Raw genomic sequence first — 115343 nt, 5'->3', positions numbered from 1 at the left:
TCTGCCTGCGCAACCTGATCGACCCCCGCGGCGCGACCTCGATCACCGACTACAACGAGTACCGACAACCGGTCCGCCACGTCGACGCCTACACCAACACCACCGTCTATCTCTACAACGCTGATGGTGACCTGGTCTTGCTCCGACGCCCTGACCAGGCAACCATCACGGTCAGCTACGCCGCGCCGCGTCGTCCAGCCACGATCACCGATGTCGATGGCACGGCCATCACTCGCACCTACGACGGCCACGGCAACCTCGCCAGCATCACTGACGCCGATGGTGTCACAACCGCCTATACCCACCACCCGTGCGGTGCGCCGGCGTCGATCTCGCTCTCGACCGGTGCCACCACCATCATCGATGTCGATGCGGCCGGGCTACCGATCCAGATCACTGAACCCGCCAACGTGATCACCATCGTCGAGCGCGACCTGTTCGGGCGGCCGGTCAGGATCACCGATCCTCTCGGCAATACCAGTACTAGCCATTTCTCGGTCGAGGGAAAGCTGCTGTCGCGCACCGATACCGACGGCACCACCCAAACCTGGACCTATGACGGTGAAGCGAACCTGCTCACCCATACCAACCAGATCGGCGCGAGCACCCGCTATACCTATGGCACTTTCGATCTGGTCGCCACCCGCGAAACCGCTGATGGCGCAATTACTTCCTACACTCATGACACCGAACGTCGACTCAATTCGGTCACCAACCCTCTCGGTGACACGTGGACCTACGAACACGACCTATCCGGCAATGTCTGTGCCGAAACTGACTACAACGGCTCGGTCACACGCACTGACTTCGATCTACTCAACCGACCCACCACCATAATCACACCCATCGGCGTCCAACGTCGCCTGACCTTCGACGTCCTGGGCCGATTCACCGGCGTAAGCACGGATACCGGTGAGTGGATCAGCAACTCCTACACCCCGACTGGGCAACTCGCGACGGCCCGAATCGGTTTGCACGCCAACACCATCCACGCGGTGACTTTCGCTCACTCCCCGGCCGGGCGAGTCCTGACCCAGCACGTCGACGGCCGCCCCGTCACCTATGACTACGACGAGCACGGCCGCCGCACCGGCTACACGACGCCGAGCGGCGTGTCGACCAGCTACGAACGCACCCCCACGGGGCGGGTTTCGGCTCTGACCACGAACGGGCACCGATTCGACTTCACCCACGACCAGCTCGGCCGCCAAAATAGTTGGCACAGCACAGGTATCGGACAACACAACACCTACAGCTCAGCCGGCCGCACCGTCACCCGTGAACTCGTCCAGCTCGACCCCCTCACCAGCACCCCCACCCAACTCCTCGAACGCGACGAATTCTCTTGGCGTCCAGACGGTTACATCACCAGCCACACCACAACGACGCCCACCGTCAGTCGCCGGCGCGACTACACCCTCGAAGCGATCGGCCGCATCACCGACATCACCTCACCCAGCGTCGGCGTCACCGAGCTATACAGCTACGACGCACTTTCGAACCTCACCGCAGCCGAGATTCCGCCATTACCGACACCGTCGGGTCCTGTTGCGCCCGAATGTAACCCGTCCGAACCCACTACTGATCCGCAGTTCGAGTACCGGAACAACCTCCTCATCCGGGCCGGTCGTACCCGCTACCACTACGACACTGCTGGCCGCCTCATCCGCAAAGAAAAGACCCGGATCTCTCGCAAACCCGCCATCTGGCACTACCGCTACAACGCCTTCGACCAACTAACCGAAGTCACCACCCCGGACAACAACACCTGGACCTACACCTACGACCCCTTCGGCCGCCGAACCAGCAAACAAAACCACGCCGACAACACTCGCACTGATTTCGCCTGGGACGGGGTCCACCTCACCGAACAATCCACCACCACCCCCACGGGCACCCGAACCCATACTTGGACCAACCACCCGACCACCCACGTTCCCCTCACTCAATCGGTCGACGACACTCAATCGGTCGACGACCAATTCTGGGCAATCGTCACCAACCTCCAAGGCGCCCCCACCCACCTCGCCGACCCCACCACCGGCGAAATAGTCTCAACCGCCACCGCGTCCCTCTGGGGCCACACGACCTGGACAGGCCCCGAAACACCCCACCGATTCCAGGGCCAACACCACGACCCCGAAACAGGCCTCCACTACAACCACCACCGCTACTACGACCCCGAAACAGGCCGCTACACTAGCCCCGACCCCCTCGGACTCGCACCCGCAAATAACCCGCACGCCTACCCTCACAACCCGACCACTTGGGTCGATCCCCTCGGCTTGACGCCGTGCACTATCGATCTCTTCCGGGCTGTAGGGGTTCGTGAATATGAATCAATCATGTCCACTCAATCCTTTACGCCCTCACATAACAGTCTTGAGGGTCGTCAGTTCGCGCTGACACTAGAGGAGGCGCTCGAATACGCGCGTCATGACTCATCGAAGGTTGCTGTTATCAGAGTGACCGTCGACCGTCAAGCACTAGATTCGGTCGATTTCTCGGATCGCATCGACCCGTTCATTTTCAGGAATGGCGTGTACACAGTGCAGCCTGGCTCACAAAGTGACGCATTCCACGCCGGAATTCGATCAATCGATCATGTACTGTAAGGAGTTTATGGCGTGAAGAAAATATCAGCAAGCCTGACGTTTCTCACCACAGAGGAAGGGGGCAGGGTAGCGCCAGCACGCGACGGAGTCCGTTCGCAGATCCTCATCGGCGACATTATGACGTCTTGTGTTGTGCGCGGGCAAGCGGATGGCGGAGTGTTTATTCCTGGCAGGCAGTACATAGTCGAATTGGAGTTACTCTTTTCCGACCTATATGCAATTGAATTGGATTCACTAAAGACTGTTGAACTATATGAAGGCAGCAAACTAGTAGCGAAGGGGGCTCGCCTTTGATTGATGTACTGCAGTAAGAGATGAGCAGCGTGCACTAATCCGTGATGAAATCCACTATGTGACACACGCTGGTGCTGATACTATCACGAGTACCGGAAGTTCAACAATAGGGCGAAACTCGTTGAATGGTGTGCAGAGTGTCGGCGAGTATCTGCGAAATTCGTCCCCACATCTGATTAATTCAATATCTCAAATCCGCTGTCCGGAACTCCGCTGGAGGCCATGATCGAAAGCAAATCTCCCCGAGCCTACCTCTCGAAATTGAATGACAAGGTGGGAACGCGGCATCCTTCCGCAGGAGGTTCTAGCCATAGGGGTTTGAGTCTGGGAATAATGTTGCTCGATGCGGAGGCACAGGACACCGGTGTCAGTAAGGCCGAGCTCATTGGGAAGTGAAAACAATGGTCGAGTTCATTTTCACGGTCCGCGACGACCCTCCAGAGGATGGATATTCGCTAGGCGACCTGGAAGTGCTGGGTAACTCAGCATCGGTTACTACTCGCGGTCTTGAGCACCCTGATCAACGCATGATGGTGTATCCCTCCGCTGCTACTCTCCTCTTCGAGGCTCGCTTACTGGCCAGTCGCGGAAAAGGCAATGGGAGGTTCGAAGGCATTGGTTCTATGTTTGTGGTCGAGTTTTCACCACAAAAGGATCGCGTAGCTACCCGACACGGGAAAATGGTGATTGATTCCACTCCGTTGTCAGAGTTTCTTTGCGCTGTCTACGTTAGTGCAAGATCTCTGCATGACCAGGGCGTCAGCGCCATTGAAGATAATCGCAAGGTATTGAAGGTGTTGGAGAAGGAGATAGATGCATTCGAAGTGTGGCGACCATCTCTTATGTCAAACATGTGAAATCAAATGATCGACGGAATCGTTGACCAATAGATAAGGGTACGCGAAAATGATACCAGAATTCCATGAATTCGTTGCTGAAGTGGCGATATCCAATTCATTGTTCGAGATTCGGAATGGTGTCAGCGTAGGTAGTGTAGACCAACTCATGGGTGAGTCTGAATCCTATGAGGAAGTTGATCGAAATCGATATTGGATGCGGCGCGACTATGGGCTGGTTCAAATAGATTTCAATCCCGATGAGCAGAAGGAGTGGGTATCTTTCGGGATCAAGCTGTCGGTCCACCGCCTGCAATGGGGGACTTCAATTCCCATTCCAATTGTGGAGTTGGTATCCGATATTCCGGAGAAGATCTATTTCGATGACTTTCTCACCGCGACCGAACCTCGCGGTTGCCTGGTCAGACGTACGGATCTGAACTTTCGTGATGAAATCCACTACATGACACAAGCTGGTGCTGATGTCGTGGCCACAGTGAAGGAAGAGGGTGGGGAATTCTCGCCAGACTACGTTTGGGAGATCAATCTTGCGACACAGCGAACGTGAATATGTGAGGTTTGATCGTATGGGTACGGACCGAGGCTTATTGGCCGCAGCCCCCACTGAGGCGAATACGGTTGCGGCGCTGTCGACGGCAGTCGACAATCTCCTGGCGGACGGCATCGATCGCGAAGCGGTGTTCGCACACCTGGTCCGCCTTCACCTTGTGCTGTGGGAGGCCGATCACGAGAAGTCGGAAGACGCTGTCATGGACGTGACGGACCGGTTCGTCGGCTGGACCACGGCGGAGCATAAGGTTGTGATCCGGGGTATGCCGAATCTGGCTGGTCTGCATCCCGATTCATGTTGGCGGGAGGCTGAGATGGTCGAGATGGGGTTCACTGAGGACGATATGCCACGGGAAAGTGTCGATATGCATCCGGGGATGGCGGAATCGTCTAGGAGTGACGCGCCGCTGCCAGTCTTCCGAAGCGGCCGCACACGCTCCGTGGACGAAATGGACGACGACATCTACGCCCGTATCAAGCAGCAGGCAGCGCGGCGATGATCATCGTTGCCGACACCTCGGCCCTGTTCGCGGCATCGATGCCGACCGGATCGAGCACGCCCAGGGCAGTCGAGGTTATCGAGTCCGAGGTGCCGGTGATCACCGCTGGTCCTGACGGAATTGGATCACCTCGTGCACCGGGACCTCGGTTTTCCCGCCGCGATGCAAGTCACGGAAGCGCTCATGGCCCGCATGATCGACGGGCGGCAACGGCTCGCGGAAAGCACGTCGATTTTGCCGCCGCGCAGACGATCCGTGCCAAGTATGAGGCGCTCCGACTGGACTTAGCTGACGCCGTCGGCGTCGTGCTCGCCGACAAGTTCCGTACCGACGCGGTTTTCACGCTGGACCAGCGCGACTTTCGCGCAATCGAGCCACTGACGCCGGGGATTCCCGCTTTTCGAATCCTGCCGCCGACCTCTGAGCACCTGACCGCGTGGACTGGAGCTGATGAGCGCCTGTAGTTGGCCTCGACCGCATGCTCGCGGAGTGTTGGGATTTTCCCAACACCGCTGGTAGATTGGTCTATATGGACGAAGATCTGGCGGCGGTAGGCGAGCGGATTCGATCGCGCATGCCTGCGGGTTCGAGCCAGCGAAGCCTCGCTGAGCTGGCTGGGATGAAGCCGGACGCATTGTCGCGGGCGCTGAACGGGCAGCGGGGGTTCTCATCGCGCGAACTCGCCCGCATCGCCGATGAGATAGGCGCGGACCTCTACTGGCTTGTCACCGGTGAACAGGATCCGCGACGGGTCGGGATCGCTGCTCGACACGTGTGGAATGTCGATCGCGGCGTGCGGACCAACCCTGGCAGAGCACACGACGAGGCGCTTCTCGCGAGGGTGGAAGACACCTACAACGCCGCATTTCCTGACGGGCCGCCGTCGAGTGAGCCGCTACCTGACGGTCCCGAGGCGATGCGTGGCATCCTCGGCGAGGATTTCGTTCGCTCGTACATCGGTGTTGTGGAGACTCTATTGGGCGTAGATGTCATTCGCCTGCCGATGTTGTCGACGGATTATTCACTGACAATCGGCTCACGGGCGATCGTCATGCTCGCGACCACGCCCAATTGGTTCCGGAGCAACTGGTCGCTGTCCCACGAGCTGGCTCATCTCGCGCTGGGGCATCACAGTGGGGACCTGCCGCCCGATGAGTCGGATGAGGCGCCTGCCGACGAGTTCGCGGCACGGCTGCTTCTACCGGAAGAGCTTGTTGCTCAGCAAGATTGGGCGCGCATGGATGGGCGTGGCTTGGCGATGTTCCTGTGGAAAACGGGAGTATCCACTAGCGCATTGAAGAATCGGTTGTCCACACTGAAGATTCACCCTTCCGTGGAGGTCGTCGCGGCGCTGAAGCGGACAACACCGGTTGTGGTTCGCGCGCATACCGCTGGAGAGGATGAGGCGTTCGAGGTCAGGAGAGCGGTGATACTTCGGCAGCAGGAATCCTCCACGCGCGCGGTTCCGTCGATTCTGGTCGATGCGCTGCAACGGCGAGTCGAGGATGGTGTCATCTCTCCTGAGCACCTCGCGTGGGCGCTGGATGTGTCAGTCGATGAGATCGATTTCCCGGAGCCGAATGACGACAAGGACCTGGCTCGGGCCTACGAGCAGGGCATCGACAACCGGCCGACTCATTCGGAGCTGGCGGACTGGCTCGCGGCGAAGGGCCGATCGACCCGGTGAATCCAACAGAGATCTGCTGGGCGACGATTACCGACCGTCGGCAGGCGTCAGAACTTCAAGCGTTCACCTGCACGACCTCGCGACCGCGCAGTCCGGCAGGGCGAGAGCTGCCGCACTCCAAACCCTGGGAACGCGTGGCGCAGAGCATTATTCGGCAGAGCCCGAGATGTCTGAAGGCGGGCAACCTTCTCGTCGTCGGGCGGTGCGAGGGTACCGCGGAGATCATCGCGGTTGCTCATCTGACTTTCGACGGTGTCTCGCCGACGTTGTTCGCTGCCCATGTGGCGGCCATCGGCGTGAGTGAGACTATGCGGGGACAGGGCGGGAAAGTGGCCGACAGTGTCCTCGCCAAGTCTTGCGACGTCATCGTCGATCGAGCGAAGGATCGTAGCGGCGGTCCGATATTGGTGACCGCGAACATTCACGTCGAGAACTATCCGAGTCAGCTTCTGTTCGAACGAGCCACGTTCGAGCCGATCTCGGTTCCTCGCGGCGAGTACCAGCAGTGGATCCGCGACCTGGCTTGTGGCTGACACCTCGGCTTCCGCCCGGTCTCGATCGCTAGTCGACTGCGGGTGTCAATGCTTTGGTCAGCGCAGGGACTGCAAGGGTGCGTTGCCAGTTGCGGGCGCCGCCGACGAGGAGGAATGCTTCGATCTTCGCGGACAACTCTTCGGCAGTGCCGACATTCTTGTAGTCGGGGAGTCCGTCCCAGCACAACCGACGAACCAGGTCGGGGGAGAGGAGGTTCTCGACCGGGATGGAGTGTTCGGTGGAGAGCTCGCTCATCGCACCGCGGGCGGTGGTGAGGCGGGCGGCGGCGATGGGGTCGCGGCGTTCCCAGCGGTTGACAGGGGGTGGGCCGTCGAAGGGGAGGGTCAGTGGGGGGAGTTGTTTGTCGGGGAGGGTGCGGCCTCGTTCGATCGCGGCCAGCCAGTCGCGGGAGTAGCGGCGTTGGCGGGGGCCGCCGAAGACGGGGAGGGTGCGCAGTTGGGCGATCGAGCGTGGTTCGCCGGTGGCGGCGGCGACGATGGCCGAGTCGGGGAGGATGCGGGCGGGGGCGACGTCGCGGGCGCGGGCGAGTTCGTCGCGGGTGGTCCACAGTTCGCGGACGATCGCCAGTTGACGGGTGCGGCGCAGGGTGTGGATGCCGGAGGTGCGGCGCCAGCGGTCGGCCTTGGGGGAGGGCGGGTCCATGGTGCGGACGTGTTCGAATTCCTCTGCGGCCCAGTCGAATTTGCCCTGGGCGGTGAGGTCGGCGGCAACGGTGTCGCGGAGTTCGAGGAGCAGTTCGACGTCGAGGGCGGCGTAGTTGAGCCATTCGTCGGGCAGTGGGCGGCTCGACCAGTCGGCGGCGCCGTGGCCCTTGCGCAGGGAGCGGCCGAGCAGGTTCTCGACCATCGCGGCCAGGCCGACGCGGTCGTAGCCGGCGATGCGGCCGCCGAGTTCGGTGTCGAACAGGCGGGCGGGGCGCAAACCCAGTTCGGCGAGGCCGGGCAGGTCTTGATCAGCGGAGTGCAGGACCCATTCGAGGTCGTTGATCGCCTCGGCCAAGGGGGTCAGGGCGTCGGTGACGGGAATCGGGTCGATGAGGAACGAGCCCGCGCCTTCGCGGCGCAGCTGGATCAGGTACGCCCGTGCCGAATAGCGGAAACCGGACGCGCGTTCGGCGTCGACGGCCAGGGGGCCGGTGCCGGCGGCGAGAGTTTTGGCGGCCGCGGCGACCTCGTCGGCAGTCGCCAGCACAGGTGGAACCCCCTCGGCAGGGACGAGCAGGGGCTCTGCTGCGGTGGGTTCCTCGGCGACCGACATAGACGTGAACTCTACGTGGCGATCAAGGGCGATCGGTGCGGGTATAGGACTCCGGTCGTAAATGGGTGATCCCGGCGGGTGGCAACCCGGCGGCAAAGGCCAGCACCTCGCAGAACGCTTCGACATGTCGGCGCATCTCGGTGGTTGTCGCTGTCCACGACGCGCGCAGTTCTAGCTGGTGGGCGCGTGGTGGGCCCGCGATATCGCCGTAGCGGACCGAGCTGGTCGCGGTCACCGTGCCGCCGAGGGCGGTGAACGGTTCGCCGCGCGATTCCAGGGAGTCGACCAGCCAGCTCCACGCCACCTCGGGTAACAGCGGGTCGGCGGCAAGTGCGGCGTCGATGTCGGCCTGGATGTAGGCGACGAGCCGGAACACCCCGTTCCAGGCCTCGTCGCCGTCGGGGTCGTGTAGCAGGATCAGCCTGCCGAACGCGTCGCCGCCCTCGGAGTCGATGGGCACCACGGGACCTTCTGGGTGGGTGACCTCCGCTCCGAGCGCATAGGAGAACGGCGCCAACCGTTGTGGAGGACGGATAGGCGCCAGCTCGATTCGGGGATGCACTGTTGCGGTGCCCATCGCATCGACCGCCGCCCGAAAAGAAGCAGGCTCGCGGGGCGTTCCCCCGGTCGGTGCGGCGCCGTCGCGGATGTCGAGCGGTGTCACGAGGAGGAACGGTAGACCGTGGGCGCCCGACGCCGTCGGAGGCGCGCCGCCGTGCGCGTTTCGTGCCGCTGACGTTGCGGAGGGCGCATTCTCGATGTCGGCGCGATGCGCGATGTGCGACGCGACCGGGTGCGGCGGGTGCCGGGTACGTGGCGGGCCGAACGTGTGGTTCGTCCCACACCTGCCTGGGCGTGCGGATCGGCGGGGCTCGACGCTTAGGATGAACACCGATGAGCACTTACACCCGCCGCCGGTTGACCGATGCCCCTTTCCTGGCCGCCGCCACCGGCGCGACGCCCAGCAGGCGCCCGGTGTGGTTCATGCGTCAGGCCGGCCGGTCACTGCCGGAGTACCGCGAACTGCGCAAGGGCATCGGCATGCTCGAGTCGTGCTTCGACCCGGAGCTGGTGTGTGAGATCACCATGCAGCCGATCCGCCGGCACGGTGTCGACGCGGCAATCCTGTTCTCCGACATCGTCGTTCCGCTCAAGGCCGCGGGCATCGACCTCGACATCGTGCCCGGCGTCGGCCCGGTCATCGCCTCGCCGGTGCGTACCGAAGCCGATGTGCGCGCGCTGCCGCGACTGCGTCCCGAAGAGGTCGGCGCGGTCACCGAAGGCGTGCGGCTGCTCACCGACGCGCTCGGCGACACCCCGCTCATCGGGTTCGCGGGCGCTCCGTTCACCCTCGCCTCCTACCTGGTGGAAGGTGGGCCGAGCAAGCAGCACGAGCGCACCAAGGCGATGATGCACGCCGACCCGAAGACCTGGCATGCCCTGCTCGGTGCCCTCACCGACATCACCATCGCCTTCCTGCAGGCCCAGTTGTCGGCCGGTGTCGACGCGGTGCAGCTGTTCGACTCGTGGGCGGGTGCGCTCTCGCTGGCCGATTACCGCGAGTACGTGCTGCCGCATTCGGAGCGGGTGTTCGCCGAGGTTGCCTCGGCGGGCGTGCCGCGCATTCACTTCGGCGTCGGCACGGGCGAACTGCTGGGTGCCATGGGTGAGGCCGGTGCCGATGTGGTCGGTGTCGACTGGCGAGTGCCGCTCACCGACGCGGTACGTCGGGTCGGTGCGGGCAAGGGCTTGCAGGGCAATTTGGATCCCGCGATCCTGTTCGCCGGTTTCGACGCGGTCGAGGCCGAGACCCGGCGGATCGCGCGCGAGGCCGACGAAGCGATCACCCTCGGTGCGACCGGGCACATCTTCAACCTGGGCCATGGCGTGCTGCCCGACACCGATCCCGGCGTACTGACCGCGCTGGTCGAGTTGGTGCATTCGCTGTAGGGCTCGATCGCCTCGCTACCGGCGGCGGTCGTCAGCGAAGCGTCCACGGACAGTGACCCGGCCGACATCCGTCAGGTGCGCGTCGTCGGCGGGGTGCACGCGCGGCTACGGTCGAGGCATGAGGATCGCGGTCGTCGGTGGCGGAATCAGCGGGCTCGTCGCGGCTTACCGGTTGCGACAGCGGCTGGGGGAGGGCGTCGACATCGTCGTGCTCGAGCAGAGCGGACGGGTCGGCGGTGTGCTGCACACCCGCGAATTGGCCGGGGAGCCAGTCGATCTCGGCGCCGAGGCGTTCGTGGGGCGCAGGCCAGAGGTGATCGAGTTGATGAGCGAGCTCGGCCTCGACGACCAGTTGGTGCGGCCCGCCGGGAAGCGACCGCTGATCTGGGCGCAGGGATCGGCACATCCGCTGCCCGGACGCACACTGATGGGGATTCCGTCCGACGCCGAGTCGCTGCGGGGGCTGGTCGATGACGCGACGCTCGACCGGGTAGCGACCGAGCCGGAGCGCCCGCTGCACTGGGAGCCGGGCTCCGATATCGACGTGCAGACCCTGGTGGGCGACCGTTTCGGCAGTCAGGTAGTCGAGCGGAGCGTCGATCCGTTGCTGGGCGGGGTGTACGCGGGGATCAGCACTTCCATCGGTGTCCGCGCCGCGCTACCCACCCTCGCCGCGGCACTCGACGACGGCGCTTCGAGCCTCACCGAGGCGGTCAGAACGGCGATGCCCGCCCCCAGCTCAGCCCCGGTATTCGGTGGGCTGCGCGACGGCTACGGAGCCTTGCTCGCCGCACTGACCGAAGCTTCGGGAGCCCGATTGGTCACGACCACGGCCGCGACGCGCGTAGCCCGCGCACCGCGTGGCTGGGTGGTCGACCCGCTCGGAGCCGTCGACGCCGTCGTCATCGCGACGCCCGCCCCGGTCACCGCCCGGCTCCTGCACTACGTGGCGCCCGAAGCGGCGCGGGCGGCCGCCGGTATCGAGCTGTCCTCCTCGGCGCTCGTCGCCATGGCTCTCCCGCGTGACACCCCCCTTCCGGATAACTCCGGCATCCTCGTAGCCACCGGAGAACCCTTGCGCGCCAAGGCCTTCACCCTGTCCAGCCGTAAATGGCCGCACCTGGCCGAGCGCGACGTCGCCCTCGTCCGAGCCTCCTTCGGCCGCCTCGGCGACGACAAACCGCTGTCCTGGACCGACGACGACCTCATCGCCGCCGCGGTCGCCGACCTGGCCACCGTCACCGGCATCCCGATCACCCCACTCGAAGCCGTCGTCCAACGCTGGCCCGGCGGCCTCCCGCAGTACGCCCCCGGCCACACCGACCGCATCGCCACCCTCGAATCCGCCGTCGCCCCCCTCGACGGCCTCGCCGTAGCGGGCGCCTACCTCCACGGCGTCGGCGTCCCCGCCTGCGTGGCCTCGGGCACCGCCGCCGCGGAACGCGTGGCTACCGCGTGTATCGAGAGCGCGCAGCACTGATTCCGATGCAGGGCAATGCGGGAACATGTCAGGTCGGTGGCTCGGGGGACCAGACTCCGGCCGCGGTTCCCTCCTCGACATGCTTGCGATAGGCGACGACCTTGTTGTGGATCACTTCGAGGCCGACCGTCAGTTCGGCCAGTCGGTCACGAACAGACCGTTCGTGGGCCTCGAGCAGGGCCAGTCTTTCCCGCTCGTTTCCCGGTCCCGTCCGCACGAGCCGGGCGAAAGTCCGCAAGGTCGCGATGGGCATGCCGGACTCGCGTAGGCGGTTGCAGAGCAGGAGCCATTCGACGTCGGCTTGCGCGTAGACGCGCTGTCCACCGGAAGATCGGGGGATCGGGCGCAACAGAAGTTCTTCCCGTTCGAAATATCGCAAGGCGTGCACCCCGAGGCCGGTGGCCCGGCCGACGTCACCGATAGACAGACCGTTCATCTCGTGGGTCCTCACAGCTTGACCTAGATCGCACTCTAGATTTTACCGTCAGCGCATGGCGATCACGCAGCAGCACAGAATCGGTAGCGGGTTCGGCCCGCGCAGCACGGTCGACGAGGTCGTCGACGGCGTCGACCTGACGGGGAAGACGGTCCTCGTCACCGGCGGTTACTCGGGTCTCGGCAAGGAGGCCACCGTGGCGTTGGCGCATGCCGGGGCGCACGTGGTCGTGCCTGCCCGCCGGGTCGAAACGGCACGAAAAGCACTGTGCGACATCGAGAATACGGAGGTGGCTGAACTGGACTTGGCCGACCTCGACAGTGTCAGGGCATTCAGCGAACGTTTTCTCGATACCGGCCGCACCATCGACGTCCTCATCACGAACGCCGGGGTCATGGCCTATCCGCGCCGACATGTCGGGCCGGGCTGGGAAGCGCACTTCGCGATCAATCATCTCGGGCACTTCGCACTGGTCAACCGGTTGCGTCCGGCGCTGGCCCGGAGCGGGGCTCGGGTGGTCGCGGTGGCATCGTCGGGCCACTTCCTGGCCGATATCCGCTGGAACGACCTGCATTTCAGCCGCGACTACGACACCTGGAAGGCCTACGGTCAGTCCAAAACCGCCAACGCGCTGTTCGCCACCCACCTCGACGCGATCGGTGCGGCGACCGGAGTGCATGCGTACTCCGTGCACCCGGGCAGCATCCTCACACCACTGCAACGCAATATCGCCCGTGCGGACCAGATCGCGCAGGGCTGGATCGGCAGTGACGGTAGTCCGGCCAAGGGCTTCAAAACCCCGGCGCAGGGGGCGGCGACAGCAGTCTGGGCGGCGACCGCCGCACCGCTCGCGGCGTACGGCGGTGCCTATTGCCAGGATTGCGACGTCGCCGAACTCGCCACCGACGACGACATGCTCGTCGGCGGCGTGAAGCCGTGGGCCGTCGACGCCGCTTCCGCCGCCCGTCTCTGGACTCTGTCCAGTGAGCTCACCGGACTTGACAGCTTCTCCGGCTGACCAGCGGCGTGTCAGCGGGCATCGGCGATAGCGGTACTGCATGATCGCCCGCTGTGACCAGTGCCGGTGAGCAGCGCAGCGCGCGGAGCCTGATTCTCGATCCCGATCTGGGGCCTGTCGAACTTCACGACGGTGAGGTGACGACGGTGACCTCGGTGTTCGGCAGTGATGAGTCGTCGCCGTGGCGGGCGAGCAGGCCGGTGGAGGACTGAGCCCCAGCGGCGGGCGAAAACGCCGCAGTGGCACCATAGATCCATGGCGCGACTCGACTACCAGGCTCTCAACTCCTCCATTCGCTACCTGATGTTCTCGGTGTTCCAGGTTCAGCCGGGCGTGCTCGGTGAGGACCGGGCCGGGGCGATCAAGGAGGCGAAGGCGTTCTTCGACGGACTCGCCGACAAGGGCGTAGTGCTGCGGGGGATCTACGACGTGGCGGGGCTGCGGGCCGACGCCGATTTCATGCTGTGGACCCATGCCGAGCGGGTCGAGGATCTGCAGGCCGCGTACTCCGATTTCCGGCGCACGACCGAACTCGGCCGGGCGAGCGCTCCGGTCTGGAGCAACGTCGCGGTCCACCGGCCCGCAGAGTTCAACAAGAGCCACATCCCGGCGTTCCTGGCGGGGGAGGACCCGGGCAAATACATCTGCGTCTACCCCTTTGTGCGGTCCTACGAGTGGTACCTGCTCCCCGACGAGGAGCGTCGCAAGATGCTTGCCGACCACGGCAAGGAAGCTCGCGGGTACCCGGATGTGCGAGCCAACACCGTGACCTCGATGGCACTGGGCGATTACGAGTGGATCCTCGCGTTCGAGGCCCCCGAACTGCATCGCATCGTGGATCTGATGCGTGATCTGCGGGCGACCGAGGCCCGGCTGCATGTACGCGAAGAGGTGCCCTTCTTCACCGGACCGCGCGTCGAGGTCGAACAGTTGGTCACCGCACTGCCGTAGCGGGGCAAACACCGAAGGCCCGCTCATGGAGCGGGCCTTTCTCATCGGCCTGTTATCGCCGCGGTCTCGCACTCGAGTATCGTGAGCGGGCTGGTTATGGCTATGAGGGTGAGAGAGATTCGCGCGTGGTACCAGGGTGGGGAACGGACCGGACCGAAGAGGGCCGATCCGCAATAGCAGTCATCGATCGAACCGCACCGGAAACGGTCGAGTCGCGCCGCACGCCGGCGCAGTGGCTGCGCTCGGCGCGCACCGACCTGATCGTCGCCGGTTGTTACCTGTCGCTCGCGGTTTTCGTACTCGCCGGGCTGTGGTCGAACCTCCGTAGTGGCTACCTGAGCAAAAGCGATCAGGACCAGACGCTGTACGAGTGGTTCTACGCCATCACGGCGCGAAACATCACCGACCTGGCGAGTCCGCTCAGCACCCAGCTGCAGAATTATCCCGACGGCGTGAACATGATGGCCAATACCCTCATGTACGGCTGGGGGGTACCGTTCGCGCCTGTCACCCTGCTTTTCGGGCCGACCGTCACTTTCGTGTCGGCGCTCACGTTCGGCCTGTTCGGCACGGCGTTCGCCTGGTATTGGGTTTTCTCGCGCGAGCTGGTGACCGCCAAATTCGCGGCGGCCGTTGGCGGTTTGTTCTGCGGCTTCGCACCCGCGATGATCGCGCACACCAATGGACACGCGAATTTCGTTGTCCTCGTGTTGCTTCCGTTCATCGCTTTGCAGGTCATCAAAATGGCGCGGCGCGCGGAGAACACCGTCGGAGCGCGCCCGGTATGGCAACCGCGCGCTGCCGTCGTGCTCGGACTGCTGGTCGCTGTTCAGCTCACGCTGGGTGAGGAGCCGCTGCTGATCTTCGCGCTCGGCTTCGCGGTCTTCGCCCTCGCCTATCTGCGCACCCGGCGCGACATCCTGAGCACGCTGCGTGCGGTGGCCCCTTCGGTACTGCTCGCGGCGCTGATCACGTTGACGCTCACCGGTTTCGGTCTGTGGTGGCAGTTCGCCGGACCGCAGTCGTATCGATTCATCGGGATCGGCCGGGTCGGCAATGACATTCTGTCGCTGTTTCAGTTCTCGCCGGAATCGGCGGGCAGCATGTTCTCGTTCGGCCCCGACGTGAGCATCAATCCGACCGAGGACAACACCTACTTCGGGTGGCCGCTACTCGTGCTCGTCGCCGCTGCCGCGTACTTGCTGCGGCGCGAGCGCATCGTGCGGGCCGCCGCGATCGTCATCGTGGTGTTCACATCGCTGTCGCTCGGCATCGTGCTGTCCTTCGACGGCGTCGTGCGCTTCGGCGACGGCGACTTCGCCATGGTGCCGATGCCGTGGCTGGCCTTCGGGTGGATCCCGCCGCTGAACGGGATCATCGAATCACGGTTCGCCATGGTGGCCATTCCGGCCATCGCGATAATCCTGGCCCTCGGCACCCAGCGGGCGATCGAATTGCGGCGCACCTCCGCCACCATGCGGCGGCCCATTGCCTGGTTCGCCGCGCTGACCTTCGCGCTGCTGCCCATCGCACCGACCATGCTGCCCGTCGCGGAACGCACCCCGACGCCCGCGTTCTTCGCCGACGGCACTGTGCGGCAGTACGTCTCGGACGGCTCGGTGGTGATCGTGCCGCCGCCCACCTCGGGGGACGCCATCGCGCTGCGGTGGCAGATCGACGCCGACTTCGCCTTCCCGCTCGTCGGCGGCTACTTCGTCGGCCCGAGCGGCGCGGACCACGGGGCCGGTTATGGCTCCGACCCCCGATCCACCGCGGTTCTGCTCATGCTGGTCCGGACGTTCGATACGGTTCCGGTCATCGACCAGGCTCGGCGCGAGCAGGCCATCTCGGACCTGCGTTACTGGGGCGCCGATGTGGTGGTGCTGCCGCCGGCACACAGCGGTGATGCCCTGCGTCGTACCGTGGATGACCTGCTCGGCATACCGGCCGAGCAGGTCGACGGTGTGTGGGTGTGGGACGTGCGCGGTCTCGTTTGACCGCAACCGAACACGAGATCACCACGCCGGTCGATTTGTGCCGACCCGATGGCCGGCTCGATCCGGATGCGGTCGGCTGGACGCGGCGGCCTTTGCATCGGACCGATCTGCGTGGCTGGGGACGGTGCAAGCGCTGGGAGTACTGGGGGATCGTCACCCCGCGTCATATCGTCGGCATTGTCGTATCGTCGCTGGATTACGCGGGGGTGCACGGGATTTACGTGCTCGACCGGGAGAGCGGCGCGGAGATCGCGCGCGATGCGGTGGTGCCGTTGGCACGCGGCACGGTGATGGCCGGGCGCAGCGGTGTGGGTGTCACGTCGGCTCGGGGCGGTGGTGTCGAGATCGAAATCTCCGAGGACGAGGGCGGTAGTTCGATCGAGGCCAGTGCCTCGGGCATACAGCTTTCGGTACAGGTGCCGATGCCGCCCGGTCACGAATCGCTCGGGGTGGTGGTGCCGTGGAGTGCGCGGCGATTCCAGTACACGGTCAAGGACGTGGGGCGCCCCGTATCCGGGACACTGACCTCGGGTTCGGAGGTCCATCGGATCGAAGAGGGCTTCGCGGTCCTCGACCACGGCCGGGGAAAATGGCCGTACTCGATGACCTGGAATTGGGCGGCCGGTGCGCGGCCCGGATTGGGAGTCCAGTTCGGCGGCAAGTGGACCGACGGGACCGGCAGCACCGAGAACGCCCTCATCGTCGACGGTCGCCTCCAGAAGATCAGCGATGAGCTGCGCTGGGAGTACGACACCACCGATTGGCTGCGACCGTGGTCGATCACCGGCGACCGGGTCGAGGTCGAGTTCCGGCCGTTCCATGAGCGCGTCGCGGTGTCGAATCTGCTCGTCGTCGCCGGTGAAACGCATCAGTGTTTCGGGCATTTCACCGGGCGTGTGCGCGGTGAGGACGGTCGCTGGCTCGACCTGGACGATGTCGTGGGATGGGCGGAGGAAGCCCGGAACCGGTGGTGACCTGCAAGGGGCAACCAGGTCGGGCGGTATTTCGACCCCTGATTGAATCAGTGATTGAAATGTCGATTGAAACGTGTTTCACTTCTGGGTATGGTCGATGAGGTCAAGACGGGGACGCGGCAGCGACTGCTGATCGCCGCCGAATCATTGCTGCTGACCGAGCCCTACGACGAGGTCTCCGTGCGCGGCATCTGTGCCGCCGCCGGTGCCAACGCCGCCGCGGTGCACTACCACTTCGGATCGAAGGAAGCCCTGGTCGGTGCGCTGATCGAGGACCGGTTGGGGCCACTGTGGGCCGATGGTCTCGCCCGCGCGAGAGCCGGGCGCGATCCGCTACCCGACGTCGTCGACACGATCCTGGCCCCTTTCGTCCAGCTCGCGGGAGATCCCTTGGGTCGCTTGCATCTTCGACTGCTGTCCAGGTTCGTCCTCGGACGGCATCTCACGACGTGGCAAGGCCCGTGGTTTCGCATGGGCACCTGGGCCACGCTGCTCCCGGAGCTGGACAGCCGGGAGAGCCGCCGCCGGTGGATGCTCGCCTTCGATCTGATCATCATGCGTTTCGGCAGCCCCGAAATCGAGGAACACGGCATGGCGCAGCCGGACCTGGAGACACTGCGAGATTTCGTGGTGGCCGGTTTGACCGCGCCGACGGGAGAACAGCTATGAACGACATATTCGCACCCGCCACGCTGGGCCCGATCACCTTGCGCAACAGGGTGATCAAGGCCGCGACCTTCGAAGGCCGCACGCCCGACGCCCTGGTCACCGAGGAACTGATCGACTTCCATCGGGAGGTTGCCGCCGGCGGTGTCGGCATGACCACCGTCGCCTATTGCGCAGTCGCGCCCGGCGGTCGCACCGATCGGCATCAGATCTGGATGCGCCCGGAAGCCGTTGCGGGACTGCGGAAGCTGACCGATGCCGTGCACGCGGAGGGCGCCGCGGCCTGCGCGCAGATCGGTCATGCCGGACCGGTGGCCAACGCCGCCTCCAATCAGGTGCCGGCGCTCGCGCCGAGCCGGATGTTCAACCCGCTCGGCATGAGATTCACCAAGACTCCCACTATCGCCGAGATCGCCGAAACCGTGGCCGCGCACGCCGAAGCCGCCCGCCTGGCCGAGCAAGCCGGATTCGACGCGGTGGAGATTCACTTCGGCCACAACTATCTGGCCAGCTCGTTCCTGAGTCCGGTGCTGAACCGGCGTAAGGACGCCTACGGCGGATCCCTGCTCAATCGGGCTCGGATGGCGCGTGAAATCGCTTGTGCGGTAAAGGATGCCGTGGGCGATCGGATCGCGGTCACGGCCAAGATCAATATGGAGGACGGCCAAGCCGGTGGCCTCACCATTCCCCAATCGCTCCAGTTCGCCGCCTGGCTCGAGGCCGACGGCGCGCTCGACGCCCTCGAATTGACCGCGGGCAGTTCGCTACTGAACCCGATGATGCTGTTCCACGGCACACCCCCGCACCGCTCCTTCGGGAAAACGCTGCCCACTCCGGCCCGCCAGGGCTTCCGTCTGGTCGGGAAGAAATTCCTGAAGGAGTACCCGTACAAGGAGGCCTACCTGCTCGAGCGGGCCCGCCACTTCCGGCGCGCACTGTCCATGCCGCTGATCCTCCTAGGCGGCATCACCAATCTCGACACCATGCAACTCGCCCGGACCGAGGGCTTCGAATTCGTCGCCATGGGGCGGGCCCTGCTGCGCGAACCGGACCTGCTGCACCGCATCCAGGCAGATGAATCGACGCGTTCGGCGTGTGTGCACTGCAACGAATGCATGCCGACCATCTACTCGGGCACACGCTGCATGTATCGCCCCACCCTTTCGCACGAGCCGATCCAGCTGACCCTCGGCTGACACACCCGAGGGAGGAGACACCATGAGTGGATTGCTGTCCGCTGTACAGCGAATGACCGGGAGATCGTGCATGCAGGTCGAGGGAAGCGTTTTCGTCGTCACCGGAGCTGGGAACGGCATCGGACGATGCGTCGCCTTGGAGCTGATCGCCCGTGGCGCGATCGTGGTCGGTGCTGATCGCGATGAGCAGGCGCTGGCCGCCACCGCCGCACTGGCCACCGACCGCGAGCGCTTCACCGCCCACCCGATCGATATTTGCGACCGCGTCGCGGTGGCCGCGTTCCCCGACAGCGTGATCGCCTCCCACGGACAAGTCGACGGTCTGTTCAACATCGCGGGAATCGCCCAGGAACTGCAACCCGTCGCGGATCTCAGCGACGCTCGGATCGAGACGCTGATGCAGGTGAACTTCTTCGGCGCGGTGTGGATGTCGAGGGCTTTCCTCCCGTACCTGCTGCAACGCCCCCGCGGGGTCATCATGAACACCTCGAGCCTGTCGGCGATCGTTCCGGTGCCCGGCTCAGCGGTGTACGGCGCGTCCAAGGCCGCGCTCGCCCTGTTCAGCTACGGCCTGGCGCAGGATTTGCGTGGCCGCTCGAATGTCACGGTGACCACGGTGCTCCCGGGTTCGGTCTGGACCGACCTGGTGCGCAAGGTAGCCCAGCAAATGGGTGCGCCGGAGTGGCTCGCCAAGGGGTTCTCGGCCCAGCCCGAGCAGGTGGCGCGCCGCATCGTCGACACGACCGCGAAGGGTAGGGGACGTGTCGTGATCGGCAAGGACGCCCACGTCTACAACGCGGTCCGGCGGCTCAGCACCCGGCTGGCCGATCGGCTGTCGTACCTACAGGTCGGTCACGGCGTCTACCCCAAGCGCACCGCAACCGACCGAAGCAGCTGACCACCTGGCGGGCTTACCGAGCGGCTGAGCTCCAGCCTTTCAGCCGGCGGACCCTTCCGCGGGCTGCAGGCGCAGGGAGATCGAGTTGATGCAGTAGCGCTGGTCGGTGGGAGTGGGGTAGCCCTCGCCCTCGAAGACATGTCCGAGGTGGCTGTGACAGTTCGCGCAGATCACCTCGACGCGGCGCATACCCAAGGTCTCGTCGGCTTTCAGGATCACCGCGTCGGAATCGGCCGGATCGAAGAAGGACGGCCAACCGCAGTGCGAGTCGAATTTTTCTGTGCTGCGGAACAATTCGGCGTCGCAGGCGCGGCAGGTGTAGACACCTTCGGTCTTGGTGTCGGTGTACTCGCCGATGAACGGGCGCTCGGTGGCGGCCTCGCGCAGGACGGCGTATTCCTCGGGATCCAGTTTCGCCCGCCATTGCTGCGGCGTCAGCTGGATACGCGGCGTGGGCAACGAAGTATCGGAACTCATGGCTCCACGCTAATGGGTTCGGCCGGTGCGCGCCGTGAGCGGTGCGTCACCGGCCGATAACTACTTGAGCGCGGGCTCGCGTTCCTCGACCGGCGCCACCGGATCCTCGCGGGGCGAAGGCGTGTCCTCGACCGGCGCGACGGGCGCCGGTTCATCGGTGCCGTCACGCGAATCGGGCGCACTCGTCATCCACGTCGGGTCGATTCCGAACTGCAGCCTGCCCTCGCGACGCGCGGCCAGGTAGCGGTCACCGAGCACACAGAACACGACGACGAGCAGCAGTCCCCAACCGAAGGTCACCCGCAGGTATTCGAGGTTGCGGCCGACGCCTTGCCAGCGATCCGAGAGCCACTTGTCGTAGGTCATGAACCCGAAGATCGCCAGCCACGCGGGCCAGTTGCGCAGCACCGAATTACGTAGCACCACGGTCATCAGGAACGGGAACACCATCATCGAGTAGTACATCTGGCCCAGCGAGGGCAGCAGGAACCACGCAGTGAGCAGCACGCCGGAGAACGTGGTGACGAAGAACAGCTCGTCGTGGCGGTAGTAGCGCCACAGCAGCCACAGCGACACTGCCACCACACCGGCCATCACGACCTTTACCAGCAGGATCAGCCAGTCCGGCAATCCGTAGTAGAGCCCGTTGCCACCGATCGAACTGTTGAAGTAGTCGCGCGTCTCAGCCAGATACGGCATGACGTGGGTGAAGAACTTCTCGGGGTCCGCCGACAGCGGCCAGGCAATAGCAGTGAGCGCCAGCGGCACACCGAGCGCGGTGATGAACACCTTCCACTGGCCGCGAACGGCCGGGACGAGCAGTAACGGCGCCAGCGTCGGTTTCACCGCGATGCTCAAACCGAGCGCCACGCCGGCCCAGAGGTCCCGCCGCGCCAGCAGCAGCGTGATGAACAGCAACTCGGCCAGCAGCAGACAGCCGTTGACGTTGGTGAAGACCAGCGTGTTGGTCACCGTCTCGGAGGTGAACATCGCCAGCAGCAGCGCGGGCGCGGCGATCGAGCCGAGACCGAACTTGAACAGGCGCAGCAGCAGGTACCAGGCGAGCAGGATCGCGACCGCGTTGAGCCCGATGAACAGCCATCGCGACAGCTCGTAGTCGATCACCGCCACCGGCGCGATCAGCAGCGTTCCGCTCGGATAGTAGAGATAGTGCGGGTCGACCGACGAGAAATCGGCGGTGTACAGCGGCCTGCCGTTCAGGAACTCGAACGAGGCGTTGTACACGGGCCGGTAGTCGTCGGTGACGAAACCGTTGATCGCCTTGATGAAGACGCGGTTCAGCACCATCATGACCGCGAAGGGCCAGAGCGCGAACTTGATCACCTCGGCGGAGGTGCGAGCGGTACGAGGCTCGAGCTGTCGGAACAACACTGGGGCACGGTACACCGAATCGGGTTGCGATGGTGTCGCCGGACCCGTATGACGCGCCGGAACCGGGTGGTTGCCCCGACCGGATCAGGCCGGGCAGGCGCCGCCGTCGGCGGGCAGTTTCGCCTCCGCGAGGTAGTCGTTGACCGCCTTCTGCGCGCATCCGGAGTGGGGGACGACCGGATGCCCCCAGCCCTGCCAGGTCATCGTGGCGTGCCGGGCACCCGCCGAGCCGAGCGCACCGGTCACCGAGGCGGCGGCCCCGCCGACGATCGGATCGGCCGCACCGGCGAACACCAGCACCGGCAAGTCGAGTTTCGTCGGCAGCGGCGCCGCGGTGGAGACCGGCCAGGCCGAGCAGACCATCAGCCCGATGGCGGCATTGCGCCCGAATACCGGATATTTGCTCGCCCAGGTCTCGGCGAGTTCACGGGCCTTGTCCGCGGTCGGGGGCTGCTGGCTGTCGGTGCACCGGTTGACGAACTCGCCGTCGGAGGTGATCGCGGCGGCCTCGCGCACGACCATGGCCGAGAGCGGTCCGCGATCGCCGCGGTCGGCGGCGGCCAGGATGTCGGCCAGTGCGGTGACCCGATTCGCCTGATCACCGCGGGGACTGGACAGGAAACCGGTGAGCGCGGTCGACAGGTCCGCGGCCGAGATCTCGCCGAGCCCACCGCTGCTCGCCTTGTTCATCAGCGCGACAACGGCGGCACGCGGGTCGGCCCCGAGCGCGCAGTTGGCGGCCTTGCAGCGCTGCGCGAACGCGGTGAGGGCGGCTTCGGCGCCGGTGACGCGTGCCTCGGCCATGGTGGTGGCGTCGGCGCCGACCGGTTCGGGGGCGTCGAGCACGAGCCGGGCCAGGTGGTCGCCGTAGCGGCGGGCGTAGCTCAGGGCCACCTTGGCGCCGTTGCCCGCGCCGAGCAGGTTGATCTTGTCGACCTGCCACTGCTTGCGCAGCTGTTCGATGTCGTCGGCGGCGTGCGGTGCGTCGAACGTGCCTTCGTAGGGCTGCAGGAAATCGCGGCAGGCGATGGTGGCGTCCTGGCTGAAGCCCGCGACGGCACCGACCTGATCGCCGTTGCCCACTCCGGTCTGGCCGAGGTCGGTCATCACCGCGCGCAGCTGCGCCGGAATGCAGTCGATGGGCTGGGAGGCGCCGATCCCACGCCGGTCCACCGCGACGATCGGCTGCGCGGCCAGCAAAGCGCTGTTGGGCCCGATCGCCAGCCCGGCCAGCGTCGAGGCCGAGGAACGGTCCGAACCGGAGGTGAGCACCAGCGGGGCCGCGTCGGCGGGCGTCTGCGGCAGACGGGCACGCAGGGCGCCGGCGCGGAAGGTGCCGAGCACGGTGCCCGCGGTGTCGATCGGCGTCGAGAACTCGGCGCAATCGAGGACCAGACCCGCGGGGGCGGCGCCGAAATCGAGCGAGCTCAGGGTGGTCGCGGTGCAATCACGCCAGGCGAGGTCGGTTTTGGGAACCTCCGCCTTGGCGAGGTCCTGCGGCGCGGGCGCGTCGGTCTGGACGCCACCGGCCCCCGGGCGCTCGATGGCGACGACGGGCCGATCCGACGGTCCGGCCCCACAGCCCGCGAGCATGATCGACAGTGTCGCGGCCGTTGCCGCGGCCCGAGTCCAACGCATGCGCTACACACTGCCAGGTTCGGCGCCGAGTTTCATCGACGGGCCCAGCGGGCCAGGACGGTGCCGTCCTCGGCGAGCACCAGCTGCTTGCGGGCCATCGGCAGGTCGAATGAGCTCGCCGACAGCGAGATTCGCCCGCCCGTGCCCCCGACCAGCATCGGGGCGGTGGTCAGGCACAGTTCGTCGACCAAACCGGCCTCGGCCAGCTGCCCGAACAGATGTGGTCCGCCTTCACACAGCACCCGGTGCAGACCGCGTTCGGCGAACACCCGGATCAGCGCGGCGGGCATGATCGCGGCCTCACCGGCGACCACCACCTGCGCGCCCGCGTCCTCGAGGGCACTGACCTGGGCCGAGTCCGCATGCCTCGTGGTGATGACCAGCGGTGGCACCTCGGCGTCGGTGAAGAATTTCGAACCGGGATCGAGCTTGGCGGTGGCGGTGACCACCGCGATCGGTGGCGGGGTGCCCTCGGGGTGACCACCGATTCCGTGCCGGTGGTGCGCGATGCGCCGTTGCGGGTCGGGGTGCGCACCGCCGTAGTTCTCCGCGCGCAAGGTGCCCGCGCCGATCACGACCACGTCGGCCAGTTCGCGCAGGACCGTGAACACTTGTTTGTCCGCCTCGGTGCCCAATCCCTCGGAGACACCGTCGATGGTGAACGCGCCGTCGATGCTGCTCACGAAGTTCGCCCGCACCCAAGGACCGTCCAGATGCCGCGGATAGGCATAGCACCTGGCCAGTCCGTCGGGATCGAGGTCTGCGAGCTGGGTCACATTGTGGATACGCTGCATAGGGATCGATGCAACCACGTCCGTACCATTTGTCCATGCAAGAACGCCTTGTCGATCGCCATCCGGAGGTCCCGGCCGACCAACTCGTCGCGCAGATGGTGCCCCCGCCCATGTTCGACGAGGTCAGCTTCGCCTCCTACATCCCCGACCCCAACGAACCGAGCCAAGCGGCCGCGGTCGCCAAGGCCGAGGCATTCGCAGGTCAGGTGGCGAAAATCCACAAGGCCGCCTCGAAGAAGAGCCTCTTCGGCAAGAAGAAGGCCATCTCCGGCGCTGGCCTGTATCTCGACGGCGGCTTCGGTGTCGGTAAGACCCACCTGCTCGCCTCGATCTTCCACAGTTCCCCGGCGCCCAAGTCGTTCGGCACCTTCGGTGAGGTCACCAACCTGGTCGGCGCGCTCGGCTTCAACAACGCCGTCGAGCGGCTCTCGGCCAACAGCGTGCTGTGCATCGACGAATTCGAACTCGACGATCCGGGCGACACGATGCTGGTCTCGCGACTGCTCACCGAGCTGTCGGCCCGTGGCGTCTCCATCGTGGCGACGTCGAACACCCTGCCCGGCCAGCTGGGCGAAGGCCGTTTCGCGGCATCGGACTTCCTGCGCGAGATCAAGAAGCTCGGTTCGATCTTCGATCCGGTGCGCGTCGACGGTCCCGACTACCGCCACCGCGACCTGCCGCCCGCCCCGGAACCCACCTCGACCGAGCTGCTCGTCGAGCGTGCCGTGCTCACCCCGGGTTCCACGCTCGACGAATTCGACGTGCTGCTGAAGCATCTGAGCACGCTGCATCCGTCGAAGTACGGTGCGTTGATCCAGGGCGTGGCGTCGGTGTTCATCTCCGATGTGCACACCGTGACCGATCAGGCCGTCGCGCTGCGCGTGGTCGTGCTGGCCGACCGCCTCTACGACGCGAGCATCCCGGTTACGGTCTCGGGCGTCAAACTCGACGAGATCTTCTCGAAGGAGATGCTCGACGGCGGTTACCGCAAGAAGTACCTGCGCGCGATCTCGCGTCTGCTCGCGCTGTCGCGCTTCGAGGCCGGTGTCGTCTAGCGGCTGGTGCCGCAGTTCTCGGCCCTGTTCCCGCCTCTTCCCTCCCTCCGGGTACTCCTTCGTCGCACCCTCCACTCAGTCCAGAGTCGGGCGGGCCGAGAACGTCGTGGAGGGCCTAGAGCGCGCGTTCGAAGACGAAATCGGAGTGCAGCTGGGTGCCGACCGTGAAGGTCTTGGTTCCCACCTGCCGAAAACCGTGCTTGGCGTAGAACTTCTGCGCGCGTTCGTTGGCCTGGTTGACGCCGAGCCATACCGTGCCTGCACCGGAGTCGCGCGCGGTGTCGACCGCGGCTTCCATCAGCGCCCCGGCGACACCGCTGCCGTGGTGCCCCGGCAGCACATACATCTTGCTCAGTTCGACCACCTCGCCCGCGCTCACCTGCGCGGCGACCTCAGGGTCGCTCGGCCTGCCCGTGATCAGCATGGCGTAGCCGACGATCTCGTCGCCCTCGACGGCCTTGAGCACGGTCTTGGCCGGGTCGGACAGATATTCGCCGAAGCGTTCGCCCGAGAGCATCTGCTCGAGGAAGATCTCGATGTCGCCCGCGGTGGCCTCGGGCGGGCAGGCGAGCGGGAAAGTCGCGGCGGCGACATCGCTGAGCGCCTCGGCGTCCCAGAGTCCGGCGCGGTCGACGACAACGGAACTGTTGGTCATCCTTCCAGTACAGCACGGGTCGCGCGGGGGGCGGCGGGACTGTGGACCACGACAGCGTGGCGCATAACGGCTGGGTCGGGCACTCTCCCACAGACTGTGGGCTGTCCAGCGCGGTGGCACCTTGCCTGTACTTGCGCGGTGGCACCACACCTATCTGTCCGAGTAGTCTCCTGCGCATGACGAGCGGTAGCCGCATCGGGATCGTCGGTGCGGGAGTGGCGGGTTTGGCCTGCGCGAAGGTATTGAGTCAGGCGGGGTTCCCGGTCGAAGTCTTCGACCGAGCCCCCGACGTCGGCGGGGTGTGGAGTGCCACCCGCCGGTATCCGGGACTTCGCGCGCAGAACAGCAAGTCCACGTACGCGTTCAGCGATCACCCGATGCCCGAAGATTTCCCCCGCTGGCCGGACGGTCAGCAGATGCAGGCCTACCTGGCCGGATACGTGCAGGAGTTCGGCCTCGGCCCGCACCTGCGCCTCGGCACCGAGGTGGTGGCGGCCGACCCGGTCGACAGCGGCTGGTTGCTCGAGATCCGTGACCAGATGGGCGGGCACCGCACCACCTGCGATCACCTGATCGTCGCCAACGGTGTCTACAGCGACCCGGTGCTGCCCGACCTGCCGGGCGCCGCGGGTTTCCGTGCCGCGGGCGGGCGGCTGTGCCATGTCTCGGAATTCCACGATGTCGAGCAGGCGCGCGACCGCTCGGTGGTCGTGCTCGGCTACGGCAAGTCCGCGTGTGATGTGGCCGAGGCCGTCAGCCATATCGCCGACGAGACCACCGTGGTGGCGCGCAGACTCACGTGGAAGATGCCGCGCAAACTCGGCTTCGGCGCCGACTACGAGCGCCTGCTGCTGACCCGCGCGGGTGAGGCGCATTTCGCCTCCCGCTTCCCTCGCCGCGCCGAACGGCTGCTCGACCGCCTCGCACTGCGCCAGGCGAACATGGACCTGCTGCAAGAGCGGGTGACGCGCAAGCTGCGGCTGCGTGAGCTCGACCTGGTGCCGACGGGCCCGATCTCCGAGATCGGCACCAGCAGCGCGAGCTTGGCCACCGAAGGCTTCGCCGAGCAGGTCGAGGCGGGCCGGATCAGCGTGCACCGCGACACCGAGATCACCGAACTGATCGGTGGGCGGCACGGGCCCGCCGTGCGCTTGGCCGACGGCAGCCTGAAACTGGCCGAGATCGTCGTCTGCGCCACCGGATACCGGCAGGAGGTGCCGTTCCTCACCCCGTTCGTCCGGCGCGCCCTCACCGACGAGGTGAGCGACTTCCGGCTCTACCGCCACATCCTGCCGGTGGAAGTCCCCAACCTGAGCTTCGCCGGCTACAACAGCTCCCATGTGAGCGCCCTCAGCGCCGAGGTGGGCGCCCACTGGATCGCCGGGCTGCTCACGGGCCGGTTCGTGCCGCCGATGGCCGAGATGATGAACAACGAGATCGATGCCCGCCTGGAGTGGTCGCGGGAACGCAGCGACGGCAACCATGCGCACGGTGCCTCGGTGGTTCCGTTCTCGCTGGCCAATATCGACGAGATGCTCGACGATCTCGGCACGCCGCTGCCATTGCTGTCGCGGCTGGCACAGTGGGTCCGACCCGTGCGGCCGACGTCCTACCGCGGGGTGCTGCGCAATCGCGCGGTGGCCGCTCCCGTGGCGCCCACACCGGCGCCCGTAGCGGAGCGGTAGCCGACACGCCGGATCGCCGTCGGCAACGCTGGCGGCGATCGGTGCGTTGGTCATAATCCTCGCGTGGACGCGCTGGATCTGAACCTACTGCTCGCTCTCGACGCGCTGCTCGACACCAACAGCGTGACCGAGGCGGCCCGGCGACTGCACACCTCGACGTCGGCGATGAGTCGCACCCTCACCCGGCTGCGCGAGGTGCTCGGCGATCCGCTGCTCGTTCGCTCCGGCAGACAGATGGTGCCGACTCCGCGGGCGCTGGAACTGCGCCACGATGTGGCGAGCCTGGTCGATCAGGGACGAGCGCTGCTCACCGCCCGCGACGGGCACGGGCCCGGCAGGCATCGGGATTTCGTTGTCCGCGTGGGTGATTCGGTGGGTGCGCGCCTGTCCGGTCCGCTGCTGGCCGCGGTCCACACACAGCTACCAGGGGTGACGGTGCGGCTGCTCGCGGCCGATGCCGCCGACGGTGCGGTGGCGCTGCGCGACGGCCGGGTCGACGTCGAAGTCGGCATGATCGGGCAGACCGATCCGGAAACGGTGGTCAAGCGCCTGTTCACCGATCGCTGGATCGGGGTGGCCGCTCCCGACCACCCGTTCGCCACCGACCGCCCCACCGTCGCCGCCTACGCCTCGGCCCGCCATCTGGAAGTTTCCCCCACCGGTCGCACCCGTGGCCCGATCGACGACCGGCTCGCCCTGCACGGGCGCACCCGCCGCGTGGTCGCCACCGTCGCCGACCTGCCCACCGCGCTGCTCACCCTCGCGTCGACCGAATTGGTCTGTCCCGCACCGGAACTACTGTCCCGCGCCGCACGCACCGCGCTCGGCTTGGCGATGTTCGAGATCCCGCTGCCGCTACCCGCCCCCGTCGTCGCCATGGCGTGGCATCCACGCAACACCGCCGACGCGGGCCATCGCGCCCTGCGCGACCTGATCGGCACCGTCCTGCACGAACCCCCGAAACCGGACGTCGACCCGGGTCTGGTCCCGCTGGCGACGCCCGCCTGACGCGGGAGTGCGGTCGGTCTAGCCGACTTCTGGGGTCGGTGGGCCGAACACGTCGCGGCGGCCCGGCGGGAGGCCTGCCGAGCGTTTCAGCTCGTCGAGCATGGCCTGCAGCTTGTCGACGTGGGCGCGTTCGATGTCGAACGCACGGTAGGTGCCGGTGACGGTGATTCCGGCCGAGTCGGTGGCGGTCGGCGGAATCGGGTCGGCGACAGGGCGTTCGAGAGGATCGGGCGTGCTCGTCGACATGCCGCGCCCGGTCGGCAGGCCCAGGGTCGGCGGATCGGAGCCGTCGTCGGCCGGGCGATCGTGGTCGGTGAGAGCTGCGTGGTTGGTGAGCGCCGTGTGGTTCGGCAGGCCGTTGTGGTCGGGCAGTCCGCTGGTGTTCGCCGGTCGATCGGTGCTCGACGGACTCGAGTACGCGGGGCTGCCGCTGCTATCCGGTGCGCCGTTGACAGGCGACGAGCCGCCGATGTACGTCGGATCCACGGGACCGTGGTTCGGCTGGGTGGTGAGTTCTGTCGGTGGGGTGAGTCGTGCGGGCGCGCCCGAGGCGGTCGGCGGCTCGGGGGTTTCGCCGGTGGTCAGGCGGTCGCGGGGGGTGAAATCGTCGAAGAGGGAATCGGCGCGGCGCGCGGAGTCGGTGGTGAAGCCGTTGCGGGCGTGCCCGTTTCGGTCAGGGGCCGTAGGTGACGGCGCGGGATCTTCCGTGAACGACCAGTGGATGCCGTTGGCGGTGTTTCCTGTGGACCGAGCATCCGCCGACGTGTCGGACCGAGGGGGGAATTCGGGGGAGGGCGCGTCGAATCCGTTGACCGGCTTACCGTTCGGGGGCGTAGCGGTTCGGTCAGCCGCCGTGAATCCCGAGGAGAGGTGGTCGTTCGCCGTGTGCGTGGAGTTCACCGCCGCGGACCGTGCGACACCGTTCCCGTTGCTGGAGAGCTCGTCCGGCGACGGAGCGCTGAGCCTGCCGCCGCCGGTGGTCGCGTTTTCCGTCGGCTTCTTGGCCGGGCGGGCCCGCTCGATCACTGCGTCCGGGCTGATTTCCGCCGTCAGCGGATCTCCGGCACCCACCGGGGTCCGCGTCGACTGTGCTTCGACCGGTATCTGCGGAACCTGCTTCATCGCACCGGAACTCGGCCCGAACCCGTTCACGCCACCCTCACGCACGACAGCGCCCACCTCCGCACTCCCCGGCAGGGTTGTGCTCGCAGCTGCCGAGGTTGTGCCGGCGTCCGTGCCGTCGAGACCTGACGTCGGTCGGCGATCCTCGGCGAGCGTCGCCGTGGTGGACTTCGGGGCACTCATTCCCGATGTGTGGTCGACAGCGGGTGCCGTCAGTACCGTTCCGATCACCGCGGGCACCGGAGTGCCGTTGCGTGGGGACGCGATGTCTCCGGCCACGCCATGCGCGGTGCCGTTGATCCCGTTCGTCGACGTCACGTTGCCGGCCGCCGCGACCCTCTCGCCGGACGCAGCTGCCGCACCGAGGCGCGTAGGCGCAGGCCGCCGACTCGGTGTCGGCAGTTCGCCCCCGGCGCCATCGCCCCCGGCCGCCACGACCGAATCACTGTCGAACGAGACCGATCGGCCGAAGGGCGCCACCGCCTCGCCCGAGGCGGTACGAGGGATCGGCGTCGCGGCCAATGCGGTGGGATCGCCGAGGTGGTCGGTGGTCGGCCGGGTGGGGGAGTTGCGGCGTTCGAGTGGGGGCCGGGAGCCGTCGCTGTCCTGGTGGGGCGCTGAAGGGTCGGCTGCCGATAGATGGTCGTCGAGTCCGTCGGCGGCACGTTCGGCGGCCTCCGCGGCTTCGCGGACCTCGCGACGGCTGCGTGAGCCCCGCGCCGGACGGCCGGAATCGGGCTCACCGTCGTTGTCGAGGGCGTCGAGGCGGGAGCTCAGGCGTGAAATGTCCTGTGACGCACGGAACGCCCAGGATTCCAGGCGCCTGATCCGGATGTGGTCGGGCAGATCCTCGTCGACCGGGAAGGTTGGCACGTCGAGCTGGACCCGCGCGGCGACGATATCGAGCTTGTCGCTGACTTCGCGCAGCGCCGTGGCGATACTCGCCAGCATCGACCCGATGGATTCGTCGTGCTCAGCGTGGTTCATGCACACCCTACTTCCCGTGGTCGCCCGAGCGTGCCCGCCTCGGCCGCAGCGATCATATCCACCGGGGCAACAGCACGTGTTGTCGTGATCGCTTACGCGACGCGCCGAACCGATTCGCAATCAGTATGAAACGGACATGCAACAGGCCGGGTCTGTGTATCGAAATGATCAAGATCTAGGCGTCTCCGTGCGACGTTGACACAATGAAATGGCTTGATATACAAGCAGAGTCGCGTTTGTGATTTCGATCACCGGTCGGTGACGCACCCGAGCGCGGGTCAAGGGGGCTGGCGCCTTTTCGATGGCTGCGGGAACCTGATGTCCAGGACGTGCGCGTGAGCCTACGACAGGTCTGTTGGTGAGGGAGTGATGGTGTGAGGACGAAGCGGCTGAGCGAGACCCAGGTGGCGTGTGGACGACAGGCGCTGCTCGACGAACTGGGTATTTCCGAGGGCAGCCGCCGCGCCGTCACCGAACGTACCGGGTATGGCTGTGGCTGCCCCGAATGTGCTGCGACCCAATGGAATACGCAGCGACTGGAACACTGGATCTGCGGCAGGCTCACGGCGGCGGGCGCCGACGAGGCCGAGGTCGACGCACGGATCGACGATATCCCCGTCGATATCTACTGGCGCCGCGGCGACCGGCGCTGCGTGGTCGAGGTTCGCAGCGGCCCACTCGACATCACCGCGGCCCGCGCACACCGGAAACGCTTGCAGGCGGCCGGAATCGACGATGTGCTGTGGATATGCCCGCAAGGTTTCTGGGTGCCGCTGGTTCCCGCGGTCGGCATCGCCGATTTCGCGCCCGCGGCCGCCGACTACCGCATCGGACAGGGCATGCTCGCCGCGGGCTCGACCGGTTTCGCCGCCCCGGCTCGCGGCAGCACGGAGTTGCGTGATTTTCTCGAAGGGTGGGTGTCCGGCGAAATCCACTGGGGGCACGCCGATCTCACGACAGGAGGGTGGTCCGACGTGGGCACCTGGGAACGGCACACCGCGGCACAGGCGGCGATGATCGAGCACCAGCGCACGGAGTTGCGCGATCAGCGGGTGGAGCTGGCGGTATCGCGCCAGGCAGTGCGCGACAAGCAGCGGCTGGTCGGCCGTCTGCACAACCGGATCGATCGGGCCGGGGTGAACGCCGACGCCGAGGCCATCACGATGGCCGGGTTGCGCAGCGAACTCGTCGCCCAGCAGCGCGTCGCGGCGAGCCTGCGCGCGAGCATCGGGCGGATGGATCGCACCTTGGATCAGTGGCAGTGGCTCACCTGCTGCGCGATGCTGCTGGTGCTCACCGTGATGGTCGGCGCGATGGTGATGCGCTGAGCCGCATCGGCAACCGGTCCCACTGCCAGTCGTTGCGCAGGACGAGACCGGCCAGGTCGAGGAGATCGAGGCCGGTCTCCGCGCCGGCCGTGGCCAGCGCCTGCCGGTCGTAGGGGCCCTGCTCGAGGTCGGTGGCCAGGCGTTGTTCGATCGCGGTGTCGACCGTGCGAGCCCGCAGCTGTGCTGTGCCGAGCGCGCTGCCGGTCCAGGCGAGCCAGCCCCAGCCGTGCTCGCGTGCGTAGTCGCGGCCGAGTTCGCTCTGGAGCCGGTTGTGGTGGAAGGCGATGCGGCCCAGCGGGACCACATCGATGAGCACCGTGCGGCCGTCGGTGAGCTGGGCGGCGACCGCCGGGTAGTGGACCTGATCCTCGCCGCCGAAGGTGTAGGTCAGCGCCGTCGGCTCTTCCTGGAACGCCGCCACCGCCGGGTCGGCGTCGAGGGTTCGGAGTAATCGGGCCGCCATCGCGGAGTCGTAGGCCACGTCGCGGCCTGCCTTCGCCAAGTAGAACCGTCCGCGGTCGGCATCGTCACCGTCGGCCACGCGCGCCGACTCGGTGGGCAGCGGGGCGACGGACCCGGTCGACCACTCGACCTCACCCAGCAGCGCCCGCAGATCGTCGGCGCCCTCCTCTGGCACGTGCAGCTTGGCCAGAATGCTGGCAGTCTTCTTCTGCCAGCCCAGGATTCGCTGCATCACGTAACCCGCGACCCGCTTGGCGTCGCCCGGTTCGTGTCCGGCCAGCCGGAGCTTGAGATAGGACCACTCCATGGCGACCAGGTCGGTATCGGTCGCGTACGTCTCGGCCAGCAGCATGCGCACCAGGCGCAGATCACCCGCCTCGACGGGATAGCGGTGCGCGAACACCCGCGCCGACCGGTGTCCCGAGCGGGCGGCTTCACGCACGATCCGCCCGATCGCTTTGGTGTAGAGCTGGCGGACGCGGTCGCGGGCCAGGTCGTAACGTGCGCCGATGCGGGTGAGTGTTTCCGGTCGCTGCCCACCGATCCCGAGGCGCAACGCGACGATCCGCGCGTCACGGGCCGCGCGTTCGGCATGGTCGGTGAGGAGTTCGGCGACCAGCTCGTCGAGTTCCTCGAGCTCGAACGAGACGTCTGCGGCGATATCGTGACCCGGTGGCATGACGATCTCGGCACTCACTGCGGCGACCTCCCTCGCTCGATCGAGTCAGCGTAGCCGCAGGCCCCGACAACTAGAGCGAGGTCAGGTACTCGCTGTAGAACAGGCACAGCCCGGTCGCCGACGCGATCCCGGCCAGTACCCAGAACCGGATGATCACCGCGGTCTCGGGCCAGTTGTTGAGTTCGAAATGGTGATGGAACGGCGCCATCCGGAACAGCCGGGTGTGGGTGGTGCGGAACACCACGATCTGCAGCACCACCGACATGATCTCGGCGACGAACAGCGCCCCGATCACCACGGCGAGCAGCTCGGTGCGGCTGGTGATCGACAGCCCTGCCAGCAGTCCACCCAGGCCGAGCGAACCGGTATCGCCCATGAAGATCTTGGCCGGCGCCGCGTTCCACCACAGGAATCCGATGCACGCGGCAGCGCCCGCGGCACTGACCATCGCCAGGTCCAGCGGGTCGCGCACCGTGTAGCAGGCGCGTCCAGGGCTGATCTCGCACGAGTTGTCGTACTGCCACAGCGTGATCACCACGTACGCGCCGAGCGTGAGGCTCATCGAACCCGCCGCCAGCCCGTCGAGCCCGTCGGTGATGTTCACCGCGTTCGACCACGCGACCACCAGCAACACGATGAACGCGACGAAGAACAGCGAGGCGAAGGTGATGGTGCTGATATCGCGGACATAGGACAGGTTGCGACCGGCGGGCGTCAGCCCGGTGGCGCCGGGAAAGCGCAACACCAGCACGGCGAACACCACCGCGGCACCGATCTGCCCGATGTACTTGCCCGCCGCGGTCAACCCGAGATTGCGGTGCTTGCGCAGCTTGATCGAGTCATCGAGGAACCCCACCACGCCGAGCGCCGACGCGAGAAGCAGGACCAGCACCCCCGACGCGCTCGGTCCCGGCGCGCCCCACAGCAACCCGATCAGGTGCGACCCCAGATACCCGGACCACACCCCGGCCCCGATCGCCAACCCGCCCATCGTCGGCGTTCCGCGCTTGGCGTGATGGCTGGCAGGCCCGTCGATCCGGATTTCCTGCCCGAACCCCCGCCGCGCGAATACCCGGATCAACCCTGGCGTGAGCGTGATGGTGACGACCAGAGCGATCCCCGCCGATAACAGGATCTGTCTCACTCGATTGCCCCTCCATGCCGCCGGTCCCGCACCGGACCCGCCCGGCGATGCCGTGTGCCGATACTAGGGGAGCTCACTCCCGAACCGCGCCGAGAGTGATCTGGGTTACAGCTGAGGAGCCACGGCGGTGCGCAAGATGCCGGTCGGCGGCCGGTGCAGCGCGGTGCTGAGTTGCGCGAGGGGGACAGGGTCGGCGACGACGTCGTACCACGGGTACCGGCCCACGGTGCGGTGCAGGAAGTCGACGGCTCGACCCAGATGTCGCGGTTCGTAGTTGTGCACGCCGGTGATGGTCAGCCAGCGGCGGACCAGCGTCTCCGGATCCACCGCCAGCGACGGACCCGGGGCCACCGAGCCTGCCAGCACGAGGACGCCGCCGATATCGAGTCGCCGCAGTGCCGCGTCGATGGCGTTCGCCGATCCGGTGAAGTCGATGGCGATATCCACCGGATCGGTGTCGGCGGTCACGGCGCCGAACTGGGGAGCCATGGTCAGCCGTTCGGGATCGATGTCGACCGCCTGAACCTCGGCGCCGGCTTCGCTACAGGCCGCGACAGCGGTGAGGCCGAGCATGCCCGCTCCGGCGACGAGGACGCGGCGCCCGCGCACGGAACCCGCGGCCTCGATGGTCGCCATCACGGTCGCGGTGGCGCAGGCGGCGGGTGCGGCCACCGAGTCCGGAAGACCCGGCGGCACAACGGCTGTCGCTGTGCCGTGCGGCAGAACGATATGTTCGGCATAGGCCCCCGACAGCGGCCAGTCGCCGTGGAAGGGCTCATGGCCGACCTTGCGGACCGCGCTGCACTTGGCCGTGCGCCCTGCCCGGCAGCGGGCGCAGTCCCCGCAGGCAACCGTGACCGACCAGACGATGCGCTGCCCGACGGACACGGGTGCGCCGGCGCCGACAGCGACCACATCTCCGACGGCTTCGTGGCCGAGGATCGACGGACACGCGCCCGACCGGCGGCCGGTGACCGTGTGCAGATCGCTGCCGCATACCGTCGCCAGCCGTACGCGCACCAGGATTTCGCCGTCGGTGAGTTCGGGGATCTCGACTCGGCGCAGAACGACGTCCGCGCCGCCGATCCAGATCGCGGCGGTGGTCAGACGAGACGAGACCGGATCCATCCGGACAACCTTTCGATGGCGTAGACGATCACGAAGATGACGATCACGATGGCGCCCGCGACATCGAAGTTGATCGTGCGAATGGATTCGAACAGCAGGAATCCGATGCCGCCCGCGCCGACGATGCCGAGGATCGTGGAGGTGCGCACATTGACGTCGAGCAGATACAGACCGGCGCCGACGATCGCGGGAATCGACTGCGGGAGCACCGCGGCGAACAGTGTCTTCCACCAGCCCCCGCCGATCGATCGGACCGCTTCCATCGGTCCCGGCTCGATTTCCTCGATCGCGTCGGCGACCAGCTTGGCGAGGAATCCGATGGAGCCGATGGCCAGCGCGCAGGTACCCGCCACCGGCCCCAGCCCCAGCGCGGCGACGAAGACCACGGCCAGAATGAGTTCGGGCACGGCGCGCACCAGCAGGATCCACGCCCGTGCGACCCAGTACGTCGCGGCGTTCGGCGTCACATTGCGCGCGGCGAGAATGCCGACGGGCAGCGAGAAGACGATGCCGATCGCCGTGGCGACGACCCCGATCGCGATGGTTTGGGCGGCGGCTTCGAACAGATCGGCACCCAGAGCGTCGAAGTCGGGCGGAATCATCCGCCCGAAGACCTCGATCGAGGGCCCGATCCAGGTGAACAGTGACACCGGGTCCAGGTCGAGCACCACGAACGTGGCGAAGACTGTGCCGATCAGCAGGCCGCTGAAGCCGAAGCGGACCGCTCGGTCGCGGCGCGGGCCGCCGTGCGCCGGGTCGAGCAGCATGCGCCGGATCGCGATGGACAGCAGTTCCATCGCGGTGATGGCGACCAGGATCACGCCGACGATGCCGAGCGCCCGCGGATAGATCAACCCACGCAGCGCGTCCTGCAACGCGAAACCGATGCCGCCCGCGCCGACGAATCCGAGTACCACCGACATGCGCAGATTGATGTCGATGCGGTAGACGAAGGTGCCGATCCATGACGGAACGACCTGGGGAACCACGGCATTGAGCATTTCCCTGAAGTAGCCGGCACCGGTGCTCCGGACGGCTTCGCGCGGCCCGAGGTCGGTCGCTTCGATCGCGTCGGCGAACAGCTTGCCGAGCATGCCGATCGAGTGCAGCGCGAGCGCGAGGATGCCGGGCAGGACACCGATGCCAAGTGCTCGCACGAACAGCACGGCGAACAGTAGGTCGGGCATGGCGCGGCAGAATGTGATGATCGCGCGGGCCACCGCGTAGACCGCCGGGTGCGGGCTCGTGTTGCGCGCGGCCAGGAACGCCAGCGGCACCGAGGCGATGGCCGCGAGCACCGTGCCGAGCACGGCCATCAGCAGGGTCTGCACGGCCAGGTCGGCGATCCGCCCCGGATTGTCGAGTCGCGGCGGCAGCATTCTGTCCAGCAGCGCCACCACGTCGTCGGCCCCGTCGATCAGTGCGGCCGGCGCGAAGTCGATCGACCAGGCCGACAGGAGTGTCGCGGCGAGGAAACCCACTGCGACCAGGTGCAGGAGACGGGGCTGTGCCCGTATCGCGGGCTTGTCGATCGTGGTGGTCATGACGGTTCCGGTCGGGACAGGGCCGCCGGGTCGACGCGATGGTAGATGCTCATCACGTCGTCGCGGGTCATCCCGACGGCAGGCCGGTCGAGGACTTTCTGTCCGTTGCGCAGGCCGACGATGCGGTGCGCCCAGCCGAGCGCGAGGTCGACTTGGTGCAGGGTGCACACCACCGTCAGCTTCTCCTCGATGCACACCCTGAACAGCAGATCCATGACGATGGCGGCATTTTCGGGGTCGAGCGACGCGACGGGTTCGTCGGCGAGCACCAGTCCGGGTTTCTGCATCAGGGTGCGCGCGATGGCGACGCGCTGCTGCTGCCCGCCCGACAGCGTGTCGGCGCGCCGATCGGCGAAGTCGGCGAGCCCGACCCGATCCAGATGACCGAGTGCTTCGGTACGCATCCTCGCCGGATAGGTCAGCGCGCCATAGCGCGGCAGGCGCAGCTGGGCCAGGCCACCGATCAGCACGTTCTCCAGGCAGCTCAGCCTGCCGACGAGATTGAAGTCCTGGAACACGAAGCCGACGTTGCGGCGCAGGGCCCGCAGTTGTGACTTGCCCGCCCGGTCGACGCGCGTACCGCCGACTTCCACGGTCCCCGAACTCACCGGTTGCAGCCCGTTGAAGCATCGCAGCAGGGTGGATTTGCCGGACCCGGACAGGCCGAGCAGGACGAGCAATTCGCTGCGGCGCACGTCGAGCGAGACGTCGGCGAGCGCCAGCGTGCTCCCGAATCGCTTGGTGACATTGCTCGCGGTGATGACGAGATCGTCGCCTGCGACGATCCGCCCGGGTTCGGCCGTGGTCACCGGTCTCAGCCCTTGCACTTCTCGGAGCCGGTGACCGTACATACCTTGCGGACTCCGCTGTAGTCGGCGTCGGCGACGGGGACGAAGCCCCAGGCCCGCTCGTCGGTGATCCGGCAGGCGTCGCCGGTGCAATATCCCGCGCTCTGCAGGCTCTCGACGTTCACCTTGTCGACGAACAGCGCCTTCAGCTTGTCGACGGCCGTGGTGCCGAGCGCGTTGTTGGCGGCAAACACAGACCCGGCGATCATCTCCGACTTCCACACCGTTTTGAGCTCACCAGCCTTCAGATCGCCCTTGTCGATCATGGTTTTGTCGACCATGGTGTCGAAGGCGAAGCCGGTGTCGCAGTCACCGTGGGCGACGGCCAGCGCCGAGGAATCGTGGCCGCCCGCGTAGATCGGTGACATCCCAGCCGAGATATCGGCCTCCGTACCGGATTTGATGACCCCGGCCTCGATCAGCCCTGCCGTCGGGTAGAGGAATCCCGAGGTCGAACTGGGGTCGACGAAACACACCTTCTTACCCGCGAAGTCCTTCAAACCGGTGATCGCGCTCGCATCCGATCGCGCGAGCCCGTAGGACTGGTAGCCGGGCTTGGCGCCCTTGTTCTTGATGACCGCGCCCACCGGTGTGATGTCGGCGCCGTTGATTCCGGCCACGACATAGGCGAACGGGCCGAAGAACGCGAGGTCGACATTGCCGGCGATCATGCCCTCCACCACGCCCGCGTAATCGGAGGCCTGGACGAACTCGACCTTCGAGCCGGTCTCCTTCTCCAGCACCTTGATCAGCGGCTCGTAGCTGGCTTTCAGGTCGGTGGAGTTCTCCGCCGGGATGGCCGCCAATGTCAGGGTTTCGGGGAATCCCTGCGCGTTCACCGCATCGGAATCGGAGCCCGAACAACCCGACAGGGCGAGCGAGAGTGTTGCGGTGAACGCCGCGGCGATCAAGGCGGGGCGGCGCATGCGAATCTTCATGCCGATGACGGTGATCCTTGGTCTATACCAAGAAGTGCATGCCGAGGAAGCGGCAGGTGAACAGCAATCGACTTTCTTGGTCTAGACCAAGATTTGATAGGCTCGGGCAATGACCGCGCCCACTGAACCCCGAGTGCTCAAACACCAAGTTGTCCGCGCGCAGCTGGACCGGATGCTCGATGACATGCAGGTGGGAGACCCTTTTCCCGCCGAGCGTGAGATCGCGGAGACCTACGATGTCGCTCGTGAAACGGTGCGCCAGGCGCTGCGCGAACTCCTGCTGGCAGGGCGGGTCGAGCGCCGCGGCCGCACCACGATCGTCGCGCGACCCAAGATCGAACAGCCCCTCGCGATGGGTTCGTACACCGAAGCCGTCAAGTCTCAGGGCCTGAGCGCGGGGCGCATCCTGGTCGGCTGGACCGACCTGATCGCCGAGGAACCGTTGGCCGCCACACTGTCGGTGAAGGTCGGTGCGCCGATCATCCAGCTCGAACGTGTGCTGACCACCGATGGCGTGCGGGTCGGCCTCGAGACCACCAGGCTTCCCGCTGACCGTTACCCCGGTCTGGCGCGGACCTTCGACTACCGTGACTCGCTGTACGCCGAAATCCGCAGCCGCGGAATCACCTTCGAACGCACCGTCGACTCGATCGAGACCGCGCTACCGGATGCCCGCGAGTCGGCCCTGCTGACAGTGGACACCCGAACCCCGATGTTCCTGCTGAACCGGGTCTCCTATGACCAGAACGGCATCCCCATCGAACAACGTCGCTCGCTGTATCGCGGCGACCGGATGACCTTCACGGCGATCATGCACGCGGATCAGCACCCGTCGATGTGACCGCAACGCAAACAAGTCAGGCCCCCTCGAAAGGGGGCCTGACTCGGTACGGTGGTGCGCGATACTGGGATTGAACCAGTGACCTCTTCCGTGTCAGGGAAGCGCTCTCCCGCTGAGCTAATCGCGCGAGGTGGAGACGGGAATCGAACCCGTGTGCACGGCTTTGCAGGCCGTTGCCTCACCACTCGGCCACTCCACCGTACAAAGGAGGATGGGGCTAGTGCCTTACCTACCTCTCGAGCGGATGACGAGATTCGAACTCGCGACCCTCACCTTGGCAAGGTGATGCGCTACCACTGCGCCACATCCGCATTTACTTCACACTTAGGGGAGCGGCTCGGCCTGGCGGCTTTGCTGCTCTCTGCGGTGCGATGAGAACATTAGCCGACGTTCGACGCAGACTACAAATCGCCTGGTAAACGGGCCTAAATGTGAATTACACGCATGTCGTCCACGCCCACCAGAACCGATCCGCGGCCATCGACTCCGCGGCCTATCCATCGTGACACGTAGATATGCGCATCTATTGATGATACCGACCGGAGCGTCCGGTGCGGACGATCGATCGCCCGCACGCGCGTACACGCGCGCGAGCGCGGCCCCGACCCCAGCGCCCCACCTCACCGAAACCCCGCTTCACAAGGCGATTTGGTGTCATCCCGGCCCCCCGTGCTAATGTTCCATCTCGTTCGAGCGGCTCAAAAACCCGCCCGACACAGTGTTCGGTCCCATAGCTCAGCGGGAGAGCGTCCGCCTCACACGCGGAAGGTCGCTGGTTCGAAACCAGCTGGGACCACCACAAAGTGCAGGTCAGAGCCTTTTCGGTGACGGCCTGCACTTTTCGTGCAACATACGTGCAATAGCGTTCAGTGTCCGGGGGTGGACGCTGACGGGCGGGGGTACCGGGCGTGCTCGACATTCTCCGCTGATGCGTGATGCCCGTCACAATCTCTATCGACTGCCCGCTCCTCGCGGTGCATCGATGCTGGGCAACTTCAGCTGACGAACTGGCGTAATCAGCGTGACCGAGTGACAAAATCCGTTGTGTCCCAACATATTCCGGCGGATCGGCCACATCGCTGAGTTAATGTCTTCGATTGCGATCCGGATCTGCTCTCGGAACCTTCCGTTGTGCGTCGGCACCCCGACTCAACGTGCTGGGCGGGGCCCTCCTGGGGTCTGCTGGCTTGAAACCAGCTGGGACCATGCATCATGGCTGGTTGGGCATGTCTTTCGTGTTGGCCAGCCGATTTCGTGCAATACGAGCAGGATCGTTGCCCGTGGACCGGCGGTCTCCAGAATTTAGTAGGCGATATGGAACCGCACGGTATGTGATTGCGGTCAAGCCAGCTGAGTTGCCGTGACCCGGAACTTCACTTGCGCGCGCGTCGGCGGCTCGGCGCTGGAGGAGGCTTGAGGTCGGGAAGGGGAGCTGGTCGGAGGTTCTGAGCTCCGGTAAGCGGGCCTTACAGACGGTCAGAGCGGAATCGGTCGCCAGGGGAGGGCGCTTCTGCGAGAGGAACACCGTTAGGCATTTGTCCGAACTACCAAGTGGACAGCGCCCACACAGTGCTGTCACACCGATCAGCTCGAAACAAGGAGAAGCCCCGGTGCCAACTGCTCCGGGGCGTTCCCATGTGGTTTCGCGGCAGCTCTTGTCTCCCGCATTCGAGCTCCATCATACCCCCTGTGCGAATGATGCCGACGTGGGATGGAGCATGCGTCGGTCCAGGCGAGTAGCGATGACCGACACTGATCCTGTAGAACCGGCAGATGCCTGCCCCGCTGGCCGTCACCGCGCTACGCCGCCACCTCCCCGCATCACGCCTTGCGCCATTCTTGGCCGAGGCAGGCGGAGACCCCGACCTGTCACTTGCGCTGTACCAGTGGAACATCCAGGTCGGCGGAGCGATACAGGAAGTGCTCGGCATCGTCGAGGTCGCGGTCCGACATGCGATAGACGAGCAGCTACGGGTGTGGAATCCGACCCGTGGCGTCGAGTACCACAGCAAAATCCGATACACCGCCGACTGGACCACCATGCCCGCCGCGCCGTTGGCCGGCGTTCTCGCTGAACCCCTGACCCAAGCCCGCCGATATGCCGCCAAAGCCGCGGCCAAGCGGAACAGCAACCCGCACCACCTCCGCTGCAACCAGCCGATCACTCATGACGACATCGTCTCGCAGCTCTCCTTTGGCGTGTGGTGCAAGATGTTGCCCAGCGATCCGAAGAAGCAAGGCCTGCAACGGCTGTGGAAGCACGCGCTCGGCGCCGCGTTCCCTCATGTCGGACCCGATGCTGCCAGCGTGAATGTCACCCCCGAACAGCTGGTCTACAGCCGACTCGATCGTCTGCACAATCTGCGCAACCGCGTCGCACACATGGAGCCACTGTTGCATTCGAACATTCCCGCTCGGCTGACCGACGCCATGGCCGTGCTTGGTTACATCTCACCGGAGACCCGAGACTGGTGCGGCGGGATGAGTCGAGTAACCGAGGTGAACAACACTCGGCCAGCGCGTAAGTGAGCGGCGCGAACTGCCGACCTGACATCAGGTCCAGGTGTCTCGTATGGGTCGGCGGTCGGGAACGGTGGATTTGCCGTTGGGGCCGCGATGACGAAGGGCTCTGGGTCCCGTCGTGTCGTGTGTGATCCGGTAACAGGCTGCTCGAAGTTCTTGCTCAGTTGGCGTGTAACGGTGTCGGCGCTGTGGCGACAGTATCTGCAGTTCGTGGTCTATCGGTGATGTTCGATCTGGAGATAGAGAGGAGTTCGGTGCCACGGCGTAGGGGGTTATTGGCTGAACTGCAACACCAACATCGGCTGGCGCAACAGCGCCAGCTACAACAGCAGCGCGCGGCGATGCGCGCGCACAACGCGGCCGTGCGGGAGGCGGAGCGGTCCGTTCGTGAGCATCAACGTGCTTCCGCTGCATTTCAACGTGCGTCAGCCGCCGACCGTGTGGCGGCGGAACGCGCTGCGAAGGCCGCCCATATCGCCGCCCGTGAGGCCGAGGTTGTAGAGAAGAACGCGCGCCTGAACGCGACCTACGATGAGATCGACAGCTTGCTCGCGGCAACCCTCGAGGTCGATGACTGGGTCGACCTGGAGTCACTACGCGAATCGCCGGGTGAGATCGCGTTCGACCGGCCCGAACTGCTCACCCCATCGCCGACACCCGGCTACCACGATCTACCGGATCGCCCGATCTTCGTGGCACCACCGCCCCCGACAGGTATCTCCGGCGCCCTGGGTGGGAACCGCAAATATGCCGCTCAGGTAGAAGCAGCACAGCGAGAATTCGTAATCATTACTCAGCGCTGGCAGCATGCTCTCGGTCAGACCTTCGAACTCAACGCGCAGATCCGTACGCGCTGGCAGGAGACAGAATCCGCTCGACTTGTCGCGTTGGCCGAGGCTCGCCGACAACACGAGCGAACTGTCGCGCAACGTCACCGAGAGGTCTCCGAGTCGAACGATCGCCTGGATAGTGTGATCTTAGGACTGCGACAACGGCACCCTGCTGCGATGGACGAATACGTCGGTATCGTCTTGGCGAACTCGGTCTACCCGGAAGCCTTCGAGGTATCCCATGAACATTCCTTCGACGCCGAGAACCGAGAACTCCGCATCACGGTCCTGGCACCCCATCCCGACACCTTCCCGACTACGAAAGCATTCCGCTACAACAAAGCCAACGACGAAATCTCCGCGAGCCCGCTCCCGGCGGCAGAGTGCAAGCGCCGCTACGCATCCGCGGTCGCCCGGCTCGCATTGCGCACAGCACACGAGGTGTTCGAAGCCGATCGTGAGGAGATCATCGACAGCATTGCACTGACGGTCGCCGTCGACGCGATCGATAGCGCTACCGGACACGACACCCGTGTCGACCTCGTCAGGTTGGCAACCGATCGTGCGGATTTCTTGCCGATCGACCTGTCTCGCGTGGAACCTGCTGACACCCTGGCGCATCTGGCCGGTGCCATGTCCAAGAATCCATACGGGCTGGTGCCCTTGGCAAACCACGGAGTACGCGGATGAGCGACCCACAAGAACAGATCATCGGACTGCGGAAAATGCTGGTCGTCAAGGAACGAGAATCCGCCGAACTGCAGGACAAAGTCCAGGAGCTTACCGCGCAGCTCAACACCCGCCCCGTCGTCGTGACCCCTGCGCAGCAACCGTTGAGCGATCCGAGGGTCATTACGGTCGACGACGCGCTGGTTCTCCAAGAAGTGGGAATCTACGAGTACCACCACCCGCTGGAAAACGCTGACAGTTACAAGCAGGCCTTGACCGACCTCCGGCTGGCTATCCGTGAAGCGGTCAAGACCAGTGTTGCTGTCGTAGTCGCCAATAAATTCAGCTTCAACAACTCCCTCGCAGAAGGGCGACGACTGACCTCGGACCTGTCGAAGCTGATGCTGCGTGCCTACAACGCTGAGGCCGAGAACTGCGTCCGTACTATCCGCGCCGGTAATCTCGACACAGCCAAACGACGCCTGGACAAAGCAGCAATGGATATCGAAAAGCTCGGCGCTGCAATGCAAATGCATGTGTCGCCCGCCTACCACGCGTTGCGGACCAAGGAACTCGAACTCACCGCCGACTACATGATCAAGGTTCAGGAAGAACGCGAAGCAGCCCGCGAGGAACGCGAACGTCTGCGCGAGGAACGCAAAGTCGAACAAGAACTCGCCGCCGAACGCCAGCGACTCGACAAGGAACACGCCCACTACCGCTCAGTCCTGCAACGCCTCACAGACGCGGGGCAAGACACGCGCGAGATAGAGGACCAGTTGTCCCGCATCGCCGAGGCCATCGCCCAAAACGATTTCCGCGCCGCAAATATCCGCGCCGGATACGTCTACGTGATCTCCAACATCGGTGCCTTCGGATCCAACGTCGTCAAGATCGGGCTGACACGTCGACTCGAACCCCTCGACCGAGTCCGCGAACTCGGCGGCGCTTCGGTCCCGTTCCCCTTCGACGTACACGCTGTATATTTCTCCGACGACGCGGTAACACTCGAGAACGAACTGCACAAAGAATTCGGACCCAAGCGACTCAACCACGCTAACCCCAGGCGCGAATTCTTCTTCGCAACACCCGAAGAAGTCCGACGAGTACTCGCCAAAAAAATCGGCAACCTCCTCGACTACAACGACTCGCCCGAGGCGACACAATACTTCCAGTCAAAGCGGTCCTGGCCTGACAATCACAGATGACGTCCGACTCAGTACACTTCGCTCAGGCGGGCAATACGCACCTGGCTGCCTCGGGCCAAAGAAATCGCTTGGGCACTTCGACCGGCATCGGTAGGACAGTCGACTGCTGCCGAGTGTCTAACCGGGTCGCGTCGTCGACGGTTCTGGTTACATCGGAAGCGCCGTGTAGGTCGAGGCTGGCCTTGCAGGGGTAGAGCGGTCAGCTCGTGCGCCGGCTATCGCGCGACTCGTGGACTGCGCGATGCGTGCCGCCGCGGAGGGAGGCAGGATCGGTCGAGCGATTACACCGGAGATGGAGGCAGTCTTCGCGGTCCTCCTCAGACCGCCTGCTCAAACGCGGATCTCAAAGCGTGCCACACGCGCCTCCGAGTTCCGTCAGTGGGCGGTGACGTTGACAAAGCTTCCTCAAGGAAGCTCGTTGCAGCTCGACGATGGCGGTTCCTGCCAGAAATTGGGACGGCTAACCCGGTAGCTCGGTATGCCAGGTCCCGGTCTCAGCAGCGTCTGAACGCCAGGCAGCGATCGGGGTGCTCGTTTCGGATTCGTTCAATGGCGCGGTCCTGCCACCAGCGATGTCGAGGTCCTGACCGTCCTCGGTGCTGGTGATGTGCTGACGGAGCTCGCCGAGTTCAGTGAGCGCCATCACCTTCAAGGATCGAGTTCCATGCCCATCGGGTGATGGGATTCCCGTCGAGGTCTCGGCCTCGCACGGATTCGTTCGGGAGGGGAAGCAGGCCCGCGCGCTGGAACCGTTTCCTCAAGGTATCGGCTGATCCCGGATGTCCCGCAGCACGAATGACTGCGAGTATGTGTTCTGCTCCTGGTTGGGTCGCCGCATCGGCCTCAGCGGCCGCACGCTCGCAGAAGCGGCGCGCAGCGTCGTGATGTCCGGTCCTGCAAAGAATGTCGAGTGTTTGTTCAGCGGGGAAAGTTTCCCACTCGACAGGGTCTTGGAGGATGATTGGGCCCTCTGCAGCTAGACGATCAGCGATCAGCGCCGCGGCGGTTTTCGAGGAGGCGGCAAGCGTCTGGTCAGGAGGCTGGGAGCCGATCGACGAGGTATCGATGGCGTGCGGTACGGCTTGGTGTAACGCCATGAGCACCGTTCGGAGCCCTATTTGGAGGTCTTCGGTACCTCCGACTCGTTCTGGATGCTCGGCGATCCGGTTCAGCAGAATCGTTCTCGCGTTCGGGTACGGCTTCAGGCTCGGCAGGGCATCCGCCGCCGCTCCCAGATCTGTTGTGCGGGCGATCCGGTCGGCGAGTTGGCTTGCCAAATCACTGAAATCGAGTGTTCGCAGAGCCTCCAGCAGTTTCAGCGTCCCTGGCCCAGGTGTGCCTGTTTCGTGCCTGACTGCTTGCCGTGCCGTTTCGGCGGTCGTCTCGATCAGGTGGGCTTCTGCCAGGATCGTCAGTACCTCGGCGCTCGCGTGAGAATGGGTGACCGAGTTGGCAATCCGTTCACCGAGTCGCATTGCAGCCTCTGGCCCGGCAGTCAGCGCGACTTCTGTCAGCAGCATGCTTGTATCTGCCGATCTCCGGTCTTCCGCAGCGAAGTTGGGGTCGTCATCTCCGTATCCGGCAACCCTAGCGGCGTACTCAGCGAGTTCTTGAGCAGCTGAAAGCAGTCCGTGTTGGCGGAGCTCCTTCAATAGCAGCGCCGCGCCGAGGTGATCTGCCAAATTCACCGTGTGGGGTGCGGCAGACACTCGATTGAGCAGGGTCGGCCACGCCTCAGCCTCGGGTCGTGGCTCGGAAATAACCTCTGCCAGGATGGCATCGGCCCGGTCGGCCAACGCTGGGAAGTCCTTGTCCTGGTATGCATCCTGGAAGACTGGATCCCGCTCAAGGGTCAGCCACGTCTGCATCGACCAACCGTTTTCGTCGTCTTCCTCGTCGTATTCGAAAGGGTCATCGTGATCCTTCAACAAATACGTCGCGAGCCCCGCGATGCCCAAATCCGCACTGCCTGCGAGGTGGCACACCAGCTTCAAGACGAACCCGTCGAGGGCGGCCACCACCTCCGTTGCTTCAACGACCGTCGCACGGTATTGATGCTCGCTCGCGGGGATTCGGAGTTGTTCCCACGCGCTGAGAACCGCGATGCAGCGGGCCCGCGACAGTTCATCATGGCGCGCCCGCCTGAGCTCGGCGTGCAATGCCCAGGGATGGTCGTGGTTGGTAAGCCCTGCGACGATCCTGGTCGCGAGGGCCTGGCCTGCAGCGACGTCAGCGCATCTGGTCACCGCAACAAACAGCTCAACTAACATCTGGCAGTAGTCGAGCACGTAGTCGAACTCCACGCGATCGAAGGATGGTACGAAAGTGCAGGCGGCATGACGGGCAACTCGTGCGGCAGTGTCAGCGTCTCCGCCGCTGTGTAGGGCGAGCACCACTTCCGTGACAGACCCGGGATCGTCAAGGGTGAGGTCGTGTAACCCGTCTACCACTCTTTGCACCAGTGTTGTGTGGCCGCCAACGTCTCGACCAGCGTGCTGAAGCCACGCGAACAGTGCAGCGACCTTCCTAGTGTCGGAAGTGTCGACAGTTTGCACCGCATCGATGATGTCTCTTGCACCGTAGCTCCCGTACTCCCTCATCACCGTCTGATACATCGGATCAGCGGTCCTGACGACCCGACCCACTGCCAGTCGCTGCAATCCGGTCTCGATGTCACAGTCAAGTACCCGCTTCATAAATCCTGTCAGTGCATGGTCCTCATGTGCTTCGGCCAGTAGGCCACACACCTGTCGCACGGTCTGCAGGTCCGAGACCGCCGTGTGTTCGGCGATCCAGAGCGCTCCACGGTAATCCCGATCGTGCGGTAGGTGCCGGCTCACCAGCAACATGCCCCATGCCGCAGTGGGATGTCCACGCTCGATTGCCTTGCGCCATAGGCGCGCGGCATGTTGAAAGTGCTTGCGGCTATAGGCGGAGTACCCGATATCGTGCAGGGAGGTGGAATTTTCGGTGTGTCGCAGCAGTGCCTGCCATACAGCGGCAGATGCGGTCTTCAGAAACGGTCCACGACCGTGTTGAAGCAAGTAGTCGGCCACCTCCCAGCCAGCCAATACTCCTGGTGCGTCGTGTACTGGGTACATCGCGGTGAGAGCGTGACGGATATCGGTGCGCGTGCCATCGGTGCGTTGTCCGGTCGATAGTGCGACGAGGGTCTGCTCAGCCCAATCCGTTTCGCCCGGGCGCTCGCGATCGGCAAGGGCGTTCCAGGCGGCTTCTGCGAGCAGTGCGGTCGAGAGTGGTTCGCTATGCCCTAGCCGTCGTGCTTCAAGTGCGGCGGTGAGCACGGCATACTCACCCACCGTGAAGTGAGTGCCGGGGCCTTGACGGTAAGCGGCTAGCAACTCCGGTCCACCGCTGACATGCTGCACGATCATGCCGTCGCTGCCGGCCTCGTATGCGACTCGCAACCGCGCATCGCGCTGCGCGCAGATTTCCCACCGTTGCCGTTCCCGATCGAGGAGTTTGCTCGGTACTGGAATACGCTTCGTCGTCGATTGACGAGTGAGGAGGTCTCGTAGATTGGCCCGTGGATCATCTGGAATCCCTTGTTGCGTAAAGGGTTTCCAGTATTCGCGGGTCCATAACGTGCCGACCGCCACGACACCTAGAGTCGACTTGAGTAGATCGTCCAGGTCCTTCGCGGCATCCTCGGAAGTGGCGAGGCGATCGTCGCGGAAAACGCGCTGAGCCTCGTTCAGCCACAACACGCAGCCGCTCCTGAGCGAACGGATCGCCTTGACGGATGTGACGAGTTCGGAAGCACTTGTGGGGGCAAGCAATCGCCATGTGTCCGGAACCTTCTCGCGCAAGGCCTCATAGAGTGAGCGGGTTTTTCCAGTGGACGAGTCCCCGGTCAGCATCACAAGGACCGACTGACCACCGTCGACTACGCCCTCCACCTTTGCGCGGAGCTTGGCGTCGTGTTCGCGTTCGACATACGGTGTCAGGCCGAGATCGCAATCGATACCCGCGTCGAGGGCTGGGGCAGGTTGGATTCCCAAGTCTCGCAGCGGGTCACAGTCGCCGAGCCTGAGGTACACCGCCGTGCTCTGCGTGACAACTGGACCAACCTCACGAGATCGGTTACCAGCATTTTCCCGCAGAGTCTGCCAGCGCCGCAGGGTCTGCACGTCCATCGATCGCCCTGCGGGGACCTTGCCCGACTTTGCGTGCAGGTACCTCAGAACAGACTCAAATCTGCGTGGGTTCGTCGTGATCACCACGTCATTGGCATCGTCTGCGAACCAGCCTGCCAATGTGCTGTGCGGAATCGTAGTCTCGCTAGCGATGACAGCGATCTGAGGCTTGCCAGCCGCGACGTACAACGCCCGCCACTCCGCGAGGAACTTCTCCCGAGCCGGATTCATGCCACCACTCATCACCTCGTGGCCCTCGACCGTCGACCCATCACGACCCGTGCCGGGTCGTAAACCCGGAAGATCCCCTCCGACATGCGCACATCCGCACATTAGCGGCTCGATCGACTTGCTGGCCATCGAACGGATCGGGCTGACTTGTAGGCGACCGACTCACTACAGCCAGAACGGAACCTCATGTCGCACAACATGAAAGCCCTGTTGCTCGTCGCCGCCATCTTGACCTCTGTCATCGCTGGAATCGCCGGGGCCCTGCTCGTGAGGGCCGACGGGGCTACTGCGGCCTCCACGATTCGTGCTGGGGGAATCACGTTCGGTGGCACGCTCACTCTGCTCATGCTCGCCATGACCACTTACATCGTCCTCTGAACCGTCACTGGTTGAAGAGCGACTACAGGAGTTATCCGCGCCGGTCGGCGTTGCGGGTTTCGGGCGCGGTAGGCAGTCTCGTGTTCGGCCGGGCCAACCAGGGACGCGTCGCTGGCGGTCCTTGTCGGCATCGGCTATGACTGCTGTGGTTAGTGGGATCTGCGCGTGGGCCTGTTGGAGGGGTCCGTCGGCGTGCAACATACGTGCAATAGCGCAGCCCGAAGTTGCCCATCGGTGCGTACTTCTGCTTGTCGGCTGTGATGGGAAGAGTGCCGGTCAAGTGCCGATTTTCGAGGTAGAGACCGGTTTTGGCGCGATGGTGTCTGCCGGTTCGAAACCAGCTGGGACCACCGAAAGAGAGCCCCGACCAGGTGCATAGCCTGATCGAGGGCTCTTTTTATGCGCGAAAGCAGGTCCGGAAAACGCCTGGTCGCATGTGTATCAGTGTGTTGTAGCCTACAGCGTTGGACCACAGTGCAAGGGGACCGGTGTGGATGCTGAGATACGCGATGGCTTGTGGCGGACGACCGTGGAGGTATCCGCCGACGGACAGGCTGACCTCATCAAATCACCGGCGAGGACTCGCCCCATTGCGAACCTGCTGCGCTCAGTTATGGGCGCTTTCGCCCAGTTCGGACGCGCCCTGATCCTGGAACGCCAGCGCGAGGGCATCGCACCCCGCGAAGGCCTGCGGTCTCGCTAGCGCTTCGACTACCTGCTCGGTGAGCAGGTTATAAACCACCGCCATGCAGTGAAGGACGCGGTATCCGACCTAGGTGTGGAAGCAGCGGCAAGTCTCGGAGTCGGGCTCACAAACACCGCCATCCAACTGATGGCGAAAACTGTCGAAAAGCCCACTAACAAAGTTGAGCTGGGCCCTGATGGCAGGCCGAAATAACTATCACGTGGTCGAGATGGAACGAAGAAGCCTACCAGAATTACCTTAAGGATTGCCCGACTCGACGGAATGGTTGTGTAACCAAAGAAGAGTGGAGCCGCCTTTGCAACCAACTCATGATTAACGGCGGGAATGGCTCTGCTTGGGACAAGAAGCTTTGGGAACTGAACGGGTACACAGAGGGGGATGGTTGGAAACGCGAGCAGTATATCGAGGCCATTCCCGGACGCAGGTACGATTTTGTCCTCTACGACGGGGGATGGAGACCCGATCGAATTTTTCGAGAATAAGAGCAGTTCGCTGAAGAACGACCAGCTGGTTAAAGATGAGGGAGCGCTTGAAAAGGGTTTCAATGTGACATGCAATTTGGAATCACCGTTATCTCAGGACGACTCGGCTAGCTGGAACGGCTCGAATCGATGTATCCGGGTCGGTTCACCGTCAATAGATACTACGAGAAGCCGAAGTGGGATGAGGGACACACGGAAGGGGCAGTAATGACACCCAAACTAGATCAAGACATTCGCGACACCCCCGAGTTCAAAGCACTTCAACACGATGAGCAATTTCGCAGTTGGCTTCTCATGCACGAAGCAGCGCAGGAAATCGAGTTCACAGTATCCCAAGTGCCTGAGCTTGACGGACTTACGGGTACCCGTGAAGGGCTGCAAGTTGCAGAGCAGGAGCTTTTGCGAAGGTTCGGCGATTCTAGCTACTTCTCTGAAGAGAATATCTCACTCGCATCGAGATTTCTCTATTTTATCGGCGAGGATTTTCGACGCAACCTGGAGGGGCAATGGGTCGCGGTCCCGTCACAGCCTCCCAAACCGCCTACATCCATGGTTTCCGTAGAGTTCAGCTCAAATTTTTACAATCCGCGACACATGATGGGATTTGTTAAGCAGAGACGAACCGGCACGGAACTTACTAAGATCTACGATCGAGCGGTCGCCCGGTACAACTGGTGGGTGGAGTCCGGTCGCCCCGACCGAAGCGCTGCATGGGAGGGCTACCTCTAGCTAAATGCGGACTCGATTGCAGTGGTGCTGAACTTCATGCAGGGCATTCCCCAGGTCCAGGCACCTGCCCGGCCGATGGCCACTCCGGTGGTCGTTGAAGCTGCTTCAGTCACCGCGAACTCGCGCAGTTCTCAGGCCTTTGCAGGACGATCACGTCTTCGTGGGCGATCAGGTGGAACGGGAGGCCCGCGTTGCGGTGTTTGCCGATGAAGTCGCGTTGGAAGAAGGAGCTGCGGGCGATGAGGTCGCCGTCTGCGAGGCGGCCGAGGAGGGCGACACAGATGTAGGCCGGGAGGTTGATCAATTCGGCGTGTTGGAGCCAGGGGCGGGCGGTGATCACAATGTGGCCGCCGGGGCGGAGGTAGGTGACGGCTTCGGTGAGGATGCGGGTGAAGCCGAAGAGCAGGCGGTTGAGGCCGACCTTGGCGAGGTTGCCGCGGTCGAGGACCGCGCCGTAGCGGTGGTTGCGTTTGTGGACGCCATTGCCTCGAGGGAGTGCTTCGAAGCTCGAAGCTCGAAGCTCGAAGTCGGCCGACGGACCGGCCGGACAGGCGGATCCAGGTCGCTATGGGTTGATCGCTAGACCACCCGGCTGAGCGCGCGCAGGTCCGCGTCCAGCTTCCGGAACAACCAATACACGGCGACGAAGGCGAGCCCGCCGGCCGCGCACAGCCCCAGTACCGAATCGCGCACGAGCCACAGCTCCTCGGGTTCGAGAAAGCTGAATCCGGCCAGCACCCCGACCACCGGCACTGACGCCGTCACCGCGAGGTAGACCGTGGTTCTCCGGCGCAGCCAGCGCAAGTCGGCGGAGTCGCGCTCCGTCGTGCGTCCGTGGCGCAGGTAGCGGGGATAGACGCAGCGGACGAGATAGAACGTGGAAAGGAAGAAGGTGTAGGCGACCGAGATGGTGCCCGCCACCAGAACAGTCATCGCCGCATGGACCTGCAGCCGCACCGGAAGGTCGGTGAACCAGCGCAGCAGCAGCACTGCCGTCACGGTGGCGAGAATCGCGGACAGCAGGGTGTTGAGCGCACAGAGGTCGCCCCACAGCAGTGTCCGGGACCGCACTCGCGCGAGCCTTGCCTCTTCGTAGCGTCTGCCCTTGCGCAAGCCGCGAAGAACCGCCAGCTGATCACGTGAAATGTAGACGTATATGACGATGGCCAGCAGAAAGCCACAGAGGATGCACACCATCACGCCCCTGTTGATCTGCGCGTTCGTGGCAGCGGGGAGGCGCTCCCTGATCAGTTCCTGGGCGTGCACAGCCAGGTACACCGTAGCCAGGCCGACACCGACCATCGATGACAGCCAGAGGACGAGGGTGGGCCATCGCGACAGTCGCGTTCGCCAACTGTCCGGCGGCGGATCGACGAGGTCGCGGGCCCTCTTCTCGAGGCACAGGTCGAACTGCTGGGCCAATTCCGAACCGGACGAATAGCGGTCCTCGCGGTCGGGCGACAGGCATTTCAGGAGCACGCGGCGCAGCGCCATGGGGCAATCCGACGGAAGCTCCGACAGGAATGCCGCCTCTACCGGCCTGCGCCGTAATTCGAGCATGCGGGCCAGCGACGTCTCCGACTCGCCCGCGGACGTCTCGTCGGGGAAGGGCCGCCGCCCTGTGAGCAATTCCCACAGCATGACGGCCAGCGCGAAGATGTCGCTGCGAGTATCGAGATCGAGAGCGGTCGCGGGCAGGTCCGGATGGCAGGCTTCGAGCTGTTCTGGCGACATGTACGCCAGGGATCCGCCGAAGTAGGCCAGGGGGCTGGTGCCCTTGACGCGTTGGCTGAAGCTGACGTTGAAGTCGGCCAACTTCGGCACTCCCTCGGCGCTCAGCAGTACATTCGCGGGTTTGATATCTCGATGCAGCACCTCTCGCTCGGACGCGTGCTGCAGCGCGTCCGCGAGTCGGCGACCCAGCCAGGCGACGGTCTCCGGCCAGGTCAGTGCCGCGGTCCTGGTCCGGATCGCCGATTCGGTAGGCCGGACCTCGCCCTTCTCGGCGAGTACCTCGTCGACGGCGTCGAGCAGCAGTTGCCCACTGTGGCGTTCCGACGGCGTCGAGCGCCGCAACCGCAGCACGTCGAGCAGCGTCCCGCCGGGCAGGTACTGCATGTAGAGCAGCTTCAGCTGGCCATCGGCGATGAGCCGCTGGTCGAAGATGCGCACGATGTATTCGTGGTCCAGCTGGGCGAGAGTCTGCGGCTCGATGCCGTGGTTGTGGGAGATCTTGACCGCGACGAGTCGCTGCATCGATTGTTGCCGAGCGAGATAGACCTGGGCGAAGGCGCCGGCGCCGATCCTCATCAGGAGGTCGAAGTCGTCGACGTGGTCGCCCACATCGATGGTGTCGAGTAGAACCTGCGCGCCGGGACGAGCGATGATCGTGCTGTGGTAGTCGCTCGTGGGCTCGGGGCCGGTCGCCGCCGCGGTCATCGCATCGGCGGTGGGAGCCGCATCGGTTGCCCCCGATCCGCGGCGCACGGCATGGAATTCCTCGTAGACGAGCTCGGCGGGCAGCGGACCGTCGCGCAGCTCGGCGAATTCCGCGCGGTATTCGATCAGTCGTTTGGGAAAGTGATACCGAAGCCAGCGGTATTCGAGGTCGATTTTGATCAGTTCGATCAGGACGGTGCGCCGCGCCGCCGGTTCCGCGGGTAGCAGCGCCGAGAGGTCGGGTGGAGAACCGGACGCCCAAGCCTGCGAGAGCAGCGCCACGGCACTGGCGAGCGTGGTGCGGGTTCGTTCGGCTGAATCGACCAGGTCGATCGGCTCGGACATCGGTAGCTCGAGATCAGCCTCGGGCGATCACAGAGCGGCTACACGCGATGCGGCTAAGTTGCCCCACGTCAGCTCCTTCCATCAAGACTCCCTTGCTCAAGGGTATCGCTCCGATTCGAGCAATGGTCGAGGATGCTGACCGACCCGCGGCTGCGCAAGCTGACCTTCACCGGCTCCACTTCAGTGGGCAAACACCTGCTCGCCCGTGCGGCCGCCCTGGCGCTGCGCACCTCGATGGAACTCGGCGGCAACGCGCCGTTCGTCGTGTTCGCCGACCTCGATGCTGCTGTCGAGGGCGCGATGGCCGCCAAGATGCGCATAATGGCTGGTCAGGCGTAGTTTTCATGTCGGCCAGCCATTTTCGTGCAATATGGTCCTAGGACTGATGAGCATGACGTTCCGGGGTACTGGTCCTCACATTGTTTCGGTCCTAATCATTGGGCGGAACCGGCAGTCCGGGGCAGATCTCGCGATATCCGATATAGGGCGAGACCCAGTCGTCCCATTGCTTGTGGCTCATGTTGCTGGTGAGCTTGCTGCAGAGGGCTTCAGTCAATTCTTGTGGCGCGGGCCAAAGGTGCAAGTTGCCGTCCGAGCTTCCGGTGAGTATCTGATTGTCGTCGGGGCTGAACGCCACTCCCCGCACGAATACCTGTTTCCCCGTCATGGGCATACCGACGGGCTTGTATGTACCGGCGTCCCACAAGTGCACTCTTCCGGTGTTCGTGCTCGACGCAATCCACGGTTTATCGTGCGCAAATGCGACGCTCAATACATGATTCTGATCAGCGCTCATATCTCCGACCTTTTTGCCTGTCTTCACCTCCCATACCCGCACGCTTCCGTCGTTACTACTCGCTGCAATGGTTCGCCCATCGGGGCTGAAGCTCACGCTGTACACCGGCCAGCCCTTACGGCCGAGTGGGTCCTTGGCCGGGGTGAAACGGTCGAACGGCTCGGTATTCCACAATTGAACCCAGCCGTCGTGATTGCCGGACACGACCCGATTGCCGTCCTGGCTGAACGCAACGGAATATACCGTACTGTCGGCATTTTTTGCACCGATCGGTTTCAGCGAGTGCGCGTCCCACAATGCCACGAAGCCGTTGTTCAAACCCGCGGCTATTCGGGAACCGTCAGGGCTGAACGCAACACTGTTGACGCTGGGCGAATCCCCGGGACTAACTTTGGGTAACTCGCTTTCTTCGCCGGAGCTCCAGTTCCACAATCGGATCGAACCATCTTTCCAGCCTGCGACGAGCCGGTCATTCTTCGGATCGAAAGCGACACTGCGCACCGTGTTCTGGCCCCTCTCCGAGGCGGTGCCAAGCTGCTGTTCGAACGGTTTTACGGTGTCTGCGTCCCACAGCCGTACGGTGCCGTCATCGCCACCCGAGGCTATCTGTCGGCCGTCGCGACTGAAAGCAACGGCGTGAACTTCTTCCTGACCAGTCGGTATAGGTAGTCCGGCGATGGCGTCCCACTTGCGCACAGAACCGTCGGCACTGCCGGACACTATTTCGGCATTGTCACTGAATGCGACACTGAAAACCTCGCCGTGGTGACCTGTCAACGGATCACGGATCGGTTCCAGGGTGGAGGCGTCCCAGCTGCGGATCGTGTTGTCCGTGCTGCCGGAGACGAGACGAGTACCGTCCGGGCTGAACGCGACACTGTTCACGGAGGCGGTCGGGTGCGCAGGCACTGCGTCACTCAGCGGTCGAAGATCACGTCCGCCCAAGATTTGAATAGTGCCACCCACATCTCCAGCAGCTATGCGATCACCGTCTGGACTGAACGCGACACTGGTCGCCTTAGGTGCCTCGGATATCTTTTTCGTGGCGATCTCGTGCCCATCGCTCGCATCCCATAACTTCACGGAGCCGTCGTCGCCGCCGGATACGATCAGATCGCCACTGCTATTGAATACCGCACCTCGAACGACTTTTCCTTCGAGGTGACCTTCTAGTTTGACGGATTCCTCGAGCCCGTCCACTCCCCACAGTCGCACAGTGCCGTCCTCGCTACCGGTCACGATCCTCTGGCTGTTGGGGCTGAACGCTATAGTGTGTACCGGATGATTATTGTTGTGTTCCATTGTATGCTTGACGACCCCCGTGTTCGCGTCCAACAATTTCATGGTCGCTTCCTCGCCAGTTGCAGCAAGCCACTTACCGTCGGGACTGAATGCGACGCTCCACGCCGGTTTTCTGCTAACTTGCCACGTATCTCTTAATTCACCGGTGTCGAGGTCATATATCCGCACAGAGCCGTCGTCGTTGCCCGATGCGATCCGTTCACCATGAGTTGCCAGGCTCAGCACGCGCACGACCTGGCCGTCCGCATCGAACGGATTCTCCATAATCTTGAGTACGTCGCGTTGCACCTGCGCAAATGCGTCGTCTGCTGTCGCTCTGAGTTCGTGCGCGGCGAGCACCTGCTGAAGTGCGCGAACGTCGCCACCAGGTCGTCCTCCCGCTAGTATCTGCTCGGCTTCCGATACAAGTCGCCAGGCGGTCGCTTCCTGGTAGCGCTGGTGGAGCAGGAAGATGGTGGATACCGCGACCAGAGCCATCACCAGTGCGGCAGCCGAAGCTGTGCGAATGACTTTCGTCCGGTGCAGCACAGACTCTTGACGCTGCTCCTCCTCCTCCATTCGTCGGTTCTGCCGCTGCCTGGAAACATCGACGAATTCGTGTGCCCCCGCCAGCCGGTGCCGGAAACCGGGCTGCGCGACGAGAGTCTCCGCTTTGCTGATTCGCTCGCCATCCAGCAGCCAGGCCTCGTTGCGGTGACTCTTCTCCCATTCGGCAGCGCTGCGTTCGAGAGCCTCGGCATCCTTCAGGTTCTCGCGCTCCTCGTCCAACCACCCTTTGAGCTCGTCCCACTGGCGCAACAGGCTTTCCATCGCAACCTCGACGACATCAGTGCCGTCACGTGTGTCTCGAACCAGGAACCGTTTGTCCACGAGCTTGTGGAGCAGAGGCTTGCTGTCGGCCGGCAGGTCGTCCCACCGGGCGATGCGACGCATGGGCTGATCATTGTCCGGGTCGATGCTCACCAGCCAGGGAACGAACGCGGCACGTAGCTGGTCGAGCTGCGCATGTCGTTGCGTACCGTCGCTGGACAACAGGTTGTCGATCTCGGTCTCGACGACGTTGCGCATCTCGCCCATCGACCGGTACTCGGCAAGGTCGACCTGGCCGTCACCGCCGTACTCTTCGTAGAGCCGGGCAAGGGTCAGTGACAACAGCGGCAGCGTATCGGCCCCGTCGGTGCAGTCGGCCAACAATTGTTCGACCAGCGGTGGTTCGATCCAGAGGGGTCGCCCTCCTTCGGTGGCGCGTGTGGCCGGTCCGGTGATGACCTCCTTGAACTGGGTGCGCGGCATCGGCCGGAGATCGTCGAACACCACACTTTCGACCCCGTTCAGCTCGGGAGCGGTCTGCAAAGCCTGGTAGCGGTCGGTGCGAATGGTGACCGTCACGATCAATGGCAATCGGTGTGCGCTGTCGGTGCGTGCGTGTCGGCCGACCATGTCGAGGAAACGCGTGGCCTGTGATCCGGCGTCCGGGCCGAACAATTCCTCGGCCTGATCGACTGGCAGGACCAAGGTGGGTACCTTTTGCTCTCCCGGCCGGTCGAGTAGCGCCGAGGTTGCGGTCTGCTGCACTTCTTGCAACAGGTCACGAACATGCCTGGCACCGCCGAGGCATACTTCCTTGATTTCACCGAGATCCGGCTCTTTCAGACCCATTTTTGCCCGGAGGGCGTGGATCGAGTGAGCGAGGCCACTCTCACCCGTGAGGACGTTTCGTTCCGGACGAACAATGTCGAGGACCAGGAAATTGCGGTCGTCACGGCGCAGCCGAGGCAGCAGCCCCGCGCGCAGGAACGACGACTTTCCAGAACCTGATGGTCCGAGAACGACGAACAACGTCTCAACGGCTGATTTACGCATCCTGCGTAAACCGTCGAGCCCACGGATGATCTGGGCGTCGCGGCCGAAGAACACCGCGGCATCGACTTCCTCCAACGGCTCCCACCCCCGGTACGGCGCCCGATTCGGGTCTTTCGGGGGCGGCCACACGAAGGATTCGGCGCCGATTCCGGCCCCGACTATCCCATCTCGCAACCGATACAAGCCTTCGGATAGGAAGAAGACCGGATTTCCGGTTCCGTCCGCGATATCGATCTCGGTCCTGGGACCGTCACCGAATAGATCGACCCATTCCCACTCGCGGGTTATTTCCGCACTCGTCGAGGGTTCCAAGCGTGCGCAGAAAATATGCTTGTTCAATGTCTCGGCGGTCCGGTACTCGGTCTTGCACTCAGCGGAGGATTCCCAGTTCGTGGACAGTAGGCAGATCACCGCCTCGCACCGCGCATTCGCCTGCCGCAACGCGTCCTTCCATTTCAAGCCCGGAAGAATACCCGCGTGCCGGTCCAGATCCAGGAAGATCTCATTCGCCAAGGGTGGATCCTGCTGCACCAACCACGACTTCAACGCAATGGCTTGGCGACTGTCTTTGCTCGAATGGCTCAAGAAGATGCGGGACATCGGATCACCGGATCCCGCACTGGAGGCGTGAGCGAGACCTCACAACCGGTTTTTCAACGGCGCGGGTAGAGAGTTCGATTCCATTCGCGACGACGCTCACAGTGCAGTCCTCCGTGACCCTGTTCGCCCGGGATCGACCCGAAAATATGCTACGTTCACGTGTCGGTGTCTCGACGTCCTCGCTTCCAGTGTCGACCTCGCTGACCACTTATTTCAACCGTTGGATCGAACCCGAAATTGCATCGAAACGCTCGTTCGAGCACCTGAAAGTACGGAATGGGGCCTGAAACCTTGTTCCACCGCGGTTTTTCGGCGAGGAATCCAACCGCTGGACGGGTGAATCCAGAGACCGGCGGTGATGAATGTATCGGTGCGGCGGCGCGTATCGCCGTTTCGCGCCGCCGCGGTCCGTTCCTTCCGGTCAGAAACGTTCGAGGTTGTAGAGCTCGGTCCCGGACGAATCGAAAACGGAGGCGTGCTCGGGATCTGTGAACTCGACGAGGTATTTCCTCGATCGAGACTCTGCGTCACGCCGCCTCAGGTGAAATGAATGGGCTGCGTAGCCGCCCCGGTCGTCGTTGACCGGAGCGGCTACGCGCGCGATCGACACGATGCACTGTGCCGATCGCGGGCAAGTAATGGCGCCCCCTCCACGCCACTATCCAGATTGGATCTCGTCGTCATGAGCTGTCCGGATATCCCTGGCCTGCGTGGTTCCTGACGGGCTCACCGACGATCGGTCTCGACAGTCGACCGCATCTCAGTCCGCGGTAGGCAGCATTGTGGCATCCATATGCCATGGAAGACTCACCGGAATATCATGAGTGTTCAGTAGTGTCGAGATTGTCACCGTGTGAGCATAGCCGACGGCTGTGTGAGTCGTCCATGGAGTCGTCGGCGCCCGAGGGCATGCAGGAAGGTGGTTCGGTGAGTGTGGGTTGGCATAAGGTTCCGACTGTGGTGACTCGAGATCGGCAGGGGCGCTTCGGCGAGATCGTCGCCGAGCGACGCAGCGAGCTCGGGCTGTCTCGCAAGGAGGTCCACGCTGCGGGCGGGCCCTCTGTCGCGACCCTGGCTCGTGTCGAACACCCGGGAGATGACACGGCTCCACCGAGCCCTAGGACCTTGAAGCTGCTCGATGCGGGGCTCGGGTGGGTGCAGGGCAGTGCCAGGGCGACACTGCACGGTGGTGATCCAGCAGCGGTGGGTGAATCCATGCCGACCGGTGCTACGAGCTCTCGTGGTCCCACTGGCTTCGAGAGTGATCCGCTGGGCTTCCGTCTGGTCGAGGTCGATATCGACGTCGTGGACAGCCTTGTCGCCGCTGCCGACGTGTGCTTTCAATTGTGTGACCGCTCGGATCTTCCCGAGCCCGCTCAACATGCCGCGCGGGCGGTGAAGGAGCAGCTGGGCGTTGCGGTCGGCAGGCTCGCCGCCGCCCAGGCAACTGAGGTGCTCGAGCGGGCGGGCGGACCCGGTAGAGAACTCCCGAGGGGTATTGAAAGGCTTATCGGCGCACTACTCGCGGCGCCGCCGACCGCCACGGGGGGCGAACGCGAAGACCAACAGTATCGGCGTTGGCTCGCAGCCAAAGCTGTCGATCTCGACTCCGCTCGAGTGGAGAGGTTCACCAGGCGATGGCGGTCTAAGCTGGAGCGGATACGCCTGACCGAGGGAGAAGGTCGTTGAACGAGCACAGCCGAGTCGTACCGTTGGAGAAGCGGGTGAACGCACTGTTCGCTACGGTCATCGATGGAGACGGCATCGAAGTGTCTGCATCGGCTGTGGCGCAAGCGCTGTCGGAGGTTCTGGGACGCGCGGTGCCGACGAAGGACATCGAAGTGCTGCGCCTGCCCGGCGCTCAACAGCCGGCCGATGACATGCTCGCTGAGCTGGCCCGGTACTTCGATATGCCAAGTGGTTTTCTGTCGAGCGACCCCGACCGGTATTACGCTCCCTACCATCAGCTCGGGCTGTTGATCATGCAGCGCGACAAGCGGATTCCCTTCCTCGCTCTTCGTGCCGGTTCGGATCAGCTGGGCGACGACGCTGTACAAGAGTTGACGAATTACCTTGGCTCCCTCGACTAGCGGTGCCGTCGACCAGGATCGTGTTGTCGCGGAACGGGCTCTCGGAGAACTGACGTTGCGGCGACCTTGGTCGATGCATCGGTTCGTGGAGGAATTGAGCCTGCAGCGAGCCCGGCCGATCGAAATCGTCGAGGGGCTCGGTGAATACGAGGCTGTCGACTTCTCCGGCATCTGGATCCCACTGCCAGAGAAGGACCTCATCCGTCATCGGTCCGAGGTGACCGCGATCGAGCGGGACGGGATCATCGCTCATGAGCTCGGGCACATCGTCCTCGGCCACGATGTCTCCGACGATCAGCGGCTCCAGTACTACTCTCGTACCACGCCGTCTATCCCGGCGACTGTCATTCAACGGCTGATCGACCAGCAAGCCTGCCTGCGTAGCAATTTCGACGCTCCTGTCGAACGGCAAGCAGAATGGTTCGCAACGCTGCTGATGCAGGCGGCCGATGAACTCAGCCGCCCACTGCTACCGGATCGGGAACTCAGTCCCCGCCAGCGCCGAATGCTCGAACGCGCGGCCGTGGTGTTCGGGTGGTCGATGTGAACATCGCCGTCACCGCAATCATTCCCGTTATGTTGCTTGTGCTTGCACTGCACCGCATCAGATCCGACTCCCACGGCGGTCAGCGCTCGGGCGCCGGGACCGGACTCGCGAATCCACTGACTCAGCTCCTGCTCGCCCTCGGTCTGGCGAAGGCCTGCCGCATCCGCCACATCACCGACAACGTGATCAACCCGATCCTGCAGGATTGGACCGGCGTTGCGAACGTGATGTCCTTGGCGGGCATGACCTTCGGTGCGCTGGCCGCGATTCCTCTGCTGACGTTGGTCTCTTACATCACCGGCCGTGACCTGCCGATCGGAGCGCAGGCCGCCAGTGCCGTCGCCATCGTCGTCGCTATGGTGGTCACCTTCCTGTCGACCCCGATGGCCGACACACCGACCGAGTACATGAGCAACGATTTCCCGGTCACAGGCCCGGTGGTGATGTATTGGATCGCGTATCTCGGGCCGCTGGCCAGCGCAGTCGTCGTCAGTGCTGTGTATGCGGTGCGTGAGCTGACCTGGGTGCGACGCGGGCCGTTCGCGGCAGCCCTGGGATTCATCGTCGTCGCCTGCACTCTCGGTCTGACCTACTGTGTGTTCAAGATCCTGAATCTCGTTCTTCAGCAGCGACATTCGGATGGCTTCTGGTACCGCAACGCCGAGTTCATCTCCATCGCACTCGGGCTCGCCGCCATCGCCGCCGCCGGTTCGGCCGCGGGAATTTACGCGGCCTACCTGCTCAAAGACCGGCTCCGCCGATATCGGCTGCTGCGCCACAACGGCGACATCTGGGTGCGAGCCCGCACCATGAACCCCGATGTCGTGCTCGACCCCGGTTTGGCGTTCGGTACCACCCGGCGAGCCTGTTGGGCGGCGGCACGATCGCCAGAGGCCGCCTACCGACTACAGATCGAGTTGGCCGATCACGCGCACTCCGAGCGACGCGCGGCCGCCACCAGCCACGCGATCTCGCGACCCGGGGTCTCCTCGTAGGGCAGGTCACGGCCGAGAGTCGCACCGTGCGCCTTGATTGTCGTCGCGGTGACGTCCCAACCCCACTCCGCCAGCCACGCTTTCGGATCGGCAACCCAGGATTGGAATCCATACCCTGCCGAACTGGTGCGCCGGGTCATCTCCCTGGTTTGTGCTTCGGTGAGCGACCCTGCACCGAAATGTCCGCACAACAACCGGCTTCCGGCCGCCGATACCTCGGAGACAGCGTCGAGGATCCGGTCGTTGGTCGAGGAGTCGAAATAGATCAGAATGCCCTCGGCGACCCATACAGTCGGCTGCGCAGGATCGAATCCCGCATCGATCAGCCGGGTCGGCCAGTCGCCTGCAGTGAGATCAGCTGCCACGTCTATGTATTCGCAGCGCGGCTCCGCACGGTTCGCGGCCAACACCGAACGTTTGAATGCCAGCACGTTCGGCAGGTCGATCTCGAAAAACCGAGTCTGTGCCGGAACGTCGAGTCGGACAGCGCGCGCATCGAGTCCGGCCCCGAGCAGTACCACCTGCCGACATCCCGCGGACGCCGCATCGACTACCCCGGCGTCGAGCCAGTGCGTGCGTACCGCAACGGACAAGTAGACCCGGTTCGAGGTCACTTCAGAGAGGCCGATGCCACTCACCGGCAGCCCGGAAGCATCCACGAACAACGAGGCGAACTCATCACAGAACAGTGCGTCGTCTCGGCTGCTCTCCAGCGCCCGAAAGTGCGCTACGGCGACCGCGGTCGCACTGATGTCCGTTTCCGTGAACGACGCCATTCGAGCAACATCCTCCGAAGTCGAGCACAATGAAGACTTTCTCAACCTACAGGACCGGCCTCTGGTGGCGGCGTACGTGGACTGTCCCCCGCTACCATCGGGCCGTGATCACGATAGATACCCCCTATACCGGCGACGTCTCGCCGGGGTCGAATCCGCAGCAACGCAACGTCCCTGGTGCCCGAATCGTCAAAATGTCGGTGGGCGGAGGCGACAACAACGTCTACCTCGTGCAGGACTCCGCAACCGGTGCGGCGCTGCTCGTCGACGCCGCCAACGAGGCGAGTCGGCTTGTCGAGCTCATCGAGCAGGAAGCTCCGGGACAGGTGCAGCTCATCGTCACCACACACCAGCACATCGATCATTGGTGGGCATTGCCTGAGGTGGCCGGGCTCGGAATCCCCACTGCGGCACATGAACTCGACGCAGGACCCCTGCCTGTTACTCCGGATCGACTGCTCGCGGACAACGACACGATCGTCATCGGTGACCTGAAACTCACCGTGATTCACCTACGTGGCCACACGCCGGGCTCGGTCACGATCGCGCTGACCGACGGTGCGGGCCGGACACATCTGTTCACCGGCGACAGCCTGTTTCCCGGTGGTATCGGTAAAACCGGCACGCCCGAGGACTTCGACTCGCTCTACAGCGATGTCACGACAAAGTTGTTCGACCGCTACACCGACGACACAGCGGTATATCCAGGTCACGGCGGCGACACTACCCTTGGCGTCGAACGTCCCCATCTGGGCGAATGGCGACAGCGAGGCTGGTGACACGGACCCCTTGCGAACAAGGTGCGAACCTGGCCGGCGGTGCCGGAGTTGTCCGACTCGACCTTGTCGTGCAGTCGAACTGTTCTGTACCACGCCGGTGGAAGTACGTCCTCAGGTGCGCTGGAATCGATGCTTGCGGAATTATTGCGATACTGAGGAAAGGTGATGGAGCGGGACGCCTTTCGCGCCGAATCGATTGGTCATAGTCCCAGTTTGGCTCAGGTATTGCCGCGCCATGCCGGTGGACCGAAGGTTGGTTTGCTGAGGGTGTGCTGTATGTATCCTTTGCGCGTCCTGGTCGACAGGGACGAGCGGGTGTCCGTTCGCCTCATGAGTGTCGGAGGTTTGTGCACACATGGTTCTGCATCGCTCGGTTCCGCGTCCGACGATACTCACGCCCGGCGCTGCGACATCGCATTTCCGTCCAGTGCTGCTCGATGCGTCGAGCCCGGAAGGACTGCGTGAACTGGAAGCGCTCGCAGAGTCGAGTTCTGTGAGTGCGGTGCACGACACGATCGAAGATCAGCTCGACGAACTGATCCGCTGCGAGGACCCTGCTGTCGCGCATTCGACGGGCTCGCTGGCAGCGTCCCGTCGCCGGATCTGTGGCGGGACTCCGTTGTGGCGGTGGGGAACATGGGTGTTCTATCCGTGGAACGGCCGGTTGGTGCATGTGCTGGCGCGCGAGGGTTTCCAGCGGGTGCGGACCGATCGGAATCGCAACAAGATCGACCGGGTGCAGCAGCGAGACCTGCGCGATCGGCGGATCGGTGTGATCGGGCTGTCGGTGGGTAACAGCGCGGCTGTGACGCTGGCGATGGAAGGGGTCGGCGGATCGTTCCGATTGGCCGACTTCGACACCGTCGGGCTGTCGAATCTGAACCGGTTGCGGGCAGGGGTGGGTGATCTCGGGGTTTCCAAGGCTGTGCTTGCGGCGCGTCAGATGTTCGAGATCGACCCCTATCTCGACATCGAGGTGTTCATGGACGGGTTGACCGAGGAGTCGATCGGGCCGTTCTTCGATGGAGTGGGCGGCACCCGGCCGCTGGATCTGTTGGTGGAGGAATGCGACACGGTGTGGGCGAAAGTCGCTGCCCGTGAGTGCGCGCGGCGCCGGGGGATCCCGGTACTGATGGACGCCAACGATCGCGGCTTGCTGGATGTGGAGCGTTTCGATCACGAACCCCATCGCCCGCTGTTCCACGGCCGCGGCGGCGGGTCGACCTCGTCCGATGTCGCGAGGATGAACCGGGGGGAGCTGCTGTCGTTTCTGCTGGCAGTGGTCGATGAGCCGCGGCTGAGTCCGGCGATGCGCGACGCTGTCGGTGAGGTCGGCCGGAGCCTGTCCAGCTGGCCTCAACTCGCGTCCGGGGTGATGCTCGGCGGCGCCTTGGTGGCGGACACGGCTCGCCGGATCCTGCTCGGCGAGCTGATCCCGTCGGGGCGAACCTATGTCGACCTCGACGAGCTCATACCCGCGATAGATCCACGGGTTGCTCCGGCATTCGTGCGGGCGATGGAAGAAGTCCGTTGACGATCGACGTGTGCAATGTGGAACTGGTCGGCACGCGGCTGCGGTTGCGGGATCTCCGTGCCGGTGATCTGGGCGTCTATCAGCGGATTTTCACCGACCCGCACCTGACCCGATATATGGGCACCGACAGCATGGGCGTCCGGGCAGCCGCGGCGTCGTTCGACGCCGCCCTGCGGTCCCGCGGCGAGAGTCCGCGGCGCAAGTACACGCTGGCGATCACGGCGCCGGGTGAGGACACCATGGTCGGCACCATCGGCCTGCTGGTAGAGGATTTCGGCAGCAGCGCGATGATCGGCGGTCTGGTCGTGGTTCCGGAAGGGGCGCTGCGTGCGGGTGGAATCGAGGCGGGGCGGCTCATGGCGGCATTCGCCTTCGGCCCGCTCGGGATTCACCGGGTATGGGCGGGGCACCGCCACGATCATCCGGTGATGGACACGGTGATGTCGGGAGTGGGCTTGACGCCGGAGGCGCGGCTGCGGCAGCTGTACCGGACCCAGGGTCGGTGGCGCGACGTGTGCACCTATGCGGCTCTGCGGCCGGAGTGGGCTGCGATGGCGACACCTGCCGAACGTCGAATCCTGGCGTTACGGCCCACCGCGGCAAGGGAACACGCCACCGCAGGTCGGTGAAGTCGGTGCGGCAACCCTGCCGAATCCGGCTCCGGGCGCGCCGCGTCGCGATAGCATCGCCGACTACAGGCCATGCAATCACCTTTGCCCGAGTTGCCACCACCCGAAACGCGCAACGGCCGGCGACGGGAGGGACTCCACCGCCGGCGAGATCCGAAGTGGAGATCACCGATGGCAGTGCTGATCGACTCCGACTACTTCACGCCGGCGGACCGCCGGGAGGCGGTCACCGCAATCCTGCAGGAAGCCGATATCGGGGCGAACCTGCAGATGTGGGATTCACCGGCCGAAGTGGTCAGCCGGCACCAGGCCTGGATGCTGGGTCCGATCGCGCTCACTCGCTCGGAGGTATCGGGTCACCAGGTCTGCCGAACACGTCGGCACGAGCGAATCACGCCCAGCGACACCCTGACGGTGACCGTTCAGAACGGGCAGGTGCGCAGGCACGAACAATTCGGTGCGCAAACGCTGATCGAGCCCGGCGCCTGCGAAGTGATCGACCTGGCCACCACGTTCGCCTCCGGCTGGCACGGTCTCGGGGGAACGCTGTGCCTGCAGCTGTCAAGGGAGCGCCTCGGCATTTCCGCGGAAACGGTCGTCGCGGCTCACGGGCGGCTGGCGGCATCGCCGCTGTACCCGATGGTCACGGCGCAGATCCAGCATCTCGTCGCGATCGCCGACCAGCTCGAAGCCGATCCGGCCGCCGCCGCTGTGGGCGAGTCGTGTTTGGAAATGGTTCGGGCGCTACTGATCTCGGCGGCAGGCCGCGGTCCGGGTGACGGCGCCGCCATCCCGGAGCAACTGCTGATCGAGCAGATCCTCGGGTATGTGCGCACACACCTGTCCGATTCGACCTTGAAGATGCCCGATATCGCCGCCGCGAACAACATCTCCGTTCGGCACCTGTACAAGGTATGCGCACAGTCGGGAATCAGCCTCGAGCAGTGGATCATCGAACAACGCCTGGTCCGTGCCCGCGACATGCTGATCGACAGAGGCTACGCGCACCGGTCCGTCGCGGCTGTGGCCAGTGCTGTGGGTTTCCGCGACGCCGCCCACTTCACCCGGCGATTCCGCGAAGCATTCGGCATGACGCCACGTGACTGGCGCCGCGGCGCCACCGATGCGGACAACCCACCGAAGTAGCCGGGAATTCCGCGCCCGGCGGCGCGGAAGTTTGTGCGTGCACAGTCAGTTGCCGTGCAGTCACAGCCTCCTTCGAAGGCCGATTCACCGATATCTTTCGAATGTGGCTGTGCGAGACCGCATCAGGGGTACGAGTGTTCGCCGACGGGCACCCGCGCCGATGCAGTCCGTGCCGATGGCATCTAGAGAGAGGGGAGACCATGTCCACGAGGATCGGCAAAGCTATTCGAGCGGCGAGGATGGCCTCCGGATTCACCCAGGCGGAGTTGGCCGACTGGATCGGAATCGCGGACGGAAACCAGATCAGCCGTTGGGAACGCGATGTGGTGACACCCAGTGCCGACAGTGTCGGCGAGTTGTCGAGAGTTCTAGGGGTGCGTCTCGACAACTCGGTCGGAGACGCAGTGGCGTGCTGATCTGAATGCCGTTGCGTCGGCTCGACCCAGATCGAGTCGACGCAACGGCGAGTGTTCGCCGAGCCCTGGCCCGGCTTCCAAGGCTACGAAACGACCTGGGAGCTCAGGTAGCTCAGGAGGATATCGACGTCGTCGCCGTAGTCGATGTGGGCGTTGGAGGCGTAGAAGTTGGCTATGTCCACGCCTTGGCGGGCCAGTTGGACGAGCTCATCGACGGTGGCGGGGTCGGTGATGCTGAGCAGGGTTCGGGTGGTTGCGTGGAGGTCGGCTCGGATGCCGGCGGCGACGGGGCTGAGCACGGAGCCGGTGAGGTCGGCGCCGGTGGCGGCGAAGATCGCCAGGTCGGCGGCGGCGGCGACGGGGTCGTTGCGATCGAGGGATTCGACTGCACGCCAGAGGATCTCCTGAATTCGGCCGACCCTGTCGGCGATGCTCAGAAAATCGATGTGCAGGAGGGCGTCGGCGATGACGCTGACGCCTGCGGTCCGACCAGAGGAATCGACGGCGGCGGCTGCGCGGATGACCTGGGCGACCAGGACTCGGTCTACACCGGCGGCGGCTTGGACCAACGGTGACAGGGCAACGTTGAGGGCACGCGCAGCGTGGTGCGCACCGCGAATGTCACCCGCCGCGATGAACTCCGGGAGGCTGGTGAGATTGTCGAGAATGGTAGGCAGGTTCGCCGCGGTGGCGGTCCAGCCGGCGCCCATGGTGACGGCTTGAGCGATCAGGCTGCTGGGATCGACCGTGGCGGGGATGACGTTCGCGATCGATTCGGCATCACCGCTCAGCACCCTGCCCAACACGGCGAGGAACGGGGAGGCGGCGGCATCGAGGGAGCAGTACAGGTCGCCGTCAGCACACAGGGTGCGAACCCGCTCGGTCAACGCACCGAAATCCCGGCTTCGCGTTCCGGCTATGCCGTGGCCGGGCTGCGTATTTCCCAGGGAGAGTGTGGTATTCGGATCGCGATGCGGATCGGACAGGAGTCCGACACCGACCACTCGATCGGCACCGATGGGACCGTCGCCATTGCCGATCTCGGTGGCGAGATCGCCGATGCCGTCCGCGCCCTGGCTGTAGCCGGCGAGGATGACCCGCGTCGAACTGCACAGGCCACGCATCATTCGGTGCAAGCGGGATTCCAGGGTGCTCAAGGACTCCGCATAGCTCAGACCCAGGTCGAAAGCGCTTGCGGCATAGGGGACGTAGAGCACCGTGATGTCACGGCCGAATTGCCGTTCCAGGCCATCGCCGACGGGCCGGAGCATCCCGACGGGAACTCCGGGATCGGCTCCTGGCGTGGTCTCCCAGGTCCCCGGCGCGAAAATTGCCGTGTACGGGGTGCAGGGCTGCGCGCCGGGTGTTTCCGCCCGCGCGACGCCGACCGCCGCAGTCCCGACCGCGACGACGGCGGCGACCAACGTCGCCGCAGCGGATCTCGACAACCTGTGCATCGTCCAATTCCTCTGTTGCCGAAGGAGATTCGTGACGGTGCGCAGGCGCAGAAATCGTGCCGAACCGTCGGGGCCAATTCTCGCCACTCGCCGTCGGTTTCGTCGGCATTTTCAGACACATTTTCATTTCAGATTCGGTGCCGGGGGACATCGGGCGGGCACGGTGTCGCGGTCGAGCCCGGCTTTCATCCCGAATGTGCCTGGCCCAGCCGCCGATCCCTGCGTGATCGGCCTCATCGGTCGGGCTCAGTTCTGAGGATCCGCCCGGCACTCGGTCACGGACCGTGCGGTCGGGGCAGTGCCGTCGCCCTGATCGAAACGCCACTGCGTGATCGGACCCGCTGGACGCCAGCGCAGGCCGTCGCCGTCCGGCACGGCTTCGTAGACGGCTTCACGACCGCTGACGAGCTGCTCGCCCACGCAGTAGTCGTTGTAGCTGGTGCCCGGCTGAACGGCCCCCGCGCTGAAGCTGCCGGTGGGATCGCCTGCGGCGCCTGGATTGGCGACCGTGCCTGTCCGATGCGCCGACGCCCCGCGATCCCAGCGCGCGTCTCCGGTCAGCGATCGGCCGCAGGTGAAGGTCCAGCCACCGGCGCCGAGGGTGGCTCCCTGCGAGTACGGGGTGCCGGCCCACAGGCAGCTGTCCGCGGTGTCCGCGGATGCGATTGCCGCCGGGAGTCCGAGCAGGCACGCGACCGTGACGGCCGCTGCCATTGCGGCGATACCGGCACGCCGTCGACCGGTTCCTGAAATGTTCTGATTACCAACGGTTTCCATCCTGCAATGGTCTCGTCGGGGGAGGACCGGGCACATCAGGTCCCGACCCGGAGCTTTGCCTCAGGGATTCCCCTCGGTGTCCTACGTGGCCTGGATGCGGTCGCACGCGGATTTCCGGGCCATTGCCGTGTGACGCCCGGTTGATTGCCATGGATTATCGCTCCCGGTCGACGAGGGAAACGACCGTAGCGTCGTAGAGCATGAGCATTCGTCTCGGATACCAGATGCCCTACTTCGGCTACGCGGCCTCGCCGCGCGAATTGTTCCCGCGGGTCATCGCGCAGGCGCAGGAGGCGGAGGCGGCCGGATTCGATGCCGTGCTCTTCATGGACCACTTCTATCAGGTCTATGGGCAGCCGGAGGACTGGATGCTGGAGGCCTACACCGCCCTGGCCGGGCTGGCCACCGTCACCGAGCGAATCCAGTTGGCCACCCTGATGACCTGCAACACGTACCGGAATCCGGCGCTGCTGGCCAAGATCGTCACGACGCTGGACGTGATCAGCGGCGGCCGCGCGGCCCTCGGCATCGGCGCGGGCTGGTTCGAGCAGGAGCACATCGGCTACGGCTTCGAATACGGCAGCTTCACCGAGCGGTTCCAACGGCTGGACGAGGCCATGCAGATCATCTCGCCGATGCTGCGCGGGCAGCGGCCGACCTTCCACGGCAAGTGGTACCGCGCCGAGAACGCGATCAACGAGCCGCAGGTGCGCGACGACCTGCCGATCCTGCTCGGTGGCAGCGGTGAGAAAAAAACCTTCGGCCTGGCCGCGCGGTACGCCGACCACCTGAACCTCCTCTGCCACACCACCGAATTGCCGCAGAAATTGGCCACGCTGCGGCAGCGCTGCGAGGAGGCCGGGCGCGACCCACAGACCCTGGAGACCAGCTTCCGCGCCGTCGTCGTCATCGACGAGGACGGCGACCGGGCGCGCAAGCTGGCGCAGGAGTTCATGCAGCGCGATGTCGTGGTGGTGATCTCGGCGGACAGTGTGTTCGCAGGCACCCCCGACGATGTGGCGGAGCAGATCCAGCGCCGCATCCTGGATCACGGGGTCGACGGCATCATCGTGAACATGGTCGCCAACGGTCACGAGCCGGGCATCCTCGAACTGGCAGGAAAGGCCCTGAGCCCGCTCGTGCACGGCTGAGTCGCGCCTGTTCCGACATACCCACACCGCAAGTACAGCACCGACCTCCGTCAACTGAATCTGATCTGAGCTGTCGGACCGGCTGCCTCCGCCGGTTATCCGACTCTGCGCAAGGTGCCGCCGGTCACCCTAGGCTGGGGCGCATGAGCCTTCCCTCTCCCGCCGCCGACCGCACCGCGATCGTCACCGGCGCGTCCTCCGGCATCGGCGCGGCCCTTGCCCGCGAGCTGGCCGGGCGCGGACACCAGGTCACATTGGTTGCGCGCAGTGCCGACAAGCTGGCCGAACTGGCCGCCGAGATCACCGCGACCGGTGTGCGCGCCGATATTCTCGCCGCCGACCTCGGCGACCGCGAGGCCCGCGCCGCGCTGCTCGGTCGCGTCGAAGCGCTCGGTCTCGTGCCCTCGATCCTGGTGAACTGCGCCGGAATCTCGACTCTCGGCCCCGTGCACAAGGCCACCCCGGATGCCGAGATCGCGATGGTCGAACTCGATGTCGTGGCGGTCGTCGATCTGTGCACCCGCTTCCTGCCCGCGATGGTGGCCCGTGGCACGGGAGCGGTGCTCAATGTCGCCTCCACCGGCGCGTTTCAGCCGCTACCCGGCCAGGCCGGGTACGGCGCGAGCAAGGCGTTCGTGCTGTCCTACACCCAGAGCCTGTCCGGCGAACTGCGCGGCACCGGCGTCACCGCGACCGTGCTGTGCCCCGGACCGGTCGACACCGGTTTCGGCGAGCGGGCCGGCTTCACTTCCGAGGAGGCACATGGCGCACTGCCGTCCGTGATGTGGGAATCGCCGGAGGTGGTGGCCCGTGTCGGCATCAACGGCCTGGCCAAGGGCGCCATGGTCGCTGTCCCGGGCCTGGCCAACCGCGCGGCCGCCGCGCTGGTGCCTTTCCTCCCGAAACGACTTCTGGTGCCCATTCTTTCGCGCCGGCACCCGGTCTGCGCTGAGCCACTCGCCGGTTGACAGCATGCCGCCTGACGATCGAATGAGGGCTATCTCACATTCGATCGACACCGGTCTGCTCAGCGCGAGCTGACGCAGACCACGTAGCGGCGCTCGTCGTAGACGACACCACGGTCGCCCGCCGTGCAGATGTTGACGTCGGTGGTGTCGTGCCGGATCTCGAGCACGCGGAGTCGGCCGGGCACGTCGGCAGCGCATTCCACGTGCTTGACCGCACCGCCGGCCAGATCGATGCAGCCGCCGACTGTCCAATCGATGTCCAAGCAGACGGTCTCGTCCACGCCGCCCGGAAGTGTCCGGGGTTGTGAGCGGTCGACGTCGCCCGGACAGCGGCCGCCGGCCGACGCCAATTCCGCCACCTTGTAGTGGGAATTGGCGCTACCACACGCGGCCTGCTGAATATCGGCCGAGCTCACACCCAAATCCACGCAATCGCCGACGTTCAGATTCACGCGGGGAATCCGGGTCACGGACTTACTCAGTGTGGACGCGACTCCGCCGGATAGCTCGACAATAGTTCCCAGTGGCTGGGTCGCTGAAACCTCGCTCGGCGAAGTTTTTGCGGCAGAATCATTTTCAGGGGGTCCGGGCACCCGCGCGCCGAACCCGGTGACGACGGAAAGTGCGACGTAGAAGCTCCCGGCCAGGGCAAACACCGCCACAACCGATACCCCGGCCACGGCCAAGTTCGTCCGACGCGCCATTTGTGTTGTCCCCACTCATCCGCTGGACGTCCCGACCGACATCCCACTTGCCTGACAGTTCTTACACGGAGACACGCGATCGTGTCGAATTGTGAATCTGCATCTTTTTACAGCGAATACTTGGTCCAGCGCCCAATTCGGCACGGATGACAATCCGGTGAAGAATGGTGCTAGTGTCTGCCCGATCTCACTGGCGGACACCAAGCTTCGTGCCCCGCATCGGCACGTTGGTCGGCCGCGCAGTCTTCGTCATGCGTAAAGGAAATCCCTGATGAAATTCGGTCACTTCCCTGCCACCGCGCTCCTGGTCGGCACCGCCGTCTGGATCACCGCGGGGGCTGCCGCCGCGCAGCCGGTCGCACCCACCCCCCAGCCCACCGCGTCCGGGGTCGACCAGTCGGTGCACTACGAGGCCGTTCTCACCGAATTCTCCCGAGTGCTGACCACCACCGTCACCGGCGGCACCTTCACCACCACCGAGGACAACACCGCGGTCACCCTCACCTCCGACGCGGGCGCCGTCGTCACCCGCATCCCGCTCAGCTACCAGATCTCCGGCGCGACAATGCGAGTGGCGCAAACGATCTCCGACAACGGTCGCCACCTCGTCCTCACCCCGCAGGCGAGCGCCACCGAGATCGGCGAGATCCAGACCATCAGCCCCATGTCCCAGCTGACGAACGAGATCAACCGCAACGTGGTCGGCGTGGTCGCCGGTGGCATCCTCGGTGGCCTCATCGGCACCGTCCTCGGCTTCGGCTTCCTCAGCATCGTCACCGGCCCCGTCGGACTGGTCCTCGGTGCGATCGCCGGCGGCTACGCCATGGGCGGACAGCCCTTCCTCGACGCCGTCACCGCCGTCGTCAGCGGTCAGCCCTGACCCATTTCCGCTGCCGGATCGATGAACTCGCGGATCAGGTGCGCGAGACGTTCGGGCTGGTCCTCGGCGACCCACGTTCGCGAGTTCGGGATTTCCGCCAGTTGGCTGTTCGGGAAGTCCGCGGCGAGTTGTTCCGCGTGGTGGAAGGGGAAAACCTGGTCGTCGGGGGCCCAGGCGATGAGGACCGGCAGGTCGATCGTCGGGAACCGGGCGGCCGCGTCGAGGGTGTAGCGGTTGTCCACGGCGCGAAGGAGTTCGATCGAATCCCGCAGCACACCGGCGTCGTGAGTGACGCCGTGTAGGTAGTGGTCGAGCACCTTCGTGTCGATCGGACTGTTGGTCAACTCCGCGAACCCGATCGAGGATCTGGCGCATCGGGTACGGACCGCCGGGATGCGCAGGGCGCGGCCCGCAAGGTGCTCGATACCGGGTACTCGGGAGATCCGGCACAGGTAGTTGAACTGTGGTGGCGGAAAGTTCTCGTAGGCATCGCACGGTGTCAGGATCAGTCGGCCGAACCGATGGGGCCGGCGGGTGACAACCAGCTGCGAGAGCATTCCGCCGCCGTCGTTGCCGATCAAGGTCGCGTCGTGCAGGTCGAGCTGGTCGATGACGTCGGCGATGGTGTCGGCAATGCCGGTGGGTGTCAGGTCCGCGTCCGGCGACATCGGCGTGTGGTGTCCGCCGAAGGGCCAGTCGGCGGTGATGCAGCGGTAGGAGTCGGCCAGTAGCGGGACGACCTTGCGCCACGCGGCGGCATTGACGAAGAGACCGTGGACGAACACGAGCGGCCGTCCGGCACCGCGCTCGTAGATCCGAACAGGTCCTTGCCTCAGATGGATGGTTCGTGCATCGCCGAGTGCCGCAGTCGGATCAACCGATACCGCGTGCGGGATGTGTTCGAATCGCATATTCGGTCCGCTCTTTCCGTCCTCTGGGTGTCGTGCAAGCATGGCGATCATGGGCGGTCCGGCACTTCCAGAAACGCGCTGTCACGCGCAGGCGACGGTGTGGCTGTGGCCGGGCCACGCGGTGTACCGAGGCCCTTCCCTGCGGCTCGACGCGCACTGCGGCACCGTGCATTGCCTGGCGGTCGGGCTGGATGCGCCGTTCACCCTGCACGTGGGCGACCGGGAGGAGACTGTGCGTTCCGCGCTGATTCCGCCCCGGATGATCCATCGGGTCGTGTGCAACGGCGAGCGGATGCTGTTCTGCTACATCGATCCGAGCTCGCCGCAGGCAACCAGCTGCTGGAATCGCATGACCGCGCACAACCAGGGAATCGGTCTGGCGCACAGCGAGGAAGCTGACCTGATCGGTCTTGCCGCGCGGCCCGAGTTCGATCCCGTCGCGGCAGTAGACCTGGCGTGCGGCCCCGGCGCGACGAACATCGACCCCCGGATCGTGGCCGCGGCGGCGACGCTGCAAGCGCACCCGGCCCGCCCGAACTCGGCCGCCGAACTGGCTGCCGAAGCCCATCTGTCGACCTCACGTTTCCTGCACCTGTTCAACGCGCACGCAGGCACCAGTTTCCGCCGATACCGGATGTGGGCTCGCATGCTCAGCGTCGGCCGTGCCGTTGCGAAGGGCACCGATTTGACGACAGCGTCCTCGGACGCCGGTTTCGCCAGCCCTTCCCACTTCAGCGACGCCTTCCACGCCATGTGTGGTCTCACCGCCAGCAGCCTGCTCGCCGCGGGTACTCGCGTCGTCGTCCTCGATGGAGTGCCGGCCAGGAACGACTGAGCGGTGTCGAGGGCGCGCAGGCACGGCATCGATCAGCGGGTGCACGAGAATGGTCGGATGCTCATCCGAATCGTGGGGACGCAACTGCCCGGGCTGTCCTGCCGTCCGGCGGGGATCGAGACGGCGTACTCGAACATCCACGTAGGCGTGCAGCGGAAGAATCGTCCGCAGGAACTGCTCGATCCGCAGCGTGGCGACGCGGACGCTGTCACGTGGACTGTGGAGTGCACCGTCGACGGCACCGATATCCGCGGGCCCTACATTCAGGGCAGGCCGGGGGAGCGGTTCCTCTATCTCAGCTGGGGCACCGTCGACGACGCCGGAACCGTCACCATGTTCCGGCGGGCCAAACTGATGCTCGCCGACGTGCCCGCCGAGGTGCTGGCCGCCGCGACGGAATCAGGAGTACTCGAGGCCCGGCTCGGCCTCACCGATGCGACCGGAAACCCGTTGTGCGCGAGGGTGAAACCAGCCCTGATCCGCTGGACTGCCGCAACCTGACCGCGCCGTCGGCCTCGACCTGGCAGGCCGGGCACAATGGCCGACGACCTGGTCAGCGGGGGAGCAAGATCGTCGTCAGGACCGCTTCCCATTCCGCCGCGCTGGGCGGTTCACCGGTGACCAGGGCCTGGATCAGCATGCCGTCGACGGTTCCCGACAGAATGCGCAAACGTATCGCGTCGTCGGTGTATCGACGGCCGAAGCGCTCGATCGCGCCCAGCCAGCGTAGCGGTGGGTCTCGCAATTCGGGGCGGCAGGCGGCAAGCAGGTAGAGCTCGAACTCGGCCTGCAGGTGCATGGTGTCGGCCAGTGCCGCGACCATCATCGCGGCCAGCGCCCGCACCCCCTCCGCGCCGCCCCCGCTCGCCTCGGTCAGCTGCCGGATCCGTTCGGCATCCTGATCCATGCAGGAGGTGAGGGCGGCGGTGAGGAGGTCGTCGATCGTCGTGAAGTGGTAGGCGGCTGATGTCGGTGGCTGCCCCGCTTCCTTGGCGACGGCGCGGTGGCTGACGCCTGCGACGCCGTCGCGGGCGACCACCCGAAGCGTGGCCTCGATCAGCTCCTTCTTGCGCCGCTCGCCCTTGAGCTTGCGGCCGTCAGTGCTCGCCTCGCCCAACCTCGACCTCCTCGCGCGCGGCTCTCGCCAGCGGCGCTCTCGCCAACAATGCCACCGTCAAGGCTACGGTGCCTGCCACGACCGCCACGGCGAAGCCCGCGGCCTGTCCCGACCGGTCGACGACCGTGCCCGAGATCAGCGCGCCGAGCGCGATGCCCGCGCTGAGTCCGGTGAGCGCCCAGGTCATGCCCTCGGTGAGCGCGGCCGCGGGCACGGTGCGCTCGACCAGCCGCATGATCAGGATCATCGTCGGTGCGAAGAACGCGCCGGAAACGAACATCGCCACCGCCAGCGCGGGGATCCCGTCGACCAGCAGTAGCGGCAAAGTTGTCAGCATCGTGCCCGCTACGGCCAGGGCGAGCTGTCGCGGTAGCGGCATCGACAGCCGGTATGCCCCGAAGGCCAGCCCGGACAGGGCCGACCCGGCGGCATAGGCGGCCACTACTATCCCGGCGCTCGCGGGGGTGCCGAGTTGCTCGGCGAAGGCGACGCTGACCACGTCCACGGTACCGACGATCACACCGCCCGCCGCGAGGATCGATGCCAGCATTCGCACCGCCGGGATCCTGATGGCCGAGGCCTTCTCGTCAGCCGGAACATCCGCTCGCACGGCAGGTTCAGTCCGCTTCTGCGGGACGAAAAGCAGCACTCCCACCATCAGCAGAATCACCGCGAGCAAAGGCCCTGCCTCTGGGAACAGTGCCGTCGACAGGACGACCGCCAGTGCTGGACCGGTGACGTAGGTCAGTTCGTCGACCACCGATTCCAGCGAGAACGCCGTGTGCATCTGAGGGGAGTCGGCGTGCACATATGACCAGCGGGCTCGCACCATGGCCGACATGTTCGGCAAGGTCCCGGCCAGCGCGGCAGCGGCGAACAAAGTCCAGGTGGGCGCGTCGTAGCGGGCGCTGAGCAGCAGTGCGGCCGAGCCGAGCACGCTGAGGCCCATCGCGGGAGGCAGCACTCGACCCTGCCCGAGTCGGTCGACCAGCCGGGAAACCTGCGGTCCGACGATGGCCGTGCTCGCGGTGAAGGTCGCCGATACGGCACCGGCCAGCGCGTACTCGCCGCGCAGCTGCGAAATCATCGTGATGATGCCGATCGCCATCATGGCCAGCGGTATCCGGGCGACGAAGCCCGCGGCGGAAAAGGCAACGGCTCCAGGGGCTTTGAACAGGGCGGCGTACGGGTTCGGCATCGAGGTCTACCTCCAAACAACTTGAACGACTGCTTCAATTGTTTACCGTACGTCACCCGGGTAGGGCAGGGATGCGGATGGCGGGCGTCTCGGCGCGCGGCGGGTTCGGTGCGACGCCGATCTCACCAGGAGGGAGTGGTCATCGGTGAATTTGTGGACCTCACTAGCATCAATACGGCGCAAATATCGATGAACCCAGAGGACGTGTGTTGACTACCGAACAACTTGATCGCTGGAACGCTCAGGAAGCTGCTGCTGAGGCGATGATTCCGATCATCGGGACGCTGTATCGCAGCAAGGGTGTGACGATTCTGCTGCACAGTCGGTCGCTGGTGAACAAGTCGGTGATCAGCATTCTGCGGACGCATCGGTTCGCGCGGCAGATCGGCGGCGAAGAGCTGTCGGTGGACGAGACGCTGCCATTTCTGCAGGTGATCAGCCGGTTGGATCTGGGGCCGTGCAAGATCGATCTGGGTCAGCTCGTGATGGCCTATCACGCGGATGCGCGTGGGCTGTCGGTCCAGGAGTACACCACGGCGGTGCTGGCGCAGGTGAGTGACGACAACAAGGCCGTGTCGCAGGGGCCGCGCGATGTGGTGCTCTACGGGTTCGGGCGGATCGGGCGGCTGGTCACCCGGCTGCTGATCGAGAAGGCCGGGTCGGGTAACGGGCTGAGCCTGCGTGCGGTGGTGGTGCGCAAGGGTGGCGACGACGACCTGGCCAAGCGGGCGTCGCTGCTGCGCCGGGACTCGGTGCACGGGCACTTCAACGGCACGATCAAGGTCGATACCGACAACGACACGATCACCGCGAACGGCAACGTCATCAAGTTCATCTACAGCGATGACCCGACGACGATCGACTACACCGCCTACGGCATCGACAACGCGATCCTGATCGACAACACCGGTCGCTGGCGTGACCGCGACGGCCTGGAGCAGCACTTGCGCCCCGGCATCGCGAAGGTGGTGCTCACCGCGCCGGGCAAGGGTGACGTGCCCAACATCGTGCACGGCGTCAACCACCGCGATCTGGACCTGTCGCAGCAGATCTTCTCCTGCGCCTCGTGCACGACCAACGCGATCGTGCCGCCGCTCAAGGCCATGGACGACGAATTCGGGATCGTCCGCGGACACGTCGAGACGGTCCACTCGTTCACCAACGACCAGAACCTGCTGGACAACTACCACAAGGCCGACCGTCGCGGCCGCTCCGCGCCGTTCAACCTGGTGCTCACCGAGACCGGTGCCGCCTCGGCCGTCGCCAAGGCGATGCCGGACTTCAAGGCCAAGATCACCGGCAACTCCATCCGCGTTCCCACCCCGGACGTCTCGGTCGCGATCTTGAACCTGCAGCTGAAGCAGGACACGACCAAGGAAGATGTGCTGGCCTACCTGCGTCAGGTATCCCTGGCGGGCCCGTTGAGCCGCAACCTCGACTACACGGCCGCCACCGACGCGGTCTCGAGCGACTTCATCGGCTCGCGCGCGGCCTCGATCATCGACGCCAACGCCACCATCGTCGAGGGTGACACCGCGATCCTCTACGTCTGGTACGACAACGAGTTCGGCTACTCGTGCCAGGTGGTCCGGACCGTGCAGTACATCTCGGGCATCGAATACCCGACCTATCCGCAGCTCGGTGCGCAGTCCGACGCACGCGAACTGACCGCCGCGCAGTAGCGGCGCTCGGGGCGAGGCGGGCACCCGGTCTCCGACCAGGGCCCGCCTGCCTCGTCGGCTCGACGGCGGACCGAGCGACCCGACCGTCACCGCTTGTCGGGTCGCTCGTTGTTGTGCATACTGGCGATATGACATCGAGTCGAAAGGGCGTCCTGCGCCCGGGCCGTTGAGCCCCACGCCGGTCATCGCACCGGCTTCTCTCCCGCGTGAACGCGGGGACTTCACCGAAAATCCGCAGTGTTCCCGTACGTCTTATGACGATGCGCGCCTTGACCTCTGGCTGCGCGTGCGCGAACTCGCTGTGCCGCCCGCCATGATCGAGGTGGCCACCGCACGGCGGCTCGTCGGCGACTGGTCGGGAGCCTGCGCCGCGGCGCACGTCGATCTCGATGTGGATCTGCGGACGTTGGCGCGGACTCACGGGCGAGGACTTGCCGCCAGGGTACGGGCTGACCTGCGGTACCTGGCACCGGACCTGTTGCGCTGGCACCTACCCAGAATCGCACCGGACGGTCTGCTGCGACCCGGGTTGACGATGGTGCTGGCTCGCTACGACGCCGGATTCATCGCGGGCCTCGGCAGCGCGGCCGGTGACGGAACGCGTTGTGACGGTGCGGATTCCGTGTGCCTGGTGGTCCGCACGCCACCCGCTTGGGCGGGCGCCGGTCAGCGGATCAGCCTCGCGCTGTGGGACACGGCGAGCCCCGCGACCAGCGCGCGCATGCACCCACACCCCCGACCCAACAGTCGCTACCGGCTCGACCTGCACCGTCACCTGTGGGATTCGCGCAGGGTGGGGGAGTTGCGAACCCGTGCTGGGGCAGGACAATTCGCTGCCGAGAGGCTTGCGGCAGGCGACGACCCCGATCCCGGGGTGTCCGCAACGGTGCCGCCGGGTTGTGCCGTCGACCGGTGGGCGGACGAAGCGGGGATTCTGCTGCGGGCGCAGGGGCGTCGGTCCGGGCTGGTGCTGGTTCGGTGTGGTGCGCGGAAACGGGTCGTGTTGGACGTGGGGGCGGATGACCCACCCACAGTGCGGATTTCGGGGGAACACCCGCGCGGCGGAATCTCCGCCCTTCCGGTCCTGCCCGACGCGGCGACCTGGGTGCTCCCCGATCTGGAATTGCTGCGCGCGGGCGCGATCACCGCCGATCGACTGCATCCGCTGGTCGCCTCGGCGCTCGGCTGCGACGGCCTGCCGACCGAGACATCCGGGATCACCGCCGACGGTCATCGGATCGTGGCGTGCCGGGGCGAACGTCACCGGATCGGTTTGGTGAACGGCGTGCTCGCCGCTCTGGATCACGACCCCGCCGAAATCCGGCGCGAGGAACTCCTGGCTGCCCTGACCGGAACCCCGATGCCCTGCCTACAGGCCATCGATCGGTCACTGCGCCAACCGGATTGGCTCGTCGGCGTCTGCGACCGCCTGGACCACGGCGATATCGACGGCGCCCTCACCATCGTCGAGGCCAAGCTCGGCGCCGACGCGGTACTGCGCGACGGACCACTTCGCGACGCGCTCGAAGCGGCTGTACGACAACGGATCACCTATGGCCTGTTCCGGGCGGGCCTGCCCGCACCCGGTCGCGGCCACATCCCGCCCGACCGGTACGACCGCAAGGGTCGTCGCGCACGTCCGAAACACCTGGCCCTGCGCTGAGTTGCCGTCCCTGTCATCAGGGTCACGCCTTGTCGCTGACAGGCGGAGCTCGCTCCACCTGCTCTCATCCATCGAATTCTGCCGAACCCAAAGGTGATTCACACATGACTGTTCATTCTCTGTGCCCGCCGCTCCCGATTCGCCCCGCCGACTCCCAGCTCGACGTCGCGGGCGAACTGCTCGCCTTGCTGGGTGAGGTGAAGACGGAACCGCGCACCAACACGCAACTGGAAGCGCTGACCTTGGCCGTGGCCGCCGACCTGCCGGTGCTGCTGTGGGGTGAGCCGGGCATCGGTAAGACCGCTGCCCTGACCCAGCTCGCGCAGTCCCTCGACCTGCCGCTGACCACGGTGATCGCGAGTGTGCACGAGCCCTCGGACTTCTCGGGCCTGCCGATCATCGGCGACGACCCCGCGACCCAGGGTGTACCGATGGCGCCGCCGGACTGGGCGGTTCGACTCGTGCGGGCCGGGCGCGGCTTGCTGTTCCTCGACGAACTGTCCACCGCACCGCCCGCCGTGCAGGCCGCGCTGCTGCGCGTGGTTCTCGAAAGGCGGGTCGGCGCACTGGAACTGCCGCCGGGAGTGCGCATCGTCGCGGCCGCCAACCCGCGCTCGTCGGCCGCCGACGGCTGGGAGCTGAGCCCGCCGCTGGCGAACCGCTTCGTGCACCTGCAATGGACCCACGAGCACGACGTCGTCGTCCGCGGCCTCGGCGGAACATGGCCGCGCGCGACCTTGCCCCGGCTCGCGCCCGAAAGCCTCACGGAGGCAGTCGCCTTCGCTCGTCGTTCGGTATGCACCTTGCTCGCGGCGCGGCCCAAGCTGGTGCATCAGATGCCCACCACCGAAACCCGGCGGGGCGGTGCCTGGGCCTCACCGCGGAGTTGGGAGATGACCGTGCGGCTGATCGCCTTCGCCACCGCGGCCGACGCGAGTCGTGATGTGCTGTCACAGCTGATCCGCGGCACAGTCGGTGACGGCCCCGGTTTCGAACTGCTGACCAGCATCGACCGGATGGATCTGCCCGACCCGGAAGCACTGCTGGCAGATCCTGTCGCCGCTGAACTGCCGACGCGGGGCGACCTGCGCCAGGCCGTTCTCGACGGTGTGGTGGCCGCGGTTCGCAAACGACCGGAGCGGGGTCGGTGGGACGCGGCTTGGTCGCTGCTGGTGAAAGCCGTGGAAACCGGAGCACCCGACCTGGTGGTCGTTCCCGCGACAACGCTGGCCACACTGCGCCGCGACAACTGGGAGGTGCCTGCGGCGATCGAACAACTCGCCGGGGTGGTGTCGGTGTCGCAGAGTGCCGATCGCGCCGCGGCCCGCGTTGCCGTCAAGGCGGGCCGATGACAGCGGACACCGCTCGACTGGATTTCGGCAAGCTGTATGCCGCACGGCTGCACGCGGTTTCGGCCCGTCCCTATCTGGCGACCGCGCTGTACGCGCTGCACATCGTCGAGTCGCCGAGGGCGCAGACGATGGGTGTGGACAAACACTGGCGGTGCTACGTCTCGCCACGGTTCGTCGACTACACACCGGTGGAAGAATTGGCTTCGATCCTGGTGCACGAGGTTTCGCACCTGCTGCGAGACCATCACGCGCGCAGCGACCGCTACGCGCACGCCCACGACCTGACCGGTCCGGGGGAGCGACTGCGCATGAATATCGCCGCGGATGCCGAGATCAACGACGACGCGTTCGGTGACGGGCTGGTCTGGCCCGAGGGCGCGGTGCTGCCGAGCACCCTGGGGCTGAGCGCGGGGCAGCTCATGGAGGACTACCTGGGCCAGTTCCGCCTCGGGCACCTCACCGAAGGCATGGCGTGGCTCGACTGCGGTAGCGGCGCCGACGGATCGGACCGCGAATGGGAGCTGGGGCCCGACGGCGCGGACGGTCTCAGCGAACAGCAACGCGACGGCGTCCGATTCCTCGTGGCGCAGGGCATCATCGGGCGTCCAGGAGACGCGCCCCAGGGATGGCGACGCTGGGCGAAGGAGGCCCTGCATCCCTCACAACCATGGCGGGACCTGCTCGGTGCGGCCCTGCGCGCGGCCGCCTCGGCCCCCGGCGTCGGCGAGGACTACACCTACCGGCGCCCCGCCCGCCGCTCGACCGCACTCCCCGGCATCGTGCTGCCGAGTCTGCGTCGCACCCCACCCAAGGTCAGCGTGGTCATCGATACCTCGGGTTCGGTCAGCGACGACGAACTGGGCAGCGCTCTGCTCGAAGTCGCCGCCATCATCCGCGCCGTCGGCGGGCGCCGCGACCTGGTCACCGTGTTCTCCTGCGACGCGGCCGCCAGAATCGCCCACCCGCTGTGCCAAGCCGAGGGCATGACGCTGATCGGCGGTGGCGGCACCGACCTGCGCACCGGTTTCACCCAGGCCCTGCGCACCCGCCCGGACGTACTCGTAGCCCTGACAGACGGCCAAACCCCCTGGCCCTCCCACCAACCGGCCTGCCGAACCGTCGTCGGCCTCTTCCGCCGAGAACGCGCATGGCGCCACGACGACCCGGACTACGTCCCGGACAGCCCACCCGCATGGGCACGGGTGGTCGACATCGGCTGAGAAGAGTCGTTCACCTACTGGCGCGCCGCGCCCGTACCCATGGCGACACGAACATGAACGAGCCGGACAGGAAGAGTCCGGCGAGTGGGATCAGCGGGAGGTAGGAGACCCACACGATCGGCTCCGGTCGCGCCAGCGCGATCACGGTGGCGACAACGCTGACGACGAATACCACCGCAGACCAGCGGTGCACTTGGCGGACGCGACCAGCACTGCCGCCGAACGCCGACGACGGCTGTGGGCCGCGCAGGAGCCGTACGAACATCAGCGCACCGGACAGGAACAGCCCGGCGAGCGGAATCAGCGGCAGGTAGACCAACCACTCCGGGCCGCTGACCGACAACCCGATCACCGTGATGACCACGGCCGCGAGGAAGGCGACCGCCAGCCCGCGGTGAGTTCGTCGAACCCAGGTGACGTTCATCGCAAACCCTTTCGTTGATCCGTGGAAACAATGCTGACACGGCGCCGACCTGGAAACTTCTCGATTCCTGACCGTTTTCTCCCTGCCGCTACAGATAGTCGATCGACCCCATTTCAATCCGGCAATTCGTTGAAAGTATCAATCCTCGCGGGCCGCCGAACGCCTGCGAGACTCGTCGTGTGATCAGCGCGATTGTGCGAATTCGGTCCATTACCTACGAATCAGAGGGCGTGCTGTCCTTTGTGCTCACCGACCCCGGCGGCGCGCCACTGCCGCCGTGGGCACCGGGTGCGCACGTGGATGTCGTCCTGCCCGACGGCGTCGTTCGCCAGTACTCGCTGTGTGGCGATCCCGCGAATCGGGACAGTTATCGCATCGCGGTGCTGCTCGAGGAGCAGGGTCGGGGCGGGTCGGCGTGGATGCACGAGAAGGTGCGGCCGGGCACGCTGCTGGAGATCCGGGAGCCACGCAACAATTTCCCGCTCACGCAGGCGGCGAGCTACCTCCTGATCGCCGGCGGCATCGGGATCACCCCGCTGTTGCCGATGATCCGTGAACTCGAACAGCGCGGCGCCGCATGGCAATTGCACTACGGCGGCCGCACCGGCGCGCGGATGGCCTTCGTCGATGAGCTGTCCGCCTACGGTGCGCGGGTTCGTCGCTACGCGCAGGACGAAGTGGGGCTCATGCCGCTGGCCGAGATTCTCGAGCCGGTGACCTCGGGCACGCTCGTGTACTGCTGTGGTCCCGAGCCGCTGCTCATCGCCGTCGAGCAGCACTGCGCGGCGGATGCGCTGCGGGTCGAGCGATTTCATCCGAAGGAGATCGCGGCGACCGGACCGGACCGGCCGACGACGGTGGTGCTCAACCGCTCCGGCCGGACCATCGATGTGCCTGCCGGTTCGTCGGTCCTCGACGCGCTCGAACGGGCCGGTGCGGATGTGCTGTGGTCGTGCCGCGAAGGAACGTGCGCGACCTGCGAAACCACGGTGCTCGAAGGTGAAGTCGAGCATCGCGATTCGGTGCTCACCCCGGCTGAACAAGAGTCGGGCAAAACCATGATGATCTGCGTCTCCCGAGCGCGCACGGACCGCCTCGTGCTCGATGCCTGAAAGGTCGAAGACTGTGCACGATGTCATTGTTGTCGGCGCGCGCTGCGCTGGTGCCACGGTCGCGATGTTGCTCGCGCGACGCGGCTACCGGGTGCTCTGCGTCGACCAGGCGCTGTTTCCCAAGGATGCCGTCTCCACCCACATGCTGCGGCAGAGTGGTCTTGCGCGGCTGCGGGATTGGGGCCTGCTCGAAGAGCTGAAGGCCACGGGCTGCACGCCCATCCACTCGATCACGATGTCCTATGCCGACGCGCAGTTCTCCGGCTTCTCCGACCCCATCGACGGGATCGCCGAGACCTACGCGCCCCGGCGCATCGTGCTCGACAAGCTGTTGCAGGACGCCGCCCGGTCGGCCGGTGTCGAGCTGCGCGAGGGTGTCACCGTGGTCGATCTGGTGCGTGACGGTGACGTCGTCACCGGCATCGTCGGCCGCGACCGCGACGGCGAACAGGTCACCGAACACGCCCGCCTCGTGATCGGCGCCGACGGGTACGCCTCCACCGTTGCCCAGCTCACCGGCGCCCAGAAATACGACGTGATCCCGGGGGAGACCTTCACCGCCTACTCCTACTGGTCCGGTCTGACCATGCAGAGCCAGTTGCGGATCGGCGACAAGCAGGCGGTCGGCGGCTGGCCGACCAACGACGGCAAGACGCTGATCTGGTGTGTGCAGTACGTCGACCGGTTCGCCCCGTTCCGCACCGACATCGAGCGCAACTTCTCCCTGGCGTTCAAGGAAACCGCGCCCGACCTAGCCGAACTGCTCGACACCGGCGAACGCGACGAGCGGTTCTACATCGCCCGCTACCCGGAGAACTTCTATCGCGAATCGCACGGCCCCGGTTGGGCATTGGTCGGTGACGCCGGATATCACAAGGACCCGTTCACCGGCCTCGGGATCAGCGACGCGTTCACCTACGCCGACCTGCTCGCCGAGCGTGCGCACGAAGGACTGTCCGCGGCGCGGCCACTCGACGAAGCGCTCGCCGACTACCAGGCGCAGCGGGATCGCTCGAGCAAGCCGATGTACCGGTTCACCTGTGATTCCTCGCGACTGGTGTTGCCGGACAAGCATGTCGAGGTGATGCGGGCGCTGCCGAGCAGCCCGAAGCACACTCAGCAGTGGTTCCGGATGATGGCAGGAGGGCTCAGCGGTCGGGAGTTCTTCGCCGAGGACAACCTCGCCGCGCTGCTGAATCCGCAGGGCGCATGATGGCCGTGCAACCGTTCGACACCGCAGGAATCTATCGCGACGAGCGCGGTGTCGCGCACTACGCGGGCCTGCCCGATTCCCTGGTGGAGATGCTGCGCCACACGGTGCGCACCTGGCCCGACCAGGAAGCCGTCGTCGAGGTCGGCGGCGTGCGGCTCTCGTACCGGCAACTGTGGGATCGCGCGGCTCGGGTCGCGGGTGGATTGCGGGACAAAGGGATCCAGCCGGGCGACCGCGTCGCCAGCCTGCTGAACGCCGGAACCGATTGGGTCGTCGGCTTTCTCGGGATCGTGCTCGCCGGGGCGGTGGCCGTACCGGTCAACACTCGGTTCGCCGACCCCGAAATCGACTACGTACTGACCGACTCCGACGCCGCGTTCAGCCTTCGCCCGAACGCACCACTGCCGCAGGGTGATCCCTATGTCTACGAGGGAGCGGGCCCGACCGATCCGGCCGCGATCTTCTACACCAGCGGTACCACCGGACGTCCCAAAGGTGCGGTCACCACCCACCGCAATCTGCTGTCCACGGTGGAGAACGTGCGCCGCCTCGCCGACATCGCCGCCGACGAAGGCCCGATCCTGCGCAACCTGGTCTCGGTGCCGCTGTTCCACGTCACCGCCTGCAACAGCCAGCTGATTCCACAGCTCGCCATCGGCGGCAGCACGATCATCCTGCCGCAGTTCAAGATTCAGGATTTCCTGCGGGCGATCGTCGACGAGCGGATCACCTCGCTCACCAACACTCCCGCCATCTACTACCTCGCGTTCCGGCAACCCAACTTCGCCGAATTCGATCTGAGCGCGGTGAACCGGGTCGCCTACGGTGGTGCGCCGGTCGCGCCCGCGCTGGTCGCCGAGATCGCCGAGCACTTCCCGAACGCGCGGCTGGCCAACGGTTTCGGTCTCACCGAGACCTCGTCCATCTCGACCTACCTGCCTCATGAATGGGCTACCGAACACGCGGAATCGGTGGGGTTCGCCGCACCGATCGTCGACCTGGCCATCGACGCGCCCGATCCCGCCGGCGGCGTCGGTGAACTGCTCATCCGCGGCGCCAATGTCGTTGCCGGATATTGGAACAACCCCGTCGCCACCGCCGCGACCTTCATCGACGGCTGGCTGCGCACCGGCGACCTCGCACGCATCGACGAGCGGGGACTGGTGGCGATCGCCGACCGGGCCAAGGACATGATCAACCGCGGTGGCGAGAACGTGTACTGCGTCGAGGTGGAGAACGCCCTCGCCGGTGCCCCGGGAATCGGTGAATCCGCGGTGGTCGGGGTGCCCGACGACATGATGGGCGAGAAGGTCGGCGCGGTGGTGGTGCCGGTGCCGGGCACCGAGTTCGACGAAGCCGCCGTGCTCGACTACCTGCGTGAGCGGCTCGCCGATTTCAAAGTTCCCCAATACTTCTCGGTGCGCACGGCGCCGTTGCCGCGCAACCCCGGCGGGAAGATCGTGAAGACCGCGTTGCGGTCCGAACCGTTCAAGCCCGCCGGACGAGGGTGATGCTGGTCCGCTGCTGCTCGGCGAAGGCGTGGATGTCGTCATCGGGCGCCAGATCCTCGGCACGATAACCGATCGTGCTGAGGATGGCGCCGCTGGCGACGTCGAAGACATCGGTGTAATACGGCACGCGGCTGACCCTGGTGTAGGCCGGATCGGTGCCCCGGTCGGTACCGGAGAGGTTGACGTTCGCGGCGAACCAGCCTGCCCGCGCTGCCAGCAGCGTGGTGAGTATCCGGGCGGTCGCGTCGGGTACCCAGCCCCAGTCCCAGCTATGCGGCTCGGCCCACGGCCCACCGAACTCGCGCGAGAGCGCGATGCCGGGGACACCGTGCGCGCCCGCTTCCTGGACAGCACCGTAGGTGCCGCTGACATTCAGGGTGGCGCCGATGTTCTCGCCCGCGTTGACCCCGCTCAGACACAGGTCGACCGGCGCGACGACGCCGGAGGTCAGCGCGAATACCACGCAGGCCGCCGGGGTCGACCCCACATGGATCGTGGGAATTCCGGCCGTCGGTGCGGCCCGTTCCCACTCCATCGCGACGCCACTGCGCCGGGACTGGCCCGCGCCCGACATCGGTCCGCTCGGTGCTACCACCGTCGCGTCGATGCCGAGCGCGCGCACAGCTTCCGCTAACGCCAGCAGGCCCGGCGCGCGGTATCCGTCATCGTTGGTGATCAGCAGGTGCATCGAAATCCGTCACTCGGGCACCGGTTTCCGGGTCGAACAGGTGCAGCCGGTCCGCCGGGACATAGACCTGGATACGCGAACCGATGGCCGGAGCCGGATCGTTGGCGGGCAGCGTCACGGCCCAGCGACCGGATTCGCCGGTGCACTGCGCGATCTTGGAGTCGCCGGTGAACTCGACCAGCTCCACCACGCCGTGCACGAGCAATCCGGGGCCGTCGTGGCTGCGCAGGGTGCCGTCGCCGGGCCGCCAGCCCAGTTTCAGTTCGGCGGGCACGCCCGGGATCGCCTGCGGGAGGAGCACTTCCAGTCCGGGCCCGGTCATCTCGGCCCCGGCCTGGTTCACGGTCACCGTCGCCAGGTTCATCGGCGGGCTGCCGAGGAACGTCGCGACGAACAGATCGACCGGCCGCCGGTACACCTGCGCCGGACTGCCGACCTGCAACACTCGCGAATCGTTCATCACCACCAGATGGGTGGCCATCGACAACGCCTCGAGCTGGTCATGGGTGACCAGCACGACGGTGTTGCCGAGCTCGCGATGCAGCCGCACCAGCTCCACCCGCGCCTGTTGACGCAACTGCGCGTCGAGCGCGGACAGCGGCTCGTCGAGCAGCAGCACCTTCGGCTGCCGAACGATCGCCCTGGCCAGCCCGACCCGCTGACGCTGACCACCCGACAACTGCGCGGGCCTGCGGTGGCGCAGTTCGCTCAGCCCGAGGCTGTCACACGCACCGGCTACCCGCCGCTCGATCTCGGCGCGGTCCAGCCCGGACTTGCGGTTGTGTTTGCCTTCCAGCCGCAGGCCGAAGGAGATGTTTCGCTCGACGGTCATGTGCGGGTACAGCGCGAAGTCCTGGAACACCATGCTGACACCGCGTCGTCCCGGCGACACCTCGGTGACGTCGGTGCCGTCGATGAGCACCCGTCCCGCGGTGGGGGTGATCAGGCCGGACACCACGCCGAGCGCGGTCGATTTGCCGCAGCCGGACGGGCCGACCAGCACGGTCAGCGATTGGCCAGGCACGTGCAGTAGATCTACGTCGAGAGCCGGGCGGTCCTCGCCGTATTGCTTGGTGATGCCGTCGAGCACCACGCCGGCCGAGAGGTCGAGCTCGGTGGTCAGCACCGGGGGCTCGCTCACACTGAGACTGGTCATGTCGATTACCGAACCCCTGAATGAAGGAAAGCGTCCGCGATCCGTCGCGACGCAAGGACATAGATGATGACGACCGGCAGCGAGGCCAGCATCGCCGCGGCGAGCATCGGGCCGTACTCCGCGCTCTCCGGACCGAGAAACAAGGCCAGACCCGGCTGGATGGTCGTGTCCTCCGGATCGGGCATCACCAGCAGCGGCCACAGGAATTCGTTCCACGTACTGATGAACAGCAGGATCGCCACCGCGCCCAAGGCCGGGCGCAGCACGCCGAGCACCACGTGGCGCAGGATCTCCCACGACGTGGCGCCTTCGAGCACGGCCGCGCCGATCAGCGATTGCGGCACCGAACGAATGTGGTCGCGCAGCAACAGCACCGCGAGCGCGCTGACACCGAGCTGCGGGATGATCACCCCGATCGTGTGGCCCTGCCAGCCCAGCTTCGCGGTCATCAGGAACTGCGGGATGATCAGCGCCTGCGGCGGGATCAGCAGCGAAATACCCACGGCCGCGAGGACGAAGCCACGGCCGCGTGCCTTGTCGAAACGCACCAGCGCGTAGGCGGCGGGCAGTGCGACCAGCATCGTCGCGATGGTGACGCCTGCGGCCATGATGAAGGTGTTGAGCAGCAGCAGCCCGATCGGGAACCGGCCCACCGCCATCTCGTAGTTCTCCAGGCTGGCCGGATAAGGGAGCGGGTTCAGATCGAAGATCGTCGACACCGGTTTGAAGGAAGTGGTCAGCGCCAAGACCACCGGGAACAACATCAGCACAATCGCTGTGATCAGTAGCAGGTGCCTGCCGATCGCGTCACCGCGTCGCACGGAATCTCCTCGAGAGCAGGGTGTGGACGGTCAGGAGCAGCCCGAACGCGAGCGCGATGACGATGGCCGCCGCCGATGCGGTGCCCGCGTCGAAAAAGGTGAAACCGTAGGTGTAGAGCCGGTAGTAGACGTTGTCGGTGGCATTGCTGGGTCCGCCGCGGGTGAGCACACCGATATTGGTGAACAGCCACGGCCACACCACCACCATCGACAGCATCCCGAGCAGGATGATCGGGCGACGCAGCTGCGGCAGGATGATCGACCGGGTGATCTCACCTTCGGTGGCATCGTCCAGGCGCGCGGCGTCGACGGTGCGACGGTCCAGATTCGCCAGTGCCGCTCCGAACAGCAAAGTGTTGAGTGCCACCACCTTCGGTGCCGTCACCACGACGATGGTCGGCAACGCGGTGGCCGGGTCACCGAGCCAGTTGACCGGCTCCACTCCGACGAATCCGAGCGTCTGATTCACGATGCCGTACAGCGGGTCCAGAATGAACTGCCACGACAGCGCGTTGGCCACCGGCGCGAGCACCACCGGCAGGAACAACAGCATCCGGTAGAACTCGCTGGTCCGGCCGGGCCGTTTCCACAGTGCGATGGCCAGCGCGCACGGGACGACTGTCGCGAACGGCAGCACGAACAGCGCGTATTTCAGCGTGTTCCAGGCCGCGTTGCCGAATTCCGGTTCGGTGATGAGGGTTTCATAGTTCTCGAGACCGTTGAACTCGATGTCGGGCGAGACCAGGTTCCAGTCGAGGAAGCTGAGCACCGCGGTGAACACGAGCGGGCCATAGACCCACACCACGATCGCGAGCATGGTCGGTGAGAAGTACAGCCAGGCAAGCCCGGTCGCGGCGGGGCGCTCGACCGCGCGCACCTTCGGTTCCGCGTCGCGCGCCTTGGTGAGCGTCATGAACGGGCTCGCACATCGAGCATGCGCAGGGTGGTGTCAAGGGCCTCGGCGTGGTGGCGCGCGTGGCGCATCTCGATGATGACCGCCGGGTCGCGGGGAAAGGGCGTTGCCATGACCTCCGCGAGCGGGATCGTGCCCCAGCCGGGCGGCAGGTGCAGGTCGCCTTCACCGAGGAGCTCGAGTTCGTACGGGCTGGCGTCGGGCTGGCGAGCCATCCTGCCGAAATTGTCGTGCAGGTGAATGTGGCCGACCACCGGGGCGACCTCGCGAATCGCGGCCAGGAAGTCGAAATTCAGATAGCCGGCCGACAAGTACGCGTGGCCGACATCGAGGCACATCGACACCGCGGGGTGATCGATCCGCGTGACCTGCTCGGCGACCAGATCCAGGCGCATCCCATAGGAGCGCCGGGCGAGCACCGCCGGGCCGGGTGCCCGGTTCTCGACCGCGATCATGACGCCGCGCGCGCCGGATTCGTCGGCGAGATCGCGCAGCATCTTCCGTTCGGTTTCCATGCCCGCGGTCAGGGCCTCACCGTCGCTGTACAGGTTCGGCAGCACTCCGGCGTGGTAGACCAGCACCTCGGCGCCGATCGCGGCGGCGACCTCCAGATCCGCCAGCAGCCCGAGTTGCTGGGTCGAAGCGGTCCCGGTGTCGAGCAGGTTTCCGGTACGTCCGGACGAATGCCATGAACTGTGCAGGGTCAGTCGCAGGCGGCAGTCGGCCAGCGCGTCGCGCAGCGCCGCCAGCCGGGAGCGCTGCACCTGCCCGCCGATCACCACCCCGAGGCCGCAGCCGCCGAGTTCGGCATAACCGAATCCGGCGGTCGCGGCCTCATCGAGGAATTCGCGCATCTCCTCGAAATCGGAGCGGAGGAGCTGCTTTCCCGACCACGGATTGACCGTCAGGCCGATCTTGTTCGGGATCGCGCCGCCGTTGGACGAACCGTTCGGCGGCGTGTGTGCGAATACCTGGTGTGACAACTTTGTCTCTCTTCGAGGGGGTGGTGGTTCAGCGGGTGGTGCGCGAACTCAGTTGAGTCCGCGGATCTTCGTGGCGGCGGCGCGCAGGGTCGCCGCCGGGTCGGCACCGCGCAGGACGATCGGTTCGACAGCCTCGTCCTGGAGGATGACGACGCCCTGGTTGGACTGCTTGCCGGGGAAGGCGGTGTAGGGAGCCAGGTCGGCCATCTGCTTGACAGCCGAGCCGAGACGCGGGTCGGCCGAGGACTCGGCCGCGGTCCGCAGTGGCAGGTAGCCCATCTGCGACGCGATGAGCTTGAAGCTCTCGTCATTGGTCATGAACTGCACGAACTTCCACGCCGCCTTCGCCCTCGCGTCGTCCTTGGCCACGACCGTCAGGCCGGAGCCGGAGAAGGTGGGTCGGGCGGGGAGGTTGTCGAAGGCGGGCAGCGGCGCCACCTGCAGGGCGAACTTGCCCTTGGCCGCCGCGTCGAGAGTCAGCAGACCGCCGCCGGTGGTGACCAGCATGCCGAGCTTGCCCGAGTTGAAAGCGCTTTGCGCGGAGGCGAAGTCGACGGCGGGCTGAACACCGGACTTGGTCAGATCCTGGATCGTGGACAGCGCGGTGATCACCGGGGCCGAGTCGACGGTGATTTCACCGCTGCTCGACACCAGCGCGCCACCGGCACTGTTGACCAGGGACTGGGTCAGGTAGTCGGACTTGCCGGGGTCGGCCGCGGAGACGTACACGCCCTGCGCCTCGGTCTTGTCCTTGATCGCCTGCGCGGCCTGCTCGAGCTGGGCCATCGTCTTGGGCGGCTGGGCCGGGTCGAGCCCGGCGGCGGTGAACAGGTCGGCGTTGTAGAAGACCACCGGGGTGGCCATCATGAACGGCATCGCGACCGGCTTCTTGGCGCCGGCGACCGGGGTCGCCTTCAGCACCGACGGCACGAAGCCCGCCATGTGCTTGTTCCACGCGTCGGACCCGGCGACCTCTTCGAGTGAGCGCAGCGGCAGGGTCTGCGAGGCCTGCGCGACCTTGCTCCAACCGATCTGCGCGACGTCGGGCGGGTTGCCCGCGACCACTTCGCTCTGCAGTTTGGTGAGCGCGTCGGCTGTCGGGACCGACTGCGGTTTCACCGTGATCTTCGGGTTGGCCGTCTGGAAGTCGTTGATCAACTTCTCGATGCCCTTGCCCAGCGGGTTGGCCTGTCCATAGGTGTAGGACAGGAAGGTGATGGTCACCGGGTCATCGGCCGCGACCGGGGCCGAGCTGTTCTGGCCGCAGGCTGCGAGCAGCGTGGTGACCGCGACGAGCACGATCCCCCATCCGGCCTTACGGCCGTGGTGGTGCGAGTTCATAACAGGCTTTCTGTGGAGGGGGTGGTCGAATCGGAGGTCAACGGAGTCGGACTCCGCCGTGCGTGACGGTCATGGCCTGGATGCCACGCAAGTTCACATTGGGTCGGTACTGCAGCGAGCCCGGGACGAGCACCGGGTCGATCACGCGCGCGGCGAAGGCGGACAGCGCCGCGGCGCCCTCGGCCCGGCCCAGCGCCGCGGCGAGGCAGAAGTGCGCCCCGGCGGAGAAGGCGAGATGGTCGGCCGCGCCGCGGGCGACATCGAAACGGTCCGCGTCGGGGTAGTGCTCGGGATCACGGTTGGCCGAGGCGAGCAGCACCAGCATCGCGGTGCCGGGGCTGATCGCGGTGCCGCTCACCTCCATGTCGCGGGTGGCGATGCGCATGACGAACTGGATCGGCGCGTCGTAGCGCAGCGCCTCGTCGGCGGCGCTGATCCCCAGTTCGGGGTCGGCGGCGAGGATTTCGCGCTGGTCCGGGTTCTGCAGCAGCGCGAGCACGCCGTTGGCGATGAGGTTGGCGGTGGTCTCGTGCCCGGCGACCATCAGCAGCACGCAGGTGGCGAGCAGTTCGCCCTCGCTGAGCACCTCGCCTTCCTCCTCGACCTCGATCAGCCGCGAGAGCAGGTCGTCGCCGAGGTTGCCGCGCCTGCGGGCGATCAGGTTGACCAGGTAGTTCATCAGCTCGTTGCGCGCGCCCTCGGCGTCGTCGAGATCGTCGTTGTGGACGACGAGGTTGAAGTCCAGGACGCGGCCGAGCCGGCGGGCGGCGGGTTCGAAGTCACCGAACTCCTCGACGGGGATGCCGAGCAGGGCGCACATGATCCGCACCGGCAGGGGCAGCGCGAATTCGGAAATCACGTCGAATTCGCTCTTACTCGCGATGTTCTCGATGAGTTCGTCCACGATCGAGTGGATCTGCGGCTGCGAGGCCCGAATCACCCTGGGGGTGAAAGCTTTCGAGACGAGCCGGCGAATTCGGGTGTGCGCGGGCGGGTCGAGGAACAACAGGGATTCCGGACGCTCCGGGTGATCCTTGCCCAGCCGGGACAGCTTGGGATCGTTGCGAACCGACGGGTCACGCAGAACCTGCTGGCAATCGGCGTAGTTCGCGATGATGACGAGGTCGCCGCCCTTGGTGACCAACGGGGACTTCGTGCGCAGGGCGCGGTGGACGGGATAGGGATCGGGTCGAGTATCGGGAGCGAACAATTCGGCCAGTGTCGACTCGGCGTCGTTCTGGCTGGCAACCGTGGTCGTCATTTTCTGGGCTCCTTCGAAATCGGCGTCGAATTTCTTCGCCTGCACCGCACAAAAGTCTTCCACTACGACGTCGTGCGCGACAACGTAGAACGCATTATTGATCAATTGCGGTACGAAATGGATCGCCCTGTCAAGGCGTTGGATCATCGGTTTTTCCTGAGTCAGCGATTCGATTACCGAATCGACCGTGTCGACGGTGCGGGCGGCGGCGGGCACCGCGAGGCGAGAAAGACACGCCGTGGGGGTGGCAGGAATTCGGTCGCTGCTCATCTGAGCTTCACGGGCGCGTTCCCCGATGACGTGCGGCGGGGCTATACAAGGTGCATATCTCGGACGAGTCACGTACCTGATCACGCGAGGCGCGCACTATGGAGACACGGCACATCGAGGCATTTCTTGCCATCGCTGACGAACTGCACTTCGGGCGGGCGGCCGCAAGGCTCCACCTCACGCAGCCGTCACTGAGTCAACAACTCAAGCGCCTGGAACGCCATCTCGGCGTCGAACTGGTGTCGCGGACGTCGCGGGTGGTGCAGTTGACCCCCGCGGGTGAAGCGTTCCGGTCGGACGCACGGCGGATTCTCGGGGAGGTGAACTCGGCGACCAACACCGTCCGTGACATCGCGGCCGGGCGCATGGGCAAGATCAACATCGGGTTCAACGGCCGGGCCGGGCAGCTCATCATGCCCAGGTCACTGGCACAATTGCACGCGAACTATCCCAATATCACCACCAAACTCAGCTCGGGCCGCTCCGGGCCGCAGCTCACCGCGCTCACCCGCGGCGAACTCGATGTGGGGCTGCTCTACGGAGGCGCGTCCAACGGCGGGACGGTGCTGTCGCGGTGTCTGCTGCAGATGCGCATCGGCGCGCTGGTCGGGCAGGGCCACCGGTGGGCCGACCGGTCGTCGATCTCGATCCGCGAACTGGCCGAGACGCCGTGCGTGCTGTTCAACCGCGAGGTGAGCCCGGCGATGTACGACGCCATCATGGCCGCGGGCGAGCGGGCGGGCGCGTTCCCGAAGGTCGCCGAGTACATGAACGACTCGGTGGCCACCGAAATCACCGTCGCGGCCCGCCGGTATGTGGGGTTCGCGTCGTTCATCAGTATGGACGAGCCGCGGCCGATGGGATTGAAGGTGGTTCCACTCGTCGATCCGGAACCGGTGGTGGAATTACAGGTCGCCTGGCGCGTCGACAGTCCCAACGAAGTGGTGCAGGTATTCCTGGACAGCCTCGATTCGACGAAGAATTTCCTGCAATCCACTATCCGCGGCAAGGTCTACGGAGAACCATTGGCGAGTTGATTGCCATTCGGTCGATTGACATCGGTAATGGAAAACCGAATCGGCGGGTACGGATGGTGCAATTAATTCATGGCACCTGAACTGAAAACCTCAGCCACCCTCGGTTCGGTATTCGAGGCGATCGATCCGGATAACCCCGACTTCTTGCACTTGCAGCGAATTGTGAGCAAGTTGGTTCCTTTCGGCACCCACGCGGGTACCGAAATCACCGAAATCGGTCCGCACCGCGCGATCGTGGAGATTCCCGACGAGCCCTACATCCTCAACCACCTGCGTACCGTGCACGCGGGTGCGCAGTTCCTGGCCGCCGATATCGCCGGCGCGTGCGCCTTCGTCGGCGCGCTGGCGTCACGGTTGTCCGCCATCGACACGTTGGTGCTGCGTGACGCGCGGCTGTCGTTCCGCAAGCCCGCCATCGGCCGGATCCGGGCGATCGGGGTCATCGACCCGAGCGACGTCGCGACGGTGCTGGCGGCCAAGGGCGGCCAGCGGCTTGACGTGGACGCGCGGGCGCTGATGTACGACGCGGCGGGTGTGCTGGTCGGCAAGGTCGCGCTCGATTACGTCTGCACCCTGGCCGCGGAGGCGTGATGAGCGAGCAACGCACCGAGATCGCCGGGCTGGAATCGACCACCGTCGCCACCCCCGACGGCGCCGCGCTGGCGGTACGCCTGCTGCCGCAAGCGGATCCGGCCGCACCGGTCGTGCTGATCCTGCCCGCGATGGCCATCAAAGCGAAGTACTACCTGCCGCTGGTCACGGCCTTGCATGCGGCCGGACTCACGGCCGCGGTCCTCGATCTGCGCGCGCAGGGCGAGAGCAAGCCCGCACTGGGGGAGGGCCCCGGGTTCGGCTATCGCGAGCTGATCGAGGTCGACCTGCCCGCCGTCGCGGACGCGCTGCGCGAGCGGTTCCCGCAGGCACCGCTGCACCTGTTCGGGCACAGCCTCGGTGGACAGCTCGCGCTGCTGTTCGCGGCGGCCGAACCGGATCGGGTCGCGAGCATCACCACGATCGGCACCGGCTCGGTGTACTGGTGGTCGTTCGAACTGCGCAGGCGCCTCGAGGTGCTGGCGCGCGGGCTGTCGGTGGGTGCGGTCACCCGGCTGCGCGGCCGGTGGACCGGCGGTGGCGGCATCGGGCCGATGACCGCGGGCGTCATGCTCGACTGGGCCAGGCACCTGCGGACCGGCAGCTACCGGCCCAGCGGCAGCACCCGCGACTACGACCGTCTGCTGCGCGAATTCACGCTGCCGGTGCTGCTCATCTCGCTCGACGGCGACCCGCTCGGTCCCGAGTCGACGGTGCGTTTCCTGAGCAACCGGATGCGCGCGGCCCAGCAGCACCGCTGGCACATCGACCGGACCTCGGGCATGACCCACATCGGCCATGCGTCGTGGGTGAAGGACAGCGAAGTCCTCGCGCCGACCGTCGCGGCCTGGATCGCCGAAGGCCGACCGCCCCGCTGACGAGCGGACCGGCCGCCTCGCCGCACGAAGGCCGACCGCGGCGACGGCGGTCGTCGTTCGCGGCGACGACCGTTCGGTGGCACCTCTCGACAGTGACCTCCCGACAGTGACCTCTGCCCTCGGGCTCTCAGAAGGATTGGCACAGTGACGATTTCCCTTGCACCCTCGGCACTCGCCAGGGACGACAATTCCATCTACCGTGCGCTGTCGGAATTGGACAAGCCGGTCTTCGTGGTACGTGACGATCGCGGTGTCGCGGTGACCACCGACGCCGGTGCCGCCCGCGGGGCGCAAGTGCTGGCCGCCGCGCCGGCGCTGCGGCCGGAAGCGCTGGGCAACAACGAGTTCCGGCAGACCCACGGGGTGGGCTACGCCTACCACGCCGGCGCGATGGCCAACGGGATCGCCTCGGCCTCGATGGTGGTCGCGATGGCACGAGCGGGCATGCTCGCCTCGTTCGGTGCCGCCGGCGTGCTGCCTGCCCGGATCGACGAGGCCCTGGCCACCATCGGTCGCGAGGCACCGGGAAAACCCTTCGCCTGCAACCTGATCCACAGCCCCAGCGAAACCGCGCTGGAGCGGGCGATCGTCGACGCGTGTCTGCGGCACGAGGTGCGCTGCGTCGAGGCGTCGGCGTTCCTCGACCTGACCCCGCAGGTGGTGCGCTACCGGCTGGCCGGCTTGCACCGTGACCCGAACGGTCAGGTGGTCGCCCGAAACCGGGTGATCGCCAAGGTCTCTCGCGCCGAGGTCGCCGAACTGTTCCTGCGACCGGCACCGGATCATCTGGTGCGCGGACTGCTCGACGCGGGGGAGATCACCGCCGAGCAGGCCGAGCTGGCGGCCTCGATCCCGATGGCCGACGACATCACCGGTGAGGCGGATTCCGGTGGCCACACCGACCGTCGTCCGCTGGTGGTGCTGCTGCCCTCGCTGCTGGCGGTGCGCGAGCGGATCCAGCGCGAATACGGCTACGCCCAGCGGGTCCGGGTCGGCGCGGCCGGCGGTATCGGTACCCCGGCGGCCGCCGCGGCGGCCTTCGGGATGGGTGCCTCCTATGTGGTCACCGGGTCGGTCAACCAGGCCACTGTCGAAGCGGCGCAGTCCGATACGGCGAAGCGGCTGCTGGCCTCGGCGGGCGTCGCCGACACCACCATGGCGCCCTCGTCGGACATGTTCGAACTCGGCGTGGATGTTCAGGTGCTGCAACGCGGCACGATGTTCGCGAGCCGGGCACGGCGCCTGTACGACACCTATCGACGCTACGACGGCATCGAGGCGATCCCCGCCGCCGAGCGCGCCGAGATCGAGCAGCGGATCCTGGCTCGTTCGTTCGACGAGGTGTGGAACGACTGCCTCGGCTACTTCCGTGAGCGCGACCCCGAGCAGATCGCGCGCGCCGAGGGGAACCCGAAACGCCGGATGGCACTGATCTTCCGGTGGTATCTGGGCCGGTCGTCCGGCTGGAGCACGGCCGCGACGCCCGAGCGCACCCTCGACTATCAGATCTGGTGCGGGCCCGCGATGGGCGCGTTCAACGACTGGGTCGCCGGAACCTACCTGGCCGCACCGGCACACCGCCACGTCGCCGAGGTCGGGCTCCAGATCATGCGCGGCGCGGCCTTCGCCACCCGCGTGAGTCAGTTGCGCGCGGCGGGCGTACGGCTGCCGGGTAGCTGCTCGACCTACGTTCCGGCCCCGCTGACCGGCATCGAGTCGCGATGAGTAGCGCCGTGCAAGAAGGCAGTGCCGTGCAGGCAAACAGTGCCGTGGAGAGGCCGCGGGTCGCGCAGGAATACAGTGTCGCGCCACTGGTCACCATGGCCGATGACGACAACTTGGCCAACGTGGTGTTCCGCAAAGCAGCGGCCGACCCGTCGGCCGTTGTGTTCAGCCGTAAGACGGCCGAGGGCTGGCTCGACGTCGACTACGACGAGTTCGCACGGCTCGTCCTGGGACTCGCGAAAGGTTTGCTGGCCAACGGGATCGGCGTCGGCGATCGGGTGCTGATCCTCGGCGGGACCAGTTTCGAATGGTCGGCGGCGGACTTCGCCGTGCTGAGCGTGGGCGCGCTGGCAGTACCGGTGTATCCCACGTCGTCGGCCGAGCAGATCCAGCACATCGTGGCCGATGCCCGCCCCAGCGCGTGTTTCGTGGAGACGACCGAACAGTGCGAGCTGATCGGCGCGGCCGCGGGGGAGGACCTGCGCGGCCGGGCCTGGCTGCTCGGTTCGTCGTTGCCTGCGCTGATCGAGCAGGGCGAACCGATCACCGACGCCGAGGCAGGCGAACGTCGGCTGGCGGTGCGCGCCGACGAGGTCGCGACGATCGTCTACACCAGCGGCACGACGGGCGTGCCCAAGGGCTGCCTGCTGACGCACCGCAATATCTTCGCCGCCGCGGCCAACGTGGTCGAGCTCCTCGACATCGTGTTCCGCCGCACCCCCACCGATCCCGCGTCGACACTGCTGTTCCTCCCGCTCGCGCACGTGTACGGGCGGGTCGTGCAGTTCGGCTGTGTATTGGCCGGGGTCCGCACGGGATTGGTCGCCACTCCCGCGCAACTGCCCGCCGAGCTGCCGATCTTTCAACCGACATTCCTGATCGGCGTCCCGTACGTCCTGGAGAAGATCCGCAAGGCAGCGCGCCAGGCGCTCGGCAGCGCTCGGTACGACGCCGCGGAGGCGGCGGCGATCGCTGTCGGCCATGCGCGCAGGCGCGGTGAGCAGCCTCCGGCGAGCGCGGTGATCGACGCGGAGATCGGCAAGCAGTGGCGCGGCATGCTCGGCGGACGACTCGAGCACATGGTCGCGGGCGGCGCCTCGCTGGAACCGTCGACGGCGGACTTCTTCACCGGGATCGGTGTGGAGATCATCGGCGCGTACGGTCTGACCGAGGCCTCGTCGACGGTCAGTATGAGTGCGCCGCACGCGAATCGGGCGGGCGCGGTCGGCAGGCCGGTGCCGGGCACGACCATCGCGATCGCCGACGACGGCGAGATCCTGGTCCGCGGCCCGCAGGTCTTCCCCGGGTACTGGCCCGATGGCGGGCACCCGGCCGAGAACTGGCTGGCCACCGGTGATCTCGGCCGGCTCGACGAGGACGGATTCCTGTTCATCACGGGTCGGCGCAAGGAGATCATCGTCACCAGCGGTGGCAAGAACGTGGCGCCCGCGCCGCTCGAGGACCGGGTTCGCCTGCACGCCTTGGTCAGCAACTGCATGCTCGTCGGTGAAGGCCGACCGTATGTGACCGCCCTGATCACCGTCGATCCGGTGGTGCTGGCCCGCTGGGCCGCGGAGCGGGGAGTCGATCTGTCCGGCGGTGTCCCGACCGAGGACGCGCAGTTGCTCGCGGAGATCTCCGCCGGGGTCGAGGCGGCGAACCGGCTCGTCTCCCGTGCGGAGTCGATTCGCCGGTTCGCCGTTCTCGCGGAGGACTTCTCGATGGAGAAGGGTCAGCTGACGGCGTCGTTGCGGCTGCGCCGCGCGGCGATCGAAGCCGACTTCGCCGCCGTCATCGCCGAGCTCTACCCCGGCTGACCCGCGGCCAGCCAGCAGAAGTACTCGAGATCCACCTTCGCGAGCAAGGCACCACTGTCGTCGTGCAGCAGGGCCTTTCCGGTGATGTCGAACTGCTCCTCGGTCCTGCGCCCGACCACGTCGGCCAGGATCGGGGAGCTCACCGTCCCACTGGCGCGGATCCGGCCGCGGGCAGGCCGGAAGAAGGTGGCCTTGGTGCTGCGCAGCACGAACGTTCGCACATGCAGGATGCGCGGGGCGATGATGCCGGAAAACGCGCCGGCACAGGCTACTTCGGCGGCGAGGAACAACGCGCCCGCATGCACTGTGCCGAGGTGATTGCTCATCTGCGGCGCCTCGGGGATCTCGGCCACCGCCGAGCCGGGGCCGAGCTCGGTCATGCGCACCCCCACCAGATTCACGAACGGCACGAGCGTGTCGACGGTCTTGCGGATCTGTTCGTAGTCCGGCGTCGCGGCACCGGTCATATTCGTCAGCCGAGCCTGCGCTGCGGCGATTCCGGGGGCTGGTTCATTTCCAGTTGGCATGCCCCAATTAGCCCATATCCAACCGTTTTGCGTGATGAACGGAAGTTGAATTCAATTATTCATCCGAGCTGCCGGATCGCTAATACTCGACGCCATTGTTCGGGAACACCTATTCATGTAATCCGATTGGAAATCGGTACGCGAATCGTGCGGTTCGACTCCGTAAAATCGCTACCGGGGCCATAAGCGTTTCATTTACTGAGGAGTCACCCTGATGTATGACGCGATTGTTGTCGGCGCGCGGTGCGCCGGTTCACCGGTCGGCATGTTGCTGGCGAGGCAGGGGCATCGGGTCCTGGTGGTCGACCGTGCCACCTTCCCCAGCGACACCATCTCGACGCACTACATTCAGCAGCGCGGAGTGGCGCGCCTGCAGGAGTGGGGTCTGCTCGACAAGCTGATCGCCACCGGCGTGCCGCCGATCAAGCACATGACGGTGTCCTACCGTGACATCGTTATCGCGGGCTTCGCCGATCCCATCAAGGGGATCGACGCCACCTACGCGCCGCGGCGCACCGAACTCGACGCGATCCTGGTCGAGGGCGCCGAGGCGGCCGGCGCCGAGGTTCGCACCGGCTACACCGTCAGCGAGCTGATCATCGAGGACGGCGCGGTCGTCGGTATCCGCGGTTCGGTGGCCGGTGGCGAGATCGCCGAGGAGCGGGCCCGCATCGTGATCGGCGCGGACGGCACCAACTCGTTCGTCGCCAATGCCGTTGGCGCCGAGACGTATACGAAGGTCGCGGCCGAGTGCTTCGTCTACTACACCTACTACAGCGGGCTGTCGCAGCCTTCGTTCCACAGCCGCATCGGCGACAAGCAGCAGATCGGCATCTGGCCGACCCACAACGACCAGACCCTGGTCGCGGTCATGCGCAAGATCGAGACGTACCCGGACTTCCGCGCCGACGTCGAGGCCAACTTCGTGAAGGTCGCCCGCGAGATCCTGCCCGAGTTCGCCGAGGAACTGGTTACCAAGGGCAAGCGTGAGGACCGTTTCTACCCGATGCGGTATCCGGACAACTACCGCCGTCAGTCGCACGGCGAAGGCTGGGCACTGGTCGGGGACGCGGGCTACCACAAGGACCCGTTCACCGGGCTCGGGATCTCCGACGCGTTCGACTACGCGGCACTGCTCGCCGAGCGGGTGCACGAAGGTCTGACCGACCAGCGCCCCATGGCCGAGGCGCTCGCCGATTACCAGCGCGAGCGTGACGAGAAATCGCAGTCGAGTTTCGAATTCACCTGCACGATTTCCACGCTCGAACTGACCCCGCAATTGCTGGCTGTTTTCCGCGCGCTGGAAAGCAACGAAGAATATACCAAGGACTTCTACGCGATGGTCGGCGGCGGAATGACGGGCGAGGAATTCTTCGCGCCCGAACGTATCGCGAAATTGCTCGGTGCAAACGCATGAGCTGATGGTGCTCGGTGACAGTTTCGCGGAGGGGCGCGGCGGTTCGGTCAATGCCGACGGCTCCTTCGCGGGATTTGTCGCCCGCGTCGAGCACCTGCTCGGAATCTCCGGTGCGACACTGAACCTCGGTTCCTACGGGGCCACCACCCAAGATGTCATCGATCGGCAGCTGCCGATCGCTCTCGCCGCCGATGCTCCGCTGATCGGCGTGATCGTCGGCGGAAACGACCTGGTCACCGACTACGACCGGGATCGGTTCCGCCGCAACCTGCGTCAGATCTATGCCGGGCTGGCGCGCCCGGATCGGCTGGTGTTCACCACGAACTGGCCGAATATTCCGGACCGCCTGCCCGGCCTGCCCGAATCCTTGCGCACGGTCTTGCGGTCGCGATTCGCGCAAGCCAACGACTATCTCGACGACCTCGTCCACGAGTTCGATCTCGTGCGACTCGATTTGGTGAACGCACCCATCACCGCGGACCCGGTCATGTGGTCCCCGGACGGCATGCATCCGAGTCCGGCGGGCCATCAGCTCATCGGCACGGCGATGGCCGACCTCATCGACGAGGTCCGGACTGTGCGAGTTTCGCAACTCTGAGTAGAAGACAGGGATAGCACATGAACGACCACCTTCGGCCCTCCGAAGACCCGGCCATGACGCGGCGATTAGCCGATACTCCGATTGCGATCGTAGGACTGAGCGGCCTGTTCCCGATGGCCGCGAACTTCCGTGACTTCTGGCAGAACGTCGTCGACGCCGCGGACTGCATGTCCGACGTTCCGGCCACGCACTGGAACCTCGACGACTACTACGACGCCGACCCGACGGTGCCCGACAAGACCTATTGCCGCCGTGGCGGTTTCGTGCCCGAGATGCCGTTCAGCGTCACCGAGTTCGGGCTGCCGCCCAACCAGCTCGAGGTCACCACGGTCGTGCAGTTGCTGAGCCTGCTCGTCGCCCGTGACGTGCTCGCCGACGCGGGCGCGGTCGGGTCGGACTGGTACCGGCCCGAGCGCACCGGTGTGGTGCTCGGCGTCGCCGGGCCGACGACGTTGTCGCACCCACTGGCCGCCCGCCTGTCGACGCCGGTGCTCAAGGAGGTCATCCGCAGTTGTGGGCTGACCCAGGCCGACGCCGAGCAGATCGCGCAGAAGTACGCCGACGCCTTCCCGTCGTGGGAGGAGAACTCGTTCCCCGGTCTGCTGGGCAATGTGATCGCGGGCCGGGTCGCCAACCGCCTCGACCTCGGCGGCATGAACTGCACCGTCGACGCGGCGTGCGCGAGCTCGCTGTCGGCGGTCCACGTCGCGATCAGCGAGCTGGTGTCCGGTCGCGCCGACATGATGATCACCGGTGGCTGTGACACCGAGAACTCGATCTTCGGCTACCTGTGCTTCAGCAAGGTCGGGGCGCTGTCGCGCTCGGGCGTCATCAAGCCGCTCGACGACAGTGCCGACGGCACCCTGGTCGGCGAGGGCATCGGCATGATCGCGCTCAAGCGACTCGCCGACGCCGAGCGCGACGGTGACCGGGTGTACGCGGTGATCAAGGGCATCGGATCCTCGAGCGACGGGCGCTTCAAGAGCATCTACGCCCCGCGCGCCGAGGGACAGCAGGCGGCACTGCGCCGCGCCTACGAGGACGCGGACTGCTCGCCCGCCACGATCGGGCTGTTCGAGGCGCATGCCACCGGCACCCGCGTCGGCGATCAGACCGAGCTCGCCGCCTTGAACGCGGTGCTGCGCGAGGCGACCGACGAGACCGGATACGCCGCGATCGGCAGCGTGAAGTCCCAGATCGGCCATACCAAGGGCGCCGCCGGTGCGGCCAGCCTGATCAAGCTCGCGCTGGCGTTGCATCACAAGGTGCTGCCGCCGACGATCAATGTCACCGCGCCCAACAAGGCACTCGACGACTCGTCGCCGCTCTACATCAACACCAGGACCCGGCCGTGGATCCGCGATCCGCACCGGCCGCAGCGTCGCGCGGCCGCGTCGGCGATGGGCTTCGGCGGCACCAACTTCCACGCGATCCTCGAGGAGGCAGGTGGCGATCGCGGACACGCGCTGACGATGCACCGCACCGCGCGGGTCCAGCTGTGGCACGCCGCCTCGCCGACCGAACTGGCGAGCCTGCTGAGCTCGGACGCCGCCCCGAACGGCGACGCCGGGATTCCGGCCGAGCACGCCCGCATCGGATTCGTGGCACGCGACGACGAGGAAGCTCAGGCGCTGCGCGCACTGGCGGTGACCGAACTCGCCGGTGACGCCGACGAGTGGACTCACCCGCGCGGCATCGTCTATCGCCGACGGGCCATGTCCGATCTGAAGATCGGCGCGCTGTTCGCCGGTCAGGGCAGCCAGTACGTGGACATGGGTCTGTCCGCGGTGCTGAACAACCCCACCGTGGCCACCGCCTTCGACGAGGCCAACGCGGTGTTCGCCGACGCGGCCCGGCCGCCGGCCGCGGTGGTGTTCCCGTCGCCGGTCTTCGACCCCGAGGTGCGCAACGCCCAGGAGGCGATGCTGCGGCGCACCGAATTCGCGCAGCCCGCGATCGCGGCGCTGTCGGTGGGGCAGTACCGGTTCCTGTCCGAGCGCGGTCTGACCTGCGCCGGGTTCATGGGCCACAGCTTCGGTGAGCTGACCGCGCTGTGGGCGGTGGATTCGCTCGACACTGCCGACTACTTCACCCTCGCCAGGGCGCGTGGCGCGGCAATGGCGATCGACACCGACGCCGACGCGGGCACGATGGCCGCGGTGCAGGCCGACCGCGAACAGGTCAGCGCGATCCTCGCCGATCATCCCGATGTGAGCGTGTGCAATCACAACGCACCCGACCAGGTGGTGGTCGGTGGCGGCACCGCGGCCGTCGCGGAATTCGTCGCGGCGGGCCGTGCGCGCGGGCTGACCGTGCGTGAGTTGCCGGTGGCCGGAGCGTTCCACACCCGCTACGTCGCCCACGCGGTCGAGCCGTTCAAGGCCGCGGTGAAGAGTGTCGGTATTCGCGCTCCGAAGGCCAAGATCTACGCGAATTCCCGTGACGCCGAATACGGTTCGCGCGTCGCGACCAACCGTAAGGTGCTCACCGAGCAGCTGCTCGAAACCGTCGAGTTCGTGGCGGGCCTGCGGGCCATGCAGGCTGACGGCTGCAATGTGTTCGTCGAGTTCGGGCCGAAGGCCACGCTCACCTCGCTGGTGCGCCGGACCCTCGGCGCCGAGGTCATCGCCCTCTCGACCGACCAGGGGCCGACCGGCGACAGCGATGTGGCGCTCAAGAAGGCCGCGCTGCAGCTGGCGGTGCTCGGTGCGCCGATCGTCGACATCCACCGCCACGACGCCGCACCGTTCGCCGTGCCGGAGGCGCCCGGCATGGTTGTCCGGCTCAACGGCCGCGACTTCGTGCCGGAATCTCGTAAGGAGCTCTACCGCAAGGGAATCGAGGAGCACGTCGTGTTGGAAGCTGTCACGCAGGCGCGGGTAGCCGCCGAGACCGAGGCCGCGGCACAGGCGCAGGTGGTCGCACAAGCGCACGCGGCGGCGCAGGAGCGAGTCGTCGCCGAGACCTACGCCGCCGCTCAGGCGCAGGCGGCTACGGAAACGCCCACCGCCACTCGGGAACTGGTGACCGTGGAAGCTCCGGCCTCCGCGCAGGTTCAGGCGGGGTCGACCGTCGGAAGTCAGTACGGGACGGGACTCGACGCGGCCGCCCAGCAGCACCTCGACATCCACAGCCGGTACGCGCAGGGCCAGCTCGAGGTCGCCGAAGGACTGGTCTCGGTATTGCGCGACGCGCAGCGCACGGGCGGTGCCGATGATCGCCTCCACGCGACAGTGCACGCCATCAAGGAGCAGAGCCTGGCGATCGGCCGGACCCACGTCCGGGTCAACGAGATCCTCGCCTCGCTGTCCGGCCTCGAGCTCGGATCCCCGGCGCCGAGCGTTGAAGCCCCGAGTCGGAACGGGACGAACGGCTTCCACGCCGAACTCCCCTCCGGCAACGGAAACGGCAGCCACACCTACGCGGCAGCGCGTCTCGACCAGCAGGCGCCCATGGTGCCTACGGTTCCGGAGGCGCACCCGCAATCGCCTGCCCCACAGCCGAATCCGGCTCCTGATTTCGCCGCAGACTCGGCGCACCGGGCGGTCGACACCGCGGCAGTGCCTGTGGCCGTCGCGGTGACCGAGCCCGCGGCCCTCGATGCCGACGCGGTGTGGTCGGTGTTGTCGCAGGTCGTTTCGGAGAAGACCGGCTACCCGCCGGAGATGCTGGCGCTGTCGCTGGATCTGGAAGCCGATCTCGGTGTGGACTCGATCAAGCGGGTTCAGATCATGGGTGCGGTCGGTGAGCGCATCGACGGTGTGCCCGCTGTCGGTCCCGAGCAGGTCGCGGAACTGCGCACGCTCAGCGACATCGTCGACTTCGTCGCCGGCTCCGCTGCGCCCGCACCGGCCGCCACCCCGGCGCCCGCAGTGGCCGCGGGTTCAGCAGCCGTGCAGGACAGCGAACGTGGACTTCAGCCGGGGACCGACCGCGACGGGATCGAGGACGATCCAGTGCTGCTGCGGATCGTGCCGGTCGAACTTCCCGACATCGACCGCGTCACCGAGCTCTACGCCGCAGAGCGGACAGCCCTGATCGTCGACCACGGTGACAACACCGCGGCGACTCTCGCGAGTGGCCTCGAGCATCAGGGATGGACCGTGCACACGGCCACCGTCGCTGCCCGCGACGACGCCGGAGTAGCCGCATGGGACGGCGCCACCGTGCAGGGGGCGATCGAGTCCGCGCTGAAAGATGTTGCGCGGCTGGATCTGTGCCTGACTGTGTTGCCCGCGGACAGCCAGTGGCTGGTGGGCGGTCACCGGCTCGCCGACACCATCCACACCGCCACGCTGGTGCACGACCGCCTGGTGGCGACCGCCGAAGCCGGTACACGAGCGGCGTTCGTCACCCTCACCCGAATCGACGGCGTGCTCGGCCACCGAGGTGAACGAGCGGCTGCCGCCGCCGTTGTCGGCGGGGTCAGCGGTCTGGTGAAGACCCTCGCGCAGGAAGCGCCCGGACTGTTCTGCCGGGCATTGGATCTCTCGCCGCAGCTGAGCGACGAGGCACTGATCGTCTCCTTCCTCGCCGAACTCGACGACGCCGCGATCGACGCTCGCGAAGTCGGGGTCGACGCCGACCGCACCCGCTGGACGCTGCGCCCGCAGGCGGTCGACAGTTCCGCCTCGGCCACCGAACTCGCCCTCACCACCGACGACGTTCTCGTCGTCACCGGTGGCGCACGGGGTGTGACCGCGCGGTGTGTTCGGGAACTGGCCGCTCGCCGGGCCTGCGAGTTCCTCTTGCTCGGACGCACCGAACTCGAGGACGAACCGGAATGGGCGGCCGGTGTCGCCGACGACGCCCTCAAGGCCGCCGCCATCGCCGCCGTGCGCGCCGCGGGTGAGCAGCCGACACCGAAACAGGTCGACCGGATCACCCGAAACCTGCTGGCGCAGCGTGAGATCCGCGCGACCGTCGAAGCGGTGGCCCAGACCGGCGCGCGGGTGCGCTACCTCGCGGTCGACATCACCGATGCCGAAGCCACCGAGCGTGCACTCGCCGAGGACGCGGGCCGGGTCACCGGCATCGTGCACGGTGCGGGCGCACTGGCCGATTCCCTGCTCCCCGCCAAAACCGCCGACGACATCCGCCTCGTTCTCGCGACCAAGCTGGACGGGCTTTACAACGTGGTCAGCGCCCTGCGCGATGCCACGCTCGGCCATCTCATCCTGTTCGGGTCGGTGGCCGGGGTCTACGGCAATCCGGGTCAGGCCGACTACGCGGTCGCCAACGAAGCCCTCAACCGGGCCGCGGTGAGCTGGCGACGGCAGGGCCTCGCCGGGCATGTCACCACCGTCAACTGGGGTGCCTGGGACGGCGGCATGGTGACTCCGCAGTTGCGCGAAGTCTTCCTCGCCCGCGGTGTCGCCCTGCTCGGGATGGACGCCGGTGCCCGGATGTTCGCCGAGCAGTTCGGCCCCGGTCGCGCCGACGACGTGTCGGTGCTCGTCGGTCCGGCGGCCCCGCTGGCCACGGCGGTAACCCTCACCCCGACAAGCCCTTTCACCACCTACCGCGATCTCGCACCACTGGCCGCGGACCCGGTGATCGGCGACCATCGAGTCGGCAAGTTCCCGGTGTTCCCGGCCGCCGCCGGACTCGGCTGGGCGATCAATGTGCTCGAGCGTGCCAACCCCGGCCTGCGGGTCGTGGAATGCACCGGCTTCGAGGTGCTTCGGGGAATCGTGTACGACGGGAAGGACGAGCGCTCCTACCGGCTCGAGGTGCAGGCCGGCACGGCCGTCGACGACCGGCTGAGCGTCACGGTCTGGATCCGCAGCGACGAACCCGGCAAGGCGCTGGCGCCGTCGCACTTCACCGGAACGTTCGTCCTGGCCGCCGAAACCTGGCCTGCCCCGGTACTTTCCGGCTGGCCGGGCTACGCGATCGGTGAGGGGCCGGAGAACGGGCTCGACGTCTACCGTGCCGCGGACCTGTTCCACGGGCCCCTGCTGCAGGGAGTCCGCCGCATTCTGGAACGCGCCGAACGCCGCCTCGTCGTCGAAGCCGAGCTTCCCGACACCCGGATCGGCACCGGTAATTACGCGGGGGCACTGCACAGCCCGGTCATGGCCGATGTCGTGATCCAGTCCGGTGCGCTGCTCGGTGTGTGGTTCATGAACTCGGCCTGCTTGCCGCTGTCCATCGGGCGCATCGAGTACTTCGCCCCGCTGCCCGACGCCGGTCCTTTCGTGGTGCTGGTCGACGACCTGCGCGTCAACGCGAACGGCACGGAGGTCACCGTGACAGTCACCGCGTGTGAGCCGAACGGCACTGTGCTGCAGCGCTATTCCGATCTCGCGGTCATCGCCACCCCGGAGATGACCGAGAAGTTCGCCGAGGCTGTGCGCTTGCGCGAGCAGCGCGCGTGAGCATCGTCGATGTCAGGAACGGAGATCCGATGACCACCACACCACTGGACACCCTCGACTTCGACGGTGAGCCCTTCGACGTCCTCGCCTGGTCGCTGGCACTGGAGCCTGCCACCAGCCCCGCCCCGCAACCGTCGACCGCACCGGCACCCCAACAGTCCATCGCACCGGCGGCTCCCTCGGTACCCGCGATGCAGCCGTCCACCGTGCCGGTACAACGACCCACCGCACCAGCGCGCTCGGTCACCGCGCCGGTGGTGGCGGGCAACGTGCCCGCCGACCCCATTTCCGCGCTGCTGCAAGAGGTTCGGTCCGAGCTGGTCGCCGCACACCTGTCGGCGATGGACGTACAGACCGCATTGCAGCGGCGTGCGCTCGACACCCTCGGTCGCCACGAGCAGAGCGCCCGGACTGTCCAGGAACCCGTACCCGCCCCTGCTACCTGGGCCGAACAGTCCTTCGCGGTCATGATCGACCACGCGCCGGCGACCGGCCTCACGGTCTCCGCCGCGCCGGGACACCCGGTGGTTTTCGAGCTGCCACCGCCCGCGACCACCATGAATGCCTTCAAGTTCCTGGCTCGCACACCGATCACCGCCGTGGACGGCACCGCTCTCGCCGCACTGGGCAGGGGCGAAGTCGCTGCCGTTTTCGGCCCGGCCTACGACCAGGAAGGCGTCAACCCCGACATTCGGCTGACCGAGGGCACCCACGCAAACCTCACCGAGGTGCTCGAGATCGCCGGTCGCGAAGGCCCATGGGCCAGAGGTCGATTGCGGGCGACGTGCCGGATCGATGGCCCCGATCCGGTCACCGCGGCAACCGAGCTCACCTGGCAGGCCGCCCAGGTCCTCGCGGTGCGCGCGGGCCTGCAGCTGTGCCTGGCAGGCGCCCGATTCCAGGCGGGCGAGCCACTCGAAGTGACCGTGTCCGCACCGATGGCAGGACCCGCCGAGCTGATCGCCGACGTGGTCCAGATCGACCTGCTGCCGCGCCCCTGGCTCCGGGTCGATGCCGAAATCCGTTGCGCGGGAGTAGTAGTGGCCCGCGTCCACGGCCTCACCCTGGAGATCAGGGAGGAACAGGGACTGCCGATCGGTCCCGACGCCGGCGGTGAGATTCCCCGATTCCTCGGCCGCCGCAACGTCTTCGGTCAGCGTGCCCTGCTCGGCGAGTTCCATATGACCCACAGCGCCCGCGGCGACCTCGGCATCGCGCTCGGCCCGGAGTTCTCGGCCTACGCGGGCCGCCGGGCCACGCGCATGCCCAACCACGGACTCCAGCTCTGCGACCGGGTGATGGCCGTCGACGGCCGACGTGGCAGGCTCGAAAAGGGCAGCTCGCACACCGAGTACGACTCGCCCGCCGACTCCTGGTACTACACGGAATCGGCCAATGCCTCCATGCCCAACGTCGTCTACATGGAGACCTCCCTGCAGTCCGCGCTGCTGCTGGGCTACTTCCTCGGCGCCACCCTCACCTCGCCCCAGGAGGACTTCAGTCTGCGCAATCTCGACGGCTCCGCGACGGTGCTGCGCGAGGTCGACCTGCGGGACAAGACGATCCAGCAGACCAGCAGGCTGATCGACACCACCGTCCTGGTCGGTGTCGTGTTGCAGACCTTCTCCTACGAGCTCGCGGTGGACGGTGAACCGTTCTACGCGGGGGAGTCGCTGTTCGGCTTCTTCAACGCCCCGGCGCTGGCGAACCAGAACGGACTCGACAACGGCGAGTTCGTGCCGACGTGGCTCGACAGCCAGGAACAACGCCCCGCTGTCCGCGTGATCGACGTGGCCGCGAGACGAGCCGCGGGCACCGGCATCCCGTGCGCGACCGGGCACCTGGCGATGCTCGACCGCATCGAGACCGTCGACGGCGCAGGCGCCTTCGGGCTCGGCTATCTGCGTGCCACCCGTGCGGTCGGCGCAGGCGATTGGTTCTTCGGCTACCACTTCTATCTCGACCCCGTGATGCCGGGATCCCTCGGTGTCGAGGCGGTGATCCAGGCGATGCAGGAGTGGACGGTGGACACCGGTCTCGCCGCCGAGCTGGTCGCGCCGGAGTTCGTCCTCCCGGTCGGGGTGGCGTTGTCGTGGCGCTATCGCGGGCAGATCCTGGCCGGCGACGAGCAGATGACCCTCGAGGTGCACATCAAGAGCGTCGAACGGCGCCCCGGCCGGATCCGGGTGATCGCCGACGCGAGCGTCTGGAAACCGGCCATGCGGATCTACGAACTCATCGATGTCGCCGTGGAGTTGCGCGATGCCGACGCCCAACCCTGGTGAGGTGCACGGGCATCCGGTGATCGTCGCCGATGCCGCACCCTCATCGATTCGGTGGTTGCCGGTCCTGGTGCTGGCGCTCGGCGCGTTCTGCGCCGGGACCGACAACTACCTCGTCGCCGGGGTACTGACACCGATGGCGGCCGACCTGCGGGTCTCCGTCGCCGGTGCCGGACTGTTCGTCACCGGCTACTCCCTGGCCTACGCCCTCGCCGCGCCCGTCGTGGTCACCGCGCTGCGGGTGCGTTCGCCACGGCGGCTGCTGCTCACCGCGATCGCGCTGTTCGCCGTCGTCAATCTGCTTGCCGCGCTGGCTTGGTCGCCGTGGGTGATGGCGGTGGCTCGCATCGGGGCCGGGTGCGTCGCGGGGATCTATGTGCCCCTCGCGGCCGCGACGGCTGCCGGGATGGCCACAGCGGACCGTCGAGGACGGGCGCTGGCGGTCATCCTCGGTGGCATCTCGATCGCCACCGTGGCGGGTGTGCCGCTCGGGGTGTGGGTGGCCGGGCTGTCGTCGTGGCGGATGGCGTTCGTCGTCGTCGCCGTGGTGGCGCTGATCACGACTGCCGGTGTGGCGTGGACGGTTCCGGCGGGCGACACCACACCTGTGGTGTCGCTGCGCCGGCGCCTCGCACCCTTGCGTCACCCACCGGTGTGGCTGGGGCTCGCGGTGACGATCTCCGGAATGACCGCGGGATTGATGATCTTCACCTACGTCGGCCCGATCTATGCCGAGGTCCCGGCCGTGGGAGCGGCCTATGTCGGCGCGCTGATCATGGCGCACGGCGTCGGGGCGATGGTCGGCCTGTGGGGCGGGAGCATGCTGGTCGACCGATTCGGTGCGCGGCCGGTACTTCTGGGCGCGTTGACGATCTTCACCGCGAACCTGGCCTGGCAGCCGATCGCCGCGCACACCCTGGCGACCACCGTCGCCTTCGTCACGGTGTGGGGTGTGGTCGGCTGGGCCTTCCTGCCCGCGCAGCAGCACAGCATGATCGCCGACGCGACCCCCGAGCAGGCACCGATGTTGCTGTCGCTCAACGGGTCGGCGATGTATCTCGGGGCCGCCCTCGGCTCTGCGATCGGCGGAGCCGTCATCGCGGTCTTCGGTACCGATCACATCTGGATGTTCGCCACCGGCTTCGGCGCGATCAGTGTCGCGCTGTCGCTGATCCGTCATAAACAATTCCGATCCGGCGATCGGCAATTGTCACACGCCGTCGCCGACCGCTGAACACACGGTTACGGTACTAATGTTCAGCCCGGTTTCTATACCGCTGAGGTGAATTGAACAATGAACTCCGATCCGCGCAGAAAAACGATCAGTAGTCCCTATATCCACCGACTGCAACGGCGCCACTTCCTGTTGTTCGATATTCTCCCGATCATCGGCACGGTCGTAGCTTTCGCCTTCCTGCTGGTCCGGCCCTTCGGTGTGCTGGAATTCGCCCTGCTCTTCGTGATGTGGCTGCTCACCGGACTCGCCGTCACCGTCGGCTATCACCGGCTGTTCACCCACCGCACGTTCAAAGCGGCGCCGTGGGTGTCATGGGTTCTCGCGATCCTCGGTTCGATGGCAGGCCAGGGCCCGGTCATCTCCTGGGTCGCCCTGCACCGGCGCCACCACGAATACAGCGATCGTGAGGGCGACCCGCACTCACCCAACCTCGCCGGTGACGGCCTGCGCGGTGCGCTGCGCGGCCTGGCCCACTCGCATTTCCTGTGGATGCGCCGCCACGAATACCCCAATGTGGTGCACTACGCACCCGACCTGATCAAAGACCGGGGCCTGGTCCGCATCGCCCGCCTCTACTACTACTGGGTGGCGCTCGGGCTGCTGATCCCGACCGTGATCGGCGGCCTGGTCTCGTGGAGCTGGACCGGCGCCGTCGCCGGCCTGCTGTGGGGTGGGCTGGTGCGCATCTTCGTCCTCGAACACATCGTCTGGGCGATCAATTCGTTCCTGCACATGTTCGGCACCCGCAATTACGAATCCCGCGAGAACAGCCACAACGGTGGCGTATTCGCCCTGGCGACGCTGGGGGAGTCGTGGCACAACAATCACCACGCGTTTCCCGAGTCGCCCTCCTTCGGGTTGGACTGGTATCGACTCGACCCCGGTTTCTGGCTCATCAGAACACTGGCATTCTGTGGTCTCGCCTGGGACCTGAAAATGCCGTCCGCCGAACGCATGGCAGCCAAGCGAATCTAAGGAATTCTCACCGTGGATACGAGTAAAGAAGCCATTGTCACCTGGTGCCAGGAATACCTCGCGAGTCTGCTCGAGGTACCGGCCGCCACCATCGACCCGGCCACCGATTTCGACCGCCTCGGCATCGACTCGGCGCTCGCCGTCGCGCTGCTGATCGAGGTCGAGGACCGCTACGGTGTCGATCTGGCACCCGAGGACCTGTTCGACAACCCGAACCTCGACGCCGTCGCCGCCTACCTGCACGAGCAGAGCCGGCGGAGTGTGGGGTAGCGATGTCGGTCCATACCGAGCGGTCCACCGCGGCCGCCGCAGCGATCCGTCACCACTACGACGCGGGCAACGATTTCTACCGGCTCTGGCTCGACGAGTCGTTGACCTATTCCTGCGCACTGCGCGAAAACCCGGACGACACACTGGAACTCGCCCAGGACCGCAAGCTGCGCTTCCACCTGGACGCGATCGACGCCGAGCGCGCCGCGACCGTGCTCGACAT

Annotated in this window: 97 protein-coding genes, 4 tRNA genes and 2 pseudogenes (2 of these 103 cut by a window edge); 66 read left to right on the top strand and 37 right to left on the bottom strand. The window is 65.9% G+C overall.

Going from position 1 to position 115343, the window contains the following annotated elements; genetic code table 11:
* The 8 genes from ACFWPK_RS12435 to ACFWPK_RS12400 all read left to right on the top strand — a co-directional run.
* Positions 1-2615, top strand: partial view of an RHS repeat-associated core domain-containing protein gene (locus ACFWPK_RS12435; RefSeq protein WP_378914800.1) — the 3' portion only. 1885 nt of this gene lie to the left of the window's left edge; only the last 2615 of its 4500 coding nucleotides appear in the window; the start codon falls outside the window, past its left edge; its stop codon occupies positions 2613-2615.
* Between the two features lie 12 nt (positions 2616-2627).
* The gene (locus ACFWPK_RS12430) at positions 2628-2909 is read left to right on the top strand and encodes a hypothetical protein (protein WP_378914798.1); all 282 of its coding nucleotides are present in this window, start codon (positions 2628-2630) and stop codon (positions 2907-2909) included.
* Between the two features lie 401 nt (positions 2910-3310).
* Positions 3311-3766, top strand: a complete 456-nt coding sequence (locus tag ACFWPK_RS12425) for a hypothetical protein (protein WP_378914796.1) — start codon at positions 3311-3313, stop codon at positions 3764-3766.
* A gap of 49 nt (positions 3767-3815) precedes the next feature.
* Positions 3816-4313, top strand: a complete 498-nt coding sequence (locus ACFWPK_RS12420) for a hypothetical protein (protein ID WP_378914794.1) — start codon at positions 3816-3818, stop codon at positions 4311-4313.
* Between the two features lie 19 nt (positions 4314-4332).
* Entirely contained in the window at positions 4333-4815 is a 483-nt protein-coding gene (locus ACFWPK_RS12415; protein WP_378914792.1) for a hypothetical protein, read from the top strand.
* On the top strand, positions 4812-5279 hold the full coding sequence (locus tag ACFWPK_RS12410; protein WP_378914791.1) for a VapC toxin family PIN domain ribonuclease: 468 nt from the start codon (positions 4812-4814) through the stop codon (positions 5277-5279). The genes ACFWPK_RS12415 and ACFWPK_RS12410 overlap by 4 nt, the downstream gene beginning before the upstream one ends.
* Positions 5280-5344: 65 nt before the next feature.
* Positions 5345-6502, top strand: coding sequence for a helix-turn-helix domain-containing protein (locus ACFWPK_RS12405; protein WP_378914790.1), 1158 nt, complete (start codon positions 5345-5347; stop codon positions 6500-6502).
* Complete coding sequence (locus ACFWPK_RS12400; RefSeq protein WP_378914788.1) at positions 6499-7035, top strand: hypothetical protein; 537 nt, start codon at positions 6499-6501, stop codon at positions 7033-7035. The genes ACFWPK_RS12405 and ACFWPK_RS12400 overlap by 4 nt, the downstream gene beginning before the upstream one ends.
* 28 nt (positions 7036-7063) lie before the next feature.
* On the opposite strand, the gene ACFWPK_RS12395 is transcribed toward ACFWPK_RS12400, so the two are convergent.
* Both ACFWPK_RS12395 and ACFWPK_RS12390 read right to left on the bottom strand, forming a co-directional pair.
* A complete protein-coding gene (locus tag ACFWPK_RS12395; protein WP_378914786.1) occupies positions 7064-8314 on the bottom strand; it encodes an HRDC domain-containing protein in 1251 nt (416 codons plus the stop codon).
* 22 nt (positions 8315-8336) lie between these two features.
* Entirely contained in the window at positions 8337-8891 is a 555-nt protein-coding gene (locus tag ACFWPK_RS12390; protein WP_378914898.1) for a DUF3000 domain-containing protein, read from the bottom strand.
* 317 nt (positions 8892-9208) lie between these two features.
* Here ACFWPK_RS12390 and hemE point away from each other — a divergent pair, with 317 nt between their 5' ends.
* Both hemE and ACFWPK_RS12380 read left to right on the top strand, forming a co-directional pair.
* Entirely contained in the window at positions 9209-10264 is a 1056-nt protein-coding gene (hemE, locus tag ACFWPK_RS12385) for a uroporphyrinogen decarboxylase (protein WP_378914783.1), read from the top strand.
* Positions 10265-10382: 118 nt separating this feature from the next.
* Positions 10383-11744, top strand: a complete 1362-nt coding sequence (locus ACFWPK_RS12380) for a protoporphyrinogen oxidase (RefSeq protein ID WP_378914781.1) — start codon at positions 10383-10385, stop codon at positions 11742-11744.
* Between the two features lie 28 nt (positions 11745-11772).
* Here ACFWPK_RS12380 and ACFWPK_RS12375 read toward each other — a convergent pair whose 3' ends face one another.
* On the bottom strand, positions 11773-12180 hold the full coding sequence (locus ACFWPK_RS12375) for a MerR family transcriptional regulator (protein WP_378914779.1): 408 nt from the start codon (positions 12178-12180) through the stop codon (positions 11773-11775).
* A 55-nt stretch (positions 12181-12235) separates the two neighbouring features.
* Here ACFWPK_RS12375 and ACFWPK_RS12370 point away from each other — a divergent pair, with 55 nt between their 5' ends.
* The 8 genes from ACFWPK_RS12370 (at position 12236) to ACFWPK_RS12335 (ending at position 19880) form a co-directional block, all read left to right on the top strand.
* On the top strand, positions 12236-13198 hold the full coding sequence (locus tag ACFWPK_RS12370) for an oxidoreductase (protein ID WP_378914777.1): 963 nt from the start codon (positions 12236-12238) through the stop codon (positions 13196-13198).
* 53 nt (positions 13199-13251) lie between these two features.
* Positions 13252-13410, top strand: coding sequence for a hypothetical protein (locus ACFWPK_RS12365; protein WP_378914775.1), 159 nt, complete (start codon positions 13252-13254; stop codon positions 13408-13410).
* A 43-nt stretch (positions 13411-13453) separates the two neighbouring features.
* Complete coding sequence (hemQ, locus tag ACFWPK_RS12360; RefSeq protein WP_378914773.1) at positions 13454-14149, top strand: hydrogen peroxide-dependent heme synthase; 696 nt, start codon at positions 13454-13456, stop codon at positions 14147-14149.
* Positions 14150-14274: 125 nt separating this feature from the next.
* Entirely contained in the window at positions 14275-16146 is a 1872-nt protein-coding gene (locus ACFWPK_RS12355; protein WP_378914771.1) for a glycosyl transferase, read from the top strand.
* Positions 16143-17120, top strand: coding sequence for a DUF2804 domain-containing protein (locus ACFWPK_RS12350; RefSeq protein WP_378914769.1), 978 nt, complete (start codon positions 16143-16145; stop codon positions 17118-17120). The genes ACFWPK_RS12355 and ACFWPK_RS12350 overlap by 4 nt, the downstream gene beginning before the upstream one ends.
* A 90-nt stretch (positions 17121-17210) precedes the next feature.
* Positions 17211-17789, top strand: coding sequence for a TetR/AcrR family transcriptional regulator (locus ACFWPK_RS12345; RefSeq protein ID WP_378914767.1), 579 nt, complete (start codon positions 17211-17213; stop codon positions 17787-17789).
* Entirely contained in the window at positions 17786-18982 is a 1197-nt protein-coding gene (locus ACFWPK_RS12340) for an NADH:flavin oxidoreductase (protein ID WP_378914765.1), read from the top strand. The genes ACFWPK_RS12345 and ACFWPK_RS12340 overlap by 4 nt, the downstream gene beginning before the upstream one ends.
* Positions 18983-19052: 70 nt before the next feature.
* A complete protein-coding gene (locus ACFWPK_RS12335) occupies positions 19053-19880 on the top strand; it encodes an SDR family NAD(P)-dependent oxidoreductase (protein WP_378914763.1) in 828 nt (275 codons plus the stop codon).
* 39 nt (positions 19881-19919) lie between these two features.
* Here the strand turns inward: ACFWPK_RS12335 and msrB are convergent, their stop codons facing one another.
* The 4 genes from msrB to ACFWPK_RS12315 all read right to left on the bottom strand — a co-directional run bounded on the left by msrB (position 19920) and on the right by ACFWPK_RS12315 (position 24181).
* A complete protein-coding gene (gene msrB, locus ACFWPK_RS12330) occupies positions 19920-20357 on the bottom strand; it encodes a peptide-methionine (R)-S-oxide reductase MsrB (RefSeq protein WP_378914761.1) in 438 nt (145 codons plus the stop codon).
* A 60-nt stretch (positions 20358-20417) separates the two neighbouring features.
* Positions 20418-21749: a glycosyltransferase family 87 protein gene (locus ACFWPK_RS12325; RefSeq protein ID WP_378914759.1), complete on the bottom strand. Its 1332-nt coding sequence runs from the start codon at positions 21747-21749 to the stop codon at positions 20418-20420.
* 84 nt (positions 21750-21833) lie between these two features.
* Positions 21834-23387, bottom strand: coding sequence for an alpha/beta hydrolase (locus tag ACFWPK_RS12320; protein ID WP_378914757.1), 1554 nt, complete (start codon positions 23385-23387; stop codon positions 21834-21836).
* Positions 23388-23419: 32 nt separating this feature from the next.
* Positions 23420-24181: a pyrimidine reductase family protein gene (locus ACFWPK_RS12315; protein WP_378914755.1), complete on the bottom strand. Its 762-nt coding sequence runs from the start codon at positions 24179-24181 to the stop codon at positions 23420-23422.
* Between the two features lie 35 nt (positions 24182-24216).
* Between ACFWPK_RS12315 and zapE the strand changes: the two genes are divergently transcribed.
* The gene (gene zapE, locus ACFWPK_RS12310; protein ID WP_378914753.1) at positions 24217-25236 is read left to right on the top strand and encodes a cell division protein ZapE; all 1020 of its coding nucleotides are present in this window, start codon (positions 24217-24219) and stop codon (positions 25234-25236) included.
* A gap of 115 nt (positions 25237-25351) precedes the next feature.
* Here the strand turns inward: zapE and ACFWPK_RS12305 are convergent, their stop codons facing one another.
* Positions 25352-25891, bottom strand: a complete 540-nt coding sequence (locus tag ACFWPK_RS12305) for a GNAT family N-acetyltransferase (RefSeq protein ID WP_378914751.1) — start codon at positions 25889-25891, stop codon at positions 25352-25354.
* A 176-nt stretch (positions 25892-26067) separates the two neighbouring features.
* Between ACFWPK_RS12305 and ACFWPK_RS12300 the strand changes: the two genes are divergently transcribed.
* Together ACFWPK_RS12300 and ACFWPK_RS12295 are read left to right on the top strand one after the other, a co-directional pair.
* Entirely contained in the window at positions 26068-27576 is a 1509-nt protein-coding gene (locus tag ACFWPK_RS12300) for a flavin-containing monooxygenase (protein WP_378914749.1), read from the top strand.
* A gap of 63 nt (positions 27577-27639) precedes the next feature.
* Positions 27640-28584, top strand: coding sequence for a LysR family transcriptional regulator (locus ACFWPK_RS12295; RefSeq protein ID WP_378914748.1), 945 nt, complete (start codon positions 27640-27642; stop codon positions 28582-28584).
* A gap of 18 nt (positions 28585-28602) precedes the next feature.
* On the opposite strand, the gene ACFWPK_RS12290 is transcribed toward ACFWPK_RS12295, so the two are convergent.
* Entirely contained in the window at positions 28603-30693 is a 2091-nt protein-coding gene (locus ACFWPK_RS12290; RefSeq protein WP_378914746.1) for a hypothetical protein, read from the bottom strand.
* A gap of 374 nt (positions 30694-31067) precedes the next feature.
* Between ACFWPK_RS12290 and ACFWPK_RS12285 the strand changes: the two genes are divergently transcribed.
* On the top strand, positions 31068-32021 hold the full coding sequence (locus ACFWPK_RS12285; protein WP_378914744.1) for a hypothetical protein: 954 nt from the start codon (positions 31068-31070) through the stop codon (positions 32019-32021).
* Here ACFWPK_RS12285 and ACFWPK_RS12280 read toward each other — a convergent pair.
* From ACFWPK_RS12280 to ACFWPK_RS12255, 6 genes are all read right to left on the bottom strand, one after another.
* Positions 31987-33180, bottom strand: coding sequence for a hypothetical protein (locus ACFWPK_RS12280; protein WP_378914742.1), 1194 nt, complete (start codon positions 33178-33180; stop codon positions 31987-31989). The two genes, ACFWPK_RS12285 and ACFWPK_RS12280, sit on opposite strands and share 35 nt — an antisense overlap.
* Before the next feature lie 52 nt (positions 33181-33232).
* Positions 33233-34306, bottom strand: coding sequence for a phospho-N-acetylmuramoyl-pentapeptide-transferase (gene mraY / locus ACFWPK_RS12275; RefSeq protein ID WP_378914740.1), 1074 nt, complete (start codon positions 34304-34306; stop codon positions 33233-33235).
* Between the two features lie 105 nt (positions 34307-34411).
* On the bottom strand, positions 34412-35434 hold the full coding sequence (locus tag ACFWPK_RS12270; protein ID WP_378914738.1) for a zinc-binding dehydrogenase: 1023 nt from the start codon (positions 35432-35434) through the stop codon (positions 34412-34414).
* Entirely contained in the window at positions 35410-36978 is a 1569-nt protein-coding gene (phnE, locus tag ACFWPK_RS12265; RefSeq protein WP_378914736.1) for a phosphonate ABC transporter, permease protein PhnE, read from the bottom strand. The genes ACFWPK_RS12270 and phnE overlap by 25 nt, the downstream gene beginning before the upstream one ends.
* On the bottom strand, positions 36975-37787 hold the full coding sequence (phnC, locus tag ACFWPK_RS12260) for a phosphonate ABC transporter ATP-binding protein (protein WP_378914734.1): 813 nt from the start codon (positions 37785-37787) through the stop codon (positions 36975-36977). Before phnC ends, phnE begins: the two co-directional genes overlap by 4 nt.
* A gap of 5 nt (positions 37788-37792) precedes the next feature.
* Entirely contained in the window at positions 37793-38764 is a 972-nt protein-coding gene (locus tag ACFWPK_RS12255; RefSeq protein ID WP_378914732.1) for a phosphate/phosphite/phosphonate ABC transporter substrate-binding protein, read from the bottom strand.
* A gap of 109 nt (positions 38765-38873) precedes the next feature.
* On the opposite strand from ACFWPK_RS12255, the gene ACFWPK_RS12250 reads away from it, so the two are divergent.
* A complete protein-coding gene (locus ACFWPK_RS12250) occupies positions 38874-39605 on the top strand; it encodes a GntR family transcriptional regulator (protein ID WP_378914730.1) in 732 nt (243 codons plus the stop codon).
* A 52-nt stretch (positions 39606-39657) separates the two neighbouring features.
* Here the strand turns inward: ACFWPK_RS12250 and ACFWPK_RS12245 are convergent.
* From ACFWPK_RS12245 to ACFWPK_RS12235, 3 genes are all read right to left on the bottom strand, one after another.
* Positions 39658-39732: transfer RNA gene (locus tag ACFWPK_RS12245), tRNA-Val, on the bottom strand.
* Between the two features lies 1 nt (position 39733).
* Positions 39734-39804: transfer RNA gene (locus ACFWPK_RS12240), tRNA-Cys, on the bottom strand.
* Positions 39805-39844: 40 nt separating this feature from the next.
* Positions 39845-39916: transfer RNA gene (locus ACFWPK_RS12235), tRNA-Gly, on the bottom strand.
* A 413-nt stretch (positions 39917-40329) separates the two neighbouring features.
* Here ACFWPK_RS12235 and ACFWPK_RS12230 point away from each other — a divergent pair.
* The 4 genes from ACFWPK_RS12230 (at position 40330) to ACFWPK_RS12215 (ending at position 44835) form a co-directional block, all read left to right on the top strand.
* A tRNA-Val gene (locus ACFWPK_RS12230) sits at positions 40330-40404 on the top strand.
* 974 nt (positions 40405-41378) lie between these two features.
* A complete protein-coding gene (locus ACFWPK_RS12225; protein ID WP_378914728.1) occupies positions 41379-42134 on the top strand; it encodes a hypothetical protein in 756 nt (251 codons plus the stop codon).
* A 218-nt stretch (positions 42135-42352) separates the two neighbouring features.
* Positions 42353-43648: a hypothetical protein gene (locus ACFWPK_RS12220; RefSeq protein WP_378914726.1), complete on the top strand. Its 1296-nt coding sequence runs from the start codon at positions 42353-42355 to the stop codon at positions 43646-43648.
* Entirely contained in the window at positions 43645-44835 is a 1191-nt protein-coding gene (locus tag ACFWPK_RS12215) for a DUF4041 domain-containing protein (RefSeq protein ID WP_378914724.1), read from the top strand. Before ACFWPK_RS12220 ends, ACFWPK_RS12215 begins: the two co-directional genes overlap by 4 nt.
* A gap of 629 nt (positions 44836-45464) precedes the next feature.
* On the opposite strand, the gene ACFWPK_RS12210 is transcribed toward ACFWPK_RS12215, so the two are convergent.
* Positions 45465-49352, bottom strand: coding sequence for a hypothetical protein (locus tag ACFWPK_RS12210; protein WP_378914722.1), 3888 nt, complete (start codon positions 49350-49352; stop codon positions 45465-45467).
* A 57-nt stretch (positions 49353-49409) separates the two neighbouring features.
* Here ACFWPK_RS12210 and ACFWPK_RS12205 point away from each other — a divergent pair, with 57 nt between their 5' ends.
* The 4 genes and pseudogenes from ACFWPK_RS12205 (at position 49410) to ACFWPK_RS12190 (ending at position 52101) form a co-directional block, all read left to right on the top strand.
* Positions 49410-49601, top strand: a complete 192-nt coding sequence (locus ACFWPK_RS12205) for a hypothetical protein (RefSeq protein WP_378914720.1) — start codon at positions 49410-49412, stop codon at positions 49599-49601.
* A 570-nt stretch (positions 49602-50171) separates the two neighbouring features.
* Positions 50172-50277, top strand: a pseudogene (locus tag ACFWPK_RS12200) (recombinase family protein); the annotation flags it as partial.
* A gap of 719 nt (positions 50278-50996) precedes the next feature.
* Entirely contained in the window at positions 50997-51518 is a 522-nt protein-coding gene (locus tag ACFWPK_RS12195; protein ID WP_378914718.1) for a hypothetical protein, read from the top strand.
* Between the two features lie 160 nt (positions 51519-51678).
* A complete protein-coding gene (locus ACFWPK_RS12190; protein ID WP_378914716.1) occupies positions 51679-52101 on the top strand; it encodes a hypothetical protein in 423 nt (140 codons plus the stop codon).
* Here the strand turns inward: ACFWPK_RS12190 and ACFWPK_RS12185 are convergent.
* Positions 52098-54302, bottom strand: coding sequence for a serine/threonine-protein kinase (locus ACFWPK_RS12185; protein WP_378914714.1), 2205 nt, complete (start codon positions 54300-54302; stop codon positions 52098-52100). The two genes, ACFWPK_RS12190 and ACFWPK_RS12185, sit on opposite strands and share 4 nt — an antisense overlap.
* Positions 54303-54434: 132 nt before the next feature.
* Between ACFWPK_RS12185 and ACFWPK_RS12180 the strand changes: the two are divergent.
* Positions 54435-54626, top strand: a pseudogene (locus ACFWPK_RS12180) (aldehyde dehydrogenase family protein); the annotation flags it as partial.
* 106 nt (positions 54627-54732) lie between these two features.
* On the opposite strand, the gene ACFWPK_RS12175 reads toward ACFWPK_RS12180, so the two are convergent.
* Entirely contained in the window at positions 54733-58863 is a 4131-nt protein-coding gene (locus tag ACFWPK_RS12175; RefSeq protein WP_378914712.1) for a TIR domain-containing protein, read from the bottom strand.
* A gap of 1125 nt (positions 58864-59988) precedes the next feature.
* On the opposite strand from ACFWPK_RS12175, the gene ACFWPK_RS12170 reads away from it, so the two are divergent.
* From ACFWPK_RS12170 to ACFWPK_RS12155, 4 genes are all read left to right on the top strand, one after another.
* Positions 59989-60552, top strand: coding sequence for a hypothetical protein (locus ACFWPK_RS12170; RefSeq protein WP_378914710.1), 564 nt, complete (start codon positions 59989-59991; stop codon positions 60550-60552).
* 35 nt (positions 60553-60587) lie between these two features.
* Positions 60588-60953 carry a hypothetical protein gene (locus tag ACFWPK_RS12165; protein ID WP_378914708.1) on the top strand — a complete coding sequence of 122 codons (366 nt, stop codon included), beginning with the start codon at positions 60588-60590 and terminating at the stop codon, positions 60951-60953.
* 73 nt (positions 60954-61026) lie between these two features.
* The gene (locus tag ACFWPK_RS12160) at positions 61027-61500 is read left to right on the top strand and encodes a hypothetical protein (protein WP_378914706.1); all 474 of its coding nucleotides are present in this window, start codon (positions 61027-61029) and stop codon (positions 61498-61500) included.
* A gap of 29 nt (positions 61501-61529) precedes the next feature.
* Positions 61530-62495, top strand: coding sequence for a hypothetical protein (locus ACFWPK_RS12155; RefSeq protein WP_378914704.1), 966 nt, complete (start codon positions 61530-61532; stop codon positions 62493-62495).
* Here the strand turns inward: ACFWPK_RS12155 and ACFWPK_RS12150 are convergent.
* Positions 62426-63271: an SAM-dependent methyltransferase gene (locus ACFWPK_RS12150; protein ID WP_378914702.1), complete on the bottom strand. Its 846-nt coding sequence runs from the start codon at positions 63269-63271 to the stop codon at positions 62426-62428. The two genes, ACFWPK_RS12155 and ACFWPK_RS12150, sit on opposite strands and share 70 nt — an antisense overlap.
* A gap of 104 nt (positions 63272-63375) precedes the next feature.
* On the opposite strand from ACFWPK_RS12150, the gene ACFWPK_RS12145 reads away from it, so the two are divergent.
* The 5 genes from ACFWPK_RS12145 (at position 63376) to ACFWPK_RS12125 (ending at position 67775) form a co-directional block, all read left to right on the top strand.
* Positions 63376-64050, top strand: a complete 675-nt coding sequence (locus ACFWPK_RS12145; protein ID WP_378914700.1) for an MBL fold metallo-hydrolase — start codon at positions 63376-63378, stop codon at positions 64048-64050.
* 493 nt (positions 64051-64543) lie between these two features.
* The gene (locus ACFWPK_RS12140; protein WP_378914698.1) at positions 64544-65584 is read left to right on the top strand and encodes a ThiF family adenylyltransferase; all 1041 of its coding nucleotides are present in this window, start codon (positions 64544-64546) and stop codon (positions 65582-65584) included.
* A complete protein-coding gene (locus ACFWPK_RS12135) occupies positions 65581-66213 on the top strand; it encodes a GNAT family N-acetyltransferase (protein ID WP_378914696.1) in 633 nt (210 codons plus the stop codon). The genes ACFWPK_RS12140 and ACFWPK_RS12135 overlap by 4 nt, the downstream gene beginning before the upstream one ends.
* A gap of 171 nt (positions 66214-66384) precedes the next feature.
* Positions 66385-67359, top strand: coding sequence for a helix-turn-helix transcriptional regulator (locus ACFWPK_RS12130; RefSeq protein WP_378914694.1), 975 nt, complete (start codon positions 66385-66387; stop codon positions 67357-67359).
* A gap of 200 nt (positions 67360-67559) precedes the next feature.
* Positions 67560-67775: a multiprotein-bridging factor 1 family protein gene (locus tag ACFWPK_RS12125; protein ID WP_378914692.1), complete on the top strand. Its 216-nt coding sequence runs from the start codon at positions 67560-67562 to the stop codon at positions 67773-67775.
* Between the two features lie 83 nt (positions 67776-67858).
* Here ACFWPK_RS12125 and ACFWPK_RS12120 read toward each other — a convergent pair whose 3' ends face one another.
* Positions 67859-69223, bottom strand: coding sequence for a cutinase family protein (locus tag ACFWPK_RS12120; RefSeq protein WP_378914690.1), 1365 nt, complete (start codon positions 69221-69223; stop codon positions 67859-67861).
* Between the two features lie 255 nt (positions 69224-69478).
* Positions 69479-69946 carry a hypothetical protein gene (locus ACFWPK_RS12115; protein ID WP_378914688.1) on the bottom strand — a complete coding sequence of 156 codons (468 nt, stop codon included), beginning with the start codon at positions 69944-69946 and terminating at the stop codon, positions 69479-69481.
* Positions 69947-70209: 263 nt separating this feature from the next.
* Here ACFWPK_RS12115 and ACFWPK_RS12110 point away from each other — a divergent pair, with 263 nt between their 5' ends.
* On the top strand, positions 70210-71160 hold the full coding sequence (locus ACFWPK_RS12110; protein ID WP_378914686.1) for an LLM class F420-dependent oxidoreductase: 951 nt from the start codon (positions 70210-70212) through the stop codon (positions 71158-71160).
* 143 nt (positions 71161-71303) lie between these two features.
* Positions 71304-72128 (top strand): SDR family NAD(P)-dependent oxidoreductase, encoded by an 825-nt coding sequence (locus ACFWPK_RS12105; RefSeq protein ID WP_378914684.1) that lies wholly within the window; start codon positions 71304-71306, stop codon positions 72126-72128.
* Between the two features lie 59 nt (positions 72129-72187).
* On the opposite strand, the gene ACFWPK_RS12100 is transcribed toward ACFWPK_RS12105, so the two are convergent.
* Positions 72188-72808, bottom strand: a complete 621-nt coding sequence (locus ACFWPK_RS12100) for a hypothetical protein (RefSeq protein WP_378914682.1) — start codon at positions 72806-72808, stop codon at positions 72188-72190.
* 295 nt (positions 72809-73103) lie between these two features.
* Between ACFWPK_RS12100 and ACFWPK_RS12095 the strand changes: the two genes are divergently transcribed.
* The gene (locus ACFWPK_RS12095; protein WP_378914680.1) at positions 73104-73712 is read left to right on the top strand and encodes a hypothetical protein; all 609 of its coding nucleotides are present in this window, start codon (positions 73104-73106) and stop codon (positions 73710-73712) included.
* Here ACFWPK_RS12095 and ACFWPK_RS12090 read toward each other — a convergent pair.
* Positions 73703-74623 carry an alpha/beta fold hydrolase gene (locus ACFWPK_RS12090; RefSeq protein ID WP_378914678.1) on the bottom strand — a complete coding sequence of 307 codons (921 nt, stop codon included), beginning with the start codon at positions 74621-74623 and terminating at the stop codon, positions 73703-73705. The genes ACFWPK_RS12095 and ACFWPK_RS12090 overlap by 10 nt on opposite strands.
* A 40-nt stretch (positions 74624-74663) precedes the next feature.
* Between ACFWPK_RS12090 and ACFWPK_RS12085 the strand changes: the two genes are divergently transcribed.
* Together ACFWPK_RS12085 and ACFWPK_RS12080 are read left to right on the top strand one after the other, a co-directional pair.
* A complete protein-coding gene (locus tag ACFWPK_RS12085) occupies positions 74664-75458 on the top strand; it encodes a helix-turn-helix domain-containing protein (protein WP_378914676.1) in 795 nt (264 codons plus the stop codon).
* A 57-nt stretch (positions 75459-75515) separates the two neighbouring features.
* The gene (locus tag ACFWPK_RS12080) at positions 75516-75959 is read left to right on the top strand and encodes a DUF5990 family protein (RefSeq protein ID WP_378914674.1); all 444 of its coding nucleotides are present in this window, start codon (positions 75516-75518) and stop codon (positions 75957-75959) included.
* Positions 75960-76011: 52 nt separating this feature from the next.
* Here the strand turns inward: ACFWPK_RS12080 and ACFWPK_RS12075 are convergent, their stop codons facing one another.
* Together ACFWPK_RS12075 and ACFWPK_RS12070 are read right to left on the bottom strand one after the other, a co-directional pair.
* Positions 76012-76575 (bottom strand): TetR/AcrR family transcriptional regulator, encoded by a 564-nt coding sequence (locus ACFWPK_RS12075; RefSeq protein WP_378914672.1) that lies wholly within the window; start codon positions 76573-76575, stop codon positions 76012-76014.
* Entirely contained in the window at positions 76556-77773 is a 1218-nt protein-coding gene (locus ACFWPK_RS12070; RefSeq protein ID WP_378914670.1) for an MFS transporter, read from the bottom strand. Before ACFWPK_RS12070 ends, ACFWPK_RS12075 begins: the two co-directional genes overlap by 20 nt.
* A gap of 263 nt (positions 77774-78036) precedes the next feature.
* On the opposite strand from ACFWPK_RS12070, the gene ACFWPK_RS12065 reads away from it, so the two are divergent.
* From ACFWPK_RS12065 to ACFWPK_RS12050, 4 genes are all read left to right on the top strand, one after another.
* Positions 78037-79455, top strand: a complete 1419-nt coding sequence (locus tag ACFWPK_RS12065) for a glyceraldehyde-3-phosphate dehydrogenase (protein WP_378914896.1) — start codon at positions 78037-78039, stop codon at positions 79453-79455.
* A 286-nt stretch (positions 79456-79741) separates the two neighbouring features.
* Complete coding sequence (locus tag ACFWPK_RS12060) at positions 79742-81118, top strand: hypothetical protein (RefSeq protein WP_378914668.1); 1377 nt, start codon at positions 79742-79744, stop codon at positions 81116-81118.
* Between the two features lie 104 nt (positions 81119-81222).
* A complete protein-coding gene (locus ACFWPK_RS12055; RefSeq protein ID WP_378914666.1) occupies positions 81223-82470 on the top strand; it encodes an AAA family ATPase in 1248 nt (415 codons plus the stop codon).
* Entirely contained in the window at positions 82467-83690 is a 1224-nt protein-coding gene (locus tag ACFWPK_RS12050) for a VWA-like domain-containing protein (RefSeq protein ID WP_378914664.1), read from the top strand. Before ACFWPK_RS12055 ends, ACFWPK_RS12050 begins: the two co-directional genes overlap by 4 nt.
* Before the next feature lie 10 nt (positions 83691-83700).
* Here the strand turns inward: ACFWPK_RS12050 and ACFWPK_RS12045 are convergent, their stop codons facing one another.
* A complete protein-coding gene (locus ACFWPK_RS12045; RefSeq protein ID WP_378914662.1) occupies positions 83701-84114 on the bottom strand; it encodes a hypothetical protein in 414 nt (137 codons plus the stop codon).
* 179 nt (positions 84115-84293) lie between these two features.
* Between ACFWPK_RS12045 and ACFWPK_RS12040 the strand changes: the two genes are divergently transcribed.
* Genes ACFWPK_RS12040 through ACFWPK_RS12030 form a run of 3 tightly spaced genes read left to right on the top strand, consistent with a single transcriptional unit; the run spans position 84294 to position 87950 of the window.
* A complete protein-coding gene (locus ACFWPK_RS12040) occupies positions 84294-85226 on the top strand; it encodes a PDR/VanB family oxidoreductase (RefSeq protein WP_378914660.1) in 933 nt (310 codons plus the stop codon).
* Positions 85227-85239: 13 nt separating this feature from the next.
* A complete protein-coding gene (locus ACFWPK_RS12035; RefSeq protein ID WP_378914658.1) occupies positions 85240-86439 on the top strand; it encodes an FAD-dependent oxidoreductase in 1200 nt (399 codons plus the stop codon).
* Complete coding sequence (locus tag ACFWPK_RS12030) at positions 86439-87950, top strand: class I adenylate-forming enzyme family protein (RefSeq protein WP_378914656.1); 1512 nt, start codon at positions 86439-86441, stop codon at positions 87948-87950. The genes ACFWPK_RS12035 and ACFWPK_RS12030 overlap by 1 nt, the downstream gene beginning before the upstream one ends.
* On the opposite strand, the gene ACFWPK_RS12025 is transcribed toward ACFWPK_RS12030, so the two are convergent.
* From ACFWPK_RS12025 to ACFWPK_RS11995, 7 genes are read right to left on the bottom strand one after another with little or no spacing between them, the layout of a single operon-like run.
* Positions 87928-88638 (bottom strand): 5'/3'-nucleotidase SurE, encoded by a 711-nt coding sequence (locus tag ACFWPK_RS12025; protein ID WP_378914654.1) that lies wholly within the window; start codon positions 88636-88638, stop codon positions 87928-87930. The two genes, ACFWPK_RS12030 and ACFWPK_RS12025, sit on opposite strands and share 23 nt — an antisense overlap.
* Positions 88613-89794: an ABC transporter ATP-binding protein gene (locus tag ACFWPK_RS12020; RefSeq protein ID WP_378914652.1), complete on the bottom strand. Its 1182-nt coding sequence runs from the start codon at positions 89792-89794 to the stop codon at positions 88613-88615. The genes ACFWPK_RS12025 and ACFWPK_RS12020 overlap by 26 nt, the downstream gene beginning before the upstream one ends.
* 5 nt (positions 89795-89799) lie before the next feature.
* Positions 89800-90615 (bottom strand): carbohydrate ABC transporter permease, encoded by an 816-nt coding sequence (locus ACFWPK_RS12015; RefSeq protein ID WP_378914650.1) that lies wholly within the window; start codon positions 90613-90615, stop codon positions 89800-89802.
* The gene (locus tag ACFWPK_RS12010; protein WP_378914648.1) at positions 90602-91528 is read right to left on the bottom strand and encodes a carbohydrate ABC transporter permease; all 927 of its coding nucleotides are present in this window, start codon (positions 91526-91528) and stop codon (positions 90602-90604) included. The genes ACFWPK_RS12015 and ACFWPK_RS12010 overlap by 14 nt, the downstream gene beginning before the upstream one ends.
* Positions 91525-92511 (bottom strand): sugar phosphate isomerase/epimerase family protein, encoded by a 987-nt coding sequence (locus ACFWPK_RS12005; RefSeq protein WP_378914646.1) that lies wholly within the window; start codon positions 92509-92511, stop codon positions 91525-91527. Before ACFWPK_RS12005 ends, ACFWPK_RS12010 begins: the two co-directional genes overlap by 4 nt.
* Positions 92512-92559: 48 nt before the next feature.
* Positions 92560-93852, bottom strand: coding sequence for an ABC transporter substrate-binding protein (locus ACFWPK_RS12000; protein WP_378914643.1), 1293 nt, complete (start codon positions 93850-93852; stop codon positions 92560-92562).
* A gap of 37 nt (positions 93853-93889) precedes the next feature.
* Positions 93890-95467 (bottom strand): cytochrome P450, encoded by a 1578-nt coding sequence (locus tag ACFWPK_RS11995; RefSeq protein WP_378914641.1) that lies wholly within the window; start codon positions 95465-95467, stop codon positions 93890-93892.
* Between the two features lie 14 nt (positions 95468-95481).
* On the opposite strand from ACFWPK_RS11995, the gene ACFWPK_RS11990 reads away from it, so the two are divergent.
* From ACFWPK_RS11990 to ACFWPK_RS11970, 5 genes are all read left to right on the top strand, one after another.
* On the top strand, positions 95482-96420 hold the full coding sequence (locus ACFWPK_RS11990) for a LysR family transcriptional regulator (protein WP_378914639.1): 939 nt from the start codon (positions 95482-95484) through the stop codon (positions 96418-96420).
* A gap of 69 nt (positions 96421-96489) precedes the next feature.
* Positions 96490-97011: a DUF4442 domain-containing protein gene (locus ACFWPK_RS11985; protein WP_378914637.1), complete on the top strand. Its 522-nt coding sequence runs from the start codon at positions 96490-96492 to the stop codon at positions 97009-97011.
* Positions 97011-97889: an alpha/beta fold hydrolase gene (locus ACFWPK_RS11980; protein ID WP_378914635.1), complete on the top strand. Its 879-nt coding sequence runs from the start codon at positions 97011-97013 to the stop codon at positions 97887-97889. The genes ACFWPK_RS11985 and ACFWPK_RS11980 overlap by 1 nt, the downstream gene beginning before the upstream one ends.
* Before the next feature lie 144 nt (positions 97890-98033).
* Positions 98034-99614 (top strand): PfaD family polyunsaturated fatty acid/polyketide biosynthesis protein, encoded by a 1581-nt coding sequence (locus tag ACFWPK_RS11975; RefSeq protein ID WP_378914632.1) that lies wholly within the window; start codon positions 98034-98036, stop codon positions 99612-99614.
* A complete protein-coding gene (locus ACFWPK_RS11970) occupies positions 99611-101431 on the top strand; it encodes an AMP-dependent synthetase/ligase (RefSeq protein WP_378914630.1) in 1821 nt (606 codons plus the stop codon). The genes ACFWPK_RS11975 and ACFWPK_RS11970 overlap by 4 nt, the downstream gene beginning before the upstream one ends.
* Here ACFWPK_RS11970 and ACFWPK_RS11965 read toward each other — a convergent pair.
* Positions 101419-101958, bottom strand: a complete 540-nt coding sequence (locus ACFWPK_RS11965) for a PaaI family thioesterase (RefSeq protein ID WP_378914628.1) — start codon at positions 101956-101958, stop codon at positions 101419-101421. The two genes, ACFWPK_RS11970 and ACFWPK_RS11965, sit on opposite strands and share 13 nt — an antisense overlap.
* 214 nt (positions 101959-102172) lie before the next feature.
* Here ACFWPK_RS11965 and ACFWPK_RS11960 point away from each other — a divergent pair, with 214 nt between their 5' ends.
* The 8 genes in view from ACFWPK_RS11960 to ACFWPK_RS11925 are tightly spaced (at most 60 nt apart) and all read left to right on the top strand, a layout consistent with a single transcriptional unit that may run on beyond the window.
* Positions 102173-103375: an NAD(P)/FAD-dependent oxidoreductase gene (locus ACFWPK_RS11960; protein ID WP_378914626.1), complete on the top strand. Its 1203-nt coding sequence runs from the start codon at positions 102173-102175 to the stop codon at positions 103373-103375.
* Positions 103362-103973: a GDSL-type esterase/lipase family protein gene (locus ACFWPK_RS11955; RefSeq protein WP_378914624.1), complete on the top strand. Its 612-nt coding sequence runs from the start codon at positions 103362-103364 to the stop codon at positions 103971-103973. The genes ACFWPK_RS11960 and ACFWPK_RS11955 overlap by 14 nt, the downstream gene beginning before the upstream one ends.
* 20 nt (positions 103974-103993) lie before the next feature.
* Positions 103994-110356 carry an SDR family NAD(P)-dependent oxidoreductase gene (locus ACFWPK_RS11950; protein ID WP_378914622.1) on the top strand — a complete coding sequence of 2121 codons (6363 nt, stop codon included), beginning with the start codon at positions 103994-103996 and terminating at the stop codon, positions 110354-110356.
* 29 nt (positions 110357-110385) lie between these two features.
* The gene (locus tag ACFWPK_RS11945; protein ID WP_378914620.1) at positions 110386-112641 is read left to right on the top strand and encodes a beta-ketoacyl synthase; all 2256 of its coding nucleotides are present in this window, start codon (positions 110386-110388) and stop codon (positions 112639-112641) included.
* Positions 112619-113872: an MFS transporter gene (locus tag ACFWPK_RS11940; protein ID WP_378914617.1), complete on the top strand. Its 1254-nt coding sequence runs from the start codon at positions 112619-112621 to the stop codon at positions 113870-113872. The genes ACFWPK_RS11945 and ACFWPK_RS11940 overlap by 23 nt, the downstream gene beginning before the upstream one ends.
* Positions 113873-113932: 60 nt before the next feature.
* A complete protein-coding gene (locus tag ACFWPK_RS11935) occupies positions 113933-114850 on the top strand; it encodes an acyl-CoA desaturase (RefSeq protein ID WP_378914614.1) in 918 nt (305 codons plus the stop codon).
* 12 nt (positions 114851-114862) lie between these two features.
* A complete protein-coding gene (locus ACFWPK_RS11930) occupies positions 114863-115120 on the top strand; it encodes an acyl carrier protein (RefSeq protein ID WP_056810906.1) in 258 nt (85 codons plus the stop codon).
* A gap of 2 nt (positions 115121-115122) precedes the next feature.
* A protein-coding gene (locus ACFWPK_RS11925) for a class I SAM-dependent methyltransferase (protein WP_378914612.1) crosses the window boundary here: on the top strand, positions 115123-115343 show its 5' portion. The gene runs 670 nt beyond the window's last position; 221 of the gene's 891 nt are visible here — the first part of the coding sequence; the start codon lies at positions 115123-115125; the stop codon falls past the right edge of the window.

This window comes from Nocardia sp. NPDC058519, from assembly GCF_042719755.1.
In the GTDB taxonomy this organism is placed as follows: Bacteria; Actinomycetota; Actinomycetes; order Mycobacteriales; family Mycobacteriaceae; genus Nocardia.
This window is presented reverse-complemented; position numbering and strand designations above follow the sequence as displayed.

Bases quoted from the DNA above. Each gene is read 5' to 3' on its own strand.
- ACFWPK_RS12425 (WP_378914796.1), top strand. From the start codon at position 3,311: ATGGTCGAGTTCATTTTCACGGTCCGCGACGACCCTCCAGAGGATGGA.
- ACFWPK_RS12420 (WP_378914794.1), top strand. From the start codon at position 3,816: ATGATACCAGAATTCCATGAATTCGTTGCTGAAGTGGCGATATCCAAT.
- ACFWPK_RS12415 (WP_378914792.1), top strand. From the start codon at position 4,333: ATGGGTACGGACCGAGGCTTATTGGCCGCAGCCCCCACTGAGGCGAAT.
- ACFWPK_RS12410 (WP_378914791.1), top strand. From the start codon at position 4,812: ATGATCATCGTTGCCGACACCTCGGCCCTGTTCGCGGCATCGATGCCG.
- ACFWPK_RS12405 (WP_378914790.1), top strand. From the start codon at position 5,345: ATGGACGAAGATCTGGCGGCGGTAGGCGAGCGGATTCGATCGCGCATG.
- ACFWPK_RS12395 (WP_378914786.1), bottom strand. From the start codon at position 8,314: ATGTCGGTCGCCGAGGAACCCACCGCAGCAGAGCCCCTGCTCGTCCCT.
- ACFWPK_RS12390 (WP_378914898.1), bottom strand. From the start codon at position 8,891: ATGGGCACCGCAACAGTGCATCCCCGAATCGAGCTGGCGCCTATCCGT.
- hemE (WP_378914783.1), top strand. From the start codon at position 9,209: ATGAGCACTTACACCCGCCGCCGGTTGACCGATGCCCCTTTCCTGGCC.
- ACFWPK_RS12380 (WP_378914781.1), top strand. From the start codon at position 10,383: ATGAGGATCGCGGTCGTCGGTGGCGGAATCAGCGGGCTCGTCGCGGCT.
- ACFWPK_RS12375 (WP_378914779.1), bottom strand. From the start codon at position 12,180: ATGAACGGTCTGTCTATCGGTGACGTCGGCCGGGCCACCGGCCTCGGG.
- ACFWPK_RS12370 (WP_378914777.1), top strand. From the start codon at position 12,236: ATGGCGATCACGCAGCAGCACAGAATCGGTAGCGGGTTCGGCCCGCGC.
- hemQ (WP_378914773.1), top strand. From the start codon at position 13,454: ATGGCGCGACTCGACTACCAGGCTCTCAACTCCTCCATTCGCTACCTG.
- ACFWPK_RS12345 (WP_378914767.1), top strand. From the start codon at position 17,211: ATGGTCGATGAGGTCAAGACGGGGACGCGGCAGCGACTGCTGATCGCC.
- ACFWPK_RS12340 (WP_378914765.1), top strand. From the start codon at position 17,786: ATGAACGACATATTCGCACCCGCCACGCTGGGCCCGATCACCTTGCGC.
- ACFWPK_RS12335 (WP_378914763.1), top strand. From the start codon at position 19,053: ATGCAGGTCGAGGGAAGCGTTTTCGTCGTCACCGGAGCTGGGAACGGC.
- msrB (WP_378914761.1), bottom strand. From the start codon at position 20,357: ATGAGTTCCGATACTTCGTTGCCCACGCCGCGTATCCAGCTGACGCCG.
- ACFWPK_RS12320 (WP_378914757.1), bottom strand. From the start codon at position 23,387: ATGCGTTGGACTCGGGCCGCGGCAACGGCCGCGACACTGTCGATCATG.
- ACFWPK_RS12315 (WP_378914755.1), bottom strand. From the start codon at position 24,181: ATGCAGCGTATCCACAATGTGACCCAGCTCGCAGACCTCGATCCCGAC.
- zapE (WP_378914753.1), top strand. From the start codon at position 24,217: ATGCAAGAACGCCTTGTCGATCGCCATCCGGAGGTCCCGGCCGACCAA.
- ACFWPK_RS12305 (WP_378914751.1), bottom strand. From the start codon at position 25,891: ATGACCAACAGTTCCGTTGTCGTCGACCGCGCCGGACTCTGGGACGCC.
- ACFWPK_RS12300 (WP_378914749.1), top strand. From the start codon at position 26,068: ATGACGAGCGGTAGCCGCATCGGGATCGTCGGTGCGGGAGTGGCGGGT.
- ACFWPK_RS12290 (WP_378914746.1), bottom strand. From the start codon at position 30,693: ATGAACCACGCTGAGCACGACGAATCCATCGGGTCGATGCTGGCGAGT.
- ACFWPK_RS12270 (WP_378914738.1), bottom strand. From the start codon at position 35,434: ATGGATCCGGTCTCGTCTCGTCTGACCACCGCCGCGATCTGGATCGGC.
- phnE (WP_378914736.1), bottom strand. From the start codon at position 36,978: ATGACCACCACGATCGACAAGCCCGCGATACGGGCACAGCCCCGTCTC.
- ACFWPK_RS12255 (WP_378914732.1), bottom strand. From the start codon at position 38,764: ATGAAGATTCGCATGCGCCGCCCCGCCTTGATCGCCGCGGCGTTCACC.
- ACFWPK_RS12250 (WP_378914730.1), top strand. From the start codon at position 38,874: ATGACCGCGCCCACTGAACCCCGAGTGCTCAAACACCAAGTTGTCCGC.
- ACFWPK_RS12225 (WP_378914728.1), top strand. From the start codon at position 41,379: ATGCCTGCCCCGCTGGCCGTCACCGCGCTACGCCGCCACCTCCCCGCA.
- ACFWPK_RS12220 (WP_378914726.1), top strand. From the start codon at position 42,353: ATGTTCGATCTGGAGATAGAGAGGAGTTCGGTGCCACGGCGTAGGGGG.
- ACFWPK_RS12215 (WP_378914724.1), top strand. From the start codon at position 43,645: ATGAGCGACCCACAAGAACAGATCATCGGACTGCGGAAAATGCTGGTC.
- ACFWPK_RS12210 (WP_378914722.1), bottom strand. From the start codon at position 49,352: ATGGCCAGCAAGTCGATCGAGCCGCTAATGTGCGGATGTGCGCATGTC.
- ACFWPK_RS12205 (WP_378914720.1), top strand. From the start codon at position 49,410: ATGTCGCACAACATGAAAGCCCTGTTGCTCGTCGCCGCCATCTTGACC.
- ACFWPK_RS12195 (WP_378914718.1), top strand. From the start codon at position 50,997: ATGACACCCAAACTAGATCAAGACATTCGCGACACCCCCGAGTTCAAA.
- ACFWPK_RS12185 (WP_378914714.1), bottom strand. From the start codon at position 54,302: ATGTCCGAGCCGATCGACCTGGTCGATTCAGCCGAACGAACCCGCACC.
- ACFWPK_RS12175 (WP_378914712.1), bottom strand. From the start codon at position 58,863: ATGTCCCGCATCTTCTTGAGCCATTCGAGCAAAGACAGTCGCCAAGCC.
- ACFWPK_RS12160 (WP_378914706.1), top strand. From the start codon at position 61,027: ATGCATCGGTTCGTGGAGGAATTGAGCCTGCAGCGAGCCCGGCCGATC.
- ACFWPK_RS12155 (WP_378914704.1), top strand. From the start codon at position 61,530: ATGTTGCTTGTGCTTGCACTGCACCGCATCAGATCCGACTCCCACGGC.
- ACFWPK_RS12150 (WP_378914702.1), bottom strand. From the start codon at position 63,271: ATGGCGTCGTTCACGGAAACGGACATCAGTGCGACCGCGGTCGCCGTA.
- ACFWPK_RS12130 (WP_378914694.1), top strand. From the start codon at position 66,385: ATGGCAGTGCTGATCGACTCCGACTACTTCACGCCGGCGGACCGCCGG.
- ACFWPK_RS12125 (WP_378914692.1), top strand. From the start codon at position 67,560: ATGTCCACGAGGATCGGCAAAGCTATTCGAGCGGCGAGGATGGCCTCC.
- ACFWPK_RS12115 (WP_378914688.1), bottom strand. From the start codon at position 69,946: ATGGCAGCGGCCGTCACGGTCGCGTGCCTGCTCGGACTCCCGGCGGCA.
- ACFWPK_RS12110 (WP_378914686.1), top strand. From the start codon at position 70,210: ATGAGCATTCGTCTCGGATACCAGATGCCCTACTTCGGCTACGCGGCC.
- ACFWPK_RS12105 (WP_378914684.1), top strand. From the start codon at position 71,304: ATGAGCCTTCCCTCTCCCGCCGCCGACCGCACCGCGATCGTCACCGGC.
- ACFWPK_RS12095 (WP_378914680.1), top strand. From the start codon at position 73,104: ATGAAATTCGGTCACTTCCCTGCCACCGCGCTCCTGGTCGGCACCGCC.
- ACFWPK_RS12090 (WP_378914678.1), bottom strand. From the start codon at position 74,623: ATGCGATTCGAACACATCCCGCACGCGGTATCGGTTGATCCGACTGCG.
- ACFWPK_RS12085 (WP_378914676.1), top strand. From the start codon at position 74,664: ATGGCGATCATGGGCGGTCCGGCACTTCCAGAAACGCGCTGTCACGCG.
- ACFWPK_RS12080 (WP_378914674.1), top strand. From the start codon at position 75,516: ATGCTCATCCGAATCGTGGGGACGCAACTGCCCGGGCTGTCCTGCCGT.
- ACFWPK_RS12070 (WP_378914670.1), bottom strand. From the start codon at position 77,773: ATGCCGAACCCGTACGCCGCCCTGTTCAAAGCCCCTGGAGCCGTTGCC.
- ACFWPK_RS12065 (WP_378914896.1), top strand. From the start codon at position 78,037: ATGATTCCGATCATCGGGACGCTGTATCGCAGCAAGGGTGTGACGATT.
- ACFWPK_RS12055 (WP_378914666.1), top strand. From the start codon at position 81,223: ATGACTGTTCATTCTCTGTGCCCGCCGCTCCCGATTCGCCCCGCCGAC.
- ACFWPK_RS12050 (WP_378914664.1), top strand. From the start codon at position 82,467: ATGACAGCGGACACCGCTCGACTGGATTTCGGCAAGCTGTATGCCGCA.
- ACFWPK_RS12045 (WP_378914662.1), bottom strand. From the start codon at position 84,114: ATGAACGTCACCTGGGTTCGACGAACTCACCGCGGGCTGGCGGTCGCC.
- ACFWPK_RS12030 (WP_378914656.1), top strand. From the start codon at position 86,439: ATGGCCGTGCAACCGTTCGACACCGCAGGAATCTATCGCGACGAGCGC.
- ACFWPK_RS12025 (WP_378914654.1), bottom strand. From the start codon at position 88,638: ATGCACCTGCTGATCACCAACGATGACGGATACCGCGCGCCGGGCCTG.
- ACFWPK_RS12020 (WP_378914652.1), bottom strand. From the start codon at position 89,794: ATGACCAGTCTCAGTGTGAGCGAGCCCCCGGTGCTGACCACCGAGCTC.
- ACFWPK_RS12010 (WP_378914648.1), bottom strand. From the start codon at position 91,528: ATGACGCTCACCAAGGCGCGCGACGCGGAACCGAAGGTGCGCGCGGTC.
- ACFWPK_RS12000 (WP_378914643.1), bottom strand. From the start codon at position 93,852: ATGAACTCGCACCACCACGGCCGTAAGGCCGGATGGGGGATCGTGCTC.
- ACFWPK_RS11990 (WP_378914639.1), top strand. From the start codon at position 95,482: ATGGAGACACGGCACATCGAGGCATTTCTTGCCATCGCTGACGAACTG.
- ACFWPK_RS11985 (WP_378914637.1), top strand. From the start codon at position 96,490: ATGGCACCTGAACTGAAAACCTCAGCCACCCTCGGTTCGGTATTCGAG.
- ACFWPK_RS11980 (WP_378914635.1), top strand. From the start codon at position 97,011: ATGAGCGAGCAACGCACCGAGATCGCCGGGCTGGAATCGACCACCGTC.
- ACFWPK_RS11970 (WP_378914630.1), top strand. From the start codon at position 99,611: ATGAGTAGCGCCGTGCAAGAAGGCAGTGCCGTGCAGGCAAACAGTGCC.
- ACFWPK_RS11965 (WP_378914628.1), bottom strand. From the start codon at position 101,958: ATGCCAACTGGAAATGAACCAGCCCCCGGAATCGCCGCAGCGCAGGCT.
- ACFWPK_RS11960 (WP_378914626.1), top strand. From the start codon at position 102,173: ATGTATGACGCGATTGTTGTCGGCGCGCGGTGCGCCGGTTCACCGGTC.
- ACFWPK_RS11950 (WP_378914622.1), top strand. From the start codon at position 103,994: ATGAACGACCACCTTCGGCCCTCCGAAGACCCGGCCATGACGCGGCGA.
- ACFWPK_RS11945 (WP_378914620.1), top strand. From the start codon at position 110,386: ATGACCACCACACCACTGGACACCCTCGACTTCGACGGTGAGCCCTTC.
- ACFWPK_RS11940 (WP_378914617.1), top strand. From the start codon at position 112,619: ATGCCGACGCCCAACCCTGGTGAGGTGCACGGGCATCCGGTGATCGTC.
- ACFWPK_RS11935 (WP_378914614.1), top strand. From the start codon at position 113,933: ATGAACTCCGATCCGCGCAGAAAAACGATCAGTAGTCCCTATATCCAC.